This window comes from Salipiger bermudensis (assembly GCF_017309175.1).
GTDB classification, from domain to species: domain Bacteria; phylum Pseudomonadota; class Alphaproteobacteria; order Rhodobacterales; family Rhodobacteraceae; genus Salipiger; species Salipiger bermudensis.
In genome coordinates this window covers 113,347-226,409 of record NZ_JAEKJV010000002.1, presented here as the reverse complement: position 1 = coordinate 226,409, position 113,063 = coordinate 113,347, and the positions used below count along the sequence as shown (strand labels likewise).

At 66.8% G+C, this 113,063-nt stretch carries 104 protein-coding genes (2 of these 104 only partly in view); 53 read left to right on the top strand and 51 right to left on the bottom strand.

Annotation, left to right across the window (positions count from 1 at the left end; all coding sequences use genetic code 11):
- The 4 genes from mfd to JF542_RS03820 form a co-directional block, all read left to right on the top strand.
- Positions 1–1,454, top strand: the end of a protein-coding gene (gene mfd / locus JF542_RS03835) for a transcription-repair coupling factor (protein ID WP_207074802.1). 2,023 nt of this gene lie to the left of the window's left edge; 1,454 of the gene's 3,477 nt are visible here — the last part of the coding sequence; its start codon lies beyond the left edge, outside the window; its stop codon occupies positions 1,452–1,454.
- Between the two features lie 37 nt (positions 1,455–1,491).
- Positions 1,492–2,379: an endonuclease/exonuclease/phosphatase family protein gene (locus tag JF542_RS03830; RefSeq protein WP_207074801.1), complete on the top strand. Its 888-nt coding sequence runs from the start codon at positions 1,492–1,494 to the stop codon at positions 2,377–2,379.
- 212 nt (positions 2,380–2,591) lie between these two features.
- Entirely contained in the window at positions 2,592–4,325 is a 1,734-nt protein-coding gene (locus JF542_RS03825; protein WP_207074800.1) for a sugar phosphorylase, read from the top strand.
- A 766-nt stretch (positions 4,326–5,091) separates the two neighbouring features.
- Positions 5,092–7,200 carry an Ig-like domain-containing protein gene (locus JF542_RS03820; protein WP_207074799.1) on the top strand — a complete coding sequence of 703 codons (2,109 nt, stop codon included), beginning with the start codon at positions 5,092–5,094 and terminating at the stop codon, positions 7,198–7,200.
- 303 nt (positions 7,201–7,503) lie between these two features.
- Here the strand turns inward: JF542_RS03820 and JF542_RS03815 are convergent, their stop codons facing one another.
- From JF542_RS03815 to JF542_RS03805, 3 genes are all read right to left on the bottom strand, one after another.
- Positions 7,504–8,931, bottom strand: a complete 1,428-nt coding sequence (locus JF542_RS03815; RefSeq protein WP_007800663.1) for a TRAP transporter large permease — start codon at positions 8,929–8,931, stop codon at positions 7,504–7,506.
- 1 nt (position 8,932) lies between these two features.
- Positions 8,933–9,730, bottom strand: coding sequence for a TRAP transporter small permease subunit (locus JF542_RS03810; protein WP_207074798.1), 798 nt, complete (start codon positions 9,728–9,730; stop codon positions 8,933–8,935).
- Positions 9,731–9,808: 78 nt separating this feature from the next.
- Positions 9,809–10,870: a TRAP transporter substrate-binding protein gene (locus JF542_RS03805; RefSeq protein WP_007800659.1), complete on the bottom strand. Its 1,062-nt coding sequence runs from the start codon at positions 10,868–10,870 to the stop codon at positions 9,809–9,811.
- Positions 10,871–11,222: 352 nt separating this feature from the next.
- On the opposite strand from JF542_RS03805, the gene JF542_RS03800 reads away from it, so the two are divergent.
- Positions 11,223–12,410, top strand: a complete 1,188-nt coding sequence (locus tag JF542_RS03800) for a hypothetical protein (protein WP_340689137.1) — start codon at positions 11,223–11,225, stop codon at positions 12,408–12,410.
- Here JF542_RS03800 and JF542_RS03795 read toward each other — a convergent pair.
- The gene (locus JF542_RS03795; RefSeq protein ID WP_207074796.1) at positions 12,364–13,113 is read right to left on the bottom strand and encodes a FadR/GntR family transcriptional regulator; all 750 of its coding nucleotides are present in this window, start codon (positions 13,111–13,113) and stop codon (positions 12,364–12,366) included. The genes JF542_RS03800 and JF542_RS03795 overlap by 47 nt on opposite strands.
- 89 nt (positions 13,114–13,202) lie before the next feature.
- Here JF542_RS03795 and JF542_RS03790 point away from each other — a divergent pair, with 89 nt between their 5' ends.
- From JF542_RS03790 to JF542_RS03740, 11 genes are all read left to right on the top strand, one after another.
- On the top strand, positions 13,203–13,718 hold the full coding sequence (locus tag JF542_RS03790) for a DinB family protein (RefSeq protein ID WP_207074795.1): 516 nt from the start codon (positions 13,203–13,205) through the stop codon (positions 13,716–13,718).
- A 116-nt stretch (positions 13,719–13,834) separates the two neighbouring features.
- Positions 13,835–14,827, top strand: a complete 993-nt coding sequence (gene acuI / locus JF542_RS03785) for an acryloyl-CoA reductase (RefSeq protein WP_207074794.1) — start codon at positions 13,835–13,837, stop codon at positions 14,825–14,827.
- 235 nt (positions 14,828–15,062) lie between these two features.
- Positions 15,063–15,476: a universal stress protein gene (locus tag JF542_RS03780; protein ID WP_007800648.1), complete on the top strand. Its 414-nt coding sequence runs from the start codon at positions 15,063–15,065 to the stop codon at positions 15,474–15,476.
- 49 nt (positions 15,477–15,525) lie between these two features.
- A complete protein-coding gene (locus tag JF542_RS03775; protein ID WP_007800645.1) occupies positions 15,526–17,172 on the top strand; it encodes a BCCT family transporter in 1,647 nt (548 codons plus the stop codon).
- A gap of 340 nt (positions 17,173–17,512) precedes the next feature.
- The gene (locus tag JF542_RS03770) at positions 17,513–18,712 is read left to right on the top strand and encodes an aminotransferase class V-fold PLP-dependent enzyme (protein ID WP_207074793.1); all 1,200 of its coding nucleotides are present in this window, start codon (positions 17,513–17,515) and stop codon (positions 18,710–18,712) included.
- A gap of 78 nt (positions 18,713–18,790) precedes the next feature.
- The gene (locus JF542_RS03765; RefSeq protein ID WP_207074792.1) at positions 18,791–20,212 is read left to right on the top strand and encodes a cryptochrome/photolyase family protein; all 1,422 of its coding nucleotides are present in this window, start codon (positions 18,791–18,793) and stop codon (positions 20,210–20,212) included.
- A gap of 148 nt (positions 20,213–20,360) precedes the next feature.
- A complete protein-coding gene (locus tag JF542_RS03760; protein WP_207074791.1) occupies positions 20,361–20,801 on the top strand; it encodes a TrgA family protein in 441 nt (146 codons plus the stop codon).
- Between the two features lie 10 nt (positions 20,802–20,811).
- Positions 20,812–21,939 carry an NUDIX domain-containing protein gene (locus JF542_RS03755; RefSeq protein ID WP_207074790.1) on the top strand — a complete coding sequence of 376 codons (1,128 nt, stop codon included), beginning with the start codon at positions 20,812–20,814 and terminating at the stop codon, positions 21,937–21,939.
- Positions 21,940–21,997: 58 nt separating this feature from the next.
- A complete protein-coding gene (locus JF542_RS03750) occupies positions 21,998–23,026 on the top strand; it encodes a cysteine synthase A (RefSeq protein WP_007800634.1) in 1,029 nt (342 codons plus the stop codon).
- Between the two features lie 5 nt (positions 23,027–23,031).
- The gene (locus tag JF542_RS03745) at positions 23,032–25,521 is read left to right on the top strand and encodes a DUF3772 domain-containing protein (RefSeq protein WP_207074789.1); all 2,490 of its coding nucleotides are present in this window, start codon (positions 23,032–23,034) and stop codon (positions 25,519–25,521) included.
- The gene (locus JF542_RS03740; RefSeq protein ID WP_207074788.1) at positions 25,518–26,234 is read left to right on the top strand and encodes an alanyl-tRNA editing protein; all 717 of its coding nucleotides are present in this window, start codon (positions 25,518–25,520) and stop codon (positions 26,232–26,234) included. The genes JF542_RS03745 and JF542_RS03740 overlap by 4 nt, the downstream gene beginning before the upstream one ends.
- 45 nt (positions 26,235–26,279) lie before the next feature.
- Here JF542_RS03740 and JF542_RS03735 read toward each other — a convergent pair whose 3' ends face one another.
- Together JF542_RS03735 and JF542_RS03730 are read right to left on the bottom strand one after the other, a co-directional pair.
- Positions 26,280–27,158, bottom strand: a complete 879-nt coding sequence (locus JF542_RS03735; protein ID WP_207074787.1) for a DMT family transporter — start codon at positions 27,156–27,158, stop codon at positions 26,280–26,282.
- 79 nt (positions 27,159–27,237) lie between these two features.
- Positions 27,238–28,068 (bottom strand): DUF533 domain-containing protein, encoded by an 831-nt coding sequence (locus JF542_RS03730; protein ID WP_207074786.1) that lies wholly within the window; start codon positions 28,066–28,068, stop codon positions 27,238–27,240.
- A 146-nt stretch (positions 28,069–28,214) separates the two neighbouring features.
- On the opposite strand from JF542_RS03730, the gene JF542_RS03725 reads away from it, so the two are divergent.
- Entirely contained in the window at positions 28,215–29,096 is an 882-nt protein-coding gene (locus JF542_RS03725) for a DMT family transporter (protein ID WP_207074785.1), read from the top strand.
- A gap of 9 nt (positions 29,097–29,105) precedes the next feature.
- Here the strand turns inward: JF542_RS03725 and JF542_RS03720 are convergent, their stop codons facing one another.
- Positions 29,106–30,524 (bottom strand): protein adenylyltransferase SelO, encoded by a 1,419-nt coding sequence (locus tag JF542_RS03720; protein ID WP_207074784.1) that lies wholly within the window; start codon positions 30,522–30,524, stop codon positions 29,106–29,108.
- 506 nt (positions 30,525–31,030) lie between these two features.
- Between JF542_RS03720 and JF542_RS03715 the strand changes: the two genes are divergently transcribed.
- The gene (locus JF542_RS03715) at positions 31,031–31,963 is read left to right on the top strand and encodes a pirin family protein (protein WP_207074783.1); all 933 of its coding nucleotides are present in this window, start codon (positions 31,031–31,033) and stop codon (positions 31,961–31,963) included.
- A gap of 18 nt (positions 31,964–31,981) precedes the next feature.
- Here JF542_RS03715 and JF542_RS03710 read toward each other — a convergent pair whose 3' ends face one another.
- Together JF542_RS03710 and JF542_RS03705 are read right to left on the bottom strand one after the other, a co-directional pair.
- Positions 31,982–32,428, bottom strand: a complete 447-nt coding sequence (locus JF542_RS03710; protein WP_207074782.1) for a GNAT family N-acetyltransferase — start codon at positions 32,426–32,428, stop codon at positions 31,982–31,984.
- Complete coding sequence (locus JF542_RS03705) at positions 32,425–33,363, bottom strand: nucleoside hydrolase (RefSeq protein WP_207074781.1); 939 nt, start codon at positions 33,361–33,363, stop codon at positions 32,425–32,427. Before JF542_RS03705 ends, JF542_RS03710 begins: the two co-directional genes overlap by 4 nt.
- A 220-nt stretch (positions 33,364–33,583) precedes the next feature.
- Between JF542_RS03705 and zwf the strand changes: the two genes are divergently transcribed.
- The 4 genes from zwf (at position 33,584) to JF542_RS03685 (ending at position 38,270) form a co-directional block, all read left to right on the top strand.
- Positions 33,584–35,044: a glucose-6-phosphate dehydrogenase gene (gene zwf / locus JF542_RS03700; protein ID WP_007800614.1), complete on the top strand. Its 1,461-nt coding sequence runs from the start codon at positions 33,584–33,586 to the stop codon at positions 35,042–35,044.
- Positions 35,041–35,718, top strand: a complete 678-nt coding sequence (gene pgl, locus JF542_RS03695) for a 6-phosphogluconolactonase (RefSeq protein ID WP_207074780.1) — start codon at positions 35,041–35,043, stop codon at positions 35,716–35,718. Before zwf ends, pgl begins: the two co-directional genes overlap by 4 nt.
- A gap of 33 nt (positions 35,719–35,751) precedes the next feature.
- Positions 35,752–37,335: a glucose-6-phosphate isomerase gene (gene pgi / locus JF542_RS03690; protein ID WP_207074779.1), complete on the top strand. Its 1,584-nt coding sequence runs from the start codon at positions 35,752–35,754 to the stop codon at positions 37,333–37,335.
- A 119-nt stretch (positions 37,336–37,454) separates the two neighbouring features.
- The gene (locus JF542_RS03685; RefSeq protein ID WP_242533571.1) at positions 37,455–38,270 is read left to right on the top strand and encodes a PRC-barrel domain-containing protein; all 816 of its coding nucleotides are present in this window, start codon (positions 37,455–37,457) and stop codon (positions 38,268–38,270) included.
- Between the two features lie 78 nt (positions 38,271–38,348).
- Here the strand turns inward: JF542_RS03685 and JF542_RS03680 are convergent, their stop codons facing one another.
- Positions 38,349–38,783 (bottom strand): cupin domain-containing protein, encoded by a 435-nt coding sequence (locus tag JF542_RS03680; RefSeq protein ID WP_207074778.1) that lies wholly within the window; start codon positions 38,781–38,783, stop codon positions 38,349–38,351.
- Between the two features lie 125 nt (positions 38,784–38,908).
- Here JF542_RS03680 and JF542_RS03675 point away from each other — a divergent pair, with 125 nt between their 5' ends.
- From JF542_RS03675 to JF542_RS03655, 5 genes are all read left to right on the top strand, one after another.
- Positions 38,909–39,529 (top strand): holin-associated N-acetylmuramidase, encoded by a 621-nt coding sequence (locus JF542_RS03675; protein ID WP_242533570.1) that lies wholly within the window; start codon positions 38,909–38,911, stop codon positions 39,527–39,529.
- On the top strand, positions 39,520–40,029 hold the full coding sequence (locus JF542_RS03670; RefSeq protein ID WP_207074777.1) for a holin family protein: 510 nt from the start codon (positions 39,520–39,522) through the stop codon (positions 40,027–40,029). The genes JF542_RS03675 and JF542_RS03670 overlap by 10 nt, the downstream gene beginning before the upstream one ends.
- A gap of 427 nt (positions 40,030–40,456) precedes the next feature.
- Positions 40,457–42,424: a heme lyase CcmF/NrfE family subunit gene (locus JF542_RS03665; protein ID WP_207074776.1), complete on the top strand. Its 1,968-nt coding sequence runs from the start codon at positions 40,457–40,459 to the stop codon at positions 42,422–42,424.
- Entirely contained in the window at positions 42,421–42,879 is a 459-nt protein-coding gene (locus tag JF542_RS03660; RefSeq protein ID WP_007800599.1) for a cytochrome c-type biogenesis protein, read from the top strand. The genes JF542_RS03665 and JF542_RS03660 overlap by 4 nt, the downstream gene beginning before the upstream one ends.
- A gap of 116 nt (positions 42,880–42,995) precedes the next feature.
- The gene (locus JF542_RS03655) at positions 42,996–43,772 is read left to right on the top strand and encodes an enoyl-CoA hydratase-related protein (RefSeq protein ID WP_007800598.1); all 777 of its coding nucleotides are present in this window, start codon (positions 42,996–42,998) and stop codon (positions 43,770–43,772) included.
- Positions 43,773–44,109: 337 nt separating this feature from the next.
- Here JF542_RS03655 and gltA read toward each other — a convergent pair whose 3' ends face one another.
- The gene (gltA, locus tag JF542_RS03650) at positions 44,110–45,408 is read right to left on the bottom strand and encodes a citrate synthase (protein WP_007800596.1); all 1,299 of its coding nucleotides are present in this window, start codon (positions 45,406–45,408) and stop codon (positions 44,110–44,112) included.
- Positions 45,409–45,513: 105 nt separating this feature from the next.
- Positions 45,514–46,920, bottom strand: a complete 1,407-nt coding sequence (gene gltX, locus JF542_RS03645) for a glutamate--tRNA ligase (RefSeq protein ID WP_242533569.1) — start codon at positions 46,918–46,920, stop codon at positions 45,514–45,516.
- 78 nt (positions 46,921–46,998) lie between these two features.
- On the opposite strand from gltX, the gene JF542_RS03640 reads away from it, so the two are divergent.
- Complete coding sequence (locus JF542_RS03640) at positions 46,999–49,035, top strand: ComEC/Rec2 family competence protein (RefSeq protein WP_207074775.1); 2,037 nt, start codon at positions 46,999–47,001, stop codon at positions 49,033–49,035.
- Positions 49,036–49,042: 7 nt separating this feature from the next.
- Here JF542_RS03640 and lexA read toward each other — a convergent pair whose 3' ends face one another.
- The 7 genes from lexA to JF542_RS03605 form a co-directional block, all read right to left on the bottom strand.
- Positions 49,043–49,738: a transcriptional repressor LexA gene (lexA, locus tag JF542_RS03635; RefSeq protein WP_007800591.1), complete on the bottom strand. Its 696-nt coding sequence runs from the start codon at positions 49,736–49,738 to the stop codon at positions 49,043–49,045.
- A gap of 78 nt (positions 49,739–49,816) precedes the next feature.
- Entirely contained in the window at positions 49,817–50,986 is a 1,170-nt protein-coding gene (locus tag JF542_RS03630) for a molybdopterin molybdotransferase MoeA (RefSeq protein ID WP_207074774.1), read from the bottom strand.
- Positions 50,983–51,459, bottom strand: coding sequence for a cyclic pyranopterin monophosphate synthase MoaC (moaC, locus tag JF542_RS03625; RefSeq protein WP_007800587.1), 477 nt, complete (start codon positions 51,457–51,459; stop codon positions 50,983–50,985). Before moaC ends, JF542_RS03630 begins: the two co-directional genes overlap by 4 nt.
- Entirely contained in the window at positions 51,456–52,259 is an 804-nt protein-coding gene (gene trpC, locus JF542_RS03620; RefSeq protein ID WP_207074773.1) for an indole-3-glycerol phosphate synthase TrpC, read from the bottom strand. The genes moaC and trpC overlap by 4 nt, the downstream gene beginning before the upstream one ends.
- Positions 52,256–52,912 carry a uracil-DNA glycosylase gene (locus JF542_RS03615; protein ID WP_207074772.1) on the bottom strand — a complete coding sequence of 219 codons (657 nt, stop codon included), beginning with the start codon at positions 52,910–52,912 and terminating at the stop codon, positions 52,256–52,258. The genes trpC and JF542_RS03615 overlap by 4 nt, the downstream gene beginning before the upstream one ends.
- Complete coding sequence (trpD, locus tag JF542_RS03610) at positions 52,909–53,931, bottom strand: anthranilate phosphoribosyltransferase (RefSeq protein WP_007800580.1); 1,023 nt, start codon at positions 53,929–53,931, stop codon at positions 52,909–52,911. The genes JF542_RS03615 and trpD overlap by 4 nt, the downstream gene beginning before the upstream one ends.
- Positions 53,928–54,509, bottom strand: a complete 582-nt coding sequence (locus JF542_RS03605; protein WP_007800578.1) for an anthranilate synthase component II — start codon at positions 54,507–54,509, stop codon at positions 53,928–53,930. The genes trpD and JF542_RS03605 overlap by 4 nt, the downstream gene beginning before the upstream one ends.
- Positions 54,510–54,646: 137 nt before the next feature.
- On the opposite strand from JF542_RS03605, the gene JF542_RS03600 reads away from it, so the two are divergent.
- The gene (locus tag JF542_RS03600; RefSeq protein WP_207074771.1) at positions 54,647–56,398 is read left to right on the top strand and encodes a divergent polysaccharide deacetylase family protein; all 1,752 of its coding nucleotides are present in this window, start codon (positions 54,647–54,649) and stop codon (positions 56,396–56,398) included.
- Positions 56,399–56,578: 180 nt separating this feature from the next.
- Here JF542_RS03600 and JF542_RS03595 read toward each other — a convergent pair whose 3' ends face one another.
- From JF542_RS03595 to JF542_RS03585, 3 genes are all read right to left on the bottom strand, one after another.
- Positions 56,579–57,253: a DUF1638 domain-containing protein gene (locus tag JF542_RS03595; protein WP_207074770.1), complete on the bottom strand. Its 675-nt coding sequence runs from the start codon at positions 57,251–57,253 to the stop codon at positions 56,579–56,581.
- The gene (locus JF542_RS03590; protein ID WP_007800573.1) at positions 57,237–57,410 is read right to left on the bottom strand and encodes a hypothetical protein; all 174 of its coding nucleotides are present in this window, start codon (positions 57,408–57,410) and stop codon (positions 57,237–57,239) included. Before JF542_RS03590 ends, JF542_RS03595 begins: the two co-directional genes overlap by 17 nt.
- 169 nt (positions 57,411–57,579) lie before the next feature.
- Complete coding sequence (locus JF542_RS03585) at positions 57,580–58,284, bottom strand: corrinoid protein (RefSeq protein WP_007800571.1); 705 nt, start codon at positions 58,282–58,284, stop codon at positions 57,580–57,582.
- Between the two features lie 169 nt (positions 58,285–58,453).
- Here JF542_RS03585 and JF542_RS03580 point away from each other — a divergent pair, with 169 nt between their 5' ends.
- On the top strand, positions 58,454–59,539 hold the full coding sequence (locus JF542_RS03580; RefSeq protein WP_207074769.1) for a PA0069 family radical SAM protein: 1,086 nt from the start codon (positions 58,454–58,456) through the stop codon (positions 59,537–59,539).
- Between the two features lie 144 nt (positions 59,540–59,683).
- On the opposite strand, the gene bmt is transcribed toward JF542_RS03580, so the two are convergent.
- The 5 genes from bmt to JF542_RS03555 form a co-directional block, all read right to left on the bottom strand.
- Positions 59,684–60,697, bottom strand: a complete 1,014-nt coding sequence (bmt, locus tag JF542_RS03575) for a betaine--homocysteine S-methyltransferase (protein ID WP_207074768.1) — start codon at positions 60,695–60,697, stop codon at positions 59,684–59,686.
- Positions 60,698–60,835: 138 nt separating this feature from the next.
- Positions 60,836–61,897 (bottom strand): methyltetrahydrofolate cobalamin methyltransferase, encoded by a 1,062-nt coding sequence (locus JF542_RS03570; protein WP_007800566.1) that lies wholly within the window; start codon positions 61,895–61,897, stop codon positions 60,836–60,838.
- Positions 61,894–62,556, bottom strand: a complete 663-nt coding sequence (locus tag JF542_RS03565) for an HAD family hydrolase (protein WP_207074767.1) — start codon at positions 62,554–62,556, stop codon at positions 61,894–61,896. The genes JF542_RS03570 and JF542_RS03565 overlap by 4 nt, the downstream gene beginning before the upstream one ends.
- A gap of 20 nt (positions 62,557–62,576) precedes the next feature.
- Positions 62,577–63,500 carry a methylenetetrahydrofolate reductase gene (locus tag JF542_RS03560; protein WP_207074766.1) on the bottom strand — a complete coding sequence of 308 codons (924 nt, stop codon included), beginning with the start codon at positions 63,498–63,500 and terminating at the stop codon, positions 62,577–62,579.
- 31 nt (positions 63,501–63,531) lie between these two features.
- Positions 63,532–63,846 carry a virulence factor gene (locus JF542_RS03555; protein WP_207074765.1) on the bottom strand — a complete coding sequence of 105 codons (315 nt, stop codon included), beginning with the start codon at positions 63,844–63,846 and terminating at the stop codon, positions 63,532–63,534.
- A gap of 203 nt (positions 63,847–64,049) precedes the next feature.
- On the opposite strand from JF542_RS03555, the gene JF542_RS03550 reads away from it, so the two are divergent.
- Entirely contained in the window at positions 64,050–64,799 is a 750-nt protein-coding gene (locus JF542_RS03550) for a sulfotransferase family 2 domain-containing protein (RefSeq protein WP_340689136.1), read from the top strand.
- Positions 64,800–64,831: 32 nt separating this feature from the next.
- Positions 64,832–65,944: a Ppx/GppA phosphatase family protein gene (locus JF542_RS03545; RefSeq protein WP_040544861.1), complete on the top strand. Its 1,113-nt coding sequence runs from the start codon at positions 64,832–64,834 to the stop codon at positions 65,942–65,944.
- A 356-nt stretch (positions 65,945–66,300) separates the two neighbouring features.
- On the opposite strand, the gene ssb is transcribed toward JF542_RS03545, so the two are convergent.
- Positions 66,301–66,825: a single-stranded DNA-binding protein gene (gene ssb / locus JF542_RS03540; RefSeq protein ID WP_207074763.1), complete on the bottom strand. Its 525-nt coding sequence runs from the start codon at positions 66,823–66,825 to the stop codon at positions 66,301–66,303.
- Between the two features lie 307 nt (positions 66,826–67,132).
- Between ssb and JF542_RS03535 the strand changes: the two genes are divergently transcribed.
- Positions 67,133–67,750, top strand: a complete 618-nt coding sequence (locus JF542_RS03535) for a lytic transglycosylase domain-containing protein (RefSeq protein WP_040544859.1) — start codon at positions 67,133–67,135, stop codon at positions 67,748–67,750.
- 103 nt (positions 67,751–67,853) lie between these two features.
- Positions 67,854–69,002, top strand: coding sequence for a cytochrome-c peroxidase (locus tag JF542_RS03530; protein WP_207074762.1), 1,149 nt, complete (start codon positions 67,854–67,856; stop codon positions 69,000–69,002).
- Between the two features lie 13 nt (positions 69,003–69,015).
- Here JF542_RS03530 and JF542_RS03525 read toward each other — a convergent pair whose 3' ends face one another.
- The 3 genes from JF542_RS03525 to miaA form a co-directional block, all read right to left on the bottom strand.
- The gene (locus JF542_RS03525; RefSeq protein ID WP_207074761.1) at positions 69,016–70,713 is read right to left on the bottom strand and encodes an ABC transporter substrate-binding protein; all 1,698 of its coding nucleotides are present in this window, start codon (positions 70,711–70,713) and stop codon (positions 69,016–69,018) included.
- 92 nt (positions 70,714–70,805) lie between these two features.
- Positions 70,806–71,621: a helix-turn-helix transcriptional regulator gene (locus tag JF542_RS03520; protein ID WP_242533567.1), complete on the bottom strand. Its 816-nt coding sequence runs from the start codon at positions 71,619–71,621 to the stop codon at positions 70,806–70,808.
- Positions 71,618–72,532, bottom strand: coding sequence for a tRNA (adenosine(37)-N6)-dimethylallyltransferase MiaA (gene miaA, locus JF542_RS03515; RefSeq protein ID WP_207074760.1), 915 nt, complete (start codon positions 72,530–72,532; stop codon positions 71,618–71,620). Before miaA ends, JF542_RS03520 begins: the two co-directional genes overlap by 4 nt.
- Positions 72,533–72,621: 89 nt before the next feature.
- On the opposite strand from miaA, the gene pyrH reads away from it, so the two are divergent.
- On the top strand, positions 72,622–73,347 hold the full coding sequence (pyrH, locus tag JF542_RS03510) for a UMP kinase (RefSeq protein WP_007800550.1): 726 nt from the start codon (positions 72,622–72,624) through the stop codon (positions 73,345–73,347).
- Positions 73,348–73,569: 222 nt separating this feature from the next.
- On the opposite strand, the gene JF542_RS03505 is transcribed toward pyrH, so the two are convergent.
- Together JF542_RS03505 and JF542_RS03500 are read right to left on the bottom strand one after the other, a co-directional pair.
- Positions 73,570–74,925 carry a TrkH family potassium uptake protein gene (locus tag JF542_RS03505; protein WP_007800549.1) on the bottom strand — a complete coding sequence of 452 codons (1,356 nt, stop codon included), beginning with the start codon at positions 74,923–74,925 and terminating at the stop codon, positions 73,570–73,572.
- A gap of 5 nt (positions 74,926–74,930) precedes the next feature.
- Positions 74,931–75,593, bottom strand: coding sequence for a potassium channel family protein (locus JF542_RS03500; protein ID WP_207074759.1), 663 nt, complete (start codon positions 75,591–75,593; stop codon positions 74,931–74,933).
- Between the two features lie 172 nt (positions 75,594–75,765).
- Here JF542_RS03500 and frr point away from each other — a divergent pair, with 172 nt between their 5' ends.
- The 11 genes from frr (at position 75,766) to lpxB (ending at position 86,924) form a co-directional block, all read left to right on the top strand.
- Positions 75,766–76,329 (top strand): ribosome recycling factor, encoded by a 564-nt coding sequence (frr, locus tag JF542_RS03495; protein WP_007800545.1) that lies wholly within the window; start codon positions 75,766–75,768, stop codon positions 76,327–76,329.
- Positions 76,330–76,369: 40 nt separating this feature from the next.
- Positions 76,370–77,095, top strand: coding sequence for a polyprenyl diphosphate synthase (uppS, locus tag JF542_RS03490; protein ID WP_007800543.1), 726 nt, complete (start codon positions 76,370–76,372; stop codon positions 77,093–77,095).
- Entirely contained in the window at positions 77,092–77,880 is a 789-nt protein-coding gene (locus JF542_RS03485) for a phosphatidate cytidylyltransferase (protein ID WP_007800542.1), read from the top strand. Before uppS ends, JF542_RS03485 begins: the two co-directional genes overlap by 4 nt.
- On the top strand, positions 77,877–79,049 hold the full coding sequence (dxr, locus tag JF542_RS03480) for a 1-deoxy-D-xylulose-5-phosphate reductoisomerase (RefSeq protein WP_207074758.1): 1,173 nt from the start codon (positions 77,877–77,879) through the stop codon (positions 79,047–79,049). The genes JF542_RS03485 and dxr overlap by 4 nt, the downstream gene beginning before the upstream one ends.
- Positions 79,050–79,054: 5 nt before the next feature.
- Complete coding sequence (gene rseP, locus JF542_RS03475) at positions 79,055–80,398, top strand: RIP metalloprotease RseP (protein WP_207074757.1); 1,344 nt, start codon at positions 79,055–79,057, stop codon at positions 80,396–80,398.
- Between the two features lie 326 nt (positions 80,399–80,724).
- Positions 80,725–83,088 (top strand): outer membrane protein assembly factor BamA, encoded by a 2,364-nt coding sequence (gene bamA, locus JF542_RS03470; RefSeq protein WP_207074756.1) that lies wholly within the window; start codon positions 80,725–80,727, stop codon positions 83,086–83,088.
- A 1-nt stretch (position 83,089) separates the two neighbouring features.
- Positions 83,090–83,662: an OmpH/Skp family outer membrane protein gene (locus tag JF542_RS03465; protein ID WP_207074755.1), complete on the top strand. Its 573-nt coding sequence runs from the start codon at positions 83,090–83,092 to the stop codon at positions 83,660–83,662.
- A gap of 71 nt (positions 83,663–83,733) precedes the next feature.
- Entirely contained in the window at positions 83,734–84,195 is a 462-nt protein-coding gene (fabZ, locus tag JF542_RS03460; protein ID WP_007800536.1) for a 3-hydroxyacyl-ACP dehydratase FabZ, read from the top strand.
- The gene (gene lpxA, locus JF542_RS03455) at positions 84,192–84,980 is read left to right on the top strand and encodes an acyl-ACP--UDP-N-acetylglucosamine O-acyltransferase (protein WP_207074754.1); all 789 of its coding nucleotides are present in this window, start codon (positions 84,192–84,194) and stop codon (positions 84,978–84,980) included. Before fabZ ends, lpxA begins: the two co-directional genes overlap by 4 nt.
- 4 nt (positions 84,981–84,984) lie before the next feature.
- On the top strand, positions 84,985–85,770 hold the full coding sequence (locus JF542_RS03450) for an LpxI family protein (protein ID WP_207074753.1): 786 nt from the start codon (positions 84,985–84,987) through the stop codon (positions 85,768–85,770).
- Positions 85,767–86,924 (top strand): lipid-A-disaccharide synthase, encoded by a 1,158-nt coding sequence (gene lpxB / locus JF542_RS03445; RefSeq protein ID WP_207074752.1) that lies wholly within the window; start codon positions 85,767–85,769, stop codon positions 86,922–86,924. The genes JF542_RS03450 and lpxB overlap by 4 nt, the downstream gene beginning before the upstream one ends.
- An 80-nt stretch (positions 86,925–87,004) precedes the next feature.
- On the opposite strand, the gene JF542_RS03440 is transcribed toward lpxB, so the two are convergent.
- Positions 87,005–87,658, bottom strand: coding sequence for an invasion associated locus B family protein (locus JF542_RS03440; protein ID WP_007800532.1), 654 nt, complete (start codon positions 87,656–87,658; stop codon positions 87,005–87,007).
- A 401-nt stretch (positions 87,659–88,059) separates the two neighbouring features.
- Here JF542_RS03440 and JF542_RS03435 point away from each other — a divergent pair, with 401 nt between their 5' ends.
- Positions 88,060–89,643, top strand: coding sequence for a helicase HerA-like domain-containing protein (locus tag JF542_RS03435; RefSeq protein ID WP_207074751.1), 1,584 nt, complete (start codon positions 88,060–88,062; stop codon positions 89,641–89,643).
- A 7-nt stretch (positions 89,644–89,650) separates the two neighbouring features.
- Here JF542_RS03435 and JF542_RS03430 read toward each other — a convergent pair whose 3' ends face one another.
- The 5 genes from JF542_RS03430 to JF542_RS03410 form a co-directional block, all read right to left on the bottom strand.
- Positions 89,651–91,867 carry a hybrid sensor histidine kinase/response regulator gene (locus tag JF542_RS03430; RefSeq protein ID WP_207074750.1) on the bottom strand — a complete coding sequence of 739 codons (2,217 nt, stop codon included), beginning with the start codon at positions 91,865–91,867 and terminating at the stop codon, positions 89,651–89,653.
- Positions 91,867–92,988 (bottom strand): FIST N-terminal domain-containing protein, encoded by a 1,122-nt coding sequence (locus tag JF542_RS03425; protein WP_207074749.1) that lies wholly within the window; start codon positions 92,986–92,988, stop codon positions 91,867–91,869. The genes JF542_RS03430 and JF542_RS03425 overlap by 1 nt, the downstream gene beginning before the upstream one ends.
- A 93-nt stretch (positions 92,989–93,081) precedes the next feature.
- Positions 93,082–93,786, bottom strand: a complete 705-nt coding sequence (locus tag JF542_RS03420) for a response regulator (RefSeq protein ID WP_207074748.1) — start codon at positions 93,784–93,786, stop codon at positions 93,082–93,084.
- A 79-nt stretch (positions 93,787–93,865) separates the two neighbouring features.
- Complete coding sequence (locus JF542_RS03415; protein ID WP_207074747.1) at positions 93,866–93,982, bottom strand: entericidin EcnA/B family protein; 117 nt, start codon at positions 93,980–93,982, stop codon at positions 93,866–93,868.
- A gap of 81 nt (positions 93,983–94,063) precedes the next feature.
- Complete coding sequence (locus JF542_RS03410; RefSeq protein WP_207074746.1) at positions 94,064–95,884, bottom strand: extracellular solute-binding protein; 1,821 nt, start codon at positions 95,882–95,884, stop codon at positions 94,064–94,066.
- A gap of 362 nt (positions 95,885–96,246) precedes the next feature.
- Between JF542_RS03410 and JF542_RS03405 the strand changes: the two genes are divergently transcribed.
- From JF542_RS03405 to JF542_RS03395, 3 genes are all read left to right on the top strand, one after another.
- On the top strand, positions 96,247–97,020 hold the full coding sequence (locus JF542_RS03405; protein WP_007800519.1) for a 3-hydroxybutyrate dehydrogenase: 774 nt from the start codon (positions 96,247–96,249) through the stop codon (positions 97,018–97,020).
- A 127-nt stretch (positions 97,021–97,147) separates the two neighbouring features.
- On the top strand, positions 97,148–98,197 hold the full coding sequence (locus JF542_RS03400; RefSeq protein ID WP_207074745.1) for a patatin-like phospholipase family protein: 1,050 nt from the start codon (positions 97,148–97,150) through the stop codon (positions 98,195–98,197).
- 222 nt (positions 98,198–98,419) lie between these two features.
- The gene (locus JF542_RS03395) at positions 98,420–98,677 is read left to right on the top strand and encodes a YjhX family toxin (protein WP_007800515.1); all 258 of its coding nucleotides are present in this window, start codon (positions 98,420–98,422) and stop codon (positions 98,675–98,677) included.
- Positions 98,678–98,714: 37 nt separating this feature from the next.
- On the opposite strand, the gene JF542_RS03390 is transcribed toward JF542_RS03395, so the two are convergent.
- The 5 genes from JF542_RS03390 to JF542_RS03370 form a co-directional block, all read right to left on the bottom strand.
- On the bottom strand, positions 98,715–99,743 hold the full coding sequence (locus tag JF542_RS03390) for an extracellular catalytic domain type 1 short-chain-length polyhydroxyalkanoate depolymerase (protein ID WP_207074744.1): 1,029 nt from the start codon (positions 99,741–99,743) through the stop codon (positions 98,715–98,717).
- 143 nt (positions 99,744–99,886) lie between these two features.
- A complete protein-coding gene (locus JF542_RS03385) occupies positions 99,887–100,582 on the bottom strand; it encodes a DUF502 domain-containing protein (RefSeq protein ID WP_207074743.1) in 696 nt (231 codons plus the stop codon).
- A 79-nt stretch (positions 100,583–100,661) separates the two neighbouring features.
- Positions 100,662–101,579 (bottom strand): pseudouridine-5'-phosphate glycosidase, encoded by a 918-nt coding sequence (locus JF542_RS03380; protein ID WP_007800509.1) that lies wholly within the window; start codon positions 101,577–101,579, stop codon positions 100,662–100,664.
- On the bottom strand, positions 101,576–102,469 hold the full coding sequence (locus JF542_RS03375) for a PfkB family carbohydrate kinase (RefSeq protein ID WP_207074742.1): 894 nt from the start codon (positions 102,467–102,469) through the stop codon (positions 101,576–101,578). Before JF542_RS03375 ends, JF542_RS03380 begins: the two co-directional genes overlap by 4 nt.
- Before the next feature lie 304 nt (positions 102,470–102,773).
- Positions 102,774–104,135: an ISNCY family transposase gene (locus tag JF542_RS03370; RefSeq protein WP_207074741.1), complete on the bottom strand. Its 1,362-nt coding sequence runs from the start codon at positions 104,133–104,135 to the stop codon at positions 102,774–102,776.
- 313 nt (positions 104,136–104,448) lie between these two features.
- Here JF542_RS03370 and aroQ point away from each other — a divergent pair, with 313 nt between their 5' ends.
- Both aroQ and JF542_RS03360 read left to right on the top strand, forming a co-directional pair.
- The gene (gene aroQ / locus JF542_RS03365; protein WP_007800505.1) at positions 104,449–104,892 is read left to right on the top strand and encodes a type II 3-dehydroquinate dehydratase; all 444 of its coding nucleotides are present in this window, start codon (positions 104,449–104,451) and stop codon (positions 104,890–104,892) included.
- Entirely contained in the window at positions 104,889–105,656 is a 768-nt protein-coding gene (locus JF542_RS03360) for a LuxR family transcriptional regulator (RefSeq protein WP_007800503.1), read from the top strand. The genes aroQ and JF542_RS03360 overlap by 4 nt, the downstream gene beginning before the upstream one ends.
- Before the next feature lie 468 nt (positions 105,657–106,124).
- Here the strand turns inward: JF542_RS03360 and tsf are convergent, their stop codons facing one another.
- The gene (tsf, locus tag JF542_RS03355) at positions 106,125–107,000 is read right to left on the bottom strand and encodes a translation elongation factor Ts (RefSeq protein ID WP_007800501.1); all 876 of its coding nucleotides are present in this window, start codon (positions 106,998–107,000) and stop codon (positions 106,125–106,127) included.
- Between the two features lie 98 nt (positions 107,001–107,098).
- Entirely contained in the window at positions 107,099–107,866 is a 768-nt protein-coding gene (gene rpsB, locus JF542_RS03350; RefSeq protein WP_007800499.1) for a 30S ribosomal protein S2, read from the bottom strand.
- 247 nt (positions 107,867–108,113) lie between these two features.
- On the opposite strand from rpsB, the gene JF542_RS03345 reads away from it, so the two are divergent.
- Complete coding sequence (locus JF542_RS03345) at positions 108,114–108,725, top strand: helix-hairpin-helix domain-containing protein (RefSeq protein ID WP_207074740.1); 612 nt, start codon at positions 108,114–108,116, stop codon at positions 108,723–108,725.
- A gap of 48 nt (positions 108,726–108,773) precedes the next feature.
- Here JF542_RS03345 and phoB read toward each other — a convergent pair whose 3' ends face one another.
- The 5 genes in view from phoB to pstC are tightly spaced (at most 36 nt apart) and all read right to left on the bottom strand, a layout consistent with a single transcriptional unit that may run on beyond the window.
- A complete protein-coding gene (gene phoB / locus JF542_RS03340; protein WP_207074739.1) occupies positions 108,774–109,463 on the bottom strand; it encodes a phosphate regulon transcriptional regulator PhoB in 690 nt (229 codons plus the stop codon).
- A gap of 13 nt (positions 109,464–109,476) precedes the next feature.
- Positions 109,477–110,202, bottom strand: coding sequence for a phosphate signaling complex protein PhoU (gene phoU / locus JF542_RS03335; RefSeq protein WP_207074738.1), 726 nt, complete (start codon positions 110,200–110,202; stop codon positions 109,477–109,479).
- 3 nt (positions 110,203–110,205) lie between these two features.
- Positions 110,206–111,003: a phosphate ABC transporter ATP-binding protein PstB gene (pstB, locus tag JF542_RS03330; protein WP_007800491.1), complete on the bottom strand. Its 798-nt coding sequence runs from the start codon at positions 111,001–111,003 to the stop codon at positions 110,206–110,208.
- A 36-nt stretch (positions 111,004–111,039) separates the two neighbouring features.
- Positions 111,040–112,389, bottom strand: coding sequence for a phosphate ABC transporter permease PstA (gene pstA, locus JF542_RS03325; protein ID WP_207074737.1), 1,350 nt, complete (start codon positions 112,387–112,389; stop codon positions 111,040–111,042).
- Positions 112,386–113,063 carry the 3' portion of a phosphate ABC transporter permease subunit PstC gene (pstC, locus tag JF542_RS03320; protein WP_207074736.1) on the bottom strand. The gene runs 777 nt beyond the window's last position, so 678 of the gene's 1,455 nt are visible here — the last part of the coding sequence; its start codon lies beyond the right edge, outside the window; it ends in the stop codon at positions 112,386–112,388. The genes pstA and pstC overlap by 4 nt, the downstream gene beginning before the upstream one ends.

The following is a 113,063-nucleotide window of genomic DNA, read 5'->3' as shown; positions in this document are numbered from 1 at the left end:
GCTTCCGCGGCTTCCCGATCAACGTGGCGCCGCTGTCGCGTTTCGTCAGCTCGGGGCAGGCGGCCAAGACCCGCGACGGCATCACCAAGGGCACCGTGGATATCGCCGTGGGCACCCATGCACTGCTGGCCAAGAACATCCGCTTCCAGAACCTCGGCCTGCTGATCATCGACGAGGAGCAGCATTTCGGCGTCGGCCACAAGGAGCGGCTCAAGCAGCTGCGCTCCGACATCCACGTGCTGACCCTGACCGCGACACCGATCCCGCGCACGCTGCAGCTGTCGCTCTCGGGCGTGCGGGACCTGTCGATCATCGGAACGCCGCCGGTGGACCGCCTGTCGATCCGCACCTACGTCTCCGAGTTCGACGCGGTGACCATCCGCGAGGCGCTCTTGCGCGAGCATTACCGCGGCGGACAGAGCTTTTACGTGGTGCCGCGGATCTCGGACCTCGCCGAGATCGAGGAATTCCTGCGCGATCAAGTGCCCGAGGTGTCCTATGTCGTGGCGCATGGCCAGATGGCGGCGGGCGAGCTCGACGAGCGCATGAACGCCTTCTATGACGGCAAGTTCGACGTGCTGCTGGCGACCACCATCGTGGAATCGGGCCTCGATATCCCGACCGCCAACACCATGGTGGTGCACCGCTCGGACATGTTCGGCCTGTCGCAGCTCTACCAGATCCGCGGCCGGGTCGGGCGCTCCAAGACCCGCGCCTATGCCTACCTTACCACCCAGCCGCGCGCCAAGCTCACGGACACCGCGCAGAAGCGCCTGCGCGTGCTGGGCTCGCTCGACACGCTGGGAGCGGGCTTCACGCTGGCCTCTCAGGATCTCGACATTCGCGGCGCCGGCAACCTGCTTGGGGAAGAGCAGTCGGGCCAGATGCGCGATGTGGGCTACGAGCTTTATCAGTCGATGCTCGAGGAGGCGATCGCCAAGATCAAATCCGGCGAGATGGAGGGGCTGCTTGACGATGACGGCCAGTGGGCGCCGCAGATCAACCTCGGTGTGCCGGTGCTGATCCCCGAAGAGTATGTGCCCGATCTCGACGTGCGCCTCGGCCTCTACCGGCGCCTCTCGGAGCTGTCGACCAAGGTGGAGCTTGAGGGCTTTGCCGCCGAGCTTATCGACCGCTTCGGCAAGCTGCCGAAGGAGGTCAACACGCTGCTCCTGATCGTGCGCATCAAGAACATGTGCAAGCGCGCCGGCATCGCCAAGCTCGATGGCGGGCCCAAGGGCGCGACGATCCAGTTCCACAACGACAAGTTCGCCAAGCCCGAGGGGCTGGTCTCGTTCATCCAGGACCCGAACAACCACGCCAAGATCAAGGACAACAAGATCGTGGTGCGGCGCGACTGGGCCAAGGACAGCGACAAGATCAAGGGCGCCTATGCCATCGCCCGCGATCTGGCCGAGAAAGCCGGCGCCATCCGGCTGCGCAAGGACGCCTGAGCCGGGGCGCGCGGGCGCCGGGAGAGAGGAGGGGCGGATGCGGATCGCCTCGCTCAACATGCAAAACCTGCGGCTGCTGCCCGACGGCAGCGGCGGCCACCTGCATGGCGCGCGCGACCGTGACGATGCCGAGAGCCCCGCGCATGACGCGGCCGACCGGAGGCTGACCGCCGAACTTCTCGCCGCCACCGGGGCCGATGTTCTGGCGCTTCAGGAGGTGTTCGACGCCGAGAGCCTCGACGCGTTCCATGACCGGTATCTGGCGCAGGTCGCCGATCCGTACCCGCATCGGCTCTGCCTGCCGGGCAATGACGGGCGCGGGCTCGACGTGGCCCTGATGGCCCGGCGACGCTGGGACGGGGCGTCGACCCACGCCGAGCTGTTGCCGTCGGATCTGGGTCTGAGCCCGCTGAAAGGGATGCCGGAGGATCAGCCGGTGTTCCGGCGCGATTGCCTCGAGGCGCGGTTCGGGGCGCTGACGCTCTTCGTGCTGCACCTCAAGGCGCCATGGCCGGACCCGAAGCGCGCATGGGAGCTGCGGCGTCTTGAATCGCAGGCGGTGCTGCGGTTGTTGCCGCGGGATCCGGAGGCGCTGTGGCTGGTGATCGGCGACCTCAACGAGCCGCGCGGCGAGGGCGAACGCGCCATCGCGCCGCTCGAGGCGGCGGGGGTGGATCTTGGCCTGCGGCTGCCCGAGGATCGTCGCTGGACCTATTACGAGCCGCATCTGCACAAGCACAATCGCCCCGACGTGATGATCGCCTCGCAGGCGCTGGCCGCGCGCTTTCCCGACGCGGTGCCGTGCGTGCTTTACCGTGGGCTCGGGCGTGAGGCCGGGCAGGGCGCGCGCCTGCCGGGCGTCGGTGAGCATCGCCCCCATGCCAGCGACCACGCCGCCCTGCTGATTGATCTGCCCGGGCTGTGACGGCCCTGCGGGGCGCCGGCAAGATGCCTTTCCGGGCACTCGTCCCGCATTGATCGCCCAGCAAAGCGCCGGACAGCTTTTCCCTTGTGAAAGCGGTTTGAACGGCTTAACCGAAAAGGGAAGCGTCCTGTTGCACCTCGCGCGTAGGGGAGCCCGTCCCGTTCCGCATGTGTGCCAGCGGCCCCTGCCAGATCAGGAGACCAAGGGATTTCATGACCGAGAGCAATTTCAGCGCCAGACTTTCCTCGCTGCTTCATTTCATCTACCCAGACGTGGATTCCCACATTCTCGGCAGTCAGGTCGTCGAGGCCTTCTGGCCCGAGGACAGCCATCGCCGCCGTCAGCCGCGCAAGCCGGGCAACAATCTCTGGACCCAGAACGACGCGGTGCTGATCACCTATGGCGACAGCCTGATCGACGGCTATCACAAGCCGCTCGACCTGATGCACGACTTCCTCTTGAACCACATGAAGGGGGTGGTGAACGGGGTGCATATCCTGCCGTTCTTCCCCTTCACCTCGGATGACGGTTTTGCGGTGACCGATTACCGCAAGGTGAACCCGCAGCTTGGCGAATGGGCCGACATCACCCGCATCGGCAGCGAGTTCCACCTGATGTCGGATCTGGTGCTGAACCACGTCTCGAGCCAGGGGGTCTGGTTCAACGCCTACCGTCAGGGCCAGAAGCCTTATGACAAGTTCTTCTTCGAGGCCGACCCTGCGGACGATGTCTCGATGGTGACGCGCCCGCGCACCACGCCGCTCCTGCAGGAGGTCGAGACCGCCATGGGCACCCGCCATGTCTGGTGCACCTTCAGCCACGACCAGATCGACCTCGATTTCCGCAACCCGGAAGTCCTGCTCGAGATCGTGCGCATCATCCGGCTGCATATCGACATGGGGGTGCGGATCATCCGCCTCGATGCGGTGGCCTTCCTGTGGAAGGAGCTTGGCACCAACTGCATCCACCTGCCGCAGACCCACGCGGTGATCCAGCTGATGCGGCTGCTTATGGATTACGCCACCGAGACGGTGATCCTGCTGACCGAGACCAACGTGCCGAAGGCCGAGAACCTGAGCTACTTCGGCCGCCGCAACGAGGCGCACGTGGTCTACAACTTCCCGCTGCCGCCGCTGACGCTGCACGCGATGATGTCGGGCTCGGCGCGCTATCTCAACGACTGGCAGCGCACCATGCCGCCGGCGCCGCTGGGCTGTGCCTACCTGAATTTCACCGCCAGCCATGACGGCATCGGCATGCGCCCCGCCGAAGGTCTGCTGCCGCCGCCAGAGATCGGCCAGATCATCGACACCATCCACGAGATCGGCGGCAAGGTCTCGATGCGCTCGCTGCCCGGCGGGGGCGAGGCGCCCTACGAGCTCAACTGTACCTTCTTCGAAGCCATGGGGCGCACCTTCAAGGGCACCGATGATCTGCATTTCGACCGCTTTCTGTGTTCACAGACCATCCCGATGTCGCTCGAGGGCATTCCGGCCTTCTACATCCACTCGATGCTGGCCACGCCCAACGATCTTGAGGCGGTGGAGCGGCGCGGCATGAACCGGGCGATCAACCGGCACCGCTGGGATTATCCCGAGCTTCAGGAAAAGCTCGCCGACCCCGAGACCATCCACGCCCGCGTTCTGGCGGCGTTGTCCGAGCGGCTGAAGATCCGGGCGCAACAGCCCGGCTTCCACCCGAACGCCACCCAGTTCACGCTGAACGTCGATGACCGCATCTTCGGTCTCTGGCGGCAGTCCCTGGACCGGGCGCAGTCGATCTTTGCGCTGCACAATGTCAGTGACGAGACCATCGAGATCCCGCAGGCGGATCTGAACCTGATCGCCGACGAGAGCTGGGTCGACCTGCTGAGCGGCGAAACCATCAAGGCCGGCCCGGTCGAGATGGCCCCCTATCAGTGCCGCTGGATCACCAACCTCGTCTGATCGTGCCGAGAATGAGGCGCGGGCGCGGCAGAGGCCGGCTCGCGCCCGTTTTACAGGAGGCCCGGCGCGGGTCGCGGCCCGATCATGGCCGCAATTTACCCGAGTGTGACCGATTGATTCGGGGATGAGCTTGGATAAATTGCCGAAAATTGCGCGCAATCCGGCTTTTTCAGTCAAATTGACCACGCACCGCGAACAGGGCGCGCCACATTTGTGACCAGATTTGTCGTCGCGGGGCAACCGCGCCCCGTTCGATGAATTGTTGCCTCAGGTTGCACAGTCCGCCGACTGCGATCAGGCAATGATTGCTAAACTGCTTGTGTTTCTTGTGATCTGGCCGGCCAGACCTGATCGACGCGGAAACGATAGTCAACTCAAAGATGTGTGAAGTTGCCCCTAAGTCGCCTTTATGTGTCAACTCTGTGTCGGAAGTTGCCCAGATCACGCCATTTTTTCGTTTGAGGCGATTACCGGGCACGGTTAAAAGATCGTAAGCCCGACTGGGGGGTGAAGACTAAAAGGCCACGGGGGCGGCCGCTGAACTGTGAAGCATCCGCAAGGGTGCGAGGGATGCGAATGGAGGTCACGCCTCCGCCGCCGATTGCCGCTCTTCGTCCACACCGAGAATGTGGGCGCTTATGGCAGAGTTTCCCTTCGCGAACTTGCAGGCATGACGAGCAAAATGATGTTGTCGACGGTCTTCGTCGGCACCGTGTTTGCGGTTCCGGGTGCGCCCCGGTCTGTAAGGTTATGAGGGTCGAAAACAATGGCTGATCTGGTTCTGGATTGGAGCGCGCTGGGTGCCTATGGCACCTATCTCGAGAACACCGCGTCTGACGGCGTGACCGCGACCGTGGAGACCGGCGGTGTCGCCGTCGACATCACGTACACTGCGCAGGATCAGGGGGCGCAGGCCTTCACGGTGAACTTCACCGGCTACGTGCCGGAGGGGTCCGACACCGACCCGAACTCGCACCTCAAGCTGCTGGGGCTCGGTGGCGACGGCGACGGTACCGTGAGCGCGACCGCGACCACCGTGCTGAACTTCAGCTCGAGCAACGAGATCTACGGCGACGAGGTCCAGAACGTCTCGTTCCTGCTCAATGACGTCGATGCGGGGCCGGGCGGCGACTTCAGTGACCTGCTGGAAAACGCATCGGGATCTGAGGGCAGCTTCGAGGACAACGTGACCGTTCTTGCCTACGACGCCGAGGGCAACCCGGTCGACGTGACCCTGACTGTCGTGTCGGGCGGTGCGAGCGTTGACGGCGCCACCGCCACGGGCACCGAAACCACCGAGTTCGCCGATCCGGACGGCACGCTGCAGGTCTCCATCGAGGGCCCGGTCTCGCGGATCGAGATCGCCTATGCCAATGGCGGCGATCAGGACCAGGGCGTCCTGATCTCGGATATCGACTTCTCGACCACCGATGCCATCGACGGCCTGCCGGTCGCCGAGGATGACACGGCGACGACGGACGAAGACGTGGCGGTCGTGGTCGACGTGCTCTCGAATGACAGCGATCCCGACGGCGACACGCTGACCGTGACCGAGGCCACCGCCAGCAACGGCACCGTGACGATCAACGAAGACGGCACTCTGACCTACACCCCCGATGCCGATTACAACGGCTCGGACGAGATCAGCTACACCATCTCCGATCCGGACGGGAACACCGACAGCGCGCTGGTCGATGTCACCGTGAACCCGGTGAACGACGATCCGGTTGCCAATGACGACACCGTCGGGACCGAGCAGAACGATCCGATCACCTTCGATCCGACCGACAACGACACCGATGTCGATGGCGACGATCTGGTGGTCTCCGAGATCGGCGAGCCGGAAAATGGCACCGTCACGATCAACGAGGACGGCACTGTGACCTACACGCCGAATGAAGATTTCTTCGGCGAGGACACGATCTCCTACACCGTCGACGACGGCAATGGCGGCGAGGATGATGGCGTCATCACCGTCAACGTGACCGTGCCCACCGATCCGACCGACGGCGAATCCAACCGCGCGCCCGTTGCGGTCGATGACATGATCACCGCGACCGCGACTGATCCCGAGACCTTCGACCCGTCGGCAAACGACACCGACGCCGATGGCGATGAACTGACCATCACCTCGGTTGGCGAGGCGCAGAACGGCAGCGTGACGCTGAACGCCGATGGCACCGTCACCTATGTCGCGGACGAGACCTTCAACGGCACCGACAGCTACGACTACACCATCGACGATGGCAATGGCGGCACCGACACCGGCACCGTCACCGTCGAGGTGCTGCCCTGCTTCACCCCGGGCACGCTGATCGCCACGCCGAAGGGCGAGCGCCTGGTCGAGGATCTCGAGGTCGGCGACCGCGTCATCACCCGCGACAACGGCATCCAGGAGATCCGCTGGATTGGTCGCAAGGAACTGACCGGCTTCCAGCTGGCCCGCAAGCCGCATCTCAAGCCCGTCCTGATCCAGCAGGGCGCTCTGGGCAAGAACCTGCCCGAGCACGACCTGCTCGTGTCGCCGAACCACCGCGTGCTGGTCGCCAACGACAAGACCGCACTATATTTCGAAGAGCGCGAGGTCCTCGCGGCGGCGAAGCACCTGACCGGTCTCGACGGGGTCGATGAGGTCGATACGCTCGGCGTCACCTACATCCACATGATGTTCGACAACCACGAGGTGGTGCTGTCGAACGGTGCCTGGACCGAGAGCTTCCAGCCCGGCGACCTGTCGTTGCGCGGCATTGGCGACGAGCAGCGACAGGAGCTCTTCGAGCTGTTCCCCGAACTCGAGCACGCCGAGGGCCTCAAGGCTTACGGTGCAGCCCGCCGCTCGCTGAAGAAGCACGAGGCGCAGCTGCTGACCAAGTAAGGCAGGGCGAGGCCGGAGACGTCGTTCGTTCCGGTGCACTTCGACCCTGTGCCGGAATGATCTACGGGGAACGGAGCGGTGAGAGCCGCTCCGTTTCTTTTTGCGCGGTGCCCGTGCGGGCGGGTCTTGCCGTTGGTTTGAAGCGCGGCTTGGCGCAGTCGCGGGCGGTCCTGCGTGGCGAGAGCTGGGGCAAGGTCGAGCGGGTGACCCGGCAGGCGGTGCATGCCTCTGGGCAAGAAGAAAGGCCGCGCCCGGAAGGGGCGCGGCCGTCTCTGTCTTTGGCGTCCAGCGACCCGGCTTGGGTCAGTTGCCGTAGGCCACCGATGGCAGCCACGTGGTCAGTTGCGGGAACTCGAACACGATGAACAGGCCGATCAGCTGCAGCACCACGAAGGGGATGATGCCCCGGTAGATATGCGACAGCGACACCCCCGGCGGGCAGACCCCCTTGAGGTAGAACAGCGCAAAGCCCACCGGTGGTGTCAGGAACGAGGTCTGCAAGGTCACCGCCACGAGGATGGCGAACCAAACGACCTGCGGGTCGCGCACCTGGTCATAGCCCGGCACCGCCAGCTCGAGCCCCTGGATGATCGGCAGCATCAGCGGCATGATGATGATGGTGATCTCGATCCAGTCGAGCAGGAAGCCCAGGCAGAACACGATGAACAGGATGAAGGCCACGGTCCAGTAGGGGCTGTCGAAGGCCGAGAGCACCAGCTCCTGCACGATCTCGTCGCCGCCGTAGCGCCGCAGCACGTAGGCGAAGAAGTTGGCCGCAAGGAAGATGCCGACGATGTAGCCCGACGTGTTGAGGGTCGAGCGCGCCACTTCGCGGAACACCTTCCAGTTCAGCTTGCGGGCAAACAGCGCCAGAAGCGTTGCGCCGAAGGCGCCGAGGCCAGAGGCTTCGGTGGGCGTCGCAAGGCCGACAAAGATCGATCCCAGCACCAGCAGGATCAGGAACATCGGCGGCACAACGGCGACCAGCACTTCCTTGACCTCGCTCCAGCCGATGCGCGCGGTGCGCTCGGGCGCCGGCATCGCATCGGGCGAGATGAAGCCGTAGATCACGATGAACAGGATGTAGAGCGCGCCGAGGATCAGGCCCGGGAACAACGCCCCCATGAACAGGTCTCCGAGCGAGATCGCAAGCTGGTCCGACATGATCACCAGCATGATCGAGGGCGGGATCAGGATGCCCAGCGTGCCGGCCGAGGCGATGGTGCCGGTGGCGATGGGCTTGGAGTAGTTCTGCGCCATCATCGCCGGCAGGGCCATCACGCCCAGCAGCGTCACCGAGGCACCGATCACGCCGGTCGAGGCGGCGAGGATGATGCCGATCAGCAGCACCGTCAGCGACAGGCCGCCGCGCAGCCCGCCGAACAGCTTCTGCATCGCGTGCATCATGCGCTGCGCCACGCCGGACTGGTCGAGCATCAGGCCCATGTAGATGAACATCGGCAGCGCCACGAGCACCGGGTTCTTGATCGTGTTGCCGAAGATCCGCCCCGACAGCGCCTGCAGCTTGCGATAGTCGATGCCGGTGCGGTCAAAGGCCATGATCTCGCCCCAGAACCGGCGATACGGGTCGAGCCCGATCTCGGCGATGAGCACGAAGACGAGGCTCACGCCGACGAGGGCAAAGGCCACCGGGATGCCGCGGAACAGCATCCAGATGAAGGTGGCGAACATCGCCGCGACGGCGATTTCGTTGATGGTCAGCCACTCCATGTCAGGCGTCCTTGCGGTCGAAGAGGCGCGCCACGACGATGGCGACCACGGTCAGAATGAGGGCGATGAGGATGGTCCAGCGCATCTCGTGCTGGCCGAACTCCCATTCGCCGAAGATCGGCAGGCGTCCCACGTCGCGGGCGCTCATCTCGGGATCGCGCGTGGCGTAGGAAACGCCGAAGATCGCGTAGTAGCAGACGAGGTTGATGGCATAGGCCACCGACGGGAACGCGAAGAGCAGCTGCTTCCACAGCGCCGGACGGGTGAGCTTGGAGAGCAGGCGCACATAGGTGGACCACACCGCGATGGCGATGAAGACGAAGGCCAGGTTCATGAAACCCTTCATGATCCAGAGGTTGTGCAGCCCGTTGGGGCTGTCCGAGCCCTCATCGGCGCGGATCGAGGTCAGCGCGTAGTCGAGCGTCACGTCCCAGCACAGGATGATGAAGGGCAGGAACAGCCACGCCAGCCCTAGGATGTCGGTGCGGATGCGTTTCCGCTTCTCGAAATTGTCGTAGAAGATATCGACGCGCACGTGGCTGTTTGTGGTCACCGCGTAGCCGATCCCCATCAGCACCGCGGCGCCGTAGAGCCACCATTGCAGATCGTCGAGCCAGGCCTGGTTGTGGCCCATCTGGCGCAGCACCACCTGGGCACAGATCGCGATCATCAGGATCGGGAACAGCCACGCGGCCAGGTTCGAGACCTGGATGACGAAACGATCGCCACGATTATGGTCTGCGCGCCCGATCTCTCCCGGATCGGAGATCGCGGCCACGACCTCGGTTTGCTCGGTCATCGAGCCTGCCTCCCTCAAGCATGCGTGGCCGGGGCAGAGATGCCGCCCCGGCCTTGGTCTTTATGGATGAAATCCGGCTTACTGGTCGGCGACCGACGTGTAGGGGCGCGGCAGGTAGATGTTGTTCGACCAGAGCTTGTAGTCCTGGCGGAACTGCTGCAGGTCGTCCCAGACTTCCTGGAAGAACGGGTCTTCGGCGCCAAGCTCGCCGGCAACCTCGAGCCACGCGCTCTCGAACTGCTGGAGTTGCTCCTCGTTCCAGTTCTTGATCTCGACGCCGTGCTCTTCGACGTTTTCCTTCATCGCCGGGAAGTTCTTGGCTTCACCCTCGGCGAAGTTGTCGGCGAGGTTGGCCATGCAGGCGATCTCGATCTGGTTCTGGGCGATCTCGTCCAGTTCTTCCCAGCGGTCCTTGTTGATCAGCAGCTCGAACATGGTCGAAGGCTGGTGCCAGCCGGGGAAGTAGTTGTATTTCGCGATGTTGTAGAAGCCGAGGTTGGCGTCGACGAGCGGCATCGAGAACTCGGTCGCGTCGATCGCGCCGCGCTCGAGGGCCGGGAAGATGTCGCCGCCCGCAAGCAGCGAAGTCGACACGCCGAGCTTCTGCATGACTTCCGCGCCGAGGCCGAAGAAGCGCATGTTGAGGCCCTGCAGGTCCTCCATCGAGTTGATTTCCTTCTTGAACCAACCCGAGGTTTCCGGCGCGTACATGCCGCAGAGGATGACCTTCACGTTGTAGCCGTTGTCGTCATACATCTGCTGGAAATACTTCATGCCGTCGTCATAGAGCATCCATGCCAGCATCTCGCCCGGTTCGGGGCCAAAGGGCACGGCGGCGAAGAGGCCGGCGGCGTTCATTTTGCCCTGCCAGTAGCCGGAGGTCGAATAGGCCGCGTCCACCGAGCCGTTCGAGGTCGCGTCGAGCATCTCGAGCGCCGGCACCAGCTCGCCGGGGTTGAAGTGCTCGAATTCCACCTCGGTCGAGATCGAGTTGATCTTGTCGACGAAGTTGACCGAGGCCGTGCCGAGGATCGGCAGGTTGTTGGCGTAGCCGCTGGTCATCTCGAACAGTTCCTGCGCCGAACCGGCGCCGGTCATGACGAAAGAGGCCGCTACCGCGGCCGCGAAGGTCTTTTTCATTGGGTGTCCTCCCTGTAATTCCGTCGCCCTCTCCCGTGGGCGTTCGGCAGTCTCCATCTGCCGGGTTCAAACGCTAACGGACCCGTGATGCGCTGTGAATACCCAATACTGCGGAGATGCGTGGATTTGCATGTGTGTCATGGCAAGCACCGCTTGGCCGCGCTTGCTCTGGCCCTCGGGGCGACCGTCGAGAGACCCGACATGACGTTGCGTCTCATGTGCCGGTCCGCCCGCAAGGCCGGACTCGGGCGCTTGCGGGGCTTGCGGGCCGCGTCCGAAATCCCGTTATCTGCGCGCAGGACAGATTGCGAAGGACAGGATGATGCACGCGGTCGCGGATACGGAGCGTCTGGTGACAGACGGGATCATCACCCCGGCACAGGCTGGCGAGATCGAGGCCCGGGCGCGCGAGGCGATGATCGGGCTGGCGGTGAACGCGGTGCTGGTCTTCGGCATCCTGGCCGCCACCGGCGGGCTGATCCTCTGGCTCGCGAGCCCGCTCGCGGTGGCGATCGGCGGCTCGCTCACGCTGCTCTGCGGCCTGCTGGTGCTGTTCCGGGGCGGCGCGATGCTGCGCATGTTCGGCAATGCCGCGACGCTGATCGGGGCGGGCATGCTGCTTGGCGGCGGCGCAGTGGAACTGCTCGACAAATATCCCGAGATGGCCGGCGGGCCGATGGCGCTGGCGGGGGCGGCGATTGCCGTGCCGGCGACGCTGGCGCTGCGCCGGGCGGGCGAGGCGGCGCGCTTCTCCACTGCCGCGATCCTGCTGATGGGGTTGGCGCTGCATCTTGGCGGGTTGGCCTATCTGATGGGCCGCAACGAGGTCTCGGGCCTGCCGATTTCGCTCTACTACCTCTACACCGCGGGGATCCTGGCCTGGGGCGGCTGGCGCATCGATCTGCGACTGGTGACGGCGCTGGCCATCGTGCCTTTTGCGCAGATGCTCGATACCTCGACCTTTTATTTTCATGCGGCCTACGTGTTCTATTCGCCCGAGCCGACGCTCTCGATCCTGCAGATGGGTCTGCTGATCTCGTGCTGCCTCGCGCTGGCGGCCCGCAGCAACGATCGGGGCGCGCGGCACGCGCGGGTGCTGATGGTGCTGGCCTTCGTGGTCGCCAATCTCTGCGCTCTGGTGGGCTCGCTCTGGGGGGACGTGGTGGGCGAGCACATCTGGGGACCGGGGCGCTATCGCTTTGGCGAGATGTCCTACGAAGAGTTCATCGCGCTGCGCGAGGGCTTCCGGGCGTCGACGCTGGTGATCTCGCACCATGTGTTCACGGTGCTCTGGGCGCTGGCGCTGATCGCGATTATGGTCTGGGCGGGTATCCGAAACCAGCGCGGCCTGTTCAACGCGGCGCTGACCTTCGCCGCGATCCACGCCTACACGCAGCTTTTCGAGAGTTTCTGGGACGAGCCGCTGGCCTACGTCATCGCGGGCCTCACCGCGATCCCTCTGGCGTGGGGGACATGGCGTCTGAACCTCTGGCTCAGGAGCCGGGCCGCGCCGCCGCCTTCGCCGCGCGCCGCGCCATGACCGCGCCGGCCAGATCGATGGTGTAACGCTCGAGCGCCGTGAGTGCTGCGTCGCAGGCGGCCGCGTCCTGCGCCTCGAGCGCATCCGCCACCGCCGCGTGCAGCGCCACGATGCGGGCGCGGTCGCGGGCGGTGAAGGTGATCATGTTCATCAGCGGCTGCATCGCCTCGACCGCCCCGGCGAGCTGATAGGACAGCACCGGGTTGGCGGCAGCATCGACCAGAGCCCGGTGGAAGGCCACGTCGGAGGCGCAGAACGCTTCATCGCTGAGCCGGGCGTCTGACTGGCTGGCAAGCTCGGCGCGCATGGTCGCGAGATGCGCCGCCTCGCGCCGCGCACAGGCCAGCGGCGCGCAGGCGCGCTCCATGGCGAAGCGGGCCTCGCAGGCGGTCTCGAAGGCGATGGCGTTCATCGACAGCAGCAGTGTCGAGGTGGTGATCTGCTGGCCATGCGCCGCCTCGTAGGAGAGGTGGTTGACGAAGGCGCCGCCGGTGGCACCGCGCTGGGTGCGGATCAGCGACTGCGCGGCAAGCCGCTTCAGCGCCTCGCGCACCGTCGGGCGCGACACGCCGTATTGCTCGGCGAGCTCGGCCTCGGAGGGCAGCCGGTCTCCGACCAGCAATCTGCCTGCGACGATGGCATCGCGCAGGGCGCTGGCGATCTCGGTGGAGCGATCGGTCTTCGGGGTGCTTGCAGGCGACATGAGGGGCTGTTTAATTGTCAGACAATTGGCTGTCCAGCGCCGAGTCGCCCTTGTGGCGCTTGGTGCGCCGAAAGAAGGAGCCGGCTGCGATGCTGTCCCCGGATTACGTGCTGAGCATGGCGCGCTACAATGCATGGCAGAACCGCCAGATGAAGGCGGCGCTCGAGGCGTTGCCCGAGGCCGAGCTGCGCCGCGACCGGGGCGCGTTCTTCGGTTCTATCTTTGCCACGGTGAACCACCTGCTTTGGGCCGATGCCATGTGGATGAGCCGCTTCGCGGACTGGCCGAAGCCTGATGCGGGCATCGACGACAGCACCACGCTGGTGCCGACGCTTGCGGTCTGGGGGGCCGAGCGGTTCCGCGCCGATGCGCGGATCCTGCTCTGGGCCGAGCGACTGAGCGCACTGGATCTCACCGGCGATCTGCGCTGGTCTTCCGGTGCCACGGGGCGCGTGCAGGTCAGGCCGCTGGGCCAGTGCCTGGCGCATATGTTCAACCACCAGACCCATCATCGCGGGCAGGTGCACGCGATGGCGACGGCCGCCGGAGGAGAGGGCTGGGTCAGCGATCTCGCCTTCATGCCGGGCGAGGGGCCTTGGTTGTGAGCGTCGGGGCAGGGAGGGGCGCTGCCCCTCTGCCGCCCGATGGGCGGCATTCACCCCGAGGTATTTGAGAACCAGAGAAGGAGCCTGCCGGGGTGCAGGCGGAGAGGAGAGACGAGATGTTCAAGGCGCTTGTGGTCGAGAAGGACGCGGAGAGCGGCAAGACCTCCGCGGCGGTGCGCGAGATCGGGCTGGAGGATCTGCCCGAGGGAGAGGTCACCGTGGCGGTGAAGTATTCCACGCTGAACTACAAGGACGGGCTCTGCATCGGGCCGGGCGGCGGGCTGGTGCGGACTTACCCGCACGTACCGGGGATCGACTTCGCCGGTACGGTCGAGCGCTCGGAGGACGCGCGCTACAAGCCCGGCGACAAGGTCGTGCTGACCGGCTGGCGCGTCGGCGAAGCGCATTGGGGCGGCTACGCGCAGAAGGCGCGGGTCAAGGCCGATTGGCTGGTGCCGCTGCCCGAGGGGCTCGACACTCGCGCGGCAATGGCGGTGGGAACCGCCGGATTCACCGCGATGTTGGCGGTCATGGCGCTCGAGGATCACGGTGTGAGCCCGGCCAAGGGGCCGGTGCTGGTAACCGGCGCCGCGGGCGGCGTGGGCTCGGTGGCGACGGCGGTGTTGGCGCATCTGGGCTACGAGGTGGCGGCGGTCACCGGGCGGCCCGAGCAGGAGGATTACCTGCGCGGGCTCGGGGCGGCGCGGATCGTGCCACGCGCGGAACTGGCGGAGACCGTGAAGCGCCCGCTGGAGAGCGAAAGCTGGGCCGGCTGCGTCGATGCGGTGGGCGGGGCGATGCTGGCGCGCGTGCTGGGCCAGATCAGCTATGGCGGCTCGGTCGCGGCGGTGGGGCTGGCGGGCGGCGCGCAGCTGCCGGCCACGGTGATCCCGTTCCTGCTGCGGGGGGTAAACCTTCTGGGCATCGACAGCGTGATGCAGCCCTTCGACAACCGCCTGCGGGCCTGGCGCCGGGTGGCGCGGGATCTGCCGATGGACAAGCTCGACGCGATGGTGGTGCCGGCGACGCTCGAGGATCTGCCGCAGCTTGGTGCCGACATCCTCGAAGGCCAGGTCAAGGGCCGAGTCGTTGTCGACATGGCGGGATGATCAACCGAAACGGGAGCACTACAGGTCGCATTTGCGAATAAATGTCGCTTTTGGACATTTATGCGCCTTGTCCCTTTTTGCCTTAGCCGTTAGGTGCGCTACCCTGCGTCATCGGCGATGTCTTGCCACATCGCCGTAATCACGGGCCGGCGCCGCGCTTTCGCGCCCCTTGCGAGGGCGGGCGGCGGCCGAAAAGCCGGGATCAACCCGGGTAACCTGGACACAGGAGGGACACGTGTTCGAACGCATCATGGTGCCGGTCGACCTGACCCATGCCGAACGGCTCGAGAAGGCGCTGCTTTGCGCCGCCGACCTTGCCGCGCATTACGGCGCGACGGTGATTTACGTCGGCGTGACGACGGAACAGCCGTCGGCGATCGCCCACACGCCGAAGGAATATGCCGAGAAGCTCTCCGCCTTCGCCGCCGACCAGGCCGCGCTGCGCGGCATCTCCACCGAGGCCAAGGCCTATGCCAGCCACGATCCGAGCATCGATCTCGACCCCACGCTGCTCAAGGCCGTGGGCGAGGTGAATGCCGATCTCGTGGTGATGGCGAGCCATATCCCGAATATCGCCGACCACTGGTGGCCCGCGAATGGCGGCAGCATTGCCACAGAAGCCAAGATCTCGGTGATGCTGGTGCGCTGACGGCGCAGGCAGGAGACCGGACAACAACAACAAGAGGGAGTTTCGTGCCATGAGTGACACGAGCGACGACCAGGGTATCCCCGCGCCAGAAGGCAGCGCGGATATCATCGAGACCGATTACGTCATCGGTCAGGACAATATCGAGAAACAGATCGGGCCGTTCGGCCTCGACATCCACAACCCCGTCTTCGCCATCTCCGGCCTCGCCGTCATCGTCTTCGTGTTCTACACGCTGGCGCTGCCCGAGCAGGCGGGATCGGTGTTCAGCTGGCTCTTCGACAGCGTGACCAAGGGCTTTGACTGGTTCTTCCTCGGCGCGGCGAACATCTTCGTGATCTTCTGCCTGCTGCTCATCGTGACCCCTGTGGGCTCGGTGCGGCTTGGCGGTGCGGATGCGACGCCGGATTACACCTATGCCGGCTGGTTCGCGATGCTGTTCGCCGCGGGCATGGGCATCGGCCTGATGTTCTACGGCGTGTCCGAGCCGATGAGCCACTTCTCCTCCTCCATCGGCGGCGTCGCCATGGGCGAGAACGGCGTTCGGACCGACTGGGCACCGCTTGGCGGTGCAGAGGGCAACGAGGAGGCCGCGACCCGGCTCGCCTTTGCCGCCACGATCTTCCACTGGGGCCTGCACCCGTGGGCGATCTACGCGGTGGTGGCGCTGGCGCTGGCGCTGTTCTCCTACAACAAGGGCCTTCCGCTCACCATCCGTTCGGCCTTCTACCCGATCCTCGGCGAGCGCGTCTGGGGCTGGCCGGGGCACATCATCGACGTGCTGGCGGTGTTCGCCACGCTGTTCGGTCTTGCCACCTCGCTGGGCTTCGGCGCGACGCAGGCCAATGCCGGTCTGAACGAACTCTTCGGCATCCCGGTGAGCTCCACCACCGAGGTCATCCTGATCTCGGCGATCACCGCCGTGGCGCTGGTCTCGGTGCTGCGCGGCCTCGACGGCGGCGTGAAGGTACTCTCCGAGATCAACATGGGCCTGGCCTTCCTGCTGCTGGTCTTCGTTCTGCTGACGGGCCACACCATCGCGCTGCTGACCGGCTTCGTGGACTATCTCGGCGCCTACCTGCAGTATCTGCCGGCGCTGTCGAACCCGGTCGGTCGTGAAGACGTCAACTTCATGCAGGGCTGGACCTCGTTCTACTGGGCGTGGTGGATCTCCTGGTCGCCGTTCGTGGGCATGTTCATCGCCCGCGTCAGCCGTGGCCGCACCGTGCGTGAGTTCATCGTCTGCGTGCTGCTGATCCCGAGCCTCGTCTGCGTGCTGTGGATGAGCGTCTTCGGTGGCAATGCCATCCAGCAGGTGCTCAACGACGGCTACACCGCTGCGCAGGACGCGGACCTTCCCGTCAAGCTCTTCAAGATGCTCGACGTGATGCCGCTGGCGTCGATCACGTCGCTGATCGGCATCGTGCTGGTGATCGTGTTCTTCGTGACTTCGTCGGACTCCGGTTCGCTGGTGATCGACACGATCACTGCGGGCGGCAAGGTCGATGCGCCGGTGCCTCAGCGTGTGTTCTGGTGCGTCTTCGAGGGCGCCGTGGCCATCGTGCTGCTGCTCTCGGCGGGCGGTCTGTCCTCGCTGCAATCCATGGTGATCTCGACGGGTCTCCCGTTCACCATCGTGCTACTGATCATGTGCTGGGCGATCTGGCGCGGCCTGACGGCAGAGCGCCGCAACACCTGATTGTCCGGGGCGATCCCGAGACGATGAGAACGCGGGCCTTCGGGCCCGCGTTTTTCATTTCGGGGGGGAGAAACTTGGCGACCGTCGGCCCCAATTCCGCGCGGGCCAGGAGCCCAGAACGAGACTGTCTGAAGCGTGCCTGACCAAGGTCGAACCTGCCAAGATCGTTCGCTTCCCAGGCACCAGTCGCCTTAGCGGGTCTCTGCCAAACCTCCCCTACATCCAGACGTTGCATTGCCTCGGAGCGATCGCAGTTTCCCGCCAACCACACCCTCCGCATCGCCTTGACGCTCCGTCTCGCAGCCGGTTTGTTGCAGCACAAATTACGGGAGTCGCGATCATGCTGGATCTGGAGTTCGTGCGCGGGCAGTTTCCCGCCTTTGCCGAGCCGTCGCTCGAGGGCTGGGCCTTCTTCGAGAATGCCGGGGGCTCCTACACGTGCCAGCCGGTGATCGACAGGCTCACGCGGTTCTACCACCAGCGCAAGGTGCAGCCCTACGCGCCATTCCCGGCCTCCGAGGCCGCCGGTGCCGAGATGGACGAGGCGCGCATGCGTCTTGCCGCGCTTCTGGGTGTGGAAACGGAAGAGCTGAGCTTCGGCCCCTCGACCACCCAGAACACCTATGTGCTGGCGCAGGCGTTCCGCAAATTCATGCAGCCGGGCGAAGCCATCGTGGTGACCAACCAGGACCACGAGGCCAATTCCGGTCCGTGGCGGCGACTGGCCGAGGAGGGCATCGAGATCCGCGAATGGAAGATCGATCCCGAGACCGGGCATCTCGATCCGGCGGCGCTGGAAAAGCTCCTCGACGAGAAGGTCCGGCTGGTTTGCTTCCCGCACTGTTCCAACGTGGTGGGCGAGATCAACCCGGTGGCCGAGATCACCGCGCTGGCCCATGCCGCCGGGGCCTTTGCCTGCGTCGACGGCGTGAGTTTTGCGCCGCACGGGTTTCCGGATGTGGGCGAGCTGGGCTGCGACATCTATCTGTTCTCGGCTTACAAGACCTTCGGTCCGCACCAGGGGATCATGGTCATGCGTCGCGCGCTGGCCGAGGCGCTGCCGAACCAGGCCCATTTCTTCAACGGCGACACGCTGTACAAGAAGTTCACCCCTGCGGGGCCCGATCACGCTCAGGTCGCCGCTTGCGCCGGCATGGTCGATTATGTCGAGGCGCTGGCGGCACATCAGGGCGTCGCACCGGGTGCTGTGGCCGGGCTGATGCATGCCCACGAGGTGCAGCTCATGCAGCCCTTGCTGGATTTCCTCGGGTCGCGAAATTCTGTCCGGCTGCTCGGTCCCAAGAGCGCCGAGAACCGCGCGCCGACGGTGGCCGTGGCCCTGCAGGGGCCGGCGGAGCCGGTCGCGCGGCGGTTGGCGAACCACAAGGTGATGGCCGGGGGGAGCAATTTCTACGCCGTGCGGCCGCTTCAGGCGATGGGCATCGACCCCGACGACGGGGTGCTGCGGCTGTCCTTCACGCACTACACCTCGCCCGAGGAGGTTGACCAGCTGATCGCCGCGCTTGATCGGGAGCTGTAAAGCCGCCGCGCCGAGTGGCAATGCGGTTGACCCGTGGCGCGGGGCGCTATCTCCCTCGCGGAACCACACGAGGACAGAATGAGCGACACGAGCCCCATCATCGTCTGGATCCGCCGCGACCTGCGGTTGAGCGATCACGCCACCCTGCACGAGGCGGGCAAGTCCGGCCGCCCGGTGATCCCGGTGTTCATACGCGACCACACGGTCGACCAGCTGGGCGCGGCGCCGAAATGGCGGCTCGGGCTCGGGCTCGGTTGCTTTGGCGAGGCGCTGGCCGAGAAGGGCAGTCGGCTGATCCTGAGGGCAGGGCCCGCGCGCGAGGTGCTCGACGCGCTGATCGACGAGACCGGCGCCGGTGCGGTCTGGTGGCAACGCGCCTATGATCCGGCCTCGGTGGAGCGCGACACCGCGGTCAAGTCGGCGCTCAAGGATCGCGAGATCGACGCCCGGAGTTTTGCCGGCCACCTGCTCTTCGAGCCGTGGACGGTCGAGACCAAGCAGGGCGGCTTCTACAAGGTCTACACGCCCTTCTGGCGCGCGGTCTGCGACCGGGATGTGCCCGAGCCTCTGCCCGCGCCATCGAAGCTGGCCGCGCCGGAGAGCTGGCCAGAGAGCGATGCCCTCGAGGATTGGGGGCTGGGCGATGCGATGCGGCGCGGTGCGGCGGTGGTGGAGCCATACGTGCAGCTTGGCGAGCGGGCGGCGCAGGCACGGCTGGGCGCGTTCACCTCCGGCAAGATCGCAGACTATGACAAGGGCCGGAACCTCGTGGCCGAGGATGGTTGCTCGACCCTGTCGGAGAACCTCGCGCTTGGTGAGATCAGCCCGGCGCAGTGCTGGCACGCGGCGATGCGGGCCAAGGACGCGGGCAAGGAGGGCGCCGAAACCTGGGCCAAGGAGCTGGTCTGGCGCGAATTCGCCTACCACCTCCTATGGCACACGCCGCATCTGGCCGAGAGCAACTGGCGCGAGGAATGGGCGGCCTTTCCGTGGAACGAGGACGAACGCCGCAAGGAGGTGATCGCGTGGAAGCGCGCGCGCACCGGCATTCCCTTCGTCGATGCGGCGCTGCGCGAGATGTACGTAACGGGCCGCATGCACAACCGCGCCCGGATGATCGTCGCGAGCTACCTCACCAAGCACCTGATGTGCCACTGGAAGATCGGCATGGACTGGTTCGAGGACTGCCTGATCGACTGGGATCCGGCCTCGAACGCGCTTGGCTGGCAGTGGAGCGCCGGCAGCGGCCCGGATGCGACGCCATATTTCCGGGTCTTCAATCCGATCACCCAGCGCGAGAAATTCGACCCCGACAAGGTCTATGTGGCCCGCTGGATCGCCGAGGGGCAGAGCAATCCGCCGAAGACCGCGCTGAGCTATTTCGACGCCATCCCCGAGAGCTGGGCGATGACGCCGGACGACGCCTATCCCGAGCCGATCGTGAGCGCCGAGGACGGGCGCAAGGCGGCGCTCGATGCCTATCAGAACCGGGATTTCTGAGCTCGGGCCCGGCTCGCCGGTTGTCTCGATTTCGACACATCGGGTTCCTTGCATCCGGGAAAGCCCGGGCTTCGGCTTGCCAGCCGGGCCGGGGCGTGGCTTATCTTGCGGCCAATCCCTAGGTTGACCGGATGAAAGGCCCGCGCCGATGTTTACAGCTGCCCGCCTGATCGCCGCCCTGTGCATGGCGGGGGCCGCCTATTTCACCTCGGAATACGCCAAGGGCCTCTTCGACGAGGTGCAGAACTTCGGCGTCTTCAGCTATATCAACACCGCCATCGGGTTCCTCTGCGGCTGGATCATCATCGGGCCTCGCGCCGGGCGCGGGATGTCCGCCGCGATCTCGCATTGCATCACCGGCGCGGCCGCGCTCGTGTTCTGGTGCCTGATGCTCTACTCGCTCAAGCAGATGTGGGACCTTGCCCTGCGCCGGCGCTACGACGGCGCCATGGAGGCCGCTGCCGGGGTGTTCGAGATCGCGATCGTCTACGGCGAGCGCCTGCTCAACACCGGATTTTTCATGATGCTCATCATCGGCGCTCTGGTGACCGCCGTACTTTCCGAGACCGCCTCGCGCCACTGGCGCTGAAGGAGCCCCCGTGCCCGATCTGTTCGTCTACGGCACCCTGTGCCACAGGCCCGTGCTGGCCGAAATCCTTGGCCGCGACGCACAAGCCGTGCCGGCCATGCTGCCCGACCTGTCGGTCTACTACGCCAAGACCAAGGGCGTGCCCGAAGCCGCGCTTTGCATCGCGCCGGGCACCGCAGCCGAGGGGCTGTTGCTTCAGGGGCTTTCCGACGAGGACATGGCACGGCTGGCGTTCTTCTCGGGCGGGTTCGGCGAGGGGCTGCAGGAGCGCGAGGCGCTGACCGGAACAGGTGCGCGCCTGCCGGTGCTGGTCGCGTCCAGCGCCTGCCCGCCGCAGGAGTGCGGTCCGCTCTTCCACCTCTCGGAATGGGCGGCGGACTGGGGCGAACTGGCAAGGCGCACGGCGCGCGAGATCATGCGGCAATACGGGCGCGCGAGTTCTGCCGAGATCGCCGGGCGGCGGCCGTTCCTGGCGGCGCGCGCCTGGGCCCAGATCCTTGCGCGGGGTGGCGCCCCGCACGAGCTGCGCTCGGGGCGCGGCCGCGAGATCGTAGAGATCGTGCAGGACCACGCGGGCTTCGAGGGCTTCTTTCGCACCCGCGCCTTCGAATTGCGCCACCAGCGCTTTGACGGCAGCATGACCGAGACCTTCTCGCGCGAGTGCTTCGTGGCCTATGATGCGGCGCTGGTGCTGCCCTACGATCCGGCGACCGACCGGGTGATGCTGATCGAGCAGCTCCGCTACGGCCCTCTGTTCCGCGGGGATCCGCAGTTGACCGTGCTCGAACCGGCCGCCGGGCTGGTCGACGCCGGCGAGAGCCCCGAGGCCTGCGCGCTGCGCGAGGCGCAGGAGGAAGCCGGGCTCGACATCCGCGAGCTGCGCCCGATGATGAAGGTCTATGCCGCGCCGGGCTACAGCACCGAGTTCTACCATTGCTTCCTCGGGCTCTGCGCGCTCTCGGAGGCCGACAACGGCATGGGCGGGCTCGAAGAGGAGCACGAAGACATCCGCAATCATGTGATTCCGTTCGACGAGGCGCTCGCGCTCTGCGACAGCGGCGAGGTCAATGTCGGCCCGTTGGCAATGATGCTCTACTGGCTGGCACGTCATCGTGAGGAGTTGCGTTCGAGCGCTTGAGTTCCCCGGGGGCGCGCCCTACACCTGTCCCCCAGACCGAGACAAAGGGGAGGCGCCCATGCGGGTTGCACAGGATCTTGCGCATCTGATCGGACACACGCCGCTCATCAAGCTGCGCAAAGCCAGCGAGATGACCGGCTGCACCATTCTGGGCAAGGCGGAATTCGCCAACCCCGGCCAGTCGGTCAAGGACCGCGCGGCGCTCTACATCATCCGTGACGCGGTCGAGAAGGGCCTTCTCGAGCCCGGCGGCACCATCGTCGAGGGCACTGCCGGCAACACCGGCATCGGGCTGGCGCTGGTCGGCGCCTCGATGGGCTTCCGCACGGTGATCGTGATTCCCGAGACCCAGTCGCAGGAAAAGAAGGACATGATCCGTCTTGCCGGCGCCGAGCTCGTGCAGGTGCCCGCGGCGCCCTACAAGAATCCCAACAACTACGTGCGCTACTCGGGCCGTCTGGCCGAGGAGATGGCGCGCACAGCCGAGCACGGTGCGATCTGGGCCAACCAGTTCGACAACGTCGCCAACCGGCAGGCCCATATCGAAACCACCGGCCCCGAGATCTGGGAACAGACCGGCGGCAAGGTCGACGGCTTCATTTGCGCCGTGGGCTCGGGCGGGACACTCGCGGGCGTGGCGCAGGCGCTGCAGCCCAAGGGCGTGAAGATCGGCCTCGCCGATCCGGCGGGCGCCGGGCTCTACAAGATCTATACCGGGCAGGAGAACCCCGGCGACTCGATCACCGAGGGCATCGGTCAGGGCCGCATCACCGCCAATCTCGAGGGCTTCACCCCCGATTTCACCTGTCGCGTTCCCGACGAGGAGGCGCTGCCGGTGGTCTATGACATGCTGGCCGAAGAAGGCCTCTGCCTTGGCGGTTCGTCGGGCGTGAACGTCGCCGGTGCGATCAAGATGGCGAAAGAGCTCGGCCCGGGCCACACCATCGTCACCGTGCTGTGCGACTTCGGCAACCGCTACCAGTCGAAGCTGTTCAACCCGGACTTCCTGAAAGGCAAGGGTCTGCCGGTGCCGTCGTGGCTTGATCGCGCGCCGGCCTCGATTCCCGGTGTCTTCGAGGACGGGTGATCCCGATGTTGCGCTGGCTTCGCGTCGCGGCGCTCTGGCTGGTCCTCGCGCTGAGCGCAGGGCTGGCCGGTGCGCAGGAAGAGGGCACCGATTACGAGAGCTGGAGCGAAGTCGCCAGCCGCGCCGAGGAGGCCGTCGCCAGCGAGCGGGCCTCGACCGAGGCCTTCGAGGAGTTGCGCAGCACCCTTGCGGGCTGGCGCGACACCTTCCTGCAGGCCGAAAGCACCAACGCGAGCCGCATCCAGACGCTGCAATCGCAGCTCGACGCGCTGGGGCCGCCACCGGCTGAGGGCGAGAGCGAGCCCGAGTCGATCGCCCTGCGGCGCAGCCAGCTCAATGACGAACTGCAACGCCTGCAGGCTCCGGCGCGACGGGCGCAGGAGGCCCATACCCAGGCCGACGGGCTGATCCGCGAGATCGACGGCATCGTGCGGACCCGGCAGGCCAATGCGCTGCTGTCTCTGGGGCCCTCTCCGCTCAACCCGGCGCTCTGGTCCGAGACGGCCGCGGCGCTGATGCAGTCGGGGCAGAGCCTGGTCGGGGAGCTGCGCGAAGGCATCCTGTCGGACGTCAAGCGCTCGGAGGCCTGGCGCAACCCGCCGGTCATCGCTCTGCTGCTGCTGCTGGCGCTGCTGCTGGTGGCGCGCGGGCCGGTCTGGGTCGACAAGTTCATCGAGTGGCTGCGCTCCACGACCCGGCGCGGCTCGGGGGTGTGGAGCTTCATCGCCTCGATCATCCGCATCATCCTGCCCTTCCTGGGGCTGGTGATGCTGGTCGCCGCCGTGCGAACCACCAGCTTCGCCGGCGTGAACCTGCAGCGCGTGCTCGAGATGATTCCGGTCTGGGGCGCCGCGCTGCTGATCGTGCGCTGGCTCGCCGATCAGAGTTTCAACCGCAACGACGACATCGCCACGCTGCCGCTGCCGCCCAAGCAGCGCGTCGAGGCGCGCTATTATGCCAACCTGCTGGCGATCCTGCTGGTGCTGCGCTCGGCCGGGGAGACCATCGGCGCCATCTTCTCTTATCCCGACGAGGTGCAGGTGGTGCTCGACTATCCTGTGCTGCTGCTCTGCGCGCTGATGCTGTGGCGGCTCGGGCATATCCTGACCACCCTCAACGACGAGACGGATTCCGACGGCACGCTGCTCGAGGGCTCGACCTTCCGCCTGCGCATCGCCCGCGGCATCGGGCGGATTACCATCTTCGTCGCAATCATCGCGCCGATCATGTCCGGGATCGGCTATGACGCGGTCGGTCAGGGGCTGATCTATCCGACCATCCGGACCCTCGCGGTGCTGGCCCTGGTGCTGGTGCTGCAGCGGTTCGTGAACGATCTTTACGAACTGGTCACCGGGCGCGACCCGCAGGCCTCGGACAGCCTCATCCCGGTTCTGGCAGGCTTCCTGCTGATGGTTCTGCAGCTGCCGGTGCTGGCGCTGATCTGGGGCGCTCGCGTGGCCGACCTGACCGAGCTCTGGACACGCTTCAAGGAAGGCGTTCAGATCGGCGAAACGCGGATTTCACCAAGCGATTTCCTCACATTCGCGATCGTCTTCGCGATCGGCTACACGGTCACCCGCATGATGCAGAGCGGGTTGCGCAGCACCATTCTGCCGAAGACCAGGATCGATGTCGGGGGCCAGAACGCGCTGGTCGCGGGGCTGGGGTATCTCGGCGTCTTCGTGGCGGCGCTGATCGCGGTGACGGCTGCCGGTCTCGACCTGTCCTCGCTGGCCATCGTCGCTGGTGCACTGTCGGTCGGGATCGGTTTCGGCCTGCAGACCATCGTGTCGAACTTCGTCTCGGGCATTATCTTGCTGATTGAACGCCCGATCTCCGAGGGCGACTGGATCGAGGTCAACGGCAACCACGGCATCGTCAAGGACATCTCTGTGCGCTCGACCCGTATCGAGACCTTCGACCGCACCGACCTGATCGTCCCGAACTCGGATTTCGTCTCGGGCACGGTGACCAACTACACGCGCGGCAACATCATCGGCCGGGTGGTGATGACCGTGGGCGTGGCCTATGGCAGCGACACCCGCAAGGTTCAGGACATCCTGCTGCGCATCGTGCGCCAGCACGACCTCGTCCTGCTCAACCCGGAGCCGATGGTCACCTTCGAAGAGTTCGGTGCGGACTCGCTGAATTTCGTGATCCGCGCGATCATCCGCGATGTCGGTCAGATGCTGATCGTGACCTCCGACTTCCACCACGAGATCGCGCAGCGCTTTGCCGAAGAAGGCATCGAGATCCCGTTTGCGCAGCGCGATGTCTGGCTGCGCAACCCCGAGGTCCTGTACCCGGACCGGGGCACCTCCGCGCCGCGCGCGCCCGAGGCCGGTTCGACGGCGGAGGACAAGGTGGCGCATGACCGCGCGGCGGCGGAGCAGTCGTCCCACTCGGGCATCGTGCCCGCAGGACGCGACGGCGATGCCGATGGCGACGGTGGCGGCGGCGAGGGCGGCGGAGAAGGCGGAGACGGCGGCCGATGACGAAGGCGCTGTTTCGCGAGGATGCCTATCTTCGCGATGCCACCGGCGTGGTGCGTGCGCACACGCAAGAAGGCGGCATCGTGCTCGATCGGACGGTGTTCTTTCCCAGGGGCGGTGGCCAGCCGGGAGACAGCGGACGGCTCGACTGGCATGGGCGCAGCCTGAGCATCGCCACGGCGGTTCAGGGCGAGCGCGACGCGGTGATCCTCGTGCCCGCCGAGCCGCTGCCGCTGCCTGCACCCGGCACCGTCGTGAGCCAGCGCCTCGACTGGGAGCGGCGGCACCGGCACATGCGCGTGCACAGCGCGCTGCACCTGCTGTCTGTCGTGGTGCCACTGCCTGTCACCGGCGGCAATATCAGCGCCGGACACGGGCGGCTCGATTTCGCGACCCCCGATCTTCCCGACAGTCGCGAGGCGCTCGAGGAGATGCTCAACGGCTTTGTCGAGCAGGATCTGGCGATCAGCGCCGACTGGGTCGAGGAGGCTGTGCTCGACGCCAACCCGGCGCTGGTCAGGACCATGACCGTGCAGCCTCCGCGCGGGCAGGGCGCGGTGCGGCTGGTGCGCATCGGCACGGGCGAGGAGCAGATCGACCTGCAGCCTTGCGGTGGCACCCACGTGGCGCGCACCGGCGAGATCGGGCGCATCCGCATCGGCAAGATCGAGAACAAGGGCCGGCAGAACCGCCGCGTCAACATTCAGCTCGACTGAGACTCGGGCTGCCGCTTCAACGAGGGCGGCGTCCCGCGCTGCGGCTCAGGCAGCTTCGGGCGCGGCCCGGCGCTGCGGCAGCAGGATATAGAGCGCGAGGCTTGCCAGCACGATGGCGCCGCCTGCAAGCATCCGCGCCGTCGGCGCCTCGCCAAGCCCGATCCACACCCAGAGTGGCCCCAGCACGGTCTCGAGCAGCATCAGTAGGCTGACATTGGCGGCCTGGGTGTAGCGCGAGGCCTGCGACAGGGAGAAGAACGAGGCCGGCAGGATCAGCAGCGCGGTGACGAGGATCGCCGCGACATTGCCGTCCGTGATGCGCCCGGGCCCGGCCACGAGCAGGCCCGTGAGCCCGGCGAGCAGCGCCCCGGTGCCAAGCGCAGGCAGCAGTGGCAGCTCAGGCGCGCGGCGCAGGCTGACGAAGGTGGTGGCAAGGCTCAGCGCCACGCCGAGGCCGCAGAGCGCGCCGGTGAGCGCGGCCCGGTTCAGTGCCAGATCGCCATGGCCAGAGACCGCGATGCCGATGCCCGCCAGCACGGCAACGATGGTGGCCCATGTGGCACGGCTTGTGGGCTCCCCGAGCGCCAGCCACGACAACAGCGCCGCCCAGACCGGCACCGTTGCGACCGCGAGCAGCACCACTGCCACCGGGGCGGCGGCGATGGCCATCGGGAACAGCAGTGCGTTGAAATATTGCGCCACGATCAGCACCAGCCCGGCCGGGCGCAGCAGACGATGCAACGGCGCCTCGCGCCGGGCAAGGATGAGCCATGCCAGCCAGAACATCGCGCCGACGCCAAAGCCGCGCCAGGCCAGCATCTGCCAGCCGTCGAGCCCCGAGATCCGCATGAACAGCGCGTCCGGCGTCAGCACGAGCGCGCCGAAGGCGGCGAGCGCGATACCATAGCGGGACGAGCGCGGCATGGGGATCTCCTCGGCATAGGCAAAAACCAACCCCGCCCGGCGGACGCCGGACGGGGCGGAACTCTGCGGGCAGAGTGGCTCAGGAATAGAGCGGCTGCAATCCCATCTGCATGTGCAGCTGGTTGACCACCAGCTCCGAAAGCCCCATCGCCTTGGCCAGCCGGTCGAGATACTCGGCCTCGGCATCGGTATCGACCCGGATGGTCATCAGCGAGGCGGCATAGACCTGCGCCTTCTGTGCCTCCGGGGTCTCGGCAGCGAGCGTTTCGGGATCGACCGGTGCCGAAAGCTGGGTCTTCACGAAGGCGAGGTCCTCGGCAGAGGCATCCTCGCCGACTGTCTCGAGGATCTTGGCCTGTTCCGCCTTGTCGATGCCGCCGTCGGATTTCGCCGCCTGGATCATCGCGCGCAGCATCAGCCCGGCGGCCTGCTCGGCCTCGGGCGGGGTGCCGGCGGTGCTGACCTGATCGAGCATCGCGCCCACCCCCTTGCCGCTCATCGCGGCGGCCCCGCCGGCTGCCGCGAACATTGCCGGCAGCCCGGCACCGCCTTCACCCGAGAGCGCCGAGAGCAGCCCGCCCTTTGGGCTGCCCGCGTCCAAGGGCGCAAGGCCCGCCGCGCCGAACATCGCGCCGAAGCCGCCTTCCTGCATCTTGCTCATCATCTCCTGCAGCGGATTGGCGGCGCCGGTCTCCTGGAACTTGGCCATCATCTCCTGCAACGGCGTGGCGGCATCGCCGGACCACATCTTGCCCATCTGCGCCTGTAGATCGGTGCCGGGCTCGCTGCCCTTGACCTGCGCCCCGCCACCAAGCAGCGCGCCGAGACCGGCCCCTCCGGACAGCTTGTCGACGCCGCGCGCCGCGGCATAGCCGATGGCGAGCTTCGCCAGCGTTCCCATCAGTGACATGGTTTCCTCCTCCCGGAATTGTCTCTGTTGGCCTCACCTTGGCAGAAAGCCCCCGCGGCGGGGAAGGAAAAACGCGCGCTTCCCGGGCGGCCAACCCGGGCGGGCATCTGCTTGACGCCCCGCGCGGTTCGGTGTTCAGCCGTGGCATGACACTTCGCAAGTCCATGGATCTCGCCGGCGCGGCGGGACTGATCGGGTTCTCGACGCTGCTCGCGTTCAACCAGGTCGTCGTGAAACTCACCAATGACGGCATTTCGCCGGTGCTGTCGGCCGGGCTGCGCTCGGCCATCGGGGTGCTTGTGCTGGGGCTCTGGATCGCCTGGCGCCGCCCCGGCGCGCTCTCGGGGATGGTGCAGGCCAAGGCGGGCGGGCTGCTGCTCGGGCTGCTGTTCTCGGCCGAGTTCGTGGCGCTGTTCACCGCGCTCGACTACACCACCGTGTCGCGCGGCTCGATCGTGTTCTACTCGATGCCGGTCTGGCTGGCGCTGGCGGCGCATCTCTGGCTGCCGGGAGAGCGGCTGACCCGCGGCCGACTGCTTGGGCTCGTGCTGGCGATGGCAGGCGTCGGCTGGGCACTGTGGGATCCACAGAGCCGCAGCGCCGGAGATTGGCGCGGCGATGCGCTGGCGCTGATCGCGGCGCTGCTCTGGGCCGGGATCGTGCTCACCGTGCGGCTGGGGCAAGCCGAGCGCCTGAGCGCCGAGGCGCAGCTGATGTGGCAGGTGGCGGTCTCGGCGCTGCTCCTGCCGCTGCTGGCGCCGCTCTTCGGCCCCGTGCTGCGGGCCCCCACGGCGCTGCACTGGGGCGGCGTGCTGTTCCAGGGCGTGGTGGTGGTGGGCGTGGGCTTCACCTTCTGGATGGGCGTGATGAAGCGCTACCGCGCCTCCGACGTGGCCGCCTTCAGCTTCCTGTCGCCGGTGCTGGCGGTTGGCATGGGCTGGCTGCTGCTGGGTGAGCCGGTGGGGCCGAACTTCCTTGGCGCGCTGGTGCTGGTGGCGGCGGGGATCGTACTGATCAACCGCCGCTGAGCCGCGCCCTCAGGTGCCGCAGAAGGTGGCCGGAACGATTTCGTCCTCGGTCGGCGGGTGGCGCAGCTCCTCGGCCTCTGGTTGCTCCTCATAGGGGCGCGCCAGCACCGCATTCAGGTGATGGAAATAGCGGTCGTCGCCCTCGACCGCGGCGGCGATCATCTGCTCGACGCGGTGGTTGCGCGGGATGAAGGCCGGGTTGCTGCGCCGCATCAGCCCCTCCGGATCTCGCTCGTCCTTGATGCGCTCGCGCCAGCGCGCCTCCCAGCCGTCAAACGCGGCGCGGTCGGTGAACTGGTCGCGCGCATCATCTTCCAGCAGCGCCCGGAAGGTGTTGGTGAAATCCGCCTGGCCCTTGTGCATCAGATCGAGCAGCTCGCCGATCAGCGCCGCATCGCCGGGCTGCGGGTCGGCAAGGCCGATCTTGGCGCCGAAGCGCTTGAGCCACTCGGCGCGCAGCAGGTCTGCCATGCCATGCACGATCTCGGTGAAGACCTTCACGCCGTCATCGGCATCGGGCATCAGCGGTACCAGCGCGGTGGCGAGCTGCGCCATGTTCCAGACGATGATGTCGGGCTGGGCCGAGTAGGCGTAGCGCCCGTAGCGGTCGATCGAAGAGAACACCTGGTTGGGATCGTAGCGGTCCATGAAGGCGCAGGGGCCATAGTCGATGGTCTCGCCCGAGAGCGTGCAATTGTCGGTGTTCATCACACCGTGGATGAAGCCGAGGCTCAGCCACTGCGCCACCAGCGCGGCCTGCCGCTCGCAGACCCTGGCGAGCAATTCGTCGGGGCTTTTCACGCCGGGATAGTGGCGGGCGACGGTATAGTCGTAGAGCGTTTGCAGATCGTCATATTGTCCGCGCGACGAGAACAGCTGGAACGTGCCGACGCGGATATGGCTTTGTGCCACGCGGGTCAGCACGGCGCCGGGCAGGGGGCGTTCGCGCAGGATATCCTCTCCGGTCCGCACCGCCGCCAGCGCCCGGGTGGTGGGCACGCCGAGCGCGTGCATCGCCTCGCTGACCACGTATTCGCGCAGCACCGGCCCGAGCCAGGCGCGCCCGTCGCCGCGGCGCGAATAGGGCGTGGGGCCAGAGCCCTTGAGCTGGATATCGCGCCGGATGCCGCCCTGGTCGACCACTTCCCCCAGCAGGTGCGCGCGCCCGTCGCCCAGCTGCGGCGAGAAACCTCCGAACTGGTGCCCGGCATAGATCTGCGCCAGCGGGTCGGCGCCCTCGGGCAGCACGTTGCCGGCAAAGACCGGCGCGAGGCGCGGGTCGTCGGCGCCGGTGATGCCCAACTCGTCGGCCAGCGCCTCGTTGAAGGCGATGAGCGTCGGCTGCGCCACGGTGGCGGGCTTGAGCTTGGTGTAGAAGGCGCCGGGCAGGCGGGCGTAGCTGTTGTCGAAGGGAATGTGCAGGGTCATGGCCCAGAGATAACCGCTCGCGCGCGGAAAGAAAGACCCCATCCTCCCGCGCCACCCGGCGCGCCCTTTGGGCAGGGCACCGTCCACATCTTCTCTACGTCCCAAATACTCACGGCGCCACGCCGACCAGAGGCGCTCAAATGGTCAGACGCGCTGTCCGCCCAACCGCACCATGCTGCGCTTGCACCGGGACCGGACCGCAGCTCCCATCTTCTCTACGTCGCAAATACTCATGGACCGATGTTCACCGCAGGCGCGCCAGCGGTCAGACGCACCGCCGGCCCAACGGCGCCAAGCCGGGCCACCGCCGGAGCCGGCGCGCAACTCCCATCTTCTCTACGTTCCAAATACTCACGGCGCAGCACCGGCCACCGGACAGACCTCGATCAAGCGCGCGCCCGCTCAAACTGACCGCGCGAATTCGCACATAAAGAGCGCTTATATCGACCTATCGTGCGCCGAGGATCGCGCTATCTTATCCTCATCACCCCGAGAGGAGACACGACATGAGCTGGAACCCCGCACTCGACCCGCATTGCCCGACCGGAGACGAGGTCGACGCCATCGACACGCTGATCGTCCCGCGGGCCCGCGATCTCGGCGGCTTCGAGGTGCGCCGCGCGCTGCCCGCCCCCAAGCGGCAGATGGTCGGCCCTTTCATCTTCTTCGACCAGATGGGGCCGGCGGAGTTCCTGCCGACGCGCGGTCTCGACGTGCGGCCGCATCCGCATATCGGGCTGGCGACGATCTCCTACCTGTTCCGCGGTCGGATGCATCACCGCGACAGCCTCGGCACCGATGCCTGGATCGAGCCGGGCGCGGTGAACTGGATGGTGGCGGGCCAGGGCATCACCCACTCCGAGCGTACCGATGACGAGACCCAGGTCGACCCGATGCCGTTCTTCGGCATCCAGACCTGGGTGGCGCTGCCCAAGGATCACGAGGATCGGGCGCCGCTGTTCCAGCACGCTGCCGCCGACGCGCTGCCATACCTCGAGGGCGAGGGAAAGTCGGTCCGGCTGATCCTCGGCGATGCCTGGGGCGAGCACGCGCCGGTCGAGACCGCGTCGGAGATGTTCTATGCCGATGCGGTGCTCGAGGCCGGTGCGGCGATCCCGATGCCCGACGATCACGAGGATCGTGCCGTCTACGTGGTCGACGGGTCTGTGGAGCAGGCCGGCACCACCTTCGAGGCAGGCCAGATGATGGTGTTCCGCCCCGGTGACCGGGTGTCGCTGAAGGCAGGCCCGCGCGGCGCGCGGGTGATGCTGCTGGGCGGCGAGACACTGGAAGGGCCGCGCTATATCTGGTGGAACTTCGTCGCCTCCTCGAAGGAGCGCATCGAGGAAGCCAAGGAGGCGTGGCGCCGGGGCGACTGGGAAAACGGGCGCTTCCATCTGCCGCCGGGGGATGACGCGGAGTTCATCCCTCTGCCGTGACGGGCCGATGGCGCGGGCTCAGAAGACCCGCGTCATCGCCACGCTGCGCTCGCGCGGTTTGAACCGGGCGCGGCGGTAGAAGCCCTGAAGGCGTTCGTCGTCGCGGTCGATCTCGAGATGCAGGGCCGCGACGCCGCTGTCGCGCAGTCCGTTCGACAGTGCGTGCAGGGCCTCGCCCCCCATGCCGCGCCGACGCACGGCGGGGCGGATGTAAAGTTCGTCGACGCGGGCGTCGAGCCCGCCGAACTCGATGCTCCAGCCGAAGCTCACCACGACATAGCCCACCGGCGACTTGCGCGGGCCGATCAGCCAGATGGCGCCGTGCGGCTGGCCCTCGAGGATCGGCACCAGCGCCGCCTGCACGTGCTGCGCGTCGGTGCCGTAGCCCTGCTCGGCGTGGAAGGCCGCGACCAGCGGCATGAGCCGGGCAAGATCGTCCGGGCCAGCCAGATGCAGTGATTTCATAGCCGCCCCAAGCGTTCCGTCAGAAGGGTGAAGAAGCCGTCCGCGTCGATGTCGCGGATGAAGGTGGCGTTGGGGGCGCGGTCGGTCACATCCCACCAGTCGGCCACGGTCATGCCGCGGGTGAGCTCGGACACGGTCTCGATCTCGACATTGATGAAGCGGCCCGAGAACAGGTCCCGGTTCAGCAGGTACGCGGTCACGCAGGGGTCGTGCAGCGGCGCGCCGTCGGAGCCGTATTTCTCGCGGTCGAAGCGCTCGAAGAAATCCGTCATCTCGGCCACGGCCACGCCAACCTTGGTGCCGAGGGCGCGGAAGGCCTCGTTGCGCGGCGGCGTGACAAGAGCCTTGTGGGTGGCGTCGAGCGGCAGCACGGTGATCGGCACGCCCGAGCGGAACACGAGTTCGGCCGCTTCGGGATCGACATAAATGTTGAACTCGGCCGCCGGTGTGATGTTGCCGACCTCGAAATAGGCGCCGCCCATCAGCACGATCTCCTTCACCCGCGCGGCGATCTCGGGGGCGCGCTGGAAGGCGGTGGCGATGTTGGTGAGCGGCCCGAGCGGGCAGAGCGTGACCGTGCCCTCGGGCTCGGCGCGCAGCGTCTCGATGATGAAGTCGACACCGTGCTGTTCCTGCAGCGGCATGATCGGATCCGGCAGATCGGGGCCGTCGAGCCCGGTCTTTCCGTGGACATGCTCGGCGGTGACAAGATCATGCGCCAAGGGCCGGTCGCAGCCGGCGAACACCTTGATGTCGGGCCGGTCCGCCAGTTCGCAGACGATGCGCGCGTTCTTCGCGGTCAGCTCGAGCGGAACGTTTCCGGCGACAGCGGTGATGCCCAGCACCTCGAGCTCCTCCGGCGAGGCCAGCGCCAGCAGGATGGCAACCGCGTCGTCCTGCCCGGGATCGGTGTCGATGATGATTTTCTGGGGCATGCTCGTCCTCGGTTCGATTTCGCAAGACAGGTCGCACGAGGGCCTCCTGCGTTCAAGGACCAAGCGCTTTCGCAGGCAATTCGCTGCCGTGCAGAAAATTTGTCCCATCAACGTTGCTGTTACCCAATGCGGTGTTAGACTCGCAGCGCATATTGGGATAGGGAGTGAGCGCGGTTAGCGCTAACGATCAGCAATGCAAAGAATCGGAGACACACCCGAAATGGTTTCCCGCGTCATTCCCGTCGAGCCTTTTGATCTCATCATTTTCGGGGGCACCGGTGATCTTGCCCGCCGCAAGATTCTGCCGGCGCTGTTCCGGCGCTACTGCTCCGGCCAGATGCCCGAGAGCAGCCGCGTGATCGGCGCGGCGCGCTCCGAGATGGACGATGCCGCATACCGCGATTTCATCCGCGAGGCGCTGGTCGAGTTCGGCAAGTCACAGGCCGACAATGCCGAGGCCATCGAGGGGTTCCTCGCGCATCTGCATTATGTGCCGGTCGATGCCAAGGGCGAGGGCGGCTGGAGCGCGCTCAAGGACCTGCTGCGCGACGATGAGAACGTCGTGCGCGCCTATTACTTCTCGGTCGGGCCGAGCCTGTTCGCCGATCTTGCCGGTCAGGTGCGCAACCGTGGCCTGTCGAACCGCGACACCCGCATCGTCGTCGAGAAACCCTTCGGTCATGATCTGGAAAGCGCCCGTGCTCTGAACGAGGAGCTGGCGCAGTATTTCCACGAGGATCAGATCTACCGCATCGACCACTATCTCGGAAAGGAGACGGTGCAGAACCTGATGGCGGTGCGCTTCGGCAACATGCTGTTCGAGCCGCTGTGGAACGCCCAGTATGTCGACCACATCCAGATCACCGTGGCCGAGACCGTGGGCGTCGGCGGGCGCGGCTCCTACTATGACAAGTCGGGTGCGATGCGCGACATGGTGCAGAACCACCTGATGCAGCTTTTGTGCTTGATCGCGATGGAGCCGCCGGCGCGGTTCGAGGCCGACGCGGTGCGCGACGAGAAGCTCAAGGTGATCCGGGCGCTCGATCCCGTCGATCCCGACCAGATCGTGCGCGGGCAGTATACCTCGGACGGCGAGATGCCGTCCTACCGCGAGGACGCCGAGAATCCCACCTCGAAGACCGAGAGCTTCATCGCGCTGAAGTGCTACGTGTCGAACTGGCGGTGGGCCAACACGCCGTTCTACCTGCGCACCGGCAAGCGCCTGTCGTCGCGGGCCTCCGAGATCGCGGTGGTCTTCAAGGAGACGCCGCACTCGATCTTCGGCATCGATAGCGGCCGCCATCGCAACGTGCTGTCGATCCGCCTGCAACCCAACGAGGGCATGACGCTGGGCGTCACCATCAAGGAGCCGGGGCCGGGCGGCATGCGGCTTGTCGACGTGCCGCTCGACATGTCCTTCGCCGAGGCTTTGGGGCCGGAGGCCGAGGAGGTCACCGACGCATACGAGCGTCTGATCATGGACGTGATCCGCGGCAACCAGACGCTGTTCATGCGCGGCGACGAGGTCGAGGCCGCCTGGTCCTGGACCGATCCGCTGATCGAGGGCTGGGAGCGCCGTGGCGACTCGCCCAAGCCCTATGACGCCGGTAGCGCAGGGCCGGATGATGCCGCCTTCCTCATCAATCGCGACGGGCGCCGCTGGCGCGGGATCAAGTCATGACCTACGAATTCAAGGAATACCCAGACCGCGAGATGCTGGCGATGGACCTCGCCAACCAGATCGCCGGAGAGCTGCGTGCCGCGCTGAGCCATCAGGAGCGCGCCGCGCTGGCGGTTCCCGGCGGCACCTCGCCGGGGCCGGTCTTCGACGCGCTCTGCGCCGCCGATCTCGACTGGGCGCGGGTCGACGTGATGCTGACCGACGAGCGCTGGGTGCCGGAAAGCTCCGAGCGCTCCAACACCCGGCTTCTGCGCGAGCGGCTGCTGACCAACCGCGCGAGCGCCGCGCGCCTGCTGCCACTCTATGCCGAGGCCGACACCCCCGAAGAGCGGCTGGCCGGGCTGGCGGACGACATCGCGCCGGCGCTGCCGCTGGCGGTGGTGCTGCTGGGCATGGGCGCCGACATGCACACCGCCTCGATCTTTCCCGAGGCAGACAAGCTCGAGGAAGCACTGTCGAACGACGCGCCGATCCTGCTGCCGATGCGGGCGCCGGGCGCGCCCGAGCCGCGCATCACGCTGAGCGCGCATGTGCTCGACGGTGCGCTCAAGAAGCATATCGTGATCTATGGTGCCGAGAAGCGCGAAGTGCTTGAAAAGGCGCGTGGTCTGGCATCGCTCGAGGCGCCGATCAATGCCGTGCTCGACGAGGCCGTCGTGCACTGGGCCGAATAGATTTCTGCCGATTAGAACAGAGTGAGATTTGACATGTGGGATGACCTCAAGAGCCTCGCCGCGACGCGCGACGGGACCCGTATCGATGCGCTGTTCGCGCAGGACGCCGCCCGCGCCGAGACTTTTTCGGTGCGCCATGATGGGATGCTGTTCGATTACTCCAAGACCTTGATCGACGCCGAGATCCGCGCTGCGCTGATCGCGGTGGCCGAGGGCGCGGGGCTGGCCGAGCGCCGCGATGCCATGTTCTCGGGCGCCAAGATCAACGAGACCGAGGGCCGCGCCGTGCTGCACACCGCGCTGCGCAATCTCGACGGCGCGCCGGTTGAGGTCGATGGCGCCGACGTGATGCCCGAGGTGCTGGACACGCTGTCGCGCATGGAGGCGCTGGCCGACGAGATCCGCAGCTCCGAGATCACCGACGTGGTCAATATCGGCATCGGCGGATCGGATCTCGGACCCAAGATGGGTTATATCGCGCTGTCGCCCTATGCCGACGGGCCGCGCTGCCATTTCGTCTCGAACGTCGATGGCGCCGACATTGCGGACACGCTCAAGCTTTGCAATCCCGAGACCACGCTGTTCATCATTGCGTCGAAGACCTTCACCACCATCGAGACCATGACCAACGCCAAGAGCGCCTGGGCCTGGCTCGAAGAGAAGGGCGTTTCGACCGAGGGGAAATTCGTGGCGCTGTCCTCGAACAAGGTGGCTGCTGGCGAGTGGGGCATCCCCGTATCCCGGGTCTTCGGCTTCGAGGACTGGGTCGGCGGGCGCTATTCGATGTGGGGGCCGATCGGCCTGTCGCTGATGATCGGCGTTGGCCCTGCGAATTTCCGTGCCTTCCTGAAGGGCGGGATGGAGATGGACACCCATTTCCGCACCGCGCCGCTCGAGCAGAACATGCCGGTGATGCTGGCGCTGGTGGGCATGTGGCACAATCAGGTGCTGGGCCACGCGACGCGCGCGGTGCTGCCCTATGACAACCGGCTGAGCCGGCTGCCGGCCTATCTCCAGCAGCTCGAGATGGAGAGCAACGGCAAGGGCGTGAGCATGGACGGCGCCAATCTGGCCTGCAATTCCGGCCCGGTGGTCTGGGGCGAGCCCGGCACCAACGGCCAGCACGCCTTCTACCAGTTGATCCATCAGGGCACCCGGGTGGTGCCGTGCGAGTTCATGGTGGCGGCGCAGGGTCACGAGCCCGGGCTCGCGCATCACCATTCGCTGTTGATCGCCAACTGCCTCGCTCAGTCCGAGGCGCTGATGCGCGGCCGCGATCTCGACGAGGCGCGTTGCAAGGTGGCCGGCAAGTTCGAGGGTGACGAGCTCGAGCGGCAGGCGCGGCACCGGGTGTTCCCGGGCAACCGTCCTTCGACCACGCTGGTCTATCCCAAGCTCGATCCCGAGACGCTGGGCCGCATCGTGGCGCTCTACGAGCATCGCGTCTTTGTCGAGGGTGTGATCCTGAACATCAATTCGTTCGACCAGTGGGGCGTCGAGCTCGGCAAGGAGCTTGCAACCGCGCTCGGACCGATGGTCACCGGAGAGCAGGCGGCGGACGGCAAGGATGGCTCGACGCGCCAGTTGCTCGCATTCGTTCACAAGAATGCGAGATAAAGTTCCGTAAAAAACATGTTATTGGCGGATGTTTGCCCGGGTGGAACGACCCGGGCAACTGCGTGTTGTGAGGTCAGACGTCGCGACGCAGCGACGACCACACACACGGAGGAAACACCATGAAACGCCTTAGCATGACCGTCGCCGCCATCGCGCTTACCGCAGGTACCGCAGGCTGGGCCGACAACCACGGCGCCGAAATGGACGAAAACGCTCAGATGGAGCAGGCCGAGACCAACATGGAGCAGGCCGGCGAGAACATCGAACAGGCAGCCGAGAACACCGGCGAGGCCATCGAGAACAGCGCCGAGAATGCCGGTCAGGAGATCGAGCAGGCCACGGACGAAGCTGGTCAAGAGATCGAGCAGGCCACCGACGAAGCCGGTCAGGAGATCCAGAACGCTGCCAACGAAGCCAACCAGGAGCTTGACCAGGCAGCCGCCGAGACCGGCCAGACCATGGAAGAGATCTTCGGCATGGACGAAGATGGTCTGATCCGCAGCCGCGACATCACCGGTGGCGCCGTCTACGCGGTCAACGAAGATGCCGCGATGGGTGAAGCCGAGGTTGCCGAAGGTGACGCGACCATGGAAACCGAGGGTGAAACCGAGATGGCCGGCACCGATGCCGACGCCGAGATGAACGCCGAGACCGACATGGCGTCGAATGGCGGCATGGGCTCCTACACCGAGATCGGTGACAACTGGCAGAACGTCGGCGAGATCGAAGACATCGTCTTCACCGCCGATGGCAAGATCGAAGGCATCGTTGCCGAAGTGGGTGGTTTCCTCGACATCGGTGACAAGCACGTGCACATCTCGCTGAGCGACGTGCAGCTGATGCCGATCGACGATGGCTCCTATGCCCTGGTGACCAACTACACCAAGGACCAGCTGATGGAGATGCCCGACGTTGACGAGTCGGCAATGAACTAAGTCGCGTCTCTCGCACAGCATTCCAAGGCCGGGGTTTTCGCCCCGGCCTTTTTCTGTGTCCGCAGTCAGGAAACGCGGTCAGGGAATATCGAAGCCCGGCGCGGCGAGCTCGAAACCCTCGAAGCGGAACCCGGGCGAGACGGTGCAGCTCACCAGCGTCCAGTCCCCGTGGCTTCGCGCCGCCTGCCAGTGCTGCGCTGGCACGATGATCTGCGGCCGCTCCTGCCCGAGCAGATCCGGGCCGAGCCGGTGGTCCAAGCGCGGGCCCGTGTCATTGGCAGAGATCGACAACTCCAGCGGCGCCCCGGCGTGCCAGAGCCAGATCTCATCGGCATCGACGCGGTGCCAGTGGCTGCGCTCTCCGGCCTTCAGCAGGAAATAGATGCAGGTCCCCGAAGGCCGCGCGCCGGGCGCGGTCTCGGCCACCCAGGTCTGGCGGTAGTGGCCGCCCTCTGGATGCGGCTCGAGCCTCAGCAGGGCGATGATGTCCTCGGCGGTGGGGGTGGCGGTCATGCGGGCTCCGTGCGCTGCGGTCATCTCTCGTTCACCCGGATCTGGCCGGATGTGACGGGAGGGAACCAGCCTTCGCGGCGAAAGGGAACCCTCCCGGTTCCGTTGCCCAGAAAAGGAGGCCCGCCATGACCGTGACCCCCCGCATCCGCCAGATGGCCGACGAGATCGTCCAGCGAGAGGGCGGCTACGTCAACGACCCCGATGATCCCGGGGGCGCCACCAAATTCGGTGTGACCATCCACACGCTCAGACGGCTGGGGATGGATCTTGACCATGATGGCGATGTCGATGCGGCCGACGTGCGGTTGCTGAACCGCGAGCAGGCGGTAGAGATCTTTCTGAAGCACTATTTCCATCGCCCGCGAATTGCCGAACTGCCCCAGGCGCTGCAGGCCTCGGTCTTCGACATGTACGTGAATGCCGGCGCCAACGCGGTGAAGATCCTGCAGCGGCTGCTCTGCGAAATGGGGCAGGGCGTAGCGGTGGACGGTGTGCTCGGCCCGCGCAGCCTCGCCGCCTGCGCCCGCGCCGCCAAGGCGGCGCCGGAGCACATCGCCGACGCCTACGGCATCGCGCGGCGGAACTACTACTTCGCGCTGGCCGATGCCCGCCCGGCGAGCCGCAAATACGCCCGTTCCCGCGCGGGAGGCAAAGGCGGCTGGATCCGCCGCGCCGAGGAGTTCATCGCGCCGCGCTACCACATGACGGAGGCCGAGTTCCGCGCCCGGGTGGCCTCATGGGGCTGATCGACCGCGCGATGGGGGTGCTCTTCGGCTCGGGGCGCAACGTGGTGGCCGAGACCGCCGAGGTCTTCCGGGTCAATGCCGAGGCGCGGGACGCGCGCGAGGCGGGGCTGCGCGGGGAGGCTCTGGCGCAGTTCGGCGCGGAGTTCGCCAAGGCGCGCCGCTCTCGCTTCGACCGGCTGATGGACGGGCTCAACCGCCTGCCGCGCCCGGCGCTGGCGCTTGGCACGCTGGGGCTGTTCGTCAGCGCGATGTGGGATCCCGAGTGGTTCGGTGCGCGGATGCAGGGGCTGTCGCTGGTGCCCGAGCCGATGTGGTGGCTGCTGACCGCCATCGTGGGGTTCTATTTCGGCGCGCGGCACCAGACCAAGGGTCAGGAGTTCCGCCGCGAGATCGCAGCGGTGGTCGCGGCGGCGCCGGCGGTGCGGACGGTCGCGCCTGTCGAGCGCAACTCTGGCGAAAACCCGGCGCTGTCGGACTGGCGTGAGAGCACGGAGCGGTGAAATCGTGCTGACCTCGGCGTGAGCGTCGTTTGAGCGTTGCCCGCGCGGAACCGAGGCCGGAGGCCACCGCGCATTGGTCATGCTGAAAGCATGCCTCCGGCATCACCCGCCCCCAGACCGGCGATTTGTCCACGACTGCGCCGAGCTGAGAGATGCTTCGGGCTTGGCCCGGATACCTCAAGGGATCCAACCATCGGATCACCAATCCGCGCAACGATGCGCGGCGCGTCCCGGTCTTTCGGCGCATCTCTTGGACGATGCCACGTATCGATACGTCTTGCGTCCTCAAGAGCACGTCAAGTCAGTCCCGGTGGCAGTCCGGTCCGGGCCCTTGGTCCCTCCCGACATGCGATTGCGACAATGTGAACGCCGGTCAAAAGGGATTTTCGTTGGCCGGTCGGGCGCCCTTTCGTATACACGGGGCATCATGATTACCGAGCTCGGACACTTCGCCCTCATCCTCGCCGCTCTCGTCGCCTGTGTTCAGGCGGTGGTTCCCATGATCGGCGCCCATAAACGCTGGCCCGGCTGGATGGCCGTCGCCGAACCCGCCGCGACAGCCCAGTTCCTGCTGGTGCTGATCAGCTTCGCGGCGCTGACCCACGCCTTCGTCACCTCCGATTTCTCGCTGCGCCTCGTGGTGATGAACAGCCATTCGGCCAAGCCGATGCTCTACAAGATCAGCGGTGTCTGGGGGAACCACGAGGGCTCGATGCTGCTCTGGGTGCTGATCCTCGCGCTGTTCGGCGCGCTGGCGGCCTGGTTCGGGGGCAACCTGCCGCCGACGTTGCGGGCCCGTGTGCTGGGCGTCCAGGCGATGGTCGGCGTCGCCTTCTTCGCCTTCATCCTGCTGACCTCGAACCCGTTCCTGCGCATGGCGGTGCCGCCCTTTGACGGTCAGGACCTCAACCCGCTGCTGCAAGACCCCGGGCTCGCCTTCCACCCGCCGTTTCTCTACCTCGGCTATGTCGGCCTCTCGATCTGCTTCAGCTTCGCCGTGGCAGCGCTGATCGAGGGCCGGATCGACGCCGCCTGGGGCCGCTGGGTGCGGCCTTGGACGCTGCTGAGCTGGATGTTCCTCACCATCGGCATCGCGCTTGGCTCGTGGTGGGCCTATTACGAGCTGGGCTGGGGCGGTTTCTGGTTCTGGGACCCGGTCGAGAACGCCTCCTTCATGCCGTGGCTGCTGGCCGCCGCGCTGCTGCACAGCGCCATCGTGGTCGAGAAACGCGAGGCGCTGAAAAGCTGGACCATCCTGCTCGCCATCCTCGCCTTCGGCTTCTCGCTCATGGGCACCTTCATCGTGCGCTCGGGCCTGCTGACCTCGGTGCACGCCTTCGCCACCGATCCCGAGCGCGGCGTGTTCATCCTCGGCATCCTGGTGACCTTCACCGGCGGCGCGCTGACGCTCTTCGCTGCCCGCGCCGGGGCCATGCAGGCCAAGGGCGTGTTCGGCATCGTCAGCCGTGAATCCGCGCTGGTGGCCAACAACATCCTGCTCGCCGTGGCTTGCTTCGTGGTCTTCGTCGGCACGCTCTGGCCGCTGGTGGCCGAGATGCTGTTCGGCCGCAAGCTCTCGGTCGGCGCGCCGTTCTTCAACATGGCCTTCACACCCTTCATGGTGATGCTGGGCCTGCTGCTGCCCATCGGCGCCATGCTGAGCTGGAAGCGCGCCAAGGTCGGCCGGGTCCTGCGCCAGCTGGCGCCGGCCCTCGGTCTCGCCATTGCCGTCGCCGGCCTGTTCTGGACCATCCAGACCGGGCGCAGCCTGCTCGGGCCCGTGGGCCTGTTCCTCGGCACCTGGCTGGTGGCCGGCGCCATCACCGACCTGCTCAGCCGGATCGGCAAGAGCCGCGACTACTCCCGCCTGCTGCGCCTGCCGCGCGCCGACTGGGGCAAGGCCGTGGCCCATGCCGGGCTCGGCATCACCATGGCCGGCATCGCCGGGCTGATGGCCTGGCAGCAGGAGGACATTCGCGTGGCCGAGCTCAACCAGCCGTTCGAGCTTGGCGGCTACGAGTTCGAACTGCTCGGCGTCGAGCGTGTCCGCGGTCCCAACTACTTCTCCACCATGGGCGAGGTTGCGGTGCGTCAGGACGGGGCCGAGATCGCGCATCTCTACCCGGAAAAGCGCGACTACCCGGTCGCCAAGATGCCCACCACCGAGGCCGCCATCGACTACCGCTTCCTGCGCGACATCTACGTGGTGATCGGCGATCCTCAGTCCGGCGGGGGCTGGACCATGCGGGTCTATATCAAGCCGCTGGCGAACTGGATCTGGGCCGGCTGCATCCTGATGGCGATCGGCGGCATCCTGAGCCTCACCGACCGGCGCTTCCGCGTCGCTGCCGGCGCGCGCAAGGCCGCCCCCGCCAAGGGAGTGCCCGCGGAATGATGCGCTCGCTGTTTGCCTTGGCCTTCGTGCTGATCGCCACCGTCGCGCAGGCGGTGCAGCCCGACGAGATCCTCGACGACCCGGCGCTCGAAGCGCGGGCCCGCGAGATCTCGCAGGGGCTGCGCTGCCTGGTCTGCCAGAACGAGAATATCGACGATTCCAACGCCTCTCTGGCCCGCGACCTGCGCCTGCTGGTCCGCGAACGTTTGCTCGAGGGCGACAGCAACGAGGAGACGGTCGACTATATCGTCGATCGGTACGGCGAATACGTGCTGCTCAAGCCCACCACCGGCGGCTGGAACTGGCTCCTGTGGGCGGCAGGGCCGCTGCTCTTCGTCTTCGCGTTGCTCACTGGCGCGGTCTACATCCGCGGCCGTTCACGTGCCGCGGCGCCGGCCGAGGCGGGGCTCAGCGAGGATGAGAAGGCGCGGCTCGAGCAGATCCTGCGCGACTGATCCAAAAGCGTGCAGCGCGGCGTCGATGTGACGCCGCGTTTGCCTTTGCCAAGCGCGTCGGCTGCCTGTCTTATGGCGCCCGAAGCAGAGAGGCGCGAGGAGGCAGGAGGCACCCCATGCAGTACGAGACCATCACCTACGAGATCGCCGAGGACGTTGCGGTCATCACCCTGTCACGGGCCGACGTGATGAACGCGCTCAACACCCAGATGCGCGCCGAGATCACCCACGCTGTGCAGGAGGCGGGCCGCGCCGCGCGGGTCGTGGTGCTCACCGGCACCGGCCGGGCGTTCTGCTCGGGGCAGGATCTCGGCGACCGCGAGACCGCCGCCAACATGGATCTCGAGCGCGTGCTGCGCGACGAGTACGAGCCGATGCTCAACGCCATCACCGACTGCCCGGTGCCGACCATCGCGGCGGTGAACGGCGCGGCGGCGGGCGCGGGCGCCAATCTGGCGCTGGTGCATGACGTGGTGATCGCCACCGAGAGCGCCTTCTTCATGCAGGCCTTCACGCGCATCGGCCTCATTCCCGATGCCGGCGGCACCTGGGCGCTGCCGCGTCAGATGGGCCTCGCCAAGGCGATGGGCGCGGCGCTCTTTGCCGACCGCATCTCGGCCCGGCAGGCCGACGAGATGGGCATGATCTGGGAAGCGGTTCCCGACGCAGAATTCGAGGCCGTCTGGCAGGCCCGTGCGGCCTATCTCGCCAAGGGCCCGACCGAGGCCTATGCCCGCATCAAGACCGCGCTGCGCGGCGCCTTCGAGTGCGATCTCGCGGCCCAGCTCCGCGTCGAGTCCCGCCTGCAGGGCGAATGCGGCAAGACCCGCGACTTCAAGGAAGGCATCGTCGCCTTCCTCGAAAAGCGCCCGCCTCATTTCGAAGGCCGCTGACCGCAAGTCCGCCCCACAGATGCCCCCAGGGTGCGCCGCCGCCAGCCGGCGCCCCTGTCTTCTTCTGGCCAAAATATCCCCGCCGGAGGCCTGCCACGGCGACCACAACCGCGCGACGCCGGACCAGACGCCACGACGCAGGCAAAGCTCCTTCAACACCGCCTCGGACAGCGCACCAACCTCCAACCCGGCGCCCCTGACTTCTCTTCGTTAAAAATACTCCCGCCGGAGGCATCCCGCCCGCGCCACAGCGCATGCCGCCGGGCAAGCCTCCCACGCCCACACGAAAAAAGCCGCCCCTCGGGGCGGCTTTCTCGTGTCACGCAAGACCGCTTGTTCAGCGGGTCTCGATGTCGGTGTAGTCGCGTGCCGTGCTGCCGAGGTAGAGCTGGCGCGGACGACCGATCTTGTGCTGCGGATCGGCGAGCTGTTCTTTCCACTGCGACACCCAGCCCACGGTCCGCGACAGGGCGAAGATCGGGGTGAACATCGAGGTCGGGAAGCCCATCGCCTCGAGGATGATGCCCGAGTAGAAATCGACGTTCGGGAACAGCTTCTTCTCGGCGAAGTAGGGATCGGCGAGCGCCTGCTTCTCGAGTTCCTTCGCAGTGGCGAGGATCGGGTTGTTCTCGACGCCGAGCAGGTCGAGCACCTCGTCGGCGGACTGCTTCATCACCGTCGCGCGCGGGTCGAAATTCTTGTAGACGCGGTGGCCGAAGCCCATCAGGCGGAACGGGTCGTTCTTGTCCTTGGCGCGGGCGATGTACTCGGGGATCTTGTCGGGCGAGCCGATCTGCTTGAGCATCTCGAGGCAGGCCTGGTTGGCGCCGCCATGGGCCGGACCCCAGAGGCAGGCGATGCCGGCCGCGATGCAGGCGAACGGGTTGGCACCCGAGGACGAGGCTAGGCGCACGGTCGAGGTCGAGGCGTTCTGCTCGTGATCGGCGTGCAGGGTGAAGATCCGGTCCATCGCGCGGCTCAGGATCGGGTTCACCTGGTAGGGTTCGGCCGGCACGCTAAAGCACATGTGCAGGAAGTTCGCCGCATAGCTCAGGTCGTTGCGCGGGTACACGAAGGGCTGGCCGATCGAGTACTTGTAGGCCCAGGCCGCGATGGTCGGCATCTTGGCGATCAGGCGGTGCGAGGCGATCTCGCGCTGCTTGGGGTCCTTGATGTCGGTGCTGTCGTGGTAGAAGGCCGACATGGCGCCGACGACGCCGACCATGGTCGCCATCGGGTGCGCGTCACGACGGAAGCCGCGGAAGAAATACTGCATCTGCTCGTGCAGCATGGTGTGGCGAGTGATGGTGTTCTCGAACTTTTCGAGCTCGGCCGCCGAGGGCAGCTCGCCGTAGAGCAGCAGGTAGCAGACCTCGAGGTAATGCGACTTCTCGGCCAGCTGGTCGATCGGGTAGCCACGGTGCAGCAGCTCGCCCTTGTCGCCGTCGATGAAGGTGATGGTGCTGTCGCAGCTCGCGGTCGAGGTGAAGCCCGGGTCGTAGGTGAAGACACCGGCCTGCGCATAGAGCTTGCGGATATCCAGAACGTCCGGGCCCGCGGTGGGCGAGTACATCGGCAGATCGTAGGACTGGTCGTCGATCGTCAGCGTCGCATTCTTCGTCGGAGTTTCAGCCATGCTTCGTCGTTCCTTTCGAAAGGGCCCCGGCGCCTGGCGCGCCCGGGGCGATATAGTCTCACATGGCCTTGGCGAGCCGTTTGTCGAAACGCTCCCTTCAGGCCGTCACCCCGTCTCAGAGGTGGCTGCGTGCCCGATGCGGCGGAGGCTTTCCTCCTTGCCGAGCACCAGCATCATGTCAAAAACGCTCGGGGTCACGGCGCGTCCTGCCAGCGCGGCACGGAGGGGGGCGGCAAGCTTGCCGAACTTGGTCCCCTGTGCCTCTGCGAAAGCGCCCATCTCCCCTTCGAGTTCTTCCCGCGACCAGCTAGCATTTTGCAGCTGCGGCGTCAACGCAGCCAGTATACCACGGGATACTGCATCCAGCGCCTTGGCCGCTTTCTCGTCCGGCTCGAGCGGCGTGTCTGCCAGGATGAAATGTGCCTTTTCAAGCAGTTCCGGGAAGGTCTTGGCACGGTCCTTGAGGCAGTACATGCCGCGCAGCAATCCGTCGCGCTGCGCTTCCGTCAGGGCAAGCTTTCCCGCCGCGTCGAGATACGCCTCGATTTCTTGCAGCAGTGCAGCATCGTCGGCGATGGCGATGTGCTGGCCGCAGAGATTCTCCAGCTTCTTGAAATCGAACCGGGCCGCGGACTTGCCGATTCCCGACAGGTCGAACCACTCGATGGCCTGAGCATCGGTGAAGAACTCGTCGTCGCCGTGGCTCCAGCCGAGCCTTGCGAGGTAGTTGCGCATGCCCGCCGATGGGTAGCCGATCTTCTGGTATTCGTCGACGCCGAGCGCACCGTGGCGTTTCGACAGCTTCTTGCCGTCGGGGCCGTGGATCAGCGGGATATGGGCGTAGACCGGCAGCGGCCAGCCCATCGCCGTGTAGATGCCCATCTGACGCGCCGCGTTGTTCAGGTGATCGTCCCCCCGGATCACATGGGTCACCCCCATGTCGTGGTCGTCGACGACGACCGCCAGCATGTAGACCGGGGTGCCATCCGAGCGTAACAGGATCATGTCGTCGAGCTGATCGTTGCGGATCGTGACGCGCCCCTGCACCTCGTCCTCGATCACCGTCTCGCCTTCGGTCGGGGTCTTCAGCCGCACGGCATAGGGAGCGTCGGGATGGCTGGCCGGATCGGCGTCGCGCCACGGGCTCTGGAACAGGGTCGAGCGGCCCGCCTCCTTTGCCTCTTCGCGGAAGGCGGTGATCTCCTCCTGGGTCGAGAAGCACTTGTAGGCCGCGCCCTTGGCGAGCAGCTCGCGGGCGACCTCGGTGTGACGGTCGGCACGCTCGAACTGGCTCACCACCTCGCCGTCATGGCCGAGCCCGAGCCAGTCGAGCCCCTTGAGGATCGCGGCGGTGGCTTCCGGGGTCGAGCGCGCACGGTCGGTGTCCTCGATGCGCAGCAGGAACTTGCCGCCCCGGCCGCGGGCATAGAGCCAGTTGAACAGCGCCGTGCGTGCGCCGCCAATGTGCAGGTAGCCGGTGGGCGACGGCGCGAAACGGGTGACGACGGTCATGGGTATTAACCTCTCGGTAACCAAGGGGGGCGTAGGGTTTTCTCGGTTCCTTAACCAGCGGACGGGTCAGGGGCAAGTATGGGGCGGATCGGGGATCGGCTGACGTCGGCGCTGACCGGGCAGCGGGGCCACCTGTTCCCGTGGTGCGCGGTGGCGCTGGCAGGCGGTATCGCAACCTACTTCGCTCTGCCAGATGAGCCGCCGGTCTGGAGTCTCGTGTCGGCGGCCTGTGCGGGAGTCACGCTGCTGACAATCTCGCGGCGGCTTCCCATGTGGCTCGCACCACTGGCCGTCGCACTCGCCCTCGCGGTGCTGGGGATTGCACTGGCGGGGGCGCGCGCGCATCTGGTGTCCGGGCCACAGCTCGGTTTCCGCTACTACGGCCCGATCGAGGGGCGGGTCGTCGGGATCGATCGCTCGGCATCGGATGCGCTGCGCCTGACACTCGACCGGGTCGTGCTGGCCCGCATGGCCCCGCACGACACCCCGCGACGGGTCCGGGTCTCGCTGCACGGATCGCAGGGCGATCCGCCGCCGCGGCCCGGCGATGTGGCGATCCTGACCGGGCATCTCTCGGGCCCTGCCGGCGCGGCCGAACCCGGCGGATTCGACTTCCGCCGTCATGCCTGGTTCCTGCGGCTCGGCGCGGTCGGCTACACCCGGACCCCGGTGCTGCGCCTCGTCCCGGCACAGCGCGACACGCCCGTTCTGCGCCTGCGGCTCAAGATCGCCGAGCGCGTGCGCGCGGTGCTGCCCGGCGAGACCGGCGCCTTCGCAGCGGCCATCATGACCGGAGACCGGTCCGCCATCGGCCTGCAGACCCTCCAGGCGCTTCGGCACAGCAATCTCGCGCATCTGCTGGCGATTTCGGGGCTGCACATGGGGCTGCTCGCGGGGGTCGTCTTCACCGCCACGCGCCTCGTGCTTCTGCTGCCGCGACACACGCGTCACAACTGGCCCAGCAAGAAGATCGCCGCCGGGGTGGCGCTGGTCGCCGCGGCCGGATACCTCGCGCTTTCGGGCGGCAATGTCGCCACCCAGCGCGCCTTCGTCATGGTGGCTGTGATGCTGGTTGCGCTGCTCTGCAACCGCCGGGCGCTCTCGTTGCGGAGCGTGGCGCTGGCGGCGCTCATCGTGCTCGTGCTGCGCCCCGAAGCGCTGCTCGGCCCGGGCTTCCAGATGAGCTTTGCGGCAACGCTGGCGCTGGTCGCGGTGTTCGGCGCGATGCGCGACCTCGCGCTCGAGCGTGGCGTGCCGCGGCTGGCACGACCGGCACTGACCCTGGTGGTCTCCTCGGTCACCGCTTCGCTCGCCACGGCGCCGGTGTCGATGGCCCATTTCAACATCGTCTCGCATTACGGGCTTGTCGCCAACCTCGTGGCGGTGCCGGTCATGGGGCTGATCGTGGTGCCGATGGCCGTCGTCACGGCATTGCTGATGCCGCTGGGGCTCGAGGCTCCGGCGTTGTGGGTCATGGCCCTGGGGCTCGACTGGATCCTGACGGTGGCCGGCACGGTCACGGGCTGGGACGGCGCGCTGGGGCAGGTGCGGGCGCCGTGCGCATGGGTGCTGCCACTGCTGGCCTCCGGCGGGCTGATCCTGTGCCTGTGGCAGGGGCGTGGACGATGGGCCGGCCTGCTGCCGCTTTCGCTCGCCGTGGCGCTCTGGGCCAGCGGCGGGCGTCCGGCGCTGCTGATTTCCGACAGCGGCACGCTGGTCGGGGCGATGACCCCGGAGGGCCGGGCGCTCTCGCGCGAGCGCGGCGCCGGGTTCGTGGCCGCGGTCTGGCTGGAGAATGACGGTCAGGCCGGCGGGCAGGCCGTGGCGGCGGCCCTGTGGCCCGAGCATGAGCAGCCGAGGGTCGCGCGCATTTCTGTCGCCGGCGCGATGGTAACGCATTTCCAAGGCAAGCGCGCCGCCGCCGGGTTTCGCGGCTGTGGCGCGCGGGAACTCGTGGTGTCGAGCACCGATCTTCCGGACTGGCCGGGCTGCGAGATCTTCGATCCGGAGCGGCTTGCCCGCACTGGCGCCGTGGCGATCTGGCAGACCCCGACCGGCCCGCGTATCGAGACTGCGGCGGGCCGAAGGCTTTGGCACCGCGGCAAAGATCGCTAGAAGCGGATCAGTAGGTCCGGATCAGACCGACGAGGCGGCCCTGGACCTTGACCGCGCCCAGCGGCAGCACGCGCGGCTCGTAGGCGGCATTCTCGGCCTCGAGCACGATGGTGTCCCCCTGGCGGCGGAAGCGCTTCAGCGTCGCCTCGTACCCTTCGATCTGGGCCACGACGATGTCGCCGTTGCTGGCCGAGGAGGTCTCGCGGATGATGACGACGTCACCGTCGTGAATGCCGGCCTCGATCATCGAGTCGCCCTTGACCTCGAGCGCGTAGTGATGGGCGTTGCTCGACAGCATGGCGCCGGGGACCGCGATGTTGGGCGGATTGTCTGCGATCGACTGGATCGGCTCACCGGCGGCGATGCGGCCGAGCAGCGGCAGCTCCAGCGCCTCGGCATTGCTGACCGGCTGCGCCTTGGCGGGCCGGCTGTCCGGGCGGTCGCCATCGATCACCTGCGGGGTGAAGCCCGCGGGCTTGCCACCAAGGCTCTCGGGCAGCTTGACGATCTCGATGGCGCGGGCGCGATGCGCGAGGCGGCGGATGAAGCCGCGCTCTTCCAGCGCCGTGATCAGGCGGTGGATGCCGGATTTCGATCGCAGGTCGAGCGCATCCTTCATCTCGTCGAAACTGGGTGGAACGCCATCGCGTTGCAGCCGTTTGTTGATGAAATCCAGAAGGTCGAGCTGTTTCTTGGTCAGCATGCCGCGGTCTCCGCCGTTTGTCTGCCCTTTGTTCTACGCATGTTCTTGTTTTGTGTCAACATGCTGTGGCAAACATCGTCAGAGACGCACGATTTCCACCAGATCCCCGGCGGCGCGCGGGCCGTCCTTCGGCGGGCGCACCACCAGCACGTCCGACGCGCCAAGTACGCTCAGCAGCGAACTGTCCTGACGGCCGAACACGGTGACCCGGCCATCCGGCTCCGAGCGGCCGCGCATGTAATGCTCTCGCGGGCCGTTCGAGCCGATTTCCGCCGCAAGCTGCGCAGTTTCGCGGAGGGCGGGCTCGGCGGGCAATCCCTGCATCGCGCGGATCACGGGTTTCACGAAGATTTCACCGCAAACCATTGCCGAGACGGGATTTCCCGGCAGCCCGATCATCATCGCATCGCCCAGCCGGCCAGACATCAATGGCTTGCCCGGGCGCATGGCGACCTTGTGGAACGCGCGCTCAAGCCCGAGCTGTGCGGCCACCTTCGCCACGAGATCGTGATCGCCCACCGAGGCCCCGCCGATGGTGATCACCAGATCGGCGTCGTCGACCAGCCCGAGCACGGTCGCGAGCGCCGCTTCGGTATCGTGGGCGATGGGCAGGATCCGGGGTTCGGCACCGGCCTGGGTGAGCATGGCGTGGAGACCGAAGGTGTTCGAGACGATGATCTGGTCGGGACCGGGCGTTTCGCCGGGCATGACGAGCTCGTCACCGGTGGAGATCAGCGCCACGCGCGGGCGCCGGGCGACCCGTACCGTGGGGATGTTCATGGCAGCCAGAAGGGCGATGTCCTGCGGGCCGAGGAGGCGCGGCGCAGGGATCGTCTCTCCGACGCGGAAATCACCGCCGAGGGGGCGGATATTCGTGCCAGAGCCGAGCCGGTCGGTGATCAGGATCGTGTCGCCATCGCGGTCCACATCCTCCTGGATCACCACGGTGGTGACGCCCTCGGGGACCGGAGCGCCGGTAAAGATCCGCACGGCGTCTGCGTCGCCGACCGGGCCTTCAAAAGATGATCCTGCAGCGGATTCCCCAATGACTTTCAGTCTCTTGCCGGGCGCTGCTTCGGTAACGCCGTAACCGTCCATGGCCGAGGCGTTGAAGGGCGGCTGATCGCGGCGCGCCGTCACCGGCTCGACGAGCACACGCCCGACGGCCCGGTGAAGCGGGACCGTTTCCGCGGACAGCGGCGCGGCGAGCGAGAACAGCCGGTCCAGCGCTTCGGAAACTGATATCATGTCGCCTCGTAACGCCCTGATTTTCCGCCATCCTTCAGGATCACGCGGATACCACCAATCTGCATCGCCTTGTCGACCGCCTTGGCCATGTCATAGACCGTGAGCGCCGCGGTCGAGACGGCGGTCAGAGCCTCCATCTCGACCCCGGTCTGGCCGGTGGTCTTCACGGTGGCCTCGATGCGCAGGCCCGGGAGCGCGGCATCGGGCGTGATCTCGACCGACACCTTGGTCACCGGCAGCGGGTGGCAGAGCGGGATCAGCTCGGGCGTCTTCTTGGACCCCATGATCCCCGCCAGACGCGCCACGCCGATCACGTCGCCTTTCTTGGCGCGTCCCTCGGTGATGATATCAAAAGTCTCGGGGGCCATCTTCACCCAGCCCTCGGCGGTGGCGACGCGCGCCGTCACGGCCTTCTCGGAGACGTCGACCATGTGGGCGTCGCCCTTGGCATCGAAATGGGTCAGGCCGCTCATGCCGGCACCGGATCTGCAAGCAGCGTGCGGGTGGCGTCCTCGACGTTCTCCTGCCGCATGAGGCTCTCGCCGATGAGGAAGCTGCGGGCGCCGTAGCTCGCCATGTCGGCAAGATCAGCGGGGGTGTAGAGACCGCTTTCGCAGACCAGAATGCGATCCTCGGGCACCCGCTTCGACAGCTCGCGCGTCGTGTCAAGTGTCAGCTCGAAGGTCTTGAGATTTCGGTTATTAATTCCGATGAGCGGCGATTTCAGCTTGAGCGCGCGGTCAAGCTCTTCGGCGTTGTGCACCTCGATCAGAGCATCCATGCCCCAGTCGAAGGCCGCGTCTTCCAGCTCGGCGGCGAGCGTGTCCGAGACGCTCGCCATGATGATCAGGATGCAGTCGGCGCCGAGCGCGCGGGCTTCGGCGACCTGATAGGGATCGTACATGAAATCCTTGCGCAGCGCCGGAAGAGAGGTGGCCGCGCGCGCCTCGGTCAGGAAGGATTTCGCGCCCTGGAAGGACGGGGTATCGGTCAGGACCGACAGGCAGGTGGCCCCGCCGTTCTCGTAGGCAGCGGCCAGGGTGGCGGGGTGAAAATCCTCTCGGATCAGCCCCTTGGAGGGCGAAGCTTTCTTGACCTCTGCAATCAGCCCGTAGCCGGTCTCGGACGCCTTGCGCAGGGCTGAGCCGAAGGGGCGCACAGGGTCTGCGGCGCGGGCCTCGGCCTCGATCTCGGAGAGCGGCCTGACGGCCTTGTCGGCGGCCACTTCCTCGAGCTTGTAGTGCTTGATCTTGTCGAGAATGGTGATGGTCATGCGGGCGCCTCCGGCGTCGTCCAGTTGATCGGCGTGTCGCCCCGAGCAATAAGCCAGTCGTTGACACGGGAAAAGGGGCGCGAGCCGAAAAAGCCGCGCCGCGCCGAGAGCGGCGAGGGATGGGCGGAGCGCAGGATCAGGTGGTCTGCGCCAGTGATGTGCTTGGCGAAGCCCTGCGCGTGGTTCCCCCAGAGGATGAAGGCACGTGGCGTTTCTGACAGCGTTTCAAGGACTTGCGCGGTCAGCCTCGACCAGCCGAGCTTGGCATGGGCACCGGCGCTGCCCGCGGGCACGGTGAGCGCAGTGTTCAGCAGAAGAACGCCCTGCGCCGCCCAGAACCGCAGGTCGGCAGTCGGCGGGCAAGCCCCGAACTCGGCCTCGAGCTCCTTGTAGATATTGCCGAGCGAGCGCGGCAGCGGGCGAACCTCGGGCTCTGCCGAGAAGGCAAGTCCGTGGGCGTGGCCCGGCGTCGGGTAGGGATCCTGTCCCAGGATCACCACCCGCACATCCTCGGGTGCGCAGGCGTCGAGCGCGGCAAAGACCTGCGGCGCGGGTGGCAGGATCTGTCGCGTCTCGGCCGCCAGGGCGGCTTCTATGCGCGGCAGGTCGTCGTGGAAGAAGGGCAGCCCGGCCCAGGCCTCGGGCGGTCTCATGCGGCCTTTTGCGTGGCCTCTGCCAGCGCCGTGATCTTGGCCTTGGCGGCGCCGCTGTCGATGCTCTCACGCGCCTGTGCGACGCCCTCGCGCAGGTCTGCGGCCTTGCCGGCCACCACCAGCGCCGCGGCGGAATTCAGCAGCACCGCGTCACGATAGGCGGTCTGGGCGCCGCCCAGAAGCGCGCGGAAGGCTTCGGCGTTTTCAGCCGGGGTCCCGCCGACGATCTCTTCGAAGGGGTGCTCCGGCAGGCCCGCATCCTCGGGGTGCAGCTCGACCTCTCGCACCGAGCCGTCCTCCTCGAGCGCCGCGACCCAGCTCTTGCCCGAGATCGCCAGCTCGTCGGTGCCGTCCGAGCCATGCACCAGCCAGGCGCGCTCGGAGCCGAGCTTGCCCAGCGTTTCGGCCATCGGGCGGATCAGTTCGCGCGAGAAGGCGCCGGTCAGCTGGCGCTTGACCCCGGCGGGGTTGGTGAGCGGCCCGAGGATGTTGAAGATCGTGCGGGTGCCGAGCTCGGTGCGGACCGGCGCGACATGCTTCATCGCCGGATGGTGCATCGGCGCCATCATGAAACAGATGCCGACGCTCTCGAGGATCGGCGCGATGGCGGCGGCGGGCAGCATCACCTGGATGCCCATTTCGGCGAGCGCATCGGCGGAGCCGGATTTCGACGACAGGTTGCGGTTGCCGTGCTTTGCCACGGTGACACCGGCGCCGGCCACCACGAAGGCGGTCGCCGTCGAGATGTTGAGCGTGCCCTTGCCGTCACCGCCGGTGCCGACGATGTCGATGGCGCCTTCGGGCGCGATCACCGCGTTGCGCTTGGCGCGCATCACGCCGGCGGCGGCGGTGTACTCGTCGACCGTCTCGCCCCGGGTGCGCAGCGCCATCAGGAAGCCGCCCATCTGGGCCGGCGTGGCCTCGCCTTCGAACAGGACCTCGAAGGCGGCCTCCGCCTCCTCCTGCGTCAGCGGACGGGTGGCGGCGGTGCCGATCAACGGCTTGAGGCGGTCGCTCATGCGGGGACCTTCATCGTGTCGAGGAAATTCTTGAGCAGCTGGTGCCCGTGTTCGGAGGCGATGCTCTCGGGGTGGAACTGCACGCCGTGGATCGGCAGATCGCGGTGACGCAGCCCCATGATGGTGCCGTCCTCGAGCCAGGCGTTGACGATCAGCTCCTCGGGGAGCGTGTCGCGATCGACCACGAGGCTGTGGTAACGCGTCGCCTCGAAGGGCGAGGGCAGGGTGCTGAACACGCCGGTGCCGTCGTGATGCATGGTGCCCATCTTGCCGTGCACGATCTCGGAGTGCTGCCTGACGGTGCCGCCGAAGGCCTGGCCGATGGTCTGGTGCCCGAGGCAGACGCCGAAGAGCGGCGTGCCGGTTTCGGCCGCCGCCTCGGTCAGCGCGAGGCAGATGCCCGCCTGGTCAGGGTCGCATGGGCCGGGGCTCAGCAGGATGCCGGCGGGCTTCAAGGCCATTGCCTGCTGCACGTCGAGCGCATCGTTGCGCCAGACCTGCGTTTCGACACCAAGCTCGCCCACGTAATGCACGAGGTTGTAGGTAAAGCTGTCATAGTTGTCGATGAGCAGAAGCATGAGGCATTCTCGGTCTGGAGACGGGTCTTGGTCGGGGCTATACATGCGCCCCAAGATGGTGCAGCGTCAAGGGCATGCGCCACGACAACGGCCCGGGCACGGGGCCGGGGGCGCAGCGGGCGAAGAGGGCAGAAGCGATGGCACGAGGGTTTCTCGCGGGGGCGATCATCGGCACGGTGGTGTCGGGCGTGGCATTGGGCACGGTCTCGGTGCTGACGGGCCCGCCGCAGCGGGGGCGCGCCGCGCTGCCGCCCGAGGCAGAGGCGCCGGTATCGGAGACCGCCGCACCTGAGACCGTCGAGACGCCAGAGCCCTTAGCGCCCGAGCAGCCAGAGCTAGGTGTCGAGGTCGCATCTGACGACGTGTCCGCAGAGCCTGCAGAGCGCGATGTCGACGAAGTGGTGCCCGAGGCAGCAACCGATCCCGAAATGGCGCCGGGCGATCCGGATTCCGAGTTCGCCGAACCGGCCGCCCCCGAGGTCGCCGAGGTGCCGGAGCCTGTCGTCGAATCCGAGACCGTGCCGATGGCCGAGGAGACGCCAGCCCGCGCCGCGGACGAAGCCGACTCCAGTGATATCGCTGACAGCCCTGCGGCACCCGCGAGTGACCCGGCTCCCGAGCCCACGCTGCAGGACAATGCCCCACAGACCAGCCCCGAGGATGGTGTCGAGACCGTCACCCCCGCCGCCGGCCTGGCCCCTGACGAGCCTGCAGGCGCCGAAACGGTCGCGCGCCCCGGCCAGCCCGGCGAGGTGACCGCCGCCGCGCCCGAGCCTGCCTCCGAGATCAGCGTCGCCACCGACATCCCGCCCGAGGCCGAGACGGCTCTGGACGCGCCCGCGCCTCCTGCCACGCCCGACACCGACACCCCGTCGATGGAGATGGCGAGCGCCGACAGTCCGGCCCGCCGAGACAGCGCCTTGCCCGACGCGCCGCAGGACGAGGCCGCCCCAGAGGTCTCCACCCAGACGCCGACACCGCCGCTGCCGGCGCCGCTGGTGCCGGGAGAGGATGCGCTGCCCCGCGTGAGCACGCTGCCGGGCAGCCCAACGTCCGAGACTGCCGGGGCCGGCAGGCCCGCCATCGGCACCCCGGCCGGCTCGCTTGCCGATCGCGGGGCTGGCGAAAGCGCAAGCCGTCTGCCCTCGATCGGAGACGCGGCCCCGGCAGAGCCGACCCCCGCGCCCGAAGCCGCGCCGTCCGAGTTGTCGCCGCTCGAGCGCTACGCCGTGCCCGCCGAGGCCGAGGACGACGCCCCGCGCATGGCGATCGTGCTGATCGACGACGGGACGGGCCCGCTCGGCCCCGACACGGTCGGCGAGTTTCCCTTCGCGGTAAGCTTTGCGATTCCCGCCTCGCATCCCGACGCGGCCGCCACGGCGCAGGGCTATCGCGATGCGGGGTTCGAGGTGCTTGCCATCGCGGGCGTGCCCGAAGGGGCTCAGGCCACCGACGTGGAGGTCACGCTCGAGGGCAGCCTCGGGGCCGTGCCCGAGGCGGTGGCGGTGATGGAGGCGCCCGGCGACGGCCTTCAGGCGACCCGCGCGATCTCCGAGCAGGCGGCGCAATATCTCGGTGCCTCCGGTCACGGGCTGCTGATGCAGCCCAAGGGGCTGAACACCGGCGAGGCGCTGGCCCGCCGCGAAGCGGTGCCCACGGTCACGGTGTTCCGGGATTTCGATGGCGAGGGGCAGGATCCGCGGGTCATGCGCCGCTTCCTCGATCAGGCGGCCTTCAAGGCGCGCCAGGAGGGCGCGGTGGTGATGCTTGGCCGCCTGCGCGCGGACACGGTCTCGGCCCTGCTGCTCTGGGGCCTGCAGGACCGCGCCAGCAGCGTCGCCCTTGTGCCGATCTCCCTCGTTCTCCGCGAGAGCCCGACAGACAACTGAGCTGACCGAGCGCGACAACGCCCCTGTCTTCTCTACGTCCGGAAATACTCCGGGGGAGTCCCGGCCCCGCCGGGACGGGGGCAGAGCCCCCTCACTTTGCGCTGGTCATCCTGTGCATGACGGGGGCAGAGCCTCCTCACTCAAGGCTCTTCATGCTGTGCAGAGCCAGAGCGGCACGCGTCACCCAGCCGCGGCCCACCGCGCCATCGCGGTTTCGAGATCGCCATAGCCCGTCAGGCGTCGTTCGAACTGCAGCCCGAGCCGCTCTGCGTGCGACCTGGCCAGATCCGTGAGGGTCGGATCGTCGGTCTGTGCCTGATAGACCAGTGTCTCGTAGTGACCGAAATACATGTCGCGCAGCTCCGGGTGCCGGTCGAGGCCGAGCGGGGTCCAGACGAAGGCATCGAATTGGCGCACGAGGAAATCGGTGAGGTAGAAGCTGGTGATCTCGTCGAGCCCCTCGAATCGGGTCAGTCCTTCGTAGAAGGCATAGCAGTGCGGCCCCGCGATCATCTCGACGCCAAGCTCGGCGCAAGCGGTCTGCAAGGTGCCGCCGGTGCCGCAATCCGCATAGGCCACGAAGATGCGGTCGTGGCTGGTGCGGTGGCGCGCCACGGCCTCGCGGACGGCATCGGTGATCTTCTCGGGATGATTGTGCAGGATCGCGGGCAGGCAGGTGAGATCGATGTGATCCCAACCGTGGCGCGCGCGAAGGGCGAGGATCTCGCGCGCCAAAGCGCCGCAGGCGATGATCAGGACCTTGCCGTGTCCGGACGGCGCGAGCCCGGCCGTGGTCAGCGTGGCATCGTTCGGCGCGGCGCTGGCGGGGGTGTCGCTGTCAGGCGTGCCCGTCATCGGGCGCGACCGGGGTCATGGCCCACCGCACGGCCAACGCCACGGCGAGAAGCAGCGGGATCATCGTGCCCGCGCCCCAGGACAGAAACGCCCAGATCGTGAGCCCCGCAGATGCCAGAACCGCGACAAGAAGCGTGACCAGATGTGTCACAGGCATGATCGTCTCCCTTACCTCTTGTCAAAGATAGGCTGTCAGGGGCGCGATTCAAAGGGAAAACCTCCGCAAGGCGCCCGCCTGCCATGGGATCGTCCGTGGGGCGGGCGGTAGAGGGACGGCTGTGCCGCTGCCTCGGCGACGCGCGCCGGGGCAGCAGGACGGGGGGGGATCAGCCGGCGGCGCGCTGGTTGTGGCGACGGGCGATCAGGTCCTTGGCGGTTTCAACCGCCACGGCGGCGTCTCGGCAATAGGCGTCGGCGCCGATGGCCTTGCCGAACTCTTCGTTCAGCGGCGCGCCGCCCACCAGCACGAGATAGTCGTCGCGAATGCCCTCGGCGACCATCGTGTCGATCACCACCTTCATGTAGGGCATGGTGGTGGTCAGCAGCGCCGACATGCCGATGATGTCGGGTTTCTCCGCCGCCGCCGCCTCGAGATAATTCTCGACCGGGTTGTTGATGCCGAGGTCGACCACCTCGAATCCTGCGCCTTCCATCATCATCGCGACGAGGTTCTTGCCGATGTCGTGGATGTCGCCCTTGACGGTGCCGATCACCATCTTGCCGATGGTCGGCGCGCCGGTCTCGGCCAGCAGCGGCTTGAGGATCGCCATGCCCCCCTTCATCGCATTGGCGGCCAGCAGCACCTCGGGCACGAAGAGGATGCCGTCGCGGAAGTCCTCGCCGACGATCTTCATGCCGCCGACAAGCGCCTCGGTCAGGATGCGGTAGGGCGCCCAGCCACGGTCGAGCAGAATGTGAACCGCGTCTTCGATCTCGTCCTTCATGCCGTCGTACAGATCGTCGAACATCTGTTCGACCAGCTCTTCGTCATTGAGATCGGCGAGGATGATGTCGTCGTCTTCGTCGGCCATGGGCAGGATCCGTGCTTGGGGCGTGGCGGGCCACGCGGGCGATTTGGGTGCTCCGAGCCTGCGGTGCATGGCCGCAGCGCGCTTTGACATTTGCGACACGCGCGGTTGCGGCTGCGACTTCAGACGCCATGGCCTTGCGAATGTTCGCTTAATGTTCCATGATTTGCGGATGAGCGAGAGCCCGCGCCAGATCGACAAGGAGCGCCGTCCGGGACGCGGTGCGGCCAGCCGCGAGACCGGCCGGTTCGAGCGGCTGCGCTACGAGGATGCCCATGACGGTTGGGAGATCGATGAGGATCTGCCCAAGCTGCGCACCGAGGTGAGCGACGAGCGGCCGCGCAGCCTGATCAACTACGTCTCCTCGCCGGACATTCCCTTCGACCGCACCATCAACCCGTATCGTGGCTGCGAGCATGGCTGCATCTATTGTTTCGCGCGGCCGACCCATGCCTATCTCGGCCTGTCGCCGGGGCTGGATTTCGAGACGCGGCTCGTCGCGCGCCCGGATGCGCCGGAGGTGCTGGCCCGCGAGTTGCGGTCGAAGCGTTACCGCGTGGCGACGCTCGCCATCGGCACCAACACCGATCCCTACCAGCCGCTCGAGCGTGACCGGGGGATCATGCGCGCCTGTCTCGAGGTGCTGCGCGATCATCGCCACCCGGTGGCGATCGTCACCAAGGGCACGCTGATCGAGCGCGACATCGACATCCTGTCGGAGATGGCGGCGATGGGGCTGGCACGGGTGGGCGTGTCGGTCACCACGCTGGACGCCGATCTGTCGCGCCGGATGGAGCCGAGAGTACCGGCACCAAAGCGGCGACTGGCGACGATCCGGCGTCTTGCGGAGGCCGGGATCGAGACCCGGATCATGGTCTCGCCGGTGGTGCCGGCGCTGACCGATCCGGAGCTCGAGGCGATCCTCGCCGCCGGCGCCGAGGCAGGCGCTGCGGCGGCGAGCTGGATCATGCTGCGCCTGCCGCTCGAGGTGGCGCCGCTCTGGAAAGCCTGGCTCGAGGAGCATTACCCCGGCCGGGCCGGCCGGGTGATGGCGCGGCTGCGCGAGATGCATGGCGGCGCGGAGTATTCCGCGCAGTGGCACCGGCGGATGCGGGGCGAAGGGCAGTATGCGCAGCTGATCGCGCAACGCTTCGACAAGGCGGCGCGACGGCTGGGGCTGGACCGCACGCTCGGGCCGCTGCGGAGCGACCTGTTCCGCGTGCCGGCGCAGGCCGGGGACCAGTTGAGCCTGTTCTGAGTGTGGGACAGTCGTTCGCCTTGGCCGGAGGTGTTGGCCCGAGGCGCGGTGCCTTTGCCGGAGGCCGGCAAGGCGGCACGGGCCGGCCTGCCTCCGGCGGGAGTATTTTTGACGAAGAGAAGACGGGGGCTTCGGTCCCGGGTGTCAGCTGCGGCGGCGGCCGCGGCGTTCGCGTTTCGGCGCGGGGGTGTCGCCGGTGCCGTCGCTGTCGGAGCTGAAGCCACCCAGCGCCGCGGCGATCTGCTCGAGCGTCGGGCGCGGGCCGGTGGGAAGGGTCTCGAGGGCCTCGCGCATGGCGCGCAGGTGCTCGGGCATGGTGCCGCAGCAGCCGCCGATGATGCGGGCGCCGGCGTTGCGCGCCAGCACCGCGTACTCGGCCATCAGTTCGGGCGTGCCGTTGTAGTGGATGTGGCCATCCTCGTAGCGCGGGATGCCGGCATTGCCCTTGGCGATGATCGGACGCTCGGTGCCGGTGGCGGCAAAGCCCAGCACGGTGCGCATCAAGTCCGAGGCGCCGACGCCGCAATTGGCGCCGAAGGCCAGCGGCGGGTTGGGCAGCGCGTCGACCTGCCGCACGAAGTCATCCGAGGTCACGCCCATCATGGTGCGCCCGGCGGTGTCGAAGCTCATGGTGCCGCACCACGGCATGCCCACATTCGCGAAGGCCTCGGCGGCGGCGGCGAATTCCTCGGGGGCCGAGATGGTCTCGACCCAGAGTACGTCGGCGCCGCCCTCCTTGAGCCCGGCGGCGGTTTCCTCGAACATCTCGACCGCGGTCTCGTGGCTCAGCGTGCCGACCGTGCCCATGATCTCGCCGGTGGGGCCGACGGAGCCCGCGACGACCACCTTGCGGCCTGCGGCGTCCGCCACGTCGCGGCCCAGCGCGGCGGCGAGGCGCGACAGCTCGAAGGCGCGGGAGGCCGCATCGTGCAGCTTGAGCCGCGAGGCGTTGGCCCCGAAGGAGTTGGTGAGGAAGATGTCAGAGCCCGCCTCGACCGCGTTGCGGTACAGCGTGCGGATGCGCTCGGGGTGGTCGATGTTCCAGAACTCCGGCGCATCGCCCGAGGCCAGCCCCATGTTGAACAGGTTGGTGCCGGTGGCGCCGTCGGCCATGAGCCAGTCGCGGGTGGAGAGCAGCTCGGTCAGTGCGTCGGTCATGTCATGCCTTGGGGTCTGGTCGTGAAGCGGGGTCTGATCTTGAAGCGGGACCCGGGCCGTTGCGAGGGATCGCGGCCCGGGCCTCGGGAGTGTAACGCGGCGAGTGTTGCGGAAAGCCTTGACCGGCGCAATGGCCGTTCAGGCCCGCCTGCGGCGTCCTCCGCCACGTCGCCCGCCACGGGCAGCGGCGGGTTCGCCGGTCTCGGCTTCCTTGTTGAAGGCGATCCAGGCGCCGCCATGCGGGTCCTGGTTCATCAGCAGGTTGGCGGCGCGGATCGCGGCCATCTCGGAGCCGGGCTTCGAGCGGGTCGAGCCCATGCCGAAGAGGGTCACGAAGGTCTCGTCATCCATGTCCTCGGGCAGGATGATGCCGGCCGCGGCGACCTCGGCCTTCTTGGCTGCGATCTTGGTCTGGGTGACGGGCAGGGCGACCGGGTTCATGATCGCCGAGGTCATGCCCGCGCCCATCGCCATTGGCAGGAAGGCGTTGTTGATGCCGTGCCGGTTGGGCAGGCCGAAGGAGATGTTGGACGCACCGCAGGTGGTGTTGACGCCGAGCTCGTCGCGCAGGCGGCGCACAAGGGCAAAGACCTGCTGGCCGGCGGTGGCCATGGCACCGATCGGCATCACCAGCGGGTCGACGACGATGTCATGCGCCGGGATGCCGAAATCGGCGGCGCGTTCGACGATCTTCTTCGCGACCGCAAAGCGCACGTCGGGATCCTCGGAGATGCCGGTGTCGTCGTTCGAGATCGCCACCACCGGCACGTTGTATTTCTTCACCAGCGGCAGCACCAGCTCGAGCCGGTCTTCCTCGCCGGTGACCGAGTTCAGCAACGGCCGGCCCTCGGCGGCCTCGAGCCCGGCCTCGAGCGCCCCCGGCACCGAGCTGTCGATGCAGAGCGGCAGGTCCACCAGCCCCTGCACCAGCTCGACGATCTGGCGCATCAGCGGCGGTTCGGTCTCGTTGGGGTTGGGGTTGGAGTTGTAGACCACGCCCGCGTTGATATCGAGAATGGCGGCACCGGCGGCGGCCTGCGCCAGCGCGTCCTTTTCCACTGTCGAGAAATCCCCTGCCTCGAGTTCAGCGGCGAGCTTCTTGCGCCCCGTGGGGTTGATGCGCTCGCCGATCACGCAGAACGGTTCATCGAAACCGAGCGTGGCGGTGCGGGTCTTCGACTCGACAACGGTTCTCGTCATGGAATGTGTTCTCCTCTCAAACGGTCCAGAAGCGTGGGCAGGGTGGCGTCGGTGTAATCGGCAATGGTGGCCTGGGCCCCGGCCTCGCAGAGGCGGTCATGGCTGAGCCCCGAGCGCACGCCGATGGCATAGGCCCCGGAGCGCGCGGCGGCGCGCATGCCGCTCTGGCTGTCCTCGAAGGCGAGGCAGTGATGCGGCTCGGCACCGAGTTGGCGCATTGCGGCGAGGTAGGGCTCGGGGTCGGGCTTGGCGCGGGCGCATTCGTCGCCGATGATCAGCAGCTCGAAGCGGTCGCTGAGGCCGATGGCCCTGAGCATGTGCTCGCCGTTCTCGCGCGGGGCATTGGTCACCACAGCCAGGCGCCATCCTTCGCGGTCGGCCTGGTCGAGCAGCGCCACTGCGCCGGGCATCGGGTCGGCGCCGTCGCCGAGACGCTCGCGGAAGCGGCGTTCCTTCTCGTCCGAGAGCGCCTGCGCGTCGCAGCCCGGGAAGAGCTTGGGGAACATCTCGAGATTGTGGTGCCCGTGGATGCGGTTTTCATAGATCTCCGGGGTGAGCTCCTTGCCGTGCTCGGCAAAGATTTCCGCGAAGACCGCGTAGTGAAGCGGGTCGGAGACGAGCAGCGTGCCGTCCAGATCGAAGAGGAGAGCTTTGGTCATGCCCGTCCCGATACAGCGTCTCAGATCGCGCGTCGAGCGGGGCGCGTGGCCTCGCCGCCGTGGGTCGCGGCCCACTCGGCGCAGGTCTTGATGCCGCCGAGCGGAAAGAGATGCGCCTGTTCGATGGGAAAGCCGGGATCGGCGGCCTTGCGCGCGGCCAGCTCGGCGGTGAGCTCGGTGGGCTCGTAGGGCAGCAGAAGCTTGCTGACGTCGAGCGCGCGCTTTTGCAGGACCCGCAGCGACGGGCCGACGCCGCAGGCGATGGCGAACTTGATCATGGTCTGCAGCTTGGCCGGGCCGGCAAGGCCGATATGGATCGGCAGGTCGACACCGTTTGCGCGCAGCCGGCTGGCCCAGTCGAGGATCGGCTCCGCCTCGAAGGCGAACTGCGTGACCATCGCCATCCGCGCGTCGCTGCGCTCGGAGAAGTCCTGCTTCCAGCGCGCGGCGGCCATGACCTCGGCCTCGCCACCATCGGCGTCGATGTCGCGGTTGCCCTCGGGGTGGCCCGCCACGTGCAGGCGGGTGAAGCCGGCCTTGTCGAAGAGCCCGGTCTCGAGCAGCTGCATCGAGCTGTGGAAATCGCCCTTCGGCTCGGAGACACCGCCGGCGAGGATCAGGCCTTGCGTGACGCCGGCCTCGCCCTGGTAGCGGGCGATCCAATCAGCCAGCGTGGCCTTGTCGGCGATGATGCGGGCCGGGAAATGCGGCATGACGTCGAAGCCTTCGCCGGCGATGCGGCGGGCGGTGGCGACCATGTCCTCGATCGGGGTGCCGTCGATATGGGCGATGTAGACGCGGGTGCCCTCGGGCAGAAGGGCGCGGAAATCCTCGACCTTGGCGGCGGTGCGCGGCATCACCTCGATGGAGTAGCCCCTTAGAAATCCGCCGAGCCCCGTGGTCGGGGGAGTGGCCTTGGGCTTGCGGAAATTCAGTAGGGACATCCAGCGGCTCCTTAGGGTCATCAGGGGGGCGTCAGGGGGTTGCCGGGCCGGGGGCCCAGCCGTCATTGGCGATCAGGGCCCGAAGACGGGCATCGTCGTAATCATGCTCGAGGCGGGCGGCGGTGGCCTCGGCCAGCGCCTGCGGCTCGCCATCACCCTCGCCACCGGAGGCGCGCCGCCACTCGGCGAGATAGGCATCGGTGTCGGACGCGCCCACCTTCATCGCGGCCCGGTCGACCGCCTGCTCGAAGCGCTCCGGCAGCGGCGCCTTGGCGCCACGGCGACCGCGGCCCACAAGCACCTGCGCCGGGATGTCGCGCCAGTAGACGATGGTGATCTCGGGCATGTCGGGCGATTCCCTTCCTCCTGTTCCTTTTTGTTTAGCGGCGCCGCCTGCTGCGCCGGGGTCGGTTTTCGACACTCACCGTCCCGTGTGCGACGTCGGGTCGGTCGCCCGTTCGGTCAGGGTTGCAACCAGAAGGCGGGTGGATCTTCAAAAACTATCCTTTTGACATATTTTTGCTGCGCTTTTACGGCAGGTTTGCTGTGATGTCGGCGCGCGGGCGCGGCTGCTTGCGGCTACGAAGGGTAGGGAAAGCGATGGTCATCGCGGTGAAAGCGCACAGGATTGCCTACATGGCGCTGCCCAAGGCGGGCTGCTCCACCGTGAAGGCCGCGCTGGCGCAGGTCGATCCCGATACGACCGTGCCCGAGGGCGAAGCCGCGGACGTGATGACCTGGCATCGGCTCTACCCGACCATGCGCTTCCGCCCGCACCGCTGGAAGGCGTATGACGACTGGTGGCGCTTTTGCGTGGTGCGCGATCCGCTCAAACGGCTGCTCTCGGTCTACACCAACCGGGTGGTCGGGATGCGCGAGCTGCACAATTGCCGCAAGATCCTGCGCGGCAGGGTCGACCTGCCGATGGATCCCGATCCGGACTTCTTCTTTCAGAACCTGCGCGCCTATGTCGAGGCAGCCTCGGTGATCAAGCACCACGCGCTGCCCGCGTGGCTGTTCCTCGGGCCGGATCTCGGGCGCTACGACCGGATCTACCGCACCTCCGAACTCGCGCTGTTCGGAGAGGAACTGGCCGAGCGCACCGGCTGCCGCGTGACCATCGCGCGCGAGAACCGCAGCGAGACTCGGCTCGGGCCTGACGATCTCTCGCCCGAGACGCGCTCGGTGCTGCGCGACCATCTCGAAGAGGAATACGGCTATCTGGCCGAGTTCTATGAAAATCCCTTTGGTCCGCGCCTGCATCGCGCTTGCACGGGAACCGCGCGCCGCGTATCGTGAGGCCAACTTAAAATTCGGAAAGGCGCACAGTCATGGCGCCAAGGCGTCCCAAAGGTGCGGGCGCTTTCCCGAGACCGGTAGAGAGCCCCGCGCCGCAACCGCCTGATCCTAGTGCGCTTTATGCCGCTCTGGATCTGGGCACGAACAGTTGCCGCATGCTGATTGCCCAACCCAAGGGCAGCCAGTTCCATGTGGTCGACAGCTTCTCCAAATCCGTCCAGCTCGGGCAGGGGCTCGAGCGGACGGGGCGGCTTTCGCGTGCCTCGATGAATCGCACCATCGGGGCGATCCGCGTCTGCCAGCAGAAGATCAAGCGCCACAAGGTCGAACGTATGCGGCTGGTCGCCACCGAGGCCTGCCGCCGGGCGCAGAATGCGCGTGAGTTCATCCGGCAGGTTCGGCGCGAGACGGGTCTGCAGCTCGAGATCATCCAGCCAGAGGAAGAGGCGCGTCTCGCGGTGATCTCCTGCGCGCCGCTGGTCTCGACCCGCACAGAGCAGCTTCTGGTCGTGGATATCGGCGGCGGCTCGACCGAGCTGGTGTGGATCGACCTTTCCTCGGTGCCGCGGCGCGACCGGCCGGCGGCGATCATGCGGCTGCATGCCGGCTTCCACCCGCCCGAGAGCCCGTTTCCCGCGGCCAAGGTGGTCGACTGGATCTCGGTGCCGCTGGGGGTGGCGACGCTGCGCGACCAGTTCAACGACGTCGAGGATGACGCCGCGCGCTATGCTTTGATGAGCTGGTATTTCGAGGAGAACCTCTCGGAGTTCGCGCCCTACAAGGATGCCCAGTCACGCGAAGGTTTCCAGATCGTCGGCACCTCCGGCACGGTGACCACGGTGGCTGCCTCGCATCTGGGGCTGCGGCGGTACGACCGCACGAAGGTCGACGGGCTGCGCATGACCTCGGATCAGATCGAGGCGGTGATCGGGCGATATCTCGAGATGGGCCCGGCCGGCCGCCGTCGCGATCCGCGCATCGGGCAGGACCGGCAGGCGCTGATCATGTCGGGTGCTGCGATCCTGCAGGCGCTGCTGCGGCTGTGGCCCACCGACCGCCTGTCGGTCGCCGACCGTGGTCTGCGCGAAGGGCTGCTCTACGCACAGATGTCTGCCGATGGGGTGCTGGAGGACGGGCCGCTCTGAGGCCGCTGAGCTTCTAGGCGGCAGGCGTCTGCCTGTGGAGCGGCGCTTCTGGCCTCGACGACTTTCAGGGTCCGATCCCCGCGCTGATCTGCCCGGAACAGGCCGAAGGCGTCGGGCGAGCGCCTGCCCGTCCCGGCGGGCGGCGCTTTGTCATCTTTGCGCTCTGGATCGAGGTCGTCCGGACTTGGCGGGGATACATCGACGATTTCGGAGGCGGCAAGCGCCACCCCACGGGCAGGCGCCGACCCGGCTCGTGCCGCAGATTTTGGCGCGTCGGCTGGATCTTGCCGCGCCTGAAAAAAAGCCCGGCGCTGTTGAGAGCACCGGGCCTTCTCAAATCCGCCAGTGGCGCGATCTTAGAACGGGATCTCGTCGTCGAGATCGCGCGAGGGAGCACGGCCACCGCCGCCACCGCCGCCGCCCGAGCCGCTGCCGTAATCGTCGCGGCCACCGCCATAGCCGCCACCGCCGCCGCCACCACCGTAGCCGCCGCCGGAGCCGCCGAAGTCACCGCCGCCGCCGCCACCTTGGCGGCTGTCGAGCAGGGTCAGCTCGCCGCGATAGGGGCGCAGCACGACCTCGGTCGAGTAGCGGTCCTGGCCGGACTGGTCCTGCCATTTGCGGGTCTCGAGCTGGCCTTCGAGATAGACCTTTGAGCCCTTGCGCAGATACTGCTCGGCGATCCGCGCGAGCGGTTCCGAGAAGATCGCGACCGAGTGCCACTCGGTGCGCTCGCGGCGCTCGCCGGTGTTGCGGTCCTTCCAGTTCTCCGAGGTGGCGATCCGCAGGTTGCACACCTTGCCGCCGTTCTGGAAGGTGCGGGTCTCGGGATCGGCCCCGAGATTGCCCACCAGGATCACCTTGTTCACTGAGCCGGCCATGTCATCCTCACGCGTTGTTCCGATTCTTCTCCCCCGGAGGGGTTTCAAGGAGCCTTACACAGCCATGCCGCACCATGCCACCGGATCGTTGTGGAAAACCCCGGCGCGCGCCCGCCCGCCGGGAACAGTGCCTGATACACCGGCCATGGTTAATGAACCGTTCGGGATCGGTTAACGAAAGATTGGCGGGAACCTGCGCGCCGGCGGTCGCAGGGGTAGCGAAATCCTGCGTGATCCGTATAGTCAGCGCGGGATTTGAGGGGCGCAACGTCGCCCCTGTGGACATTGGGACAGAACAGGGTGGTTCATGCGAGTACTGCCACGTAAGGCGTTGCCGGCGCTGCTTTGCGCCGCCATTTCCGCCACGGCCGTCCAGGCCGAGACCATTTCGACCAAGAACCGGAACATGCTGTTTCGCAAGCAGACCTCGGTGCTCGACAACCGTGCGGCGGAGCAATACCGCAGCTCGGTGCGGCTCAAGCCGGCCTCGGTGATCACCCCGACAAAATGGGGTCCGATGGGCGGCGACGAGGACAGCACGCCGGTCTATCGCGGGCGCTACAATGGTCAGTATGCCGACATGGCGCGCACCGCCGCGCGCCGTCACGGCGTGCCCGAAGACCTGTTCCTGCGGCTGGTGAAGCAAGAGTCGAACTTCAATCCGAAGGCGCTGTCGCACAAGGGGGCCATCGGCCTCGCGCAACTCATGCCCTTCACCGCCAAGCGGCTCGGGGTGAACCCGCACGACCCGGCGCAGAACCTCGAGGGCGGGGCGCGCTACCTCAAGCAGCAATTCGTCACCTTCGGCTCATGGCGGCTGGCGCTGGCGGCCTATAATGCCGGCCCCGGTGCGGTCGAGAAACATGGCGGGGTGCCGCCCTACCGCGAAACCCGGAATTACGTGAAGATCATCTGGGGCAGCTGAGCGGACCGGGACAACTTGTCCTAGGGAAATGCTCGGGAATTGACCTCTCCGGCGCTTGGGTCTAGGCACGGGACCATTGTCTCGTGCTCAGTGGATGCGCCCGATGAAGACCGCCCCGATCCTCAGCCTGACCGTTGCCGCCGCACTCGCGGCGGGCCTTGCTGCCAGCGCCCTGCGCGCCACGCCGCCGGACGTCCCGGACAGTCTCGAGGCGCTTGGCGAGGCGCTGTTCTTCGATCCCAACCTGTCGCGGAACCGCACCCAGAGCTGCGCCACCTGTCACGATCCGGCCTATGCCTTTGCCGATCCGCGCGGCGCGGCGTCGCCCGGTGACGATGGCAACTCGCTCGGCGATCGCAACGCACCGACCGCGACCTATGCCGCCTTCGTGCCGCCCTTCGGAAAGAACGAGGAGGGTGAGTGGTGGGGTGGGCTCTTCCATGACGGCCGCGCCGGCACGCTCGAGGCGCAGGCTGGCGGCCCGCCGCTGAACCCGGTCGAGATGGGCATGGCCGACGAGGCCGCCGTGGTGGCGCGTCTGCGCGAGGATCCGATCTATGCTCAGGCCTTCCCGAAGCTCTTCGGGGCCGGGGTTCTCGACGCGCCGGAGGCCGGGTACGAGGCCATGACCCGCGCCATTGCCGCCTTTGAGCGTGGGCCGGAATTCGCGCCATTCGACTCGAAATACGACCGCTTCCTGCGCGGCGAGGCCGAGCTGACCCGGCAGGAGGAGCTGGGGCGGCTGCTGTTCTTCTCGGAGCAATTCACCAACTGCAACCAGTGCCACCAGCTTCGGCGCAGCGCCGTTGACCCGCAGGAGACCTTCTCGGACTACCGTTTCCACAATATCGGCGTGCCCGAGAACCGCGATCTGCGGGCGATGAACGGCATCACCACCGCCGATCTCGGGCTGCATGGCAATCCGGGGGTCGAGGCGGCCGCCGACAGCGAGGGCCGCTATCGCACACCGACGCTGCGCAATGTCGCGGTGACGGCGCCCTACATGCACAACGGCGTTTTCGAGGATCTGCGCACGGTCATCCTGTTCTACAACACTTACAACACGCGCTCCGAGGCGCGGAAGATCAACCCCGAGACCGGCGCACCGTTCGGGCCGCCGGAAGTGGCCGAGAACATCGCTATGGACGAGCTGACCGATGGGCCGGCGCTCGAGGACCAGCGCATCGACGCGCTGGTGGCCTTTCTCGAGACGCTGACGGATCAGCGCTACGAGCACCTTCTGGGGGAATAAGGAAGAGGCGCGCTCAGCCCTGCGAGAGGCCGAGCTTGTAGAGGTGGATCTCGAAAGAGGGATGCATCTCGGCCCCGGTGACGCCCGGACGATAGTGGCGGTAGAGCGAGCGCCAATAGGGCTGCACGATCACCGCATCGTCCTGCAAAAGCCGCTCGATCCGGGCCATGACGTCGCGCCGCGCCACGTTGTCGGCGATGGCCAGCGCCTCCGCCACCAGAGCGTCGAACTCGGGGTTGGCATAGCCGGTTTCGTTCCACGATTCACCCGAGCGATAGGCCAGGGCCAGCACCTGGATGCCCAAAGGGCGGTGGTTCCACTCGGTGATCGACAGCGGATAGCTCTTCCACTCGCTCCAGAAGCGCGAGCCGGGCAGGACCGTTCGGGTGACCTTGATCCCCGCATCCTTGAGCAGGGCCTCGGCCGCGTCTCCGGTGCGCATGGTCAGGCCGTCATCGAGCGTGACGAGATCGTGCTCGAAATCCAGCATTCCGGCCTCTTCGAGCAGGGCCACGGCGGCCTCGGGGTCATAGGGCGTGTGGCCCACATCGGCGTAGTCGGGATGGACCGGCGCGACATGGTGGTTCTCGGCCACCACGCCGAGGTCGGAATGGCCGTATTCAAGGCAGAAAGCGTTGTCGATGGCGAGTTGCAGCGCCCGTCGCACGCGCTGGTCTGCATAGGGCGCCTTGCCCTCGACGAGCGCCGTCTGGTTGCCGCGCAGCACCACGGTGGAGCCGGTCACCACCTGCGAGCGCTCCCAGCCGAGCGCATCGCCGAGAGCGATGAAATCGCCGATATTCTCGTAGAGCATGTCGACCTCGCCGGCCTCTGCGGCGGCGAGCCAGGCGGCCGGGTCGGTGCCGTAATCGAGGAACTCGATGCGTTCGAGCGTGGCACCGCCGAAGCCTTCGGCGCGATCGCCCCACCAGTCGTGATCGCGGTTGCGGACCAGCACCGCCCGCTCGCCCGGGACCAGGCTTGCGGGCAGGTAGGGCCCTGTGCCCACAGGGGCCGAGAGCATCTCTTCGGGGTCGTGGCTGGCGTGAACCACGGCGGCGGGGTAGTCGGCGAGCCCGACGATCAGCGCCACGTCGGGCATCGGCAGCGCGAGGCGGACGGTGAGCGGGTCGAGCTCGGTCACGGCGCCCTCGTGAAGCTTGCCGGTCTCGCGATCCACCAGCGTGGTGAGACGGCCCGCCATCGAATTGCCCTCGACCTCGCGGTCGCACCAGTAATGGAAAAGGCGTACCACGTCCGAGGCGGTGAAGGGCTCGCCGGTGGTCCATGTCACGCCGGGGCGGACGTGCAGCACGTATTCGGTGGCGTCGTCGTTGACGTCCCAGCCCTCGAGCAGCATGCCGCGGACCGAGCCGTCGCGATTGTACTCGACAAGGTACTCCAGCCAGCCGCGGGTGATGTTGGCGATCTCGGACCAGTCGGCGGTGCGGGGGTCCTTGAGCGGCCGCACCTCCATCTGGATGCGCAGGCTGGGTAACGCCTCTCCGGCGCCTTGCGGTGCTTCCTGGGCTTGGGCCTGGGCGTGGGCGGGCTTGCCCAGACCGCCCAGCGCATAGGCGGCACCGACGCCGAGACCGAGCCCCGTGACGCGGGTCAGGAACTCGCGCCGGCCGATCAGGCCCTGCGCCAGCTCTCGCGCGTAAAGCTGTGCCGCGGGATGCGTCGCCCGGGGCTCACCGGTCTTGGTCATGTCGGTCCTTTCCTGCCGCGCGGCAGAGTCCTTCGCCGCAGATCAAACCCCATATCCGCCCGCAGGGGCAAGGATTTTCCCGCATCAGACGGCTAGTGACGCAGCCCGGGGCGGGCGCCGTGCCGGCCACGGCGGATCTCGGTCGGAGAGTGGCCGGTATGGCTGCGGATGAAGCGGGTGAAATAGGGCGCGCTGTGGAAGCCGAGGCTCTCGGCGATGCGGTTCACCGGCGGATCCGGCTGGGCCAGCAGCCGCTGCGCCTCGTGCAGCTTGCGCTCGGCCAGCATCGTCGCGGCCGTTCGGTCGCAGGCAGCGCGCGCGGTGCGCGTCAGGTGCGTGGGCGTCACGCCGAGGTCGGTGGCATAGTCCGACACGCCCCGGTCGCTGCGGAAGCCGGCGCTGAGCGCGCAGGCATAGAGCCGCATCAGCCGCCGCGCCGCGTTGGGCTTGTCCTCATCCTGCGGCGCGGCCTCGCCCTGACGGCGCAGCCAGACGGAGACGAGGCTGGCATGGGCGCCAAGGGCCTGGGCCAAGTGCCCGCGCTGCTGGCTCTGTTCGCGCATCATCGCATCAAGCAAGCCGGTGAGCTCCGCCTGCGCGGCGCCTTCGCGGATGCGCAGATGCCGCGGCGCCCCGGGCCAGAGATCTCCACCGACGGGGCAATGCAGCACCAGCCCGAGGCTCTGCAGCCCCGGCTCGAGCGCGAAGAGCGTGCCCGCCGGGATGAACAGCGCATTGTGCGGCCCGAGCCCGCGCCGCAGGCCCTCGACGGTGGCGCGGCCCTGTCCGCGGGTGAGCCAGATCAGCGTGTGCTCGGGGCGGTCATGCAGCAGGCGGTACTGCCAGCCGGGTTGCTGCCCCAAAGACGCGACCCGGACGAGCGCGGTCCCTGCGGCAGCGGCGCTCATGCGCCGGCCCCGGCGGGGGCGATCTGCGGCCAGTCGCGCATCCGCGCGCGGAACCAGCTGCGCTGGCGCTTGGCGAACTGGCGCGTGAGGACGGTGGCCCGGTGCGCGGCCTCTTCGAGAGAGATCTCACCGCGCAGATGCGCCATCAGTTCGGCGGCACCGATCGCCTTGGCCGAGGGCAGGTCGGGTGACCAAGTGGCGAGGTTGGCGCGGGCCTCAATGAGCGCGCCTTCGCGGATCATCTTGTCGAACCGCGACTCGATGCGCGGGGTGAGCCAGTCCTTGGGCGCGTCGAAGAGGATCGGCTGGCAGCGTTCGAGCGGCAGCATCGGGGCAGGGGTCTCGTCCTGCCAGTCGGCAAGTCCGCGACCTGTGGCGCGCAGGACCTCCCAGGCGCGCTGCACCCGCATGGGGTTCATGGTGTCGATGCGGGCGCGGGTCTCCGGGTCGAGCTCGGCTACCATCGCCGCAAGCGCGCCAGCTGCCAGCCGCGCCATGGCCTCGGCGCGAATCTCCGGCGGTGTCGCCGGGATCTCGGCCAGCCCCTCGGTCAGGGCGGTGAAGTAGAGACCGGTGCCGCCGACGATGATCGGCCGTTCGGCGCCCCCGAGAATCGGCGCCAGATCCCTCAGCCATTCGCCCACCGAATAGGCTTGGCTGCCCGCGACGTGACCATAGAGCCGGTGCGGGGCCTGCGCCTCTTCTTCAAGAGACGGCCTTGCGGTCAGCACCCGCCAGTCGGAAAACACCTGGATCGCATCGGCGTTGACGATGACCCCACCCTGCCGGGCAGCGAACTCCAGCGCCAGCGCGGACTTGCCGCTGGCGGTCGGTCCGGCGATCAGGACCGGGCGCTCCGGGTCCGGCGCAAGACGCGCAAGTCTGTCTGCCAGGCCGGCCTCGCTCACCATGTGTTCCCCTATCCTGCGCCATTGCAGCGGCGCCGGTTTTCCGCCACATATGGCGCCGATCCTATCCCCTCTCAGCGACGGAGTTCAACATGGCCGAGGCACCGCAGACCACCTTCAAACGCGTCCTGCTGAAAATCTCCGGGGAGGCGTTGATGGGAGAGCAGGGCTACGGCCTGAACCCGCCCACCGTCGAGCGCATCGCCCGCGAGGTGAAGAGTGTGCACGACATGGGCGTCGAGATCTGCATGGTGATCGGCGGCGGAAACATCTTCCGCGGCCTTGCGGGCTCGGCCCAGGGCATGGAACGCACCACCGCCGACTACATGGGGATGCTCGCCACGGTGATGAACGCGCTTGCGATGCAGTCGGCGCTCGAGGAGCTGGGGGTGTTCACCCGGGTGATCTCGGCCATCCGCATGGACGAAGTCGCCGAGCCCTATATTCGCCGCCGCGCCGTGCGCCACCTCGAGAAGAAGCGGGTGTGCATCTTCGCGGCCGGCACCGGCAACCCCTACTTCACCACCGACACCGCCGCCACGCTGCGCGCCAACGAGATGGCCTGCGAGGCGATCTTCAAGGGCACCAAGGTCGACGGCGTCTACGACAAGGATCCGGTCAAGCACGACGACGCGGTGCGCTACGACAATGTCAGCTATGACGACGTGCTGGTGAAGAACCTCAAGGTGATGGACGCCTCGGCCATTGCGCTGGCCCGCGACAACAGCCTGCCGATCATCGTCTTCTCGCTCGACGAGCCGGGCGGCTTCCGCGGCATCCTTGCCGGGCAGGGCACCTATACCCGGGTCAGCGGCTGACGCTTGTCTGCCGTGCCCTAGGTCCGGCGCGGCACCGGCGGCACGGCCGGACGCCTCCGGCGGGAGTATTTTTGACGAAGAGAAGCCAGGGGCGCAGCGCTCCTGGCTTCTTTGGTTCAAAAATACCTCGGGGTGAATTGGCGCACGGCGCCAAGAGGGGGCTGGCCCCCCCGCCGCGCCTGCCGGGAAGGGCCGCGCCGGGACAGGGCGCGGCGCGATCGTTCAGCCCAGATGGATCCGGCCCTCGGGAAAGCGGACCCGGGGGACCGAGCGGGTGGCGAGGAAATAGCCCAGCGTCAAAGGGCCCACGCGGCCTATGAACATGATCGCCATGATGACCACGCGTCCCGGTTCGGTCAGCTCTCCGGTGAAGCCGCGCGACAGGCCGACCGTGCCGAAGGCCGAGGCGACCTCGAAGCAGACGTCGAGGAAATGGCCCTCCTGGGTGGCGCTCAGGATGAACACGCCGATGAACACCAGCACCACGCTGATCGCGGTGAGCGCCATGACCTTGAGCACCTCCGGCAGGCCGATCGAGCGTCCGAAGGCGTTGAGCTGGGTACGGCGCTGGAAGAAGGCCACCGTGGCGAGGCACATTACCACGAAGGTGGTCACCTTGATTCCGCCCGCGGTGGAGGTCGGACCGCCACCGATTAGCATCAGCGAGATCACCATCAGCGCGGTGCTGTCATGCATGCCGGCCACGTCGACGGTGTTGAAGCCGGCGGTGCGCGGCGTCACGCCCTGGAACCACGCCACCATGATCCGCAGCCACGGGCTGTCGAACTGCCCCAGCGTCTCGGGGTTGTGCCATTCGAGCGCCGCGAAGGCGCCCCAGCCCCACAGGATCAGCGCGGCGCTGCCGGTCAGCATGATCTTGGTGTGCAGCGAGAACCGCGACCAGCGGCGCAGCCGGGCGATGTCGTCGATCACCACGTAGCCGATGCCGCCGACGATGAAGAGCAGCGGGATCACGACGTTCACCACCGGGTCGCCGGCGAAGGGCTCGAGCCCGGAGGAGAAGGTCGAGAAACCGGCATTGTTGAAGGCCGAGACCGAGTGAAACAGCGCCACCCAGAGGCCGCGCCCGAGCCCCAGCATCGGCACGAAGCTTACTGCCAAGAGCGCCGCGCCCAGCAGCTCGCAGATCAGCACCACCTGGAAGATCCGCTTCACCAGCCGCATCAGCCGGTGGAGCGAGCTCTGGTTCAGCTCCTCGCGCAGGTAGATCTGCCCTGTGAGCCCAACCGGCACGCGCAGCGCAGCAAGCACCAGCACGGCGAAGGTCATCAGACCCAAGCCGCCGAGCTGGATCAGCACCATCAGCACCGCCTCGCCGAACATGGTGAACGCGCCCACCGGATCGACGACCGACAGCCCGGTCACCGTCACCGCCGACGTGGCGGTGAAGAAGGCCTCGGACCATGTCATCGGCACCAGAGTGGCGCCGGGCAGCTTGAAGCTCAGCGCCCCCAGCACGGTGAAGACGAAATAGAGCGCCGCGAGGCTCAGCGGCGGCGAGACATGCAGCAGCCGGCGCGCAAGGCGCTGCCGCGAGACGCTGAGGCCGAACGCCACCGGGATCAGAGCTCTTCGCCGAAGGCCCGCAGGTCTCCGCGCTTGCCCAGGACCAGGAGCCGGTCGTCCTTCTGCAAGGTCGCAGCCGGGTTGCTGCAGTCGCGGAACTCGGTGCCGCGCATCACCCCCAGAAGCCGCAGGTCGGGGCGTTCAGCGAGCGTCAGATCCGAAATCGCCGCCCCGTCGAGCCGCTCGGGCAGCAGGATGTTGACCACGCTGTAGCCATTGCCGAGGCTGACATAGTCCTTCATCGCCGGGTTGTTCAGCATCTGCGCCGTGTGGCGGCCCATCTCCTGCTCGGGCAGGATCACCCGGTCGGCGCCCAGTTTCGACAAGATCCGGTGGTGGGTGCGGTTGGCCGCCTTGACCCAGATCCGGTCGAGCCCGAGCAACCGCAGGTTCATCGTGGTCAGGATGCTCGACTGGATGTCGGACCCGATGGCGCAGAGCGCCACGTCGTATTGGTCGATTCCCGCCTCCCGCATGGCGGTCTCGTCGGTGGTGTCGAGAATCGCCGTGGCGGTGAGTGTATCGGCCATCCGGGCGACCAGTTTCTCGTCGGAATCGACGCCCATGACATGGTTTCCGAAACGGGCGAGTTCCTGCGCGACGGTGCTGCCAAAGGCGCCGAGACCGATCACGACAAAGGTGGAGTGGGAGCGAGGCAAGCGGCTCTCCTTCTTGTGGGCGCTGTCCTGACGCGGGACGGTTTCACCGGGTCGTGGCCAAGTCAAGAGAGCCGGACCGAGCACCGGGGTCGCACCGCAAACCGCTATACATCCGGGGTTTCCTGCCTTAGAAAGCGTTCGGAACGAAAAACACCTGAGCGGGCAGACCAACATGTCAGAAGATTTCGAACTCGATACCGACGATCTGAAGCGCCGCATGGATGGCGCCATGGCGAACCTGCGCACCGAATTCGCATCGCTCCGTACCGGCCGCGCCTCGGCCTCGATGCTCGAGCCGGTGCAGGTCGAAGCCTATGGCCAGATGACGCCGATCAACCAGGTCGGCACGGTGAACGTGCCCGAGCCGCGCATGGTCACCATCAATGTCTGGGACAAGGGCCTGGTGAACAAGGTCGAGAAGGCGATCCGCGAGTCGGGCCTTGGGATCAACCCCCAGATGAACGGCACCATCATCATGCTGCCGATCCCCGAGCTCAACGAGGAACGCCGCCGCGAGCTGGGCAAGGTTGCGGGCCAATATGCCGAGCACGCCCGCGTGGCGGTGCGCAACGTGCGCCGCGACGGCATGGACCAGATCAAGAAGGCCAAGGCCGACGGCATGTCCGAAGACGACCAGAAGTTCTGGGAGACCGAGGTTCAGGAGCTGACCGACGCCTACATCAAGAAGGTCGATCAGTCGCTCGAGACCAAGCAGGAAGAGATCATGCAGGTCTGAGCCCGACCGGCGGCGCCAGAGGCAAAGGGAGGGGCCTTACATGCCCAAACCGATCCGCGATGGCGCCGGTCCGCGTCATGTGGCGATCATCATGGACGGCAACGGTCGCTGGGCACAGCGCCGGGGTCGTCCGCGGCTCTTTGGCCACCATGCCGGGGCCAAGCGGGTTCGGGAGATCGTCGAGGCCTGCCCGGATCTGGGCGTGGGCTACGTGACGATCTTCGCCTTTTCCACCGAGAACTGGAAACGCACCCAGTCCGAGGTCGCGGGCCTGATGAGCCTGTTCCGGCGCTACATCACAAAGGAGGCGCGCTCGCTTCTGGGCGAGAACGTGCGGGTGCGCTTCATCGGTGATCGGGTGCGGCTCGATAGCAAGCTGGTGACGCTCATGGACGAGCTCGAGCAGCTGACCGCCGGTTGCACCGGGGTGAACCTCACCATCGCGATCAACTACGGTGGCCGTGACGAGGTGGCCCGCGCCACCAAGCGCCTTGCCGAGGACGTCGCGGCGGGCCGGCTCGATCCGGCAAGCGTCGACGAGGAGACGCTGCCGAAATATCTCGATACCTGCGTGCTGCCCGATCCCGATCTGGTGATCCGCACCAGCGGCGAGGCGCGAATCTCGAACTTCCTGCTCTGGCAATCGGCCTATGCGGAGTACGAGTTCGTCGACACGCTCTGGCCCGATTTCAGCGCCGATGAGTTCGGCTCTCTGGTGAGTGCCTACGGCTCACGCGAACGCCGTTACGGAGGCGTGAAGGCATGACCAGCTCAAGATGGACCGACCTCAAGCCCCGGGTGCTCTCGGCGGCGGTGCTGATTGCCTTGGCGCTGGCCGCGGTGTGGATCGGCGGGATCGCCTGGCGGGCCTTCATCTCGCTCGCCTGCGGCATCATGGTCTGGGAGCTTGTGCGCATGGTCGACACTGCGCGCGACAAGTCGGCCAACATCCTCGGCGTTCTGGCGGGGCTCTGCGCCCTGGCCACGCCCTACCTGCCGCCTGCCTTCGCGTTGCCGCTGCTGCTGCTGCCGTCGATGGCAGGGTTCGGTCGGATGGAGCGCGGCGGCGTGACCTTTGCCGTCTTCACCGCGATGATATTGCTCGCGGGTTACGGATTTATGAAGCTGCGCAGCGATTTCGGGCTGATCTGGATGCTCTGGCTGGTCTGCGTCGTGGTGATCACCGATATCGGCGGCTACTTCGCCGGGCGCTCGATCGGCGGGCCGAAGCTCTGGCCGCGTGTCAGCCCCAAGAAGACCTGGTCCGGCGCCATCGCCGGCTGGGTCGGCGCAGCGGTCGTCGGGCTGATCTTTGCCGGCACCACCCATGCCGGGCTTGGCCTCATGGGCATTTCCATCGCGATCTCGATGGCGAGCCAGATCGGCGACATGGCCGAGAGCACGATCAAGCGCCGGGCCGGGGTCAAGGACAGCTCGAACCTGCTGCCGGGCCATGGCGGTCTTCTCGATCGCTTCGACGGGATGCTGGGCGCGGCGCTGTTCCTGCTGATTGCGGGCCAGATCGTGGACTTTCCGCCGGGGCTTGAATGAGACGGATCTCGATTTTCGGAGCCACCGGCTCCATCGGGCAGAACACCATCGACCTGATCAAGCGCGACCCCGAGGCCTACCACGTGGTGGCACTGAGCGGCGGGCGCAACATCGCGCAGCTGGCCGAGGATGCCCGCGCGCTGAAGGCCGAAATTGCCGTTACCGCCGATCCGTCGCTGCTGCCCGAACTGCGCGAGCGGCTGGCGGGCAGCGGTGTCGAAGCCGCGGCTGGTGAGACCGCGCTGGTCGAGGCGGCACACCGCCCGGCCGATTGGGTGATGTCGGCCATCGTCGGCGCGGCGGGGCTGCCGCCCGGGCTGGCCGCACTCGAGCAGGGTGCGACTCTGGCGCTTGCCAACAAGGAAAGCATGGTCTGCGCGGGCCCGCTGGTGATGCAGACGGCGCGCGCCCATGGCGGCGCGGTGCTGCCGGTGGACAGCGAGCATTCGGCGGTGTTCCAGGCGCTGATCGGCGAGGATCTGAGCGCGGTCGAGCGGGTGATCATCACCGCCAGCGGCGGCGCCTTTCGCGACTGGCCGCTCGAGAAGCTGGCGACGGCGACGCCCGAGCAGGCCGCGACCCATCCCAACTGGGACATGGGGCAGCGCATCACCATCGACAGCGCCTCGATGTTCAACAAGGCGCTCGAGCTGATCGAGACCAAGGAATTCTTCGACATCGACCCGGGGCTCATCGAGGTGCTGGTGCACCCTGAATCGATGATCCATGCGCTGGTCGGTTTCAACGACGGCGCGCTGATGGCGCATGTGGGTCCGCCCGACATGCGCCATGCCATCGGCTTCGCGCTGCACCATCCGCGTCGGCTGGCGCTGCCGGTCGAGCGGCTCGATCTGGTCAAGATGGGGCAGTTCACGTTCCGCGAGGCCTGCGAGATCCGGTGGCCGGCGCTGCGTCTGGCGCGCGAGGTTATGCAGGCGGGTGGGCTTTCGGGCGCGGTGTTCAACGCCGCCAAGGAGCGCGCCCTCGACGCCTTCATCGCAAAGCGCATCGGTTTCCAGCAGATGGCCGAGGTGGTCGAGGAAACACTTCAGCGTGTGTCTGCCCAAAGTGGCCTTATTGCGGCCCGTATCAATCTTGATAACGTGCTTGCGGCTGACCATCTCGCCCGTAGGACCGCGGACGAGATAATGAAAATAAGTGAGAGGTAGAGCTTTTGGACCTAGCGCAGCTGATCCCGCAATTCGGAGGCGTGATATATACGCTCGTCGCCTTCGTCGTGGCGCTTTCGGTGATCGTGGCCATCCATGAATACGGCCATTACATCGTCGGGCGCTGGTCCGGGATCGATGCGGATGTGTTCTCGCTCGGCTTCGGGCCTGTGATCTACTCCCGCTACGACAAGCGCGGCACCAAGTGGCAGATCGCCGCGCTGCCCTTCGGCGGCTACGTCAAGTTCAAGGGTGACGCCAATGCCAGCGGCGGGGCCGATCTCGACAGCCTCGCGCACATGTCCGAGGCCGAGCGCCGGCGGACCATGAACGGCGCACCGCTCTGGGCCCGGGCCGCAACCGTGGCCGCCGGTCCGGTGTTCAACTTCGCACTGACGATCCTGATCTTTACCGGGCTCTTCATGGTGCAGGGCAGGGTGACCGAGCCGTTCACCGTGGGCGACCTGCGGGCGCTGCCGGTGGCGCAGGAATTGCGCGAGGGCGACGAGATCCTCGCCATCAACGGTGCGCCGATGCCGTCCTTCGACGATGCCGAGGGCTTCGAGACCTTCATGCAGGGCCTCCCGCACGAGCCGGTGCTGCCCTATACCGTCTCGCGCGACGGCCAGCAGCTCGAGGTCGACGGGCCATACGTCTATCCGCCGCTGGCGACCCAGATCGTGCCGCGCTCCGCTGCAAACGAGGCCGGGCTCGAGCCGGGGGACATCATCCTCAACATCGACGGCGAACCCGCTTTCGCCTTCGAGCAGCTCAAGGAAAAGGTCGAGGGCTCCGAGGGTGCTCCGCTTGCTCTGACGGTGTGGCGCGAGGGCGAGACGCTCGAACTCGAGATGACCCCCAAGCGCACCGACGAGCCGCTGCCCGAGGGGGGCTATCACACCGTCTATCGCATCGGCATCGTCGGCGGTCTGGCCTTCGAGCCGGCGACCAGCATGATCGGCCCGGTCGATGCCTTCCTCGGTGGCGTGGAGCGCACCGGCAACATCATCTCGGGCTCGCTCTCGGGGCTGTGGAACATGGTGATCGGCAACATCTCGTCGTGCAACCTGTCGGGGCCGATCGGCATCGCCCAGACGAGTGGCGCGATGGCGAGCCAGGGCGGCCAGAGCTTCATCACCTTCATCGCGGTGCTGTCTACTGCGGTGGGCCTGCTGAACCTGTTCCCGGTGCCGGTGCTCGATGGCGGCCACCTCGTGTTCCACGCCTGGGAAGCGGTGACCGGCAAGCCGCCTTCGGACAAGGCGCTGAACGTGCTGATGTCCATCGGCCTGGTCCTGATTCTGTCGCTGATGACCTTTGCGCTGACCAACGATCTCTTCTGTCCCTGAGGGACAGTCTCCCGCACGGAAACCGACGCCGCGTTTTCGTGCGGGCTATGCCGCAAAACAGCCGCAATGGGCGTCTAGGAACTGTTCGGAAACCAATTTCTGGAAACCGGCTGGACCACCATGCACACGCTTCAAACCGGATATCGCGGCCTCGGCCTGCTCGTCATGATCAACTTGGATCGCGTTCTCAGCGTCCTCGCGATTGCGGGCGCGTTGTATTTGGGCGCCTTTCTGGGATCGCTCTGAAAACGGGCCGTTTCGGCTTTTGACAAGGTACCTCAATCCCGATACTCACGTTGAAAAATAAAGGCGGAGTGGATTGAAGGATGACCCAAGGGCTTTCAGGGGCCAGCCTCCTGCGTGGCGCGCGCAATCTTAAAATTGGCAGCTCGCTAGCGGCGCTTTCTGTCGCAATATCAGTGGCTTTCACGGCGCTCCCGGTGCCGTCCCAAGCCCAGACCTTCTCTTTCAGCAACGTCTCGATCGAGGGCAACCAGCGGATCGAGGCCGGCACCATCCTCAGCTATGCGGGCATCGCGCGCGGGGCACCGGTTTCGGGCGGCGAGTTGAACGCGGCGTATCAGCGGATCGTCGCCTCCGGCCTGTTCGAGACGGTCGAGATCGTGCCGCAGGGCAACACGCTGCTGATCCGCGTCACCGAATATCCGACGATCAACCGCATCGCCTTTGAAGGCAACCGCCGGATCAAGGACGAGGATCTCGCGGCCATCGTCGCCACGCAGCCGCGCCGGGTCTACAGCCCGAGTGCCGCCGAGCAGGACGCCAATGCCATTGCCGAGGCCTACACCCAGCAGGGTCGCATCGCAGCACGGGTGACGCCCAAGCTGATCCGGCGTTCGGACAACCGCGTTGATCTGGTCTACGAGATCTTCGAAGGCGGCGTCACCGAGGTCGAGCGCATCTCCTTTGTCGGCAACACCGAGTTCAGCGACCGCCGTCTGCGCCGCGTGCTCGAGACCAAGCAGGCCGGCCTGCTGCGCGCGATCATCACGGCGGACACCTTCATCGCCGACCGGATCGAGTTCGACCGCCAGCTGCTGCAGGATTTCTACGCCTCGCGCGGCTATGTCGACTTCCGCATCACCGGTGTGAATACCGAGCTGGCCTCGGAGCGCGACGCGTATTTCGTGACCTTCAACATCGAGGAAGGGCAGCAGTTCGACATCGGCGAGATCAGCGTGCAGTCCGATCTGCCGGAGGTCGATACCCTGCTGTTCCGCGACGCCATCAAGATGAAGTCGGGCCAGACTTACTCTCCGTCCACGATCGAGAACGAGATTGCGCGTCTCGAGCGGCTCGGCGTGCAGGAAGGGCTGACCTTTGTGCGGGTCAATCCGCGCATCACCCGCAACGATCGCACCCAGACCCTCGACGTGGCCTTCGAGATGACCCGCGGCGAGCGCATCTTCGTCGAGCGCATCGACATCGAGGGCAACACGACCACGCTCGACCGCGTCGTGCGGCGGCAGTTCGACACGGTCGAAGGCGATCCGTTCAATCCGCGCGCCATCCGCCAATCCGCCGAGCGCATCCGCGCGCTGGGATTTTTCTCCGAGGCGGATGTGAATGCCCGCGAAGGCACCACGCCGCAGCAGGTGATCATCGACGTCAACGTTGAGGAACAGCCGACCGGCTCGATCGGTTTCGGCGGCTCCTACTCGACCTCGAACGGTCTGGGCCTGTCGCTGTCCTTCAGCGAACGCAACTTCCTTGGCCGCGGCCAGCGTCTGTCTGCCGGGGTCAGCACCGCCTCGACCAACAACAACTACTCGTTCAACTTCGTCGAGCCGCGCTTCCTCGGCCGTGACCTGACCTTTGGCCTCGGCGCCAGCTACTCCGCGACCGAGCAGGAATATGCCGAGTTCGACACCGGCCGCGGCGTCTTCCGTCCGAGCATCGGCTTCCCGGTTTCTGATTTCGGCCGTCTCAGCCTGCGCTACACGCTTGAATACAGCGACATCCTCAACACCGACGACGGCGATGCCGGCCAGATCATCCGCGCCGAGGAAGACCTTGGCGAGCGCTGGGACAGCAGCCTCGGCTACACGTTCAGCTGGGACACACGGCGCGACGGCCTCGATCCGAACGCCGGTGTTCTGCTTGAGTTCGGGCAGGATTTCGGCGGGCTCGGCGGCGATACCAGCTTTATCGAGACCAACCTCCGTGCCGTTGCGCAGCAACGCGTCTGGAACGAGGAAGTCACCCTGAGGGCCACCTTTGAGGCCGGGGCGCTGAACTACACCAGCGGCCGCAGCCGAGTCACCGACCGCTTCCGTCTGAACGACTCCACGCTCCGTGGCTTTGAGTACGGCGGCATCGGGCCGCGGGAATTCAACGACGCAGAGGACGTGGACGACTCGCTGGGCGGCAACTACTTCGCCGTGATGCGGCTCGAAGCGGAGTTCCCCATCGGTCTGCCGGATGAATACGGCATCACCGGCGGCCTGTTCTACGACATGGGATCGGTCTGGGGGCTTGATGACGCGACCACGTCGACGACAACGAACGACATCCTCTACGAGGATTTCAGCCTGCGTCACGTGATCGGCTTCTCGGTGTTCTGGGACTCCGCGCTCGGGCCGCTCCGGCTGAACTTCTCGCGTCCCTTGGTCAAGGAAGACGAGGACCGCGAACAGAACTTCAGCCTGACCGTCTCGACAGAGTTCTGAGATGGTCCGGGCCCTGAGGCATCTCGTCCTCGCGCTCGGCCTCGGATTGGCCGCAGGGGCCGCGTCCGCACAGGGCGCGGATCCCGGCATCGTCGAAAGCGACTTTCTCACGATCGAGTTCGACCGGCTGTTCGCCGAGAGCGCCTATGGCGAGCGCGTGGCGGCCATGCTCGAGCAGGAGGGGACCGAGATCGCCGCCGAGAACCGCCGCATCGAGGCCGAGCTTACGTCGGAGGAACGCGAGCTTACCGAGAAGCGCGCAACTCTCGACCCGATGGAGTTCCGTGCGCTCGCGGATGCGTTCGATCAGAAGGTGCAGGGGCTGCGCCGTGAACAGGACGCCAAGGCCCGTGCGGTCGGCGAACTCTCCGAACGGCTTCGCCGGGAGTTCATCACGGCCTCCGAGCCGGTGATCGAGCAGATCATGCGCGAGGCCGGTGCCGTGGTGATCCTCGAGAAGCGCTCGCTGTTTCTCTCGGCCGACGTGATCGACATCACCGACGCGGCCATCGCCCGCATAGACGCCGAGATCGGCGATGGGTCCGAGGCGTCCGAGGCTCCGGCTCAGCCCTGATCCGGCCTCGACGCTTGCCCCGTCACGCCGCTGTTGCTAGGGACGGGTCGACAGATCGACAGGAAAACACCATGACCGACACGTTGCTCACCGCGGATATCCAGCTGATCCAGCGCATTCTGCCGCACCGTTACCCGTTCCTCCTGGTTGACCGGGTGGTCGAGATCGACGGCTACAAGTCGGCGGTCGGCATCAAGAACGTGACCATGAACGAGCCGCATTTCCAGGGCCACTTTCCGGGCCAGCCGATCATGCCGGGCGTCACCATCGCCGAGGCCATGGCGCAGACCGCCGCCGTGATGGTGGGCACCGCGCTCGATCTCGCCGACAAGGACCTGAAGGTCTATTTCATGGCGATCGACAAGTGCAAGTTCCGCCGCATGGTGGTGCCGGGCGACCAGCTGCGCATGAACCTCACCACGCTGCGCGGCAAGCCCGGCGGCAAGGTCTGGAAGTTCGGCGGCGTGGCCGAGGTCGAGGGCGAAATGGCCTGCGAGGTCGAGTTCACCGCGATGATGGACCTGCCGACGTGACCGAGACACAGATCCATCCCGGCGCCATCGTCGAGGACGGGGCGCAGATCGGCGAGGGCTGCATCATCGGCCCGTTCTGCCATGTCGGCCCCGAGGTCGTTCTCGGGCCGGGCGTCGAGCTGAAATCGCACGTCGTGGTCACCGGCAAGACCGAGATCGGAGAGGAAACCGTGGTGTTTCCCTTCGCGGTGATCGGCGAGATCCCGCAGGACCTCAAGTTCCGCGGCGAGAGCACCAGACTTGTGATCGGCAAGCGCAACCGCATCCGCGAGCATGTCACGATGAATTCCGGCACCGAGGGCGGTGGCGGGGTGACCAGCGTCGGCGATGACGGTCTGTTCATGGCCGGCTGCCACGTCGCGCATGACGTGCAGGTTGGCGACCGGGTGATCCTGGTCAACAATTCCGCCGTGGCCGGGCATTGCGTGATCGCCGATGATGTCATCGTCGGCGGGCTTTCGGGCGTGCACCAGTGGGTGCGCATCGGGCAGGGCGCGATCATCGGCGCGGTGACCATGGTCACCAACGACGTGATCCCCTACGGCCTCGTGCAGGCGCCGCGCGGCAAGCTCGACGGGCTCAACCTCGTGGGGCTCAAGCGCCGTGGCGTGAGCCGGGCCGACATCACCGCGCTGCGCGCCGCGTTCCAGATGCTTGCGCAGGGCGAGGGGGCGTTTGCCGACCGCGCCAAGCGGCTCGGGGACGAGACCCAGAGCGAGCATGTGCGCGAGATCGTCGATTTCATCCTCGGCGACAGTGATCGTCATTTCCTGACCCCGGGCTGAGCGCATGCTGGCGCTGATCGCAGGGCAGGGCGCCTTGCCCCGCGCGGTGGCCGACGCCTGCCCGGAGCGCCCTCTGATCTGCGCGCTCGAGCCGCATATGCCCGAGGGGCTTGCGGTCGACCGCAGCTTCCGGATCGAGACGCTGGGCAGCTTCCTGCACTGGCTACGGAAGCGCGGCGTGACCCGGATCTGCATGGTCGGCCGCGTTGCGCGTCCCGAGATCCGGCTGACCCAGCTCGATTGGCGCACTGTGCTGATGCTGCCGGCCTTTCGTCGTGCATTGAAGCGCGGCGACGACGGGGCGCTGCGGATTGTCATCGGTCTGCTCGAGGGCGCGGGGTTCGAGGTCGTGGGGGCGCATGAGGCCGCCCCCGACCTGCTGCCACCTTCAGGCGTTCTGACGCAGGTGCAGCCCGGGGCCGCCGACATCGGCGCGGCACGGCTGGGCGATCAGGTCAGCCGCGAGCAGGGCGCACGCGATTTCGGGCAGGCCTGCGTGATCCGAGACGGCGCGGTGCTGGCACGCGAGGACGAGGCCGGCACCGACGCGATGATCGACGCGCTCGAGGCCGCCGCTGGCGGCGTGCTCTACAAGGCCGAGAAGCCGGGACAGGACCACCGCGCCGATCTGCCGGTGGTCGGCCCCCGCACGGCTGAGGGTGCCGTCCGGGCGGGGCTCTCGGGCATCGTGCTGTCAGCGGGTGGCGTGATGATGGTCGACCGGCCCGCGATGATCGAGGCGCTCGACGCCGCCGGGCTGTTTCTCTGGGTGCGGGAGCGCGACGCATGAAGGTCTATATCACGGCAGGCGAGCCCTCGGGCGACAAGCTCGGCGCGTCGCTGATGGAGGGTCTCAAGGCCCGGGTGCCCGAAGTCCAGTTCACCGGCATCGGCGGCGAGCGGATGATCGGGCAGGGGCTCGAGAGCCTGTTTCCCATGGACGAGATCTCGGTCATGGGGATCACCGAGATCCTGCGCCAGTACGGCAAGCTCAAGGCCCGCATCCGCGAGACCGCCGAGGCGGTCATCGCCGCCAAGCCCGACGTGCTGATCACCGTTGATCTGCCTGAATTCTCGCTGCGGCTGGCAGAGCTCGTCAAGGCGCGCTCCGACATCCGCGTGGTGCATTACGTGGCGCCCACGGTCTGGGCGTGGCGCCCGAAGCGCGCCACCAAGATGGCGCGCCATGTCGATCAGGTGCTGGCGCTGCTGCCCTTCGAGCCGCCCTACATGGAAGCCGCCGGGATGCGCTGCGATTTTGTCGGCCACCCGGTGGTGACCGAGCCGCAGGCCGGCGACGATGATGTTGCGGCCTTCCGCCAGCGCCACGATCTTGGAGACGCGCCGGTCGCGCTGATCCTCCCCGGCTCGCGCCGCTCCGAGGTGTCGCGCCTCGCGCCGGTCTTCGGGGACGTGGTCGCTCGGTTGCAGCAGGAACGCCCGGATCTGCGCTTCGTCCTGCCCGCCGCAGCCCCGGTGGCACCGATGGTCGAAGAGCTCTGCGCAGGCTGGGCGGAGCCGCCGCTGGTGCTCGACCCGCGCAAGCTGGGTGAGGATATGGCTGCCGAGAAGCGCGCTGCCTTCGCCGCCTCCGACGTAGCGCTCGCGGCGTCTGGCACGGTCTCGCTCGAGCTGGCCGCGGCCGGCACGCCGATGGTGGTGGCCTATGACATGGGCTGGCTCTCGCGCGAGATCATCGGGCGGATGCTGCTGGTCGACACGGTGACGTTGGTCAACCTCGTGTCCGAGACCCGCGCCGTCCCTGAGTTCATCGGAAAGGCATGCCGTCCCGCCCCGATCGCCGATGCGTTGCTGTCCGTGCTCGAGGCGCCGCAGGCGCAGGTCGAGGCGATGGCGCTGACCATGGAGCGGCTGGGCCGCGGTGGGCCGCACCCGGGCGACCGCGCTGCGCAGGCGGTGCTGGAGGGGCTGGGGCGGGGCTGAGCCGCCCGGCCGGGGGCTCATGAAAAAGGCCGCGGGATGTTCCCGCGGCCCTTTTGTTTCTGGTCCGTGTCCTGTCGCGCTTACTGGCGCAGCTCGGAGGTCTCGTCGAAGCCGGCGGTGAAGCCCGACAGCGACATCTCGAGCTCGACGCGCTGGTCGGGTGCCAGCGCGGGCACGATGGCGACCGTTGCGGCGCTGCCGGCCTTGAAGCGGGCGATGTCGTCGGCGGTGAAGCCCACGCGCGCGTAGCAGCCGACCTGCGTGCAGAACGAGAAGTCGTAGCGCTTGGCCTGACCGCCATCGACGGAGATGGAGAGCTTTTGCGTCAGCAGCGTCTCGAGCGGCACGACAAAGGTGCCGCCGGCGACGACCTGGCCACCGTTTTGCAGGCGGAACACGCTGACTTCGGCCACGTCACCACCGTTCTCGTCCTTGAGAAGCTGGTACATCTGGCAGGGGTCCTCGGCGTTGGTGCCCTCGGGCACGCGCAGGCACTGCACGTCCCAGTCGCCGTGGGTCGACTTGGTGTAGGTCTCGGCCTGCGGGTTGCCGGGGGTGGCGTCAGCGTCGGATTCCCCCATGCTCAGCGCACCGCCGATGGGGCTCTGCGACTGTTCAGCGGGCTGTTCTGCTGGCTGCTCGGAGGACTGCGCGCTGTCCTGGGCAAATGCCGGTGCGGCAGAGAGGCCGGCCACGAGCGGCAGGGCCCACAGGGCGGAAAGCAGTCTGGTCATGGAAACTCCCTCGGAATGGTCATGAGTCCTCGTCCGAGTATCACGGCGCCGACGCGGTGTCAGGCCGGAATTGCCGCGCCCCGGACACAATGGCGGGAAGCCGCAAGCCGGTGGAACAAAAGAGAAAAGGGACCAGATGGTCCCTTCCCCCTTGCTCCCTGCCGGACCGGCCGGCTTTGTCATTGGCCGAACGCTACGAAACTCTCATGAGGCGGTCAACAGGGTTTCTCACGTCAGCGCGATCACAACTGCATAAAAAGGCCGCGCCCGAGAGCGCGGCCAGTCTGACAGGGAGGAAGTCTGCCCGAAGCAGGAGAGGACATGATGCCCCGGGCAAAAAAGATACTGGCCTCAAAAGGTTAAGATTGTATGGTCGAGGCGCACGCGCGTGGAGGTCCGGCATGGAGAGTGGCGTTTTTTTAGGCGGTGGCGGAGAGGGCTACGGCGACAAGCAGCATCTGGTGCTGAAATACGCAAATCGGCACGGGCTGATCGCGGGCGCCACCGGCACCGGCAAGACGGTGACGCTGCAGATCCTCGCCGAAGGCTTCTCGGCCGCCGGCGTGCCGGTCTTTCTTGCCGATGTGAAGGGGGATCTCTCGGGGCTGTGCAAAGCCGGCAGCGCGGGGGGCAAGCTGCATGAGGCCTTTGCCAAGCGCAACGCCACCATCGGCTTCGATGACTTCGCTTATTCTGCCTTCCCGGCGGTGTTCTGGGACCTGTTCGGCGCGCAGGGCCATCCGGTGCGCACCACCGTGGCCGAGATGGGGCCGCTCTTGCTGGCGCGACTGCTCGAGCTGACCGATGCGCAGGAGGGCGTGCTCAACATCGCCTTCCGGCTATCGGACGAGCAGGGGCTCCCGCTTCTGGATCTCAAGGACCTGCAGGCGCTTCTGGTCTGGGTCGGCGAGAACGCGAAGGAGCTGTCGCTGCGCTATGGCAATGTCTCCACCGCCTCGATCGGCGCTATCCAGCGCCGGCTCCTGGTGCTCGAGAACCAGGGCGGCGACAGGCTCTTCGGCGAGCCGGCGCTGGCGCTGGCGGACTTGATGCGTTGCGCCCCGGACGGGCGTGGCCACGTCAACATCCTTGCCGCCGACGCGCTGATGGGCGCCCCGAGGCTCTACGCCACGTTCCTGCTCTGGCTGCTGTCGGAGCTGTTCGAGGAGCTGCCCGAGGTCGGCAATCCCGACAAGCCGAAGCTGGTGTTCTTCTTCGACGAGGCGCATCTCTTGTTCGACGACGCTCCGAAGGCGCTGGTCGACAAGGTCGAGCAGGTGGCGCGGCTGATCCGCTCCAAGGGGGTGGGCGTGTATTTCATAACTCAGAATCCTGACGACATCCCCGAGGACATTCTCGGGCAACTCGGCAACCGGGTGCAGCACGCGCTGCGCGCCTTCACCGCGCGCGACAAGAAGGCCCTGCGGCAGGCGGCCGAGACCTATCGCCCGAACCCCGCCTTCGACACCGAGGTGGCGATCCGTGAGGTCGGCACCGGAGAGGCGGTGACCTCGATGCTGCAGGAGAAGGGCGTGCCGGGCATCGTGCAGCGGACCCTGATCCGACCGCCCTCGTCGCAGCTGGGCCCGATCACGCCGGAGGAGCGCGCCGCGGTGCTGAGGGGCTCGACGCTCGCGGCGAAATACGACACGCCGCTCGACCGGCATTCGGCCTACGAGATCCTCAAGGCACGGGCCGATGAGGCGGCGCAGGCAGCGGAGGAGGCAGAGCGCGCCGAAGTGGACTTGCGAGGGGCCGAGGACGCTGGCGACATGATACGCGAGTATAACCGCGCGCGGCGCTATGATCCGACACCGCGTGCCAAGCCGATGCGCAAGACCGCGAGCAAACCGCGCTCCAGCCGCTACAGCGCGCCGAATTCGATCGGTGAGGCGCTGGGGCAGGCGGTGCTCAAGGAGCTTTCGGGCACCACCGGTAAGCGCCTCGTGCGCGGCATTCTCGGCGGACTATTCAAGGCACGCTGAACGCCGCTCACTCCGCCGCCAGCGTGCCGCGCACCACCGCGTCGAAGAACCGGCCCAGCCGGTGCCGGTCCACGGGCTTCGACAAGAGCTCGATCTGAAGGGCCGCGCAGGCCTCCCGCAGCGCCTCCGACCGGTCAGCCGAGACGATGGCGCAGGGCAGGCGGCCCATGCGGGTGGTGATCTCGCCGAAGAGCTGTGTGCCGGACATGCCGGCGCCAAGCTGGTAGTCGAGCAGCAGCGCATCCGGAACGATCTCGAGATCCGCCAGCAGGTCGAGCGCGCTGACAGCGTCCTCGGCCTCGATCACGTTGACCCCCCAGCTCTCCATCAGCACCGTCATCGCGCGGCGCAGCTGCGGATCGTTCTCCACCAGCAGCACGATCAGCCCCGCCTGCGCCAGGCCCTGCGGGCGTGCCGGCCCAAGCGCCGCGGGCCGCGCCGGCGCGCTGCTGCCCACGACCGGCAGGCTCACCATGAAGCACGAGCCGCGCCCGGGCTCGGACCAGAGGCCCAGCGGGTGCCCCAGCCTTGCGCAGGCGCGCTCGACGATGGCGAGGCCGAGCCCCAGGCCGTCATTGCTCGAGGCTCGGGTGTCGAGGCGGCGGAACTCCTCGAAGATCGCCGACTGGTCTTCCTCGGCGATGCCCGGCCCGGTGTCCCAGACCTCGATCCGGGCGGTGCCGCCGCGGCGGCGCACACCGATCACCACGCGCCCCGCCTCGGTATAACGGATGGCGTTGGCCACGAGGTTCTGCACCACCCGCCGCAGGTAGGCCGGGTCGGTCTCGACGGTCAGGTCGCTGTCGATCATCCGCAATTTCAGTCCCTTGCGGGCGGCCAGAACCTCCATCTCGTCGCGCAGGCGCGAGAAGATCTCGCGCAGCGCCACCGGACGGATGTCGAACTTCAGCCCGTCGGATTCGAGCTTGGAGATGTCGAGCAGCGCGTCGATCAGCTGTTCCGCCGAGGTCAGCGCCGACTCCGCCTTGTCGAGCACCGCCTTGTCGCCGGCATCTGCGCTTTTCTCCGAGAGCGACGAGATGAACAGCTTGGCCGCAGAGAGCGGCTGCAGGAGATCGTGGCTCGCCGCCGCCACGAAGCGCGACTTCGAGGCGTTGGCGCGCTCGGCGGCAGAGAGCGCGTCCTCGAGCTCGAGCGTGCGCTCCATCACGCGCTGCTCGAGCATCTCGTTGACCTCGGTCAGGCGGCGCGCGGCCTCGCGCTCGGCGGTGACGTCGGTGCAGGAGAACAGGAAACCGCCATCGGGCATACCGCGCCCGAAGAAGCGCAGCACGATGCCGCCGTCGCGGCTGAGCTCGAAGCTGATCGGACCACGACGGCCGCCGCGCTCGGTCCAGCTTCGGAACAGGTCGCGGTCGCTCTCCTGTGAGAAGCGGAAATTCTGCTCGACCTGTTCCATCAGCCCGTCGAAGGAGGCGCCCAGATGCAGCCGCCGCGCGGGCAGGTTCATCAGTGTCCCGATCTTCTCGTTCCACGCCACCAGATGCGTGCCCTCGTCGAAGATGCAGACCCCCTGATCGAGATGATCGAGCGTGGCGCGGATCATACGCGTCTGCTTGTCCTTGAGCTTGAGCCGTTCCTGCCGCTCGAGCCGGATGATGTCGGTCACATCAGTCTGCAGGATCACCGTGCCGCCATTGGCGGTGCGGTGTTCCGAGACCTGCAGCCAGCGGTCCTGTCCGTGGCGAACGTTGAACATGACCCGCCGGTCGGTATGCTTGCGCATCCGGTCCGCCGCCCAGGCGTCGGGCGACAGCCCCTCGGGTAGTGACAGGTGCCGCGAGCGGCTGACATGGCGCACGTAGCCCTCGAAGGACAGCCCCGGGCGCAGGTCGCGCACGGTGTCGCGGAAATCGCGGCAGAAGCGCGAGTTGCACATCACCAGCACGTCGTCGCCGTCGAACAGGGCGAAGCCCTCCGAGATCGTCTCGATGGCGTCGGCGAGGTTGCGCCGCGCGGTCTCGGTCTCCTCGTGGGCCTGGGCAAGCTGGGCGTTCGAGTCGTGCAGCAGGTTGAGCGTGCGCTCAAGCTCGAGCGTGCGCTCGCGGACCCGCTTTTCCAGCAGGGCGGCGCGTTCGAACTGGGCGTAGGCCTCGCCGGACTGGCCATTGCCATGCTCGACATGGTTCATCAGCGTCTCGACGATCCGCAGCAGCTTCTCGTTCTGCCGTTCCAGGCTGTCATCGGGATTGATCAGCGACATCAGGGCCGATCCTCGTCCTCGGCGGGGTAGAACGCCACCGCGGTGAAGGTCTGGTTCACGTGCAGCGCGCCGATCTGCTCACCATAAGTGTTGAAGCCCACCACGTTGTGCCGCGTGAGCACGTCCGAGACCGCGCGGGTCTCCTGGAACTGGCCGGCCTCGAGGCGACGCAGCAGGCAGTCGCACCCGAGGATCTGCTCCGGCGCTTCCGTCTCCGAGAGCGCGCCCAGAGCCTGATCGAGATGGCTGGCCATGTCCTGTCGTTCGGCGAGGGTCAGAACCATGCCCTCGTTGATCGCCGAGAAGAACACCAGCTCGCCCTTGTCGCCGACCTTCTGGATCGAGCGCACGTGGTGGCTGTCGCCCAGCCGGACGACGACCGGGTGGGTGGCGAAGGTGAAGGTGTCGAGCTGCTCGGGCCGCATGCCGAGCAGCCGGGCATATTCCTGCGCCGCGGGTTCGGCGTTGATCTCCTGCACGGTGCGGTGATCTGGCGCGGCGCGGGTCACCACCATGCGGGTCGTCGTGGGAACGAGGTGATCGATGCTGAATACCTTCACCGGACAGCGGCTGCGCACCAGCGCCAAAAGCGCCGCGTTGCTGCGGATCTTGCCGTTGTAGGACAGCCAGGTCGCGCCGAAATCGGTGCCGTCGCCGGTGGAGCCACCGAAGAGCGGCATCTGGCCCATCGCCGAGGCGAGGATCGTGGCGACGTTCTCTTCCTGGAGCGACAGCCCGTCGACCATCAGGAACGCAAACTCGTAGGGCTTGTCCGGCGCGTCGACATTGAGCGCCATGCGCCGCTGCATCAGCTGGTCGATGACCTGCCTGTCGTCGAGCGCGTCGAGCCCGTCGATGGCCAGCGCGTCGACCGCGAACAGCGCGGAGGGGAAGGCGATGGCAATGATCTGGCCTTCCTCGTAGCCGGCCCGGCCGATTTCGCCGGCGGTGGTGCAGGCAAACACGTCGGCCCCGCCGAACGCGCCGATGGCGGCGTCGTTCAGCGCAATGAAATCCGCTTCGGGAGAGGCGAAAAGACAGACCAGCCCGAACGGGCCACCGCCAAGCTGAGCAGCAATCGCCGCAATCGGATCCTCTGCGGTGCTTTCGACCTGCGCCACGCGCAGGGCTCCGGCCGGGTCCGTTCCCCTCCCTGCGGAGCGCGTCTGTGCTCCGTCCACGACATCACCTCCCCTTGCGATGTGCACGGCAGGTTACGGCGCGGTCCCTTCGCTTGGCAAGACCCGGTTGAAGTTGGCCTCCTGCGCAATCAGCACCGCCTGGGTGCGGCTGTGCACCCCGAGCTTGCGCATGATCGCGGTGACATGCGCCTTCACCGTGGTCTCGGCGATGGTGAGGTCGTAGGCGATCTGCTTGTTGAGCTTGCCCTCGCAGATCAGAGACAGGATGCGCGCCTGCTGGTTCGTAAGAGTCGCGAGCCGTGCCAGCGCGTCGTCGGGGCCAGCGCCGCTCTCGGGCTCGCGGGGGTCGATGTAGCCATCCGGCACGAAGGGCTCGCCACGGCCCACCGCCTCGAAGGCGCGGCGGAACACCGAACGCTGCGAGTGCTTTGGCACGAAGCCGTTGGCCCCGGCCTTGAGCGCGTGGCTGATCATGCGGTTGTCGGCCATCGACGAGGCGATGAGGATGGCGGCCCGCGGTGCGGCATTGCGCATCCGCACCAGACCGTCGAGCCCGTGCACGTCGGGCAGGTTGAGGTCGAGGATCACCAGATCCGGCGCCTCTCCCTGCGCAGTGATCTCCAACGCCTTCTCCAGCGTGCCGGCGCTGCGGATCTCTTCGAAATCCGAGATCGACTGCAGGGTCAGGGTCAGCGCGTCGCAAAACAGCGGGTGGTCATCGACAACCAGTGCCCGGATCGGTCGGCTCTCGCTCAAAAGCTCCACGCGGTCGCTCATCCTCTATCTCCTCTGCCCGTGGCTCAGGTTAGACCGGGGCGAGGCGCACGGGAACGTGCCAAAAGGTCGGATAGCGCGATCAGAACCAGCTTTCGACGGTACGCGCCCCGTTCGAGATATCCTGTCCGACGCCGTCGATGGTGGCGCAGCCGCCAAGGGTGACCGCCAGTGCGGTGATGAGAAGTGCCTGTTTCATTGTTCTGCTCGTGGTTTGTTCTTGTTGGTCTTGCTTATGTCCGGGTTCGATCGCCCGGTCGGGCGCAAGTCTACACGGGTTTCACTGGTCCTGCCACCACCAGGCGTTCGGCATCCAGTCGATCCAGTCGCCATAGACGGGGGTGGTCTCGGAAAAGGTCAGTTCCTTGGCATGGGCAATGCGCGAGATGTTCCACTGGTAGATCGGGATCACGTAGCGCCCGGTGGTCAGGATCCGGTCGAGCGCGCGCGACGCAGCGACGAAATCTTCGCGGCTGGTGGCGTTGAGCAGCGTGTCGATCATCGCGTCCGCCGCCGGAGACTGCATGCCCATCAGGTTGCGAGAGCCCTCCTGCGTCGCCGCGTCCGAGCCCCAGTAGAGACGCTGTTCGTTGCCCGGGCTGAGCGAGATGCCGCGGCGGAAGAAGGTCATGTCGAAATCGAAGCGGTTGAGGCGCTCGTTGTACTGCGCCGAGTCGATAACCGTGACACGTGGCGCGATGCCCATGCGCTGCAGCGCCTGCACGTAGATGTCGATGATCGACTGCTCTTCGCCGGCCCCCTGGTTGAGCACCACCTCGAAGCTGAAGGGCTGGCCGTCGGCGTTCTTCATCACGCCGTCCTGCACCGTCCAGCCGGCCTCTTCCATCAGTCCCATGGCCTTGCGGATATTGCGCCGGTTGCGGGCGCTGCCGTCACCTTCGGGCAGGGCATAGCCTTCGAGCGCGCCGGGCAGGAGCGTATCCGCGAAGGGCTCCAGCAGCTCGCGCACCCGGCCCTCGGCCGGCCCGGCGCTCATCGCGAGGTCGGAGTTGGAGAAATACGAGGTGATGCGCGGCTGGCGCGAGCCGGTCATGGTCTCGTTGATGTATTCGAAGTTGAAGGCGTGGATCATCGCCGCGCGCACGCGCCAGTCGGCAAAGACGCCGTGGCGGGTGTTCATCACGAACCCGGTCATGCCGGTGGGGCGGCCATGCGGGATCTCTGACTTCACCACGTCGCCGCGCTGCACCGCCGGGAAATCGTACTGGGTTTCCCATTTCTCGGCGTTGTTCTCGCGCAGGGCGTTGAGCGCGCCGGCCTTGAAGGCCTCGAACTGCACCGTGCCGTCGCCGAAGAACTCCATGCGGATCTCGTCGAGATTGGCCTGGCCGGTCATGAAGGGCAGGTCCTTGCCCCAGTAATCGGGGTTGCGCTTGAGCGAGACGAAGCGGCCGGCCTCGAAGTCTTCGATGACGTAAGGCGCCGAGGTGATCGGCACCACGTCGAGCCCGCTGGAGGCGAAATCGCGGCCCTCCCACTGCGCCTTTTTCAGGATCGGGCGCATGCCGATGATCAGCGCCAGCTCGCGGTCGTCGGTGGCGAAGGTGAAGCGGATCTTGTTCGGGCCGGTCTGCTCCATGCTCTCGACCTGGCTCCAGGCGCCACGGTAGCGCGGGTGGCCCTCAGTGCCGAGTGTCTCGTAGCTCCACATCACGTCCTCGACGGTGACCGGGCTGCCATCCGAGAAGCGAGCCTCGTCGCGCAGCGTGAATTCCACCCAGTCACGATTCGGACCGGTCTCGATGGTTTCGGCAAGCAGACCGTAGAGCGAGAACGGCTCGTCCCAGCTGCGGCCCATCAGGCTTTCATAGGCGAGGAAGCGGAGTTGCCACGGCACCGAGCCCTTCAGGATGTGCGGATTGAGGCTGTCGAAACTGCCGGTCTCGCCGGTGACCAGTCGGCCGCCTTTGGGTGCGTCGGGGTTGGCATAGGGCAGGTGATCAAAATCTGGGGGCAGGGCAGGCGCGCCATACATAGCGATGCCATGGGCGGGCTCGGCGGAGGCGATTCCACCGCAGGCCAGAATCGCCCCGAGCGCCAATGCGCCGACCGTGCGGCGCGCGAAATAATCGGCCATCATTGCTGAAACAATCCTTCACTGCCCTTGTTTTCTTGGCCCCGGAGGGTACCGGGGCTTTCACGTCTTTTCAAACTTTTAGCTTGGACTCCAGCGGTAAAGCGCGTATAACAAGGGCACTGCTCGATAGGTTTCTTGCCTGTATGAAACCTGCCTCAATGACTTAACGCCGGCCTTGTGCCGGCGTTTTTTTTGGTCTGGAGCCGAGCTGGTGCGGCGCTTTTGCGGCCTGTTCGCGTCGAGCGCAAGGCAGTTCTTGTCGCGAAACCGTGAAGCCGAGATTGCGGAACCGGCAGATCCCGAATTCGCTTATCTTGCAGGTGCAGCATTGCTATGCTGCCGCTGAGAAAAGCGAGGAGTTTCACATGTCTCTCAAGGGCAAGACCGCAATCATCACCGGCTCGAACTCGGGCATCGGGCTTGGCGTCGCGCGCGAACTGGCGCGGGCCGGCGCCTCGGTGGTGCTGAATTCCTTCACCGACAACGCCGAGGACCACAAGCTCGCCGAAGATCTCGGCAAGGAGTTCGGCGTCGAGGCCCGCTACATCCAGGCGGACATGTCCAAGGGCGACGAGTGCCGCGCGCTGATCGAGACAGCCGGCGCCTGCGACATCCTGGTGAACAATGCCGGCATCCAGCACGTCTCGCCGATCGACGAGTTCCCGGTCGAGAAATGGGACGCGATCATCGCCATCAACATGAGCTCGGCCTATCACTGTACTGCCGCGGCGCTGCCGATGATGCGGCAGGCAGGCTGGGGCCGGGTGGTCAACATCGCCTCGGCGCATGGTCTGACCGCCTCGCCCTACAAGTCGGCCTACGTGGCGGCCAAGCATGGCGTGGTGGGCATGACCAAGGTGGTGGCACTCGAGACCGCCAAGGAACCGATCACCGCAAACGCGATCTGCCCGGGCTACGTCAAAACGCCGCTGGTCGAGGCGCAGATCCCGGACACGGCGAAGAAATACGACATGACCGAGGACGAGGTGATCGAGAAGGTGATCCTCGAGCGCCAGCCCTCGAAGGAGTTCGCCACCACAGAGCAGATCGGCGGCACGGCGGTGTTCCTGTGCTCGGACGCGGCAGCACAGATCACTGGCACGACGATCTCGGTCGATGGCGGCTGGACGGCGCTCTGAGGCGGAAAGCCTCGGGAGGCCGTAAGCGACGGGCCGGGAGGGGCGCTGCCCCTCTTGGCCTTTGGCCAATTCACCCCGGGATATTTCTGGCCAGAAGAAACATGGGCGTTATGACAAGGGGATGGCGATGACACGGCGGATCAACCTCGCGCTGCAAGGCGGTGGTGCGCATGGCGCCTTCACCTGGGGGGTGCTCGACCGGCTGCTCGAGGAAGACGATCTCGAGATCGCCGGGGTCTCGGGGGCCTCGGCGGGGGCGCTCAATGGCGCGGCGCTGAAGGCGGGGCTGGTGCGCGGCGGGCGCGAGGGCGCACGCGAGACGCTGGACTGGCTCTGGCACGAGGTCGCGGGGCTGCGCGACATTTCGATCCCGGAATGGATGCATGCCTGGCTGCCGCATCCCGGCACTGTCAGCAGCGCGGTGCAGTATTCGCTGCCCTTCGCGGCCGGAGAGACCGTGGGGCGCATGCTGTCGCCTTATGCCTGGGGGCCACTCTACCGCAATCCACTTGAAGACATCCTGCGGCGCATGGAATTTGCCGATATCTGCGCCGATGCGGGCCCGGAATTCTTTGTCTCGGCGACCTCGGTGCGCGATGGCAAGGTGCGGGTGTTCGAGGGCGAGCGGCTCTGCCCCGAGGCGATCCTCGCCTCCGCCTGCCTTCCGACGCTGTTCCAGGCAGTGGAGCTGACCGACCCGGAGACCGGGGTGACCGAGGCGTTCTGGGATGGCGGCTATTCCGGCAACCCGGCGCTGTTCCCGCTGTTCAAGCCTGCGCTGCCCGACGACCTCGTGATCGTCAACATCAATCCGATCGTGCGCGAAGCGGTGCCGGTGACGCCGCCGGAGATCCAGAACCGGATCAACGAGATCAGCTTCAACGCGGCGCTTTTGCGCGAGCTGCGCGCCATCGAGTTCGTGCAGCGGCTGATCGAGGCGGGCTCGGTCCGCGAGGGCGCGATGAAGAAGCTGCGGGTTCACATGATCGCCGATGACAGCCTGATGAATGCGCTCTCGGTGGCGACCAAGATGGTGCCGCTGCCCACCGTCGTGGCGCAGCTGAAGGCGGCCGGGCGGCGCGCGGCGGGGAGCTTTCTCGGCGAGCATGGCGACGCGCTCGGGGTGCGGCAGACAGCCGATCTGCGCGAAATGTTCTCGTCGCCGATGCGGGCGTGACACGCGAAATTCTTCGCGACGCGCGCCCGGAGGCGTTGAAACCGGGCCGCGGGCTGCCTTAATATAGGAAAGCACCGGGGAAGCCCCCCGGATCGATGGAGACTTGATGCTGGAGATTGCGGGCAACCGCGCGATCCGTTTCGCGGATCGCTGAACCCAAACGCTTCGTTCGCGCGGTGGCCGGACGGGGCGATGCTTTGCGTTCAAACCACGGGCATCCCCATGAACATTTCCAAACACGAACAGCGCGTGCTTCACGTGCTGGCACAGGGTGGCGCGATCCGGTTCGACCGCGCCGAGAACGGCAAGGTGCACACCGTGAGCTGCATCACCCGCGACGGCTTTGTCCTGACCGACTGCACGCTTCCGGTGTTCGAGCGGCTGCGACGACGACGTCTGATCCGCTCGCGCGGAGGCCAGCCCTACCGCATCACCCGCGACGGGCTGGCGCGCGTGCGCGCCCAGCTTGACAACCGCTGACCCGACGGGCCCGGCGACGCGCTGCGTGTCGCCGGGCCTAGTCCGCGAGCCCCCAGAATTGCGCGATACGACGCACGGCGCAGACGCCGCCGTCGGTGATGTGCTCGGCTTCGAAGCCGCAGCTCTCCGGCGTGCCGTCGGTGTCGACCGGCACCGCGTGGGGAAACCCCTCGAGGCTCCAGCTTTCGATCCGGGTCTCGCCCTGGTCATCGCGATAGAGGTTGCGGGTGGCACGTCCGAAACGCTCGGTGGCATCGGGCAGGGCGTCGATGCCGATCACGGCGGTCCATTGCTCGGTGAGTTCCTGAAGATTCGCGGGATCGACGGTCTCGTCGCCGAGGCCCTGCCAGATCGAGATCAGCGGCCAGTCCTCGGGCTCTGCGTCGATGACCTCGTGGACGTAGCTGGCCCAGTCCTCGGCATCGCGGTCGGTGGCGCTGAAGAAGCGCGTGATGCCACAGGCATAGCTGGCATCGGCGCCATCCTGCGCGAAGATGTTGTAGTGCAGCGTGTACCAGTTGAAATCGAAGATCCCGGCGGGACGGTTGCAGCCGTAGGGCAGCCCGGCGATGATCGCGCCGCCCGCCAACCGGTGCGGATAATTGGCGAGCAGCACCGCGCTCATGGCGCCACCCGCCGACAGGCCCATGACATAGACGCGGGCCGGATCGGCGCCTTCGCTGGCCAGTGCCTGGTCGATCATCTGCAGGATCGAGGCGCTCTCGCCCTTGCCGGGCTGGTTGTCGTCGTCGTCGTGCCAGCGGAAGCAGCCGCGCTCCATATTGGCCTCGCGCTGCTGCGGCAGCAGGAGCACCGCGCCCAGATCGTCTGCCAGCGCGGTGAGACCGGTCTCGTCGTCGAAGCCCGCGGCGCTCATCAGGCAGCCATGCAGCGCCACGATCAGCGGCGCCGGAGCGCTCAGGCCGTCCGGGCGGTAGAGAAAGGCGTCAAGCGCGCCGGGGTTGTCACCGAAATCGGCGAGCGGCTCGAGCGCGAGGGCCGGGCCTTGCAGCAGCGCAAGAGCGGAGAGGACGGGCAGGGTGAGACGCGGGAGGGGAAATCCCATGGGAGCATCCTTTGGAAAATGGGTCAACGCAATGCGGACACTCTTCCATAGGTTGCGACCACTGACCAGAGCGCGGCGCATCCCCCAAGACCGGGCGCACGCGCTTTGCCTGCACTCGCGCCGGATGGCGCGGGATTTGGCGCTCAGGACGCCTTGCGCACCGGTTCGACGCGTGGTTTGGCGCCCGGTCTCTCCGGCGGGTAGACGAGCCCGGCGGAAATCACCAGCTTGGCGGCATCCTCGATGCTCATGTCGAGTTCGACCACGTCTTCTTCCGGAAAGAACAGCAGGAAGCCCGAGGTCGGGTTCGGCGTGGTCGGCACGAAGACCGACATCAGCCCGCCCATGGTCTCGGCACGGTCCAAGACCTCGCCCTTGGCCTGCGTTGAAATGAAGCCGATGGCCCAGATGCCCTTGCGCGGGTACTGCACGAGGCAGGCTTTCTCGAAGCTGCGCTCGGACTGGGCAAAGACCGTCTCGGCGATCTGCTTGATGCCGGAATAGATCGTGCGCACCACCGGGGTGCGCTCGACAAGGGTTTCGGCGAAGCGGATCAGCGAGCGCCCGATCAGCCCCTTTGCGACCCAGCCCACGAGGATGGTGAAGACCAGGAAGAAGATCACGCCGAGGCCGCGCAGGTTGATGCCGATATAGGCTTCGGGGTTGAACTGGTCGGGGATCAGCGGCAGCACGAAGCCGTCAACCCAGCCGAACATGGTCCAGATGAGCCAGATCGTCAGGCCGATGGGGGCGATGACCACCAGACCCGTCAGGAAGCTCGCGCGCAGGGAGGCCAGCAGGCCCGGCCTGCGCGGTTTGTCGTCGAAGGGGGTGTTCATTGTCCGTCCAGAAGCCGAGTGCCAGAGCGAAGGTAAGCGCTCGGGATCAGGTCTACAATGATGCTGCGCGAGCGAAAGCTCAATTTCGGGGCAGGGCGCTCATTTCCTTGGCGATGCGTGCCCCCAGCCGCGCATTGTTCAGGACCAGCGCGATGTTGGACTCGAGCGAGCGGCCCTCGGTCAGCTCGAAGATGCGCTGCAGCAGGTACGGTGTGAGGTCCTTGCCACGGATGCCGTGGGTCTCGGCATCGGCATTGGCACGCTCGATCACCGGCGTCATCTCGGCGCGGGCGATCTCGGCCTCGGCGGGGATCGGGTTGGCCACGAGCTGGCCGCCGGGAAGCCCCAGCGCCGAGCGCATCGCCTGTGCCTCTGCGATGGCGCGCGGCGTGTCCATGCGCAGGGGCGCCCGCAGACCGGCCTCGCGCGACCAGAAGGCCGGCAACTGGTCCTGGCCATAGGCGATGACCGGCACGCCGAGGGTTTCCAGCACTTCCAGCGTCTTGGGCAGGTCGAGAATGGCCTTGGCGCCGGCGCAAACCACGGTGACGGCGGTCTGGGCCAGTTCCTGAAGGTCTGCGGAGACGTCAAAGCTCTGCTCGGCGCCCCTGTGAACACCGCCGATGCCGCCGGTGGCAAAGGTCGAGATGCCGGCCTGCGCGGCGGCGATCATCGTGGCGGCCACGGTGGTGGCGCCAGTGCGGCCCTGAGCCATACAGACCGCGAGGTCGGCGCGGCTCAGCTTGGCGACACCGCGAGCCTGTGCCAGTGCCTCGAGCTGGTCATCCTCGAGCCCGACGCAGAGCTCTCCGTCGATCACCGCGATGGTCGCGGGCTCGGCACCTTCCTCGCGGATCACCGCCTCGACCTTGCGGGCCATCTCGAGGTTCTGGGGCCACGGCATGCCGTGGGTGATGATCGTCGATTCCAGCGCCACGACGGGGGCGCCCTTGGCGAGCGCGTCTGCGACGGCGGCGGAAAGTCTGATGAGGCTCATGAGGCGATGTCTCCGGAAACGTAGGCGGCTGCGGCATCCAGCGCGAGGCTCAGCGCCTCGGCCCGGGCCGCGCCGCGAAGCTCTGCCACAATATGCGCCGCCATGAAAGTGTCGCCGGCACCTGTGACCCGGGTGACCAGCACCTCCGGTGGCCGTTCCGCCACGAGCCCGTCGGCGGTGGCGTCGCAGGCGGCGTCTCCGCCATTGGTGACCACGGCGCGTGCCGCACCGCGCTCGATAAGCTTTGCAGCGGCTTCCGGGGCGCTCTTGAAGCTGTCCTGGCAGAGCAAGCCGGCTTCCTCGAGATTGACGTAGAGCACGCCGCGACCGGCGCGGAGGAACGGCATCAGGCGCTCGGCCTTGCCGGGGCTTGCGGGGGCGATGCGCATGTCGGCCTTGGCGAAAGCCGCATCGCGGACGATCTCGTCGAGCAGGGTTTCCTTGAGGTTGCCGTCGAGCGCCACGGAGCCTGTGAACGGCGTCTGGGGCGTGCCCAGGGTGCCATCCGACAGCGGGCGCAGGATCCGCGACCCGGCGCGCTCGAGCGAGTGGGCATCCGCGATGGCGGCGATCAGCCCGTTTGCGCCTTCGACCGCCATGTAGCGATCGGTGGGCAAGTCCTCGGAGCGATAGAGAAACCGCGTGTCGCAGCCGAGCTTTTCGCAGGCCTCGGCCAACTCGTGGCCCTCGGGATCCTGTCCGACAGCCGAGAGCAGCGCCGGGCGCAGTCCGAAGCGCGCCAGCGTCATCGCGATGTTGAGTGCAACGCCGCCGGGAAGCCGGGTGATCCGGCCGGGCACGTCGGAGCCTTGCCGCATGTGGCTGGCGGAGCGGCCGATCACGTCCCAGAGGACGGAGCCGATGCAGAGCATGTCCGGTGTATCTGTCATGTCCGTGTTTTGACCGAGCCGGGCTGTTCCGACAAGAGCGGAGACCGTTTGGACCGGGCCAGACCGACAATCCTCCGGACTGCGCGGGGATTGATGCCTGGGAGCGGCGAAAAGCGCCGGTTTCCCGTTCCGTATCAGGGGCTCAGCGGCGATCTTTGCGAGCTCGTACGGGGGGCTCGGGCGCTGTGGCTGCAATGCCGCACCGGGCGCCCATTGTTGCAACCAAGTAGAAATGTCACCGGGCTTGCAAAGCAGAAGTGTCCCACCTGGAGCGGCGTGAGCGCAGCCGGGCAGGGCGGAGACCTCACATATCGGAGCCCTGACCGGCTGCGCGGTTGGCCTTGCGCTTGCGGTCGGCCAAGGAGTTCCAACCCGTGTTGCGGCGGCCGGTCGGCTCGTAGATCGTCCGCTGCTTACCTGCGCGTTTCTTCTTGGGTGGCGCCTTGTCCTGTTCGGCCTTGATGTGTTCGAGCACGGCGCTCAGATGCTTGTTCTCCGTGATCGCGGCATGCGTCACGCGCTGATCCATGTCGAAAATCCGGTACGGCAGCGTGATGCCTTTCCAGCGGAATTCCAAGGCACCATCCTGATTCTCGTAGCTGTCGATGTACTTGCCGGGCAGGTCACGGCTGAGGTCGTTCTCTTCCAGGATGATCCGGTGGCGGTCGTAGGAAAAGGCTAGCTGGGCGCCGACATAGCGTTCATCCCTCAGGCACAGGATTTCCCGCAGACGGTCCGGTTCGGTGTTCAGCGTCCGGTGCAGGTCGTCAGGCCGCCGCGGAGTCTTCGCGAAACGCGCGTTGTATCGCTCAATGAACCCCGGCAAAAAGGCGTTGCCGGCCACCATGTCCGAAATCCCCGCCAGCCTCAGCTCCTTCACCAGCCGGTCCTGCAACGTGCGGTTGGCGCGCTCGACGCGGCCCTTGGCCTGAGAGCTGTTCGCGCAGAGGATCTCGATGTTCAACTCATTGAGCGCGCGCCCGAACTGGGTGGTGCCGTGACCGGTCCTGGCACCTTGCTTCGCCACCCTGAACACGCTGTGCTTATCGCTGTAGAACGCAACCGGGCGACCGTGTGCCTGCAGATAACTCTCTAAGGCACCGAAGTAGCTGAAGGTGCTTTCCGACTTCACGAATTCCAGGTGCATCAAGGTGCTGGTCGCGTCATCCACGAATACCAGTAGGGTACAGGGCGGCCCGCGGTCCTCGAACCAGTGATGGTCCGAGCCGTCAATCTGGATCAGCTCGCCGTAGCATTCCCGGCGAAGCCGGGGCTGGTGAAAGGTGCGACGCTGCTTTCTCGGCAGCCATATCCCGGCGTCTTGCATCCACTTGCGCAGCGTCTCTCGGGACACCTTCAGGCCATGGTCCTCAGCCAGCTTCTCGGACGCCAGTGTCGGGCCGAAATCAGCGTACTGTTCCTGCACCAACGTCACGGCCAAAGCGCACACCGCCGGATCGATCCGATTATTCGATGGCCTACCGCGCGCCTTGTGCCGGATCGCGGCCGGGCCCTCGGTTCGGAAGCACTTCAACAGACGTTGGACTTGTCTGCGGCTCAGCGCAAGCAGGTTCGCCGCACTCGTTGCCGTCATGCGGCCTTGCACGACCTGGCTCAATATCTCGACGCGGTTCAGATCTCGTTCGCTCATCAACACCAATCCCACGGTCCACTCCAATCCTGTCAGCAACAGGAGAAGTGTGACACTTCTGATTTGCACATGTGGGACAGTCTAACTTTGCGCGTACACCCATACATCTTATAATCAGTATTATGTAAATAAATGGTCCGCCTGCGAACACGGAAGCCTTTGAAATATGGGCCCTGAGCCACCCCGCACGTCCCGCAGCGTCGACGAACCCGCAAACCGGCTTGCACGATGGCGGCGAAACGGTGCACCTCAGCGTCGGTAATGGCGCTTATGGACAAGCGTGCGTTTCCGACGAACACTGCGCTCACTTATCCGAAGGTTTAACACCATGCCCGGCTTCCTCATTCTCAACGGTCCGAACCTGAACCTGCTCGGCTTTCGCCAGCCCGAGGTTTACGGCCGCACCACGCTGGCCGATGTCGAGGCCATGTGCCGCGCCCATGCCAAGGAGATCGGCGTCGAGGTCGAGTTCGAACAGAGCAATCACGAAGGCGCGCTGATCGACGCGATCCACGGCACCCGTGGACGGCTCGACGGGCTCATCCTCAACGCAGGCGCCTACACCCACACCTCGATCGCGCTGATGGATGCGATCAGCTCGGCCGAGGTTCCCGCAATCGAGCTGCACCTGTCGAATGTCCATGCCCGCGAGTCGTTCCGCCACCAGAGCTACATTGCCCGGGTCTCGGTCGGAGTGATCTGCGGCTTCGGGGCGCGTGGCTACACGCTGGCCATGGACGCGATGAAGAGCCATCTGGACGCTGCCTCATGACATTGCCCGTGACCCTGCGCAGCCGGCTTCTCGAAATGACCAATGCCGGCAGTGTCGAAGAGCTCTGGGCCATGCATCTCGAAAGCATGGCCGGCTTTGGCTTCGACCGGCTGATGTACGGGTTCACGCGCTACCGGACCTCGACCTCGCTCGGAGATCCGAACGATTTCGTGCTGCTGACCAACCACAGCGCTTCCTATACGGACGTGTTCGTCGGCCAAGGGCTCTATCATCACGCGCCCATGGTTCGCTGGGCCCTCGAGCATGAAGGTGCGTGTTCGTGGCGCGTGCTGGGCGAGATGTTGGCCCAGGGCAACCTGACCGAGGCCGAGCGCCGCGTCATCGCGTTCAACCTGTCGATGGATGTCCGCGCGGGCTACTCGGTGAGCTTCCGCTCGCTCTCGACCCGAGCCAAGGGCGCCATCGCGCTGACTGCGCGGCCCGGGATGCAGCAGCACGAGGTCGATGCGGTGTGGGACCGTTTCGGCGAGGACATCATGCTGCTGAACAACCTGCTGCACCTCAAGATCCTCACCCTGCCCTATATCCCGCCGAACCAGTCGCTCACCAAGCGCCAGCGCGAGGCGCTGGAATGGGTCGGCGACGGCAAGACCATGCAGGACATCGCGGCGATCATGGGGCTGACGCAGGCGACCATCGAAAAGCATCTTCGCCTTGCGCGCGAGGCTTTGAATGTTGAAACCACCGCGCAGGCCGTGGCCAAGGCCGCATTCCAGAATCAGATGTTTGTAATCGACATCTAAACGGCGCACCAAATCAAAACTGAACGATCTAGTCGAGTCGTAATATACTTAAACGTGAGTTAAGCGCCCGTAAATCTTGCATCAGTTTTTGGATTGCTTCCGTAGAGATTAAGTAAAATCAAAACTAGATAGGCGAAATTCGCAGAAATCGCGAAAATATCGAGGGGTCAGGTTTCCCGGACTTCCCTGACGAAGCGTTAATTGCGATTGTACCAACGTTCCGTGAGTGGTGGCTTTGGCCATGGAACATGAGGACCTATCCCTCGCGATTTCGAGGGCCCTGCGTTCTCCCGGTGTAGACCGGAAGCTGAGAGGGGCTCGGGCAATTTTCGCAAGGGCCCCCTCGGCGCCCCCTGCCCGGTTCTCCAATCATCCCCAACCGTGCCAGAGAGCCGACCGCAGGAACCAAAAGGAGCCGCCCGTTGGGCGGCTCCTGTCTCTTCAAGCCTTCGAAAGTTTGCGTAGGGCTTAGCCCTGCGCGGCCTTCGCAACCTCGGCTGCGAAATCCTCTTTCTCTTTCTCGATGCCTTCGCCGACCTGCATGCGGACAAAGCCCACGATGGTGGCGCCGGCTTCTTCTGCGGCTTTCTCGACGGTAAGGTCCGGGTTGATGACGAACTGCTGGCCCAGCAGGGTCACTTCACCGAGGAACTTCTTCATGCGACCGACGATCATCTTCTCGATCACGGCGTCCGGCTTGCCGGATTCCTTCGCGATGTCGATCTGGACCTGACGCTCCTTCTCGACGACCGCCGGGTCGAGGTCAGCTTCCGACAGCGAGGCCGGGTTGGCAGCCGCGATGTGCATCGCGACCTGCTTGCCGAACGCGTCGTCGCCGCCCTTGAGCGCGACCAGCACGCCGATCTGGCCAAGGCCCGGAGCGGCTGCGTTGTGCACGTAGGTGGAGACCACGTCACCTTCGACCTTTGCCATCCGGCGCAGGGTCATGTTCTCGCCGATCTTGGCGATCTTGTCGGTGATGACGTCGGAGACCTTCTTGCCGCCGATCTCGGTCTCGGCCAGCGCCTCGACGCTGTCCACGCCGGTGGCAGCCTTGGCGATGTCCGACACCATGGTCTGGAACTCGGCGTTCTTGGCGACGAAGTCGGTTTCCGCGTTCACCTCGACGGCGACGCCGGTGCCACCGTTCACCTCGACGGCCACGAGGCCCTCGGCAGCGGTACGGCCCGATTTCTTGGCGGCCTTAGCGAGGCCCTTGGTGCGCAGCCAGTCGATGGCGGCTTCCATGTCGCCGTCGGTCTCGGTCAGCGCCTTCTTGGCATCCATCATGCCTGCGCCGGTCATCTCGCGCAGTTCTTTCACCTGTGCAGCAGTGATCGCCATGTGCTTGGCTCCCTCTCGAATGGTCTTGTGCGGCAGGCCCTGCCCCGGGCCTCGCCGCTCATGTCATGCTTGCGTGACGCTTTCGCGACAGCGCCGGATCAGTTCTGGCCGGCGCCGGCCAGCAGCTCTTCTGCCGGTGCGTCTTCCAGGGCGCCGAGGTCGACGCCTGCAGCTTCCATCTGGCCGGTCATGCCGTCGAGGGCTGCGCGGCTGACGAGGTCGCAGTAGAGCGCGATGGCGCGGGCGGCGTCATCGTTCCCGGGGATGATGTAGTCCACACCCTCGGGCGAGCAGTTGGTGTCGACGATGGCGACAACCGGGATGCCCAGCTTCTTGGCTTCGGCGATGGCGAGCTGCTCTTTCTTGACGTCGATGACGAAGAGCAGTTCCGGCAGGCCGCCCATTTCGCGGATGCCGCCGAGCGACGCCTGCAGTTTGGCCTGCTCGCGCTCCATGCCGAGGCGCTCTTTCTTGGTGAGGCCTTCGGCACCGGCTTCCATCTGCTCGTCGATCGCCTTGAGGCGGTTGATCGACTGCGAAACGGTCTGCCAGTTGGTCAGCGTGCCGCCGAGCCAGCGGTGGTTCATGTAGTACTGGGCGCACTTCTCGGCGGCTTCGGCGATCGGCTGGGCTGCCTGACGCTTGGTGCCGACGAAGAGCACGCGGCCGCCCTTGGCGACGGTCTCGCGGATGACGTTCAGCGCCGCGTCGAGCATCGGCACGGTCTGGGTCAGGTCGAGAATGTGGATGCCGTTGCGCGCACCGTAGATGAACTCGCCCATGCGGGGGTTCCAGCGCTGCGTCTGGTGGCCAAAGTGCACGCCTGCTTCAAGCAGCTGGCGCATGGAGAACTCGGGAAGAGCCATGTCCTATATCCTTTCCGGTTTCATATCCTCGGCGGGGGCTTGACCCGAAATGGGGCAACCGGTGGACGCTGTGGGGATGTCTCCCCCATAGGCCCGACCCCGCCTGCGGGGTTCGTGAGCGCGCCTATAAGCGCTCGGCGCGACAAGCGCAAGCCCTGACGGAACCTTGTGGACAAGCCGGCGGTTTCTGACGCATCGTCACCGGCATTGCCTGACATCACCGCGTTCCTACCAGCTGGAGAGAGATTTGACAGACCTGACTTCCGTCCGTGGCATCGGACCCGCCCTTGCGGCGCAACTCCGCGAGCTTGGCATCGACAGCGCCGAGGCGCTGGCCGGGGCCGAGCCTGCGCGCCTCACCGCCCTGCCCCGGACCCGGCTGGCCCGGGCGCAGAGCCTTGTCGCGGCGGCGGTCGACAGCCTGGCCACCGACCCGGCCCCCGCGCCGCGCACGGCCGAGACCGAGGCCGCACCGGCGCCCGGGACGCCCGGAGACGACAAGGTCGAGGACCCCGAAGCCCCTGCCGAGGCGCCCCGCATGATGCCCGAGCCCGACCCGGACAGCCCCCTGGCGGTCAACGAGCCGCTGCCCGAGCCCGGCAGCGGCAAGGCCAAGGGAGAGAAGAAAGGCAAGTCGGCCAAGAAAGACGCCAAGCCGAAGAAGAAAGACACGGAGAAGGGCAAGGGCAAGGGCAAGGCCGACAAGGACGCGAAGAAGTCCAAGGGCAAGAAGAGCAAGAAGGCGGAAAAGGCCGAGCTGAACAAGGCGGACGCCAAGAAACAGAAGAAGAAGGCCAAGGCCGCAGAGGCGCTCAAGGCCGAGAAGACATCCAAAAAGAAGAAGAAAAAGAAGAACTGACCTCCGCGGCTGACGGGCGGGCCGAAGCCCGCCTGTCAGGGGAAACCGTCAGCCGAGCGCGTAGCCCGCGCCGCGCACGGTGCGCAGCGGATCGCCACCGCCATGGATGCCGAGAGCCTTGCGCAGCCGCCCGATATGGACGTCGACGGTGCGCGTGTCGACATAGATGTCGCGGCCCCAGACCCGGTCGAGCAGCTGCTCGCGCGACCACACGCGGCCGGGCTTTTCCATGAAGGTGGAGAGCAGGCGGAACTCGGTCGGACCGAGCTTCAGCTCCTGCCCGTCGCGGGTCACCCTGTGGGTCTCCGCGTCGAGGATGATGTCGTCATACTCGAGCCGCAGACCCGCCGCCGCCGGGCGGGCCCGACGCAGCTGCGCCTTCACCCGCGCCATCAGCTCGCGCAGGCTGTAGGGCTTGACGACGTAATCGTCGGCCCCGGTCTCGAGCCCGCGCACCCGGTCGATCTCTTCCGACCGGGCCGAGAGCATGATCACCGGCACGCCCCGGGTCTCGGGGCGGGTCTTGATCTGGCGGCAGACCTCGATGCCCGAGAGGTTCGGCAGCATCCAGTCGAGCACGATCACATCGGGCTCTTCCTCGTCCAGCATGACAAGGGCTTCCTCGCCATTGCCGGCCGCGGCGACGCGGAAGCCCTCGGCTTCCAGATTGTAGCGCAGAACTTCGCGCTGCGAGGCTTCGTCCTCGACGACCAGAACGGTGGGCTGATCTGCCGACATGGTCTTTCTCCGATTAGAGGTCGGCGCTCAGCGCCGGATCGCTCGATGTGCGGTCTTCCTTGACGCGCACGCCCTCGGGCTTCTCGCCGGTGGCGAGGAAGATCACCTGCTCGGCGATCGCCGTCACGTGGTCGCCCATACGCTCGATGTTCTTGGCGATGAAATGCAGGTGCATGCACGAGGTGATGTTGCGCGGATCTTCCAGCATGAAGGTCAGGAACTCGCGGAACAGCGTGTTGTACATCTGGTCGACATCGGCGTCGCGCTCGATGACGTCGCGGGCCAGTGCCTCGTCGCGTTTGATATAGGCGTCGAGCGCGTCCTTGAGCATCATCTCGACGTCGCGCGCCATGCGGCGCAGCGCCGTGGTCGAGCCGTTGATCTGCGTCATCTGGGCCAGCACCGTGGTGCGCTTGGCCATGTTCTTGGACAGGTCGCCGATGCGCTCGAGGTTGGCCGACATGCGCATCACCGAGAGCACCACCCGCAGGTCGCTTGCTGCGGGCTGGCGCAGCGCGATGACGCGGGCGGCTTCCTCGTTGAGGCTTTCTTCCATCTCGTCGATGGCAAGGTCGCCCTTGCGGACCTGCTCGGCCAGCTCTTCGTCGCGGGTCTCGAGCGACTTGGCGGAATCGTGGATCGCCGCCTCGACGAGCCCGCCCATCTTGAGGATCTGGGCCTGGATGCCTTCGAGATCGCGGTCGAACGCGGTGGCAATGTGATGCTTGAGATCGCTCATGGCTTATCCGATCCGTCCGGTGATGTAGGACTCGGTGCGCGAGTCCACGGGGTTGGTGAAGATCTGGCTGGTCTCGCCGTACTCCACGAGGTTGCCGAGGTGGAAGAACGCGGTCTTCTGGCTGACCCGCGCGGCCTGCTGCATGGAGTGCGTCACGATGACCACCGAGTAGTTGGTGCGCAGCTCGTCGATCAGCTCCTCGACCTGCGCCGTGGCGATCGGGTCGAGCGCCGAGCAGGGTTCGTCCATCAGCAGCACTTCGGGCTCGGTGGCCACGGCGCGGGCGATGCACAGACGCTGCTGCTGACCACCCGAGAGGCCGGTGCCGGGCGCGTGCAGCCGGTCCTTCACCTCGTTCCAGATGGCGCCGCGACGCAGCGCCTTCTCGACGATGTCGTCGAGCTCGGCCTTGTTCTTGGCAAGGCCGTGAATGCGCGGGCCGTAGGCCACGTTGTCGTAGATCGACTTGGGGAACGGGTTCGGCTTCTGGAACACCATGCCCACCTTGGCGCGCAGCTGCACCGGGTCGACGCGCTTGTCGTAGATGTCCTCGCCGTCGAGCGCGATCAGGCCTTCGACCCGGCAGACGTCGATGGTGTCGTTCATCCGGTTCAGGCAGCGCAGAAAGGTCGACTTGCCGCAGCCCGAGGGCCCGATGAAGGCAGTGACGGTCTTGTCCTGCAACTCGACGGAGACGTCCTTGATGGCGTGGTTGTCGCCGTAAAAGACTTGCACGTCCTTGGCGGAGATCTTGATTTCGTTGGCTTCCACGTCGGTCTTCCTCAACGGTGCGTCATACATGGGTTCTATTCCCCTTACCGAGATTGTCGCTCATCGTCACCACCGGCGCTCGAACTTGCGGCGCAGGATGATGGCGATCACGTTCATGACCAGCAGGAACACGAGCAGGATGATGATGCCGCCCCAGGCGCGTTCGTAGTAGGCCGGGTCGGCGCGCTTGGCCCATTCGTAGATCTGCGCGGGCATCGCCGAGTTCGGCGACATGAAGCCCGAGATGACCCCTTCCGGGTAGTTGGTCGCGATGTAGCCGACCATGCCGATCAGCAGCAGCGGTGCGGTCTCGCCAAGCGCCTGCGCGAGGCCGATGATGGTGCCGGTCAGGATGCCGGGCATGGCCAGCGGCAGCACGTGGTGGAACACCGACTGCATCTTCGAGGCGCCAACCCCGAGGGCAGCGTCGCGGATCGACGGCGGCACCGCCTTGAGCGAGGCGCGGGTCGAGATCACGATGGTCGGCAGGGTCATCAGCGTCAGCGTCAGGCCGCCCACCAGCGGCGCCGATTGCGGAAGGTGCGCGAACTGGATGAAGGCCGCCAGGCCGAGGATACCGAACACGATCGAGGGCACCGCGGCAAGGTTGGAGATGTTGACCTCGATGAAGTCGGTGAACTTGTTCTGCGGTGCGAACTCCTCGAGGTAGATCGAGGCCGCCACACCGATCGGCAGGGCCAGGAACAGGACCACCAGCATCATGAACAGCGAGCCCAGCATCGACACGCCGAGGCCGGCCTGCTCGGGACGGCTCTCCGAGGCGTCGGCGCCGGTGATGAAGGCGAAGTTGAAGCTCTTGTGAACGGTGCCGTCCTCGCGCAGCGCGTCAACGAGATCGAGGTGGCCCGCGTCGATGTTGCGGTCCTGGGTGATGCTGTCACGGCTCACGCGGCCCTTGAGATAGCCGTCGACCCGGCTCGAGGCGAGGATCTGAAAATCCACCGTCTCGCCGATCAGGTCGGGATTGGCGATCACGCGGTCGCGCAGCTGCGCCGCGGCAGAGGCCGAGATCAGCGCCTTCATGTCGCCGGCGTCTTCGTAGTCGGTTGCGATGCCCTTGTCCTGCACCTGCTCGAATACGGCGTTCTGGATCAGCGGGTTGTAGCCGAAGGTCGAGACCTTCGAAATGTCCGCAGGGTCACGATTGCCGTTCGGGTCCAGAGCCTCGGGATCGAGATAGACCGGCACCTCGATGAAGGTCTGCATGAAGGCGGTGCTGCCATTCGAGATGATCGAGGTCAGCAGCACGACAAGGAAGAACAGGCCGGTGCCGATGGCCGCGAGACCGTAGGCCCGGAACCGCTTTTCGGAGGCGTTGCGCTTCTTGGTGCGGCTGTCGGCGGCGGTCAGGCGGGTGGACGGGCGGGAGCCGCCCTGAGAGGTCGCGTCGGTCATTCGTACTGCTCCCGGTATTTGCGCACGATGTAGAGGGCGAAGACGTTCAGCCCCAGCGTGATGATGAAGAGCGTCATGCCAAGGGCGAAGGCCACCAGCGCCTCGGGCGAGGCGAAGTCGGCATCGCCGGTCAGCTGGCTGACGATCTTGGCGGTGACGGTGGTCATGGCGTCGAACGGGTTGAGCGAGAGCCGCGCCGCGGCCCCTGCCCCGAAGACCACGATCATGGTCTCGCCGATGGCGCGCGAGGCGGCCAGCAGCACGGCGCCGACGATACCCGGCAGCGCTGCCGGCAGGATCACCTGCTTGATGGTCTCGGATTGCGTCGCGCCCAGCCCGTAGGAGCCGTCACGCAGCGACTGCGGCACCGAGTTGATGATGTCGTCCGACAGGGAGCTGACGAAGGGGATCAGCATGATGCCCATCACCAGACCGGCGGTCATCACCGCGGTGCCGGCCTGCATCCAGCCCAGCCCGTCGCGGCCGAACACGCTGAGCAGCAGCGGGCCGACGGTGAGCAGCGCGAACAGACCGTAGACGATGGTCGGGATGCCTGCGAGCACCTCGAGCAGCGGCTTGGCCCAGGCGCGCATCCGCGGACCGGCATATTCCGACAGGTAAACCGCAGCGAAGAGGCCGATCGGCACTGCGACGATCAGGGCGATGATCGAGAT

Coding starts and splice junctions, on each gene's coding strand:
- JF542_RS03790 (WP_207074795.1), top strand. CDS start 13,203: ATGCTGTCCCCGGATTACGTGCTGAGCATGGCGCGCTACAATGCATGG.
- JF542_RS03555 (WP_207074765.1), bottom strand. CDS start 63,846: ATGCCCGAGATCACCATCGTCTACTGGCGCGACATCCCGGCGCAGGTG.
- JF542_RS03680 (WP_207074778.1), bottom strand. CDS start 38,783: ATGACCGCCACCCCCACCGCCGAGGACATCATCGCCCTGCTGAGGCTC.
- lpxB (WP_207074752.1), top strand. CDS start 85,767: ATGAAGGTCTATATCACGGCAGGCGAGCCCTCGGGCGACAAGCTCGGC.
- JF542_RS03450 (WP_207074753.1), top strand. CDS start 84,985: ATGCTGGCGCTGATCGCAGGGCAGGGCGCCTTGCCCCGCGCGGTGGCC.
- tsf (WP_007800501.1), bottom strand. CDS start 107,000: ATGGCGATCACTGCTGCACAGGTGAAAGAACTGCGCGAGATGACCGGC.
- JF542_RS03765 (WP_207074792.1), top strand. CDS start 18,791: ATGAGCGACACGAGCCCCATCATCGTCTGGATCCGCCGCGACCTGCGG.
- JF542_RS03485 (WP_007800542.1), top strand. CDS start 77,092: ATGACCAGCTCAAGATGGACCGACCTCAAGCCCCGGGTGCTCTCGGCG.
- JF542_RS03740 (WP_207074788.1), top strand. CDS start 25,518: ATGACGAAGGCGCTGTTTCGCGAGGATGCCTATCTTCGCGATGCCACC.
- JF542_RS03545 (WP_040544861.1), top strand. CDS start 64,832: ATGGCGCCAAGGCGTCCCAAAGGTGCGGGCGCTTTCCCGAGACCGGTA.
- phoU (WP_207074738.1), bottom strand. CDS start 110,202: ATGAGCGATCTCAAGCATCACATTGCCACCGCGTTCGACCGCGATCTC.
- JF542_RS03415 (WP_207074747.1), bottom strand. CDS start 93,982: ATGAAACAGGCACTTCTCATCACCGCACTGGCGGTCACCCTTGGCGGC.
- JF542_RS03520 (WP_242533567.1), bottom strand. CDS start 71,621: ATGAGCGCCGCTGCCGCAGGGACCGCGCTCGTCCGGGTCGCGTCTTTG.
- JF542_RS03535 (WP_040544859.1), top strand. CDS start 67,133: ATGCGAGTACTGCCACGTAAGGCGTTGCCGGCGCTGCTTTGCGCCGCC.
- JF542_RS03705 (WP_207074781.1), bottom strand. CDS start 33,363: ATGCCCCAGAAAATCATCATCGACACCGATCCCGGGCAGGACGACGCG.
- JF542_RS03400 (WP_207074745.1), top strand. CDS start 97,148: ATGACACGGCGGATCAACCTCGCGCTGCAAGGCGGTGGTGCGCATGGC.
- JF542_RS03435 (WP_207074751.1), top strand. CDS start 88,060: ATGGAGAGTGGCGTTTTTTTAGGCGGTGGCGGAGAGGGCTACGGCGAC.
- aroQ (WP_007800505.1), top strand. CDS start 104,449: ATGCCCGGCTTCCTCATTCTCAACGGTCCGAACCTGAACCTGCTCGGC.
- lexA (WP_007800591.1), bottom strand. CDS start 49,738: ATGCTGACCAAGAAACAGCTCGACCTTCTGGATTTCATCAACAAACGG.
- dxr (WP_207074758.1), top strand. CDS start 77,877: ATGAGACGGATCTCGATTTTCGGAGCCACCGGCTCCATCGGGCAGAAC.
- pgi (WP_207074779.1), top strand. CDS start 35,752: ATGTGGGATGACCTCAAGAGCCTCGCCGCGACGCGCGACGGGACCCGT.
- JF542_RS03530 (WP_207074762.1), top strand. CDS start 67,854: ATGAAGACCGCCCCGATCCTCAGCCTGACCGTTGCCGCCGCACTCGCG.
- JF542_RS03565 (WP_207074767.1), bottom strand. CDS start 62,556: ATGACCAAAGCTCTCCTCTTCGATCTGGACGGCACGCTGCTCGTCTCC.
- JF542_RS03675 (WP_242533570.1), top strand. CDS start 38,909: ATGACCGTGACCCCCCGCATCCGCCAGATGGCCGACGAGATCGTCCAG.
- JF542_RS03580 (WP_207074769.1), top strand. CDS start 58,454: ATGAGCGAGAGCCCGCGCCAGATCGACAAGGAGCGCCGTCCGGGACGC.
- JF542_RS03395 (WP_007800515.1), top strand. CDS start 98,420: ATGAACATTTCCAAACACGAACAGCGCGTGCTTCACGTGCTGGCACAG.
- JF542_RS03600 (WP_207074771.1), top strand. CDS start 54,647: ATGGCACGAGGGTTTCTCGCGGGGGCGATCATCGGCACGGTGGTGTCG.
- JF542_RS03710 (WP_207074782.1), bottom strand. CDS start 32,428: ATGAAATCACTGCATCTGGCTGGCCCGGACGATCTTGCCCGGCTCATG.
- pstA (WP_207074737.1), bottom strand. CDS start 112,389: ATGACCGACGCGACCTCTCAGGGCGGCTCCCGCCCGTCCACCCGCCTG.
- JF542_RS03750 (WP_007800634.1), top strand. CDS start 21,998: ATGCGGGTTGCACAGGATCTTGCGCATCTGATCGGACACACGCCGCTC.
- JF542_RS03410 (WP_207074746.1), bottom strand. CDS start 95,884: ATGATGGCCGATTATTTCGCGCGCCGCACGGTCGGCGCATTGGCGCTC.
- trpD (WP_007800580.1), bottom strand. CDS start 53,931: ATGAGCGACCGCCTCAAGCCGTTGATCGGCACCGCCGCCACCCGTCCG.
- JF542_RS03360 (WP_007800503.1), top strand. CDS start 104,889: ATGACATTGCCCGTGACCCTGCGCAGCCGGCTTCTCGAAATGACCAAT.
- JF542_RS03570 (WP_007800566.1), bottom strand. CDS start 61,897: ATGACGAGAACCGTTGTCGAGTCGAAGACCCGCACCGCCACGCTCGGT.
- pgl (WP_207074780.1), top strand. CDS start 35,041: ATGACCTACGAATTCAAGGAATACCCAGACCGCGAGATGCTGGCGATG.
- zwf (WP_007800614.1), top strand. CDS start 33,584: ATGGTTTCCCGCGTCATTCCCGTCGAGCCTTTTGATCTCATCATTTTC.
- acuI (WP_207074794.1), top strand. CDS start 13,835: ATGTTCAAGGCGCTTGTGGTCGAGAAGGACGCGGAGAGCGGCAAGACC.
- JF542_RS03405 (WP_007800519.1), top strand. CDS start 96,247: ATGTCTCTCAAGGGCAAGACCGCAATCATCACCGGCTCGAACTCGGGC.
- JF542_RS03605 (WP_007800578.1), bottom strand. CDS start 54,509: ATGCTTCTGCTCATCGACAACTATGACAGCTTTACCTACAACCTCGTG.
- JF542_RS03595 (WP_207074770.1), bottom strand. CDS start 57,253: ATGACGGGCACGCCTGACAGCGACACCCCCGCCAGCGCCGCGCCGAAC.
- JF542_RS03825 (WP_207074800.1), top strand. CDS start 2,592: ATGACCGAGAGCAATTTCAGCGCCAGACTTTCCTCGCTGCTTCATTTC.
- JF542_RS03760 (WP_207074791.1), top strand. CDS start 20,361: ATGTTTACAGCTGCCCGCCTGATCGCCGCCCTGTGCATGGCGGGGGCC.
- JF542_RS03440 (WP_007800532.1), bottom strand. CDS start 87,658: ATGACCAGACTGCTTTCCGCCCTGTGGGCCCTGCCGCTCGTGGCCGGC.
- moaC (WP_007800587.1), bottom strand. CDS start 51,459: ATGAGCGGCCTGACCCATTTCGATGCCAAGGGCGACGCCCACATGGTC.
- JF542_RS03420 (WP_207074748.1), bottom strand. CDS start 93,786: ATGAGCGACCGCGTGGAGCTTTTGAGCGAGAGCCGACCGATCCGGGCA.
- JF542_RS03715 (WP_207074783.1), top strand. CDS start 31,031: ATGAGCTGGAACCCCGCACTCGACCCGCATTGCCCGACCGGAGACGAG.
- JF542_RS03525 (WP_207074761.1), bottom strand. CDS start 70,713: ATGACCAAGACCGGTGAGCCCCGGGCGACGCATCCCGCGGCACAGCTT.
- JF542_RS03615 (WP_207074772.1), bottom strand. CDS start 52,912: ATGAGACCGCCCGAGGCCTGGGCCGGGCTGCCCTTCTTCCACGACGAC.
- frr (WP_007800545.1), top strand. CDS start 75,766: ATGTCAGAAGATTTCGAACTCGATACCGACGATCTGAAGCGCCGCATG.
- bmt (WP_207074768.1), bottom strand. CDS start 60,697: ATGACCGACGCACTGACCGAGCTGCTCTCCACCCGCGACTGGCTCATG.
- JF542_RS03685 (WP_242533571.1), top strand. CDS start 37,455: ATGAAACGCCTTAGCATGACCGTCGCCGCCATCGCGCTTACCGCAGGT.
- JF542_RS03795 (WP_207074796.1), bottom strand. CDS start 13,113: ATGTCGCCTGCAAGCACCCCGAAGACCGATCGCTCCACCGAGATCGCC.
- JF542_RS03810 (WP_207074798.1), bottom strand. CDS start 9,730: ATGACCGAGCAAACCGAGGTCGTGGCCGCGATCTCCGATCCGGGAGAG.
- JF542_RS03770 (WP_207074793.1), top strand. CDS start 17,513: ATGCTGGATCTGGAGTTCGTGCGCGGGCAGTTTCCCGCCTTTGCCGAG.
- JF542_RS03550 (WP_340689136.1), top strand. CDS start 64,050: ATGTCGGCGCGCGGGCGCGGCTGCTTGCGGCTACGAAGGGTAGGGAAA.
- JF542_RS03590 (WP_007800573.1), bottom strand. CDS start 57,410: ATGCCTGTGACACATCTGGTCACGCTTCTTGTCGCGGTTCTGGCATCT.
- JF542_RS03630 (WP_207074774.1), bottom strand. CDS start 50,986: ATGATATCAGTTTCCGAAGCGCTGGACCGGCTGTTCTCGCTCGCCGCG.
- JF542_RS03820 (WP_207074799.1), top strand. CDS start 5,092: ATGGCTGATCTGGTTCTGGATTGGAGCGCGCTGGGTGCCTATGGCACC.
- JF542_RS03670 (WP_207074777.1), top strand. CDS start 39,520: ATGGGGCTGATCGACCGCGCGATGGGGGTGCTCTTCGGCTCGGGGCGC.
- JF542_RS03465 (WP_207074755.1), top strand. CDS start 83,090: ATGGTCCGGGCCCTGAGGCATCTCGTCCTCGCGCTCGGCCTCGGATTG.
- JF542_RS03585 (WP_007800571.1), bottom strand. CDS start 58,284: ATGGCCGACGAAGACGACGACATCATCCTCGCCGATCTCAATGACGAA.
- gltA (WP_007800596.1), bottom strand. CDS start 45,408: ATGGCTGAAACTCCGACGAAGAATGCGACGCTGACGATCGACGACCAG.
- phoB (WP_207074739.1), bottom strand. CDS start 109,463: ATGTCGGCAGATCAGCCCACCGTTCTGGTCGTCGAGGACGAAGCCTCG.
- miaA (WP_207074760.1), bottom strand. CDS start 72,532: ATGGTGAGCGAGGCCGGCCTGGCAGACAGACTTGCGCGTCTTGCGCCG.
- pstB (WP_007800491.1), bottom strand. CDS start 111,003: ATGTATGACGCACCGTTGAGGAAGACCGACGTGGAAGCCAACGAAATC.
- JF542_RS03390 (WP_207074744.1), bottom strand. CDS start 99,743: ATGGGATTTCCCCTCCCGCGTCTCACCCTGCCCGTCCTCTCCGCTCTT.
- gltX (WP_242533569.1), bottom strand. CDS start 46,920: ATGACCGTCGTCACCCGTTTCGCGCCGTCGCCCACCGGCTACCTGCAC.
- JF542_RS03385 (WP_207074743.1), bottom strand. CDS start 100,582: ATGAACACCCCCTTCGACGACAAACCGCGCAGGCCGGGCCTGCTGGCC.
- rpsB (WP_007800499.1), bottom strand. CDS start 107,866: ATGGCTCTTCCCGAGTTCTCCATGCGCCAGCTGCTTGAAGCAGGCGTG.
- uppS (WP_007800543.1), top strand. CDS start 76,370: ATGCCCAAACCGATCCGCGATGGCGCCGGTCCGCGTCATGTGGCGATC.
- JF542_RS03720 (WP_207074784.1), bottom strand. CDS start 30,524: ATGACCCTGCACATTCCCTTCGACAACAGCTACGCCCGCCTGCCCGGC.
- JF542_RS03640 (WP_207074775.1), top strand. CDS start 46,999: ATGGGGCGGATCGGGGATCGGCTGACGTCGGCGCTGACCGGGCAGCGG.
- JF542_RS03660 (WP_007800599.1), top strand. CDS start 42,421: ATGATGCGCTCGCTGTTTGCCTTGGCCTTCGTGCTGATCGCCACCGTC.
- JF542_RS03815 (WP_007800663.1), bottom strand. CDS start 8,931: ATGGAGTGGCTGACCATCAACGAAATCGCCGTCGCGGCGATGTTCGCC.
- pyrH (WP_007800550.1), top strand. CDS start 72,622: ATGGCCGAGGCACCGCAGACCACCTTCAAACGCGTCCTGCTGAAAATC.
- JF542_RS03380 (WP_007800509.1), bottom strand. CDS start 101,579: ATGAGCCTCATCAGACTTTCCGCCGCCGTCGCAGACGCGCTCGCCAAG.
- JF542_RS03725 (WP_207074785.1), top strand. CDS start 28,215: ATGACACTTCGCAAGTCCATGGATCTCGCCGGCGCGGCGGGACTGATC.
- JF542_RS03745 (WP_207074789.1), top strand. CDS start 23,032: ATGTTGCGCTGGCTTCGCGTCGCGGCGCTCTGGCTGGTCCTCGCGCTG.
- JF542_RS03805 (WP_007800659.1), bottom strand. CDS start 10,870: ATGAAAAAGACCTTCGCGGCCGCGGTAGCGGCCTCTTTCGTCATGACC.
- JF542_RS03655 (WP_007800598.1), top strand. CDS start 42,996: ATGCAGTACGAGACCATCACCTACGAGATCGCCGAGGACGTTGCGGTC.
- trpC (WP_207074773.1), bottom strand. CDS start 52,259: ATGACCATCACCATTCTCGACAAGATCAAGCACTACAAGCTCGAGGAA.
- JF542_RS03430 (WP_207074750.1), bottom strand. CDS start 91,867: ATGTCGCTGATCAATCCCGATGACAGCCTGGAACGGCAGAACGAGAAG.
- JF542_RS03730 (WP_207074786.1), bottom strand. CDS start 28,068: ATGTCACTGATGGGAACGCTGGCGAAGCTCGCCATCGGCTATGCCGCG.
- JF542_RS03375 (WP_207074742.1), bottom strand. CDS start 102,469: ATGACAGATACACCGGACATGCTCTGCATCGGCTCCGTCCTCTGGGAC.
- JF542_RS03775 (WP_007800645.1), top strand. CDS start 15,526: ATGAGTGACACGAGCGACGACCAGGGTATCCCCGCGCCAGAAGGCAGC.
- fabZ (WP_007800536.1), top strand. CDS start 83,734: ATGACCGACACGTTGCTCACCGCGGATATCCAGCTGATCCAGCGCATT.
- JF542_RS03735 (WP_207074787.1), bottom strand. CDS start 27,158: ATGCCGCGCTCGTCCCGCTATGGTATCGCGCTCGCCGCCTTCGGCGCG.
- JF542_RS03560 (WP_207074766.1), bottom strand. CDS start 63,500: ATGTCCCTACTGAATTTCCGCAAGCCCAAGGCCACTCCCCCGACCACG.
- JF542_RS03830 (WP_207074801.1), top strand. CDS start 1,492: ATGCGGATCGCCTCGCTCAACATGCAAAACCTGCGGCTGCTGCCCGAC.
- JF542_RS03665 (WP_207074776.1), top strand. CDS start 40,457: ATGATTACCGAGCTCGGACACTTCGCCCTCATCCTCGCCGCTCTCGTC.
- ssb (WP_207074763.1), bottom strand. CDS start 66,825: ATGGCCGGCTCAGTGAACAAGGTGATCCTGGTGGGCAATCTCGGGGCC.
- bamA (WP_207074756.1), top strand. CDS start 80,725: ATGACCCAAGGGCTTTCAGGGGCCAGCCTCCTGCGTGGCGCGCGCAAT.